The organism is Cryobacterium sp. PAMC25264 (genome assembly GCF_019443325.1).
Taxonomy (GTDB): Bacteria; Actinomycetota; Actinomycetes; order Actinomycetales; family Microbacteriaceae; genus Cryobacterium.
In genome coordinates, this window is record NZ_CP080383.1 from 572,570 (window position 1) to 687,473 (window position 114,904).

Below are 114,904 nucleotides of genomic sequence, written 5' to 3' on the forward strand. Positions count from 1 at the left end.
TCGCTCGAGAAGGGCGGACTGGGCTCGATCTCCGAACAGCTGCTCACCCTGCGTCCCGATGTGGTTCTCGGCGGCGGCTCGGCGACCTTCACCGAGAAGGCCGCGGCGGGCGACTGGGCCGGCAAGACCCTCTTCGAGCAGGCCACCGACCGCGGCTACCAACTGGTGGACAGCGCAGCCGGCCTCGACACGGTCACCGCCGCCGACCAGAGCGCACCGGTGCTCGGACTCTTCACCACGGGCAACTTCCCCACCCGCTGGGTCGGCCCGGCAGCCACCGTCGGCGGCGGAAACCTCGCCCCCGTCTCGTGCACCGAGAACCCGGCACGTCTGAACACCGGGCTCTCCCTCGCCTCCCTGACCGACAAGGCCATCGACCTCCTGTCCGCCGACAGCGACCAGGGTTTCTTCCTCCAGGTCGAAGGCGCCAGCATCGACAAGCAGGACCACGCCGCGGATGCCTGCGGCCAGATCGGTGAGACCGTCGACCTCGACGAGGCCGTGCAATCGGCCCTCGCTTTCGCCAAGGCCGACGGCAACACCCTGGTCGTGGTGACCGCCGACCACGCGCACACCAGCCAGATCGTGGGATCGACCCCGCCCGGGCTGAGCGTTGCGCTGACCACCGAAGAAGGATCGACCATGCTCGTGAGCTATGGCACCGCGAACGCCGGTGAGTCCCAGCAGCACACGGGAGCCCAGGTGCGGATCGCCGGTTACGGCCCCGGAGCGGCGAACGTGCTGGGCCTCACCGACCAGACCGACCTGTTCTTCACGTCGTCCAACGCGCTGGCCCTGAACACCGACCTCCGGTCGCTGAGCGCGGCAGCCACGCTCACCCTGGACCAGCCCACCGTCGCCCCGGGCGCCGCCTTCACCGGCACAGGCGCAGGGCTGAACGCTGATTGGCGCGCCGCCGGCGAGATCAGCACCGCTGGTTCCGCCGACCCACTGGGCACGGTCGACGTGATCGATGGCCAGGCCATCATCACGGGAACCGCGCCGACGACTCCCGGGCAGTACACCGTCACCGCGACGGGCGCGCAAACCGGCGTATCCGTGTCGGCCCAGTTGACGGTTGCGGCGGCGGGAACGACACCGGCGCCCTCGGCCGCGCCGACTCCGACAACCACCCCGGCAGCCGCCCTGCCTAGCGGCTCCACGAATGGTGGGGGCGGCGGGGTTGCCGCTGCCGTCGGCGCCGTACTGGCCGCCACCGGCACGCAGGTGGCGCCGCTGATGGGAGCCGCCGCACTGTTGCTGGCTGCGGGCGGCGCGCTGGTCTGGGTTCGTCGTCGCCGTCACGGCCTGACCGAGTCGTAACCGAGGCTCGTCGAACTGTCGACGGACCGCACCGACGAAGGCCGCCCCTCCCAGGGCGGCCTTCGCCGCTGCTGGCATGGCGAGGTGCGGCACGCGGTGACGTGAACGCGGCTGGCCGGTATTCTCGTCAGAGTGCCGCATCCGGCGGCGGGGGAGAACAGTGACAGCCAAGCGTGACCGCCTCACCGGCGCCGGAGCTCAACTCGTCACCGAGGTGAGCATCAACTACGGCTCGTCCCTGGCCGGGCTGCTCATCCCCACGGTCGGGTCCCCGGTCGTCGTGGCCGTGCGCCAGCTCGTGATGGCCGTGGCCGTGCTGCCGTTCTACCGGCCCAAGTTCGTCACCTTCACCTGGGCGCGGCTCTGGCCGGCTCTTGCCCTCGGCGTGGTGCTCGCGGTGATGAACCTCACCTTCTACGAGTCGGTCGCCCGGCTCGGCCTGGGCGTGGCCGCCACCATCGAGTTCCTCGGCCCGTTCGCGGTGGCGCTCGCCGCCTCCCGCCGGGCGCTCGACTTCGTCTGCGCCGCGGCCGCGGCCGGGGGAGTGTTCCTGCTCACCTGGTCGGATGGCACGCTCGACCCGTTCGGCATCGCCCTGGCGCTCACCGCGGCGGCGGCCTGGGCCGGCTACATCCTGCTGACCCGTCGGGTGGCCACCCAGCTGCCCGGCCTGGAGGGCATCACCATCGCCAGCCTCGTCAGCCTGGTGCTGCTCGTTCCGGTGGCTCTCGTCACCGTCGACTACACGAAGCTCAACTGGGGCATCATCGGGCTGCTCGTCGCGGTGGGGCTGCTGTCGTCGGCGTTCCCGTACACGCTGGATACCTACATCCTGCGGCGCATCACCCCGAGGCTGTACGCGATCATCACGAGCTTCGGTCCCGTCGTCGCGGCGATCTTCGGTGTGCTGGTGCTCGGCGAGGTTCTCCTGTTCCAGCAGCAGCTGGCGATCCTCGTGGTGTGCGGCGCGGCCGGCGCCGCGATCGCCACTCAGCGCGAGCAACCGGTCTCCGACATCGAGCGCACCGCCCGTGCCATCCCCTGACGGCCCATCCAGGGATGGTCTCGTAGCGGCATATCACTGGGAGGGGACCCGTCGTTCGAGGGACATCTCAGCGCCGAGTCGCCGCAAGGGTCCCCGTCGGCACCTCTGAGAGGGCGCTTCGCGGCGACTCGTGAGGGAGTTGCGCGGTGACTCGTGGCACCCTGCAGCGTCGGGGCGGCGGAGAGGTCGCTTCGCAGCAACTCGCGACACACTCGCATGGCGCCCGTGGGTCCGACCGCGCGGTGAGTTGCCAGCTCGCGCCCATTCGGGATGCCTGAGTGGGCCTGAAATGGCAACTCAGGTGCACGGCTGCCGGTGAGAGGGCAGTTGGTGCCGCGTCAGAGGCCCACAGGAGGCCTGAAGTGGCAACTCGCGTTGGACTCCGCACGAACGGGCGCAGTGCGTCCGCATGTGCGCCGACTGGCGCGGCAGCTCTCGAGCGCATGTCGATCGGTGAGGCGAGAGACAACGGATGCGGGTGTGGACGGTGCGGGGGAGTCGAGCGGCTCAGTCCCGGGTGGGGATCGCTTCCAGGGCGTCGGTCTCCAGCGCGGCCACGAACTCGTAGGCCACGAGCTCCCGGGGCGCCTCCTCGATGCCGACGAGCGGCGCGAGCACCTTCGACTCGTCGAGAGCGTTGAGCTTGCGGGCGGTGGGAAGCACCTGGCGTTCCATCGAGCCGACGAAACCGTTGTAGTCCTTCACCGTGCGCTCGATGGCACGGCCGAGCTTCTCGATGTGCGTGGCGGTGGTGGCCAGCCGCGAGTAGAGCTCGCGGCTGAGGTCGAAGAGCACCTGCGCGTCGTGGGTGAGCACATCCTGCTGCCAGCTGAAGGCCACGGTCTTCAGTACCGACCAGAGGGTGACCGGGGAGGCCAGGGCGACTCGCTTGCTGAACGCGAACTCCATCAGCGACGGGTCGGCCTCCAGCGCCGACGAGACGAGCGATTCGCTGGGGATGAAGGCGATCACGAGTTCGGGGGAGGCATCGAGGCCCTGCCAGTACGCCTTGGAGCCCAGCGCCGTGACGTGGTCGCGCACGGCCTTGACGTGCGCCTTCATGAAGACGGCCCGCTGGGCACCATCGGAACCCGTGGCCGTGGCGGGGATCTGGCTGGCCTCCAGGAACGCGGTGAAGGGCACCTTCGCGTCCACGGCGATGTTCTTGCCGCCGGGCAAGTGCACGACCATGTCGGGCCGGCCGGCGCCGGCATCCGAGTGGATGCTCGACTGCACGTCGAAGTCGACGCGCTCGATGAGGCCGGCCGCCTCGACCACGCTGCGCAACTGGGTCTCGCCCCAGACGCCCCGGGTGTTGTTGGCACGCAGGGCCGAGGCAAGGGACTCGGCGGTGCTGCGCAGGCGCTCCTCGGATTCGGTGGCGGAGCGCAGCTGCTCGGTGAGCTCACCGTGCTGCAGGCTACGCTGCTGCTCGAGCTCGGCGACCTTCTGCTGCATGGTCACCAGGCTGTCCTTGACCGGGGCGAGGGCCTGCAGCACCTGGCTTTCCTGCCGGTCCCGTTCGGTGCGGGCGGCCTGATCATCACGCTGCCGGTCGACGATCTCACGGTACTGGCGCTTCTGGTCGGCGATCTGCTCGCGCAGTCCGTCGGCGGTGGCCTGCATCGACGCGAGTTCCTCGCGGAGCAGCGACTGCACGGCCGCCTCCCGGGCGCGCGTCTCGGCCAGCACCACCTGGTGCCGAGCCTCGAGCACGGCGGGATCCGCGCCCGTCGGGGTTGTCGACCGGCGGCGCTGAAGGAGCACGGCACTGACCAGGGCACCTACAACCGCACCGAGAACAAGACCGAGGAGAAGCGCGAGGGGATCCATGCGGCCAGTCTGACAGCGGCCACCGACACGGCTGTGAGGACGTGCGCGCGTCGCCGGGAGAGTCGTGCTGGGCGGCGCGCGATGGCGGCTGCGGTGGGAGGCTAGTTCAGCGCCATCGGACCGTGCGTGGCGCGGTGCTCCTGGGTGGCGACCGGGCCGATCACGCCCATGTTGACGCCGCAGATGCGGGCCAGGTCCTCGATGGTGTCCGCTCCGTGCCGGTCGGCAGCGTGGATCATGATCGCGGCGCAGGCCTCGGAGTCCGCGAGCGCGTTGTGGTGCGAGAAGTCCTCGAACCCAGCGGCCATGGCGGCGACCGGCAAACGATAGGAGTCCAGGTGGTAGGTCTTGCGCGCCACCTGCAGGCTGCACACGTAGCGGAAGTCGGGCACCGTCATCCCGGTGATCGTCGAGGCGGTCTTGATAACCCCCAGGTCGAAGCCCGCGTTGTGCGCCACGAGCACGTCGCCGTCGGCGAAATCCACCAGATCGGGCAGCTGCTCGGACCAGCTCAGCGCGTCCACGACCTGCTCGGGGTAGATGCCGTGGATCCGGATGTTCCACTCCAGGAACGCGTCGTGACCCAGCGGCGGGCGGATGAACCAGCCGATCTTGTCGACCACGACGCCGTCGCGCACCTTCACCAACCCCACGGAGCAGGCCGAGGCGGCCGAGGAGTTGGCGGTTTCGAAATCGATGGCGGTGAAGTTGACGGGCACGCCTCATGTTCTCACGCGCCACCGACGCTGCCGGGCGGGCGGGGCGGGGTGCCCTGCAACCCGTGCTGTCCGCTCGGCGCCGGGCGGCGCATCCGCACACCGATTGTGCCGCGAAAACATGCGGCAGAACGGCACACAGGCAGAGCCGGTACGATGGATGCTCGTGGCTCTTACTATTGCAATCGTCGGACTGCCCAATGTCGGCAAGTCCACCCTCTTCAACGCGTTGACCAAGAACAACGTGCTCGCGGCGAACTACCCGTTCGCCACCATCGAGCCCAACGTTGGCATCGTCAACCTGCCGGACTCCCGCCTCGCCAAGCTGGCCGAGGTGTTCGGTAGCGAGCGCCTGCTGCCTGCCCCGGTGTCGTTCGTCGACATCGCCGGCATCGTGCGCGGCGCCAGCGAGGGTGAGGGCCTGGGCAACAAATTCCTCGCCAACATCCGCGAGGCCGACGCCATCGCGCAGGTCATCCGTGGCTTCGCCGACCCCGACGTGGTGCACGTCGACGGTGCGGTCAACCCCGCCGGCGACATGGAGACCATCAACACCGAGCTGGTGCTCGCGGACCTGCAGACGCTAGAGAAGGCGATCGTGCGGTACGAGAAGGAGACCAAGGGTCGCAAGCTCGACCCCAGCGTGCTCAAGACCGCCCTCGAGGCGCAGGCCTTCCTCGACACCGGTAAGCCGCTGTCGGCGTCGAAGATCGACGTCGAGTCCATCCGTGAACTCGGCCTGCTCACCACCAAGCCGTTCATCTACGTCTTCAACGTCGACGAGGCCGTGCTGCAGGATGCCGAGAAGCTCGCCGTGCTGGCCGCCCTCGTCGCCCCGGCGCAGGCCGTCTTCCTCGACGCGAAGCTCGAATCCGAACTCGCCGAACTCGACGAAGAAGACGCCGCCGAGATGCTGGCCTCTACCGGCCAGAAGGAGAGCGGGCTCAACCAGCTCGCCCGCATCGGCTTCGACACCCTCGGTCTGCAGACCTACCTCACCGCCGGCCCCAAGGAAACGCGGGCCTGGACCATCCATAAGGGCTGGACCGCCCCGCAGGCCGCCGGAGTCATCCACACCGACTTCCAGAAGGGCTTCATCAAGGCCGAGGTCTTCGCATTCCAGGACCTCATCGACGCCGGCTCGGTTGTTGAAGCCCGCGCCAAGGGCAAGGCCCGCATCGAGGGCAAGGAATACGTCATGCAGGACGGCGACGTGGTGGAGTTCCGCTTCAACGTGTAGCGAGACCACATGCAGTTGTGAAGGCGGTGACCGGCATAATGCCGGTCGCCGCCTTTTGTCGCCGACGCCATCGGCGCTAGCTCGTGGCTATCATGGAGAGCTTCAACAAACACATGCTGACGGCAGTCATACATGTCTCAGGTGCGCTGCATCCGGTAGGGGGACGCAGCGGATCGACACGACAATCGGATCACCCAGTGGACTATGCAGCACGACAAAAACGCGCTCAACAACTCGTTCAGGAGATCGACCTCCCACGCCCCCTGAACTCGGAACTCCTGCACCACCACATGGAGCAGCTCCGCAAGAAGAAGATCCTGATCCTGCAGGCTCCTCAGGGACTGGTTGACAGAGGAATCTGCGCGCTCTGGCTTGAGGTCTCGGGTGAAGAATTCGAGCGGATCCATTACGCGCCGACCGACTCGGCCGTGCACCGGCAGCAGTTCGTGAACCATGAATTCGGACACATGATCCTCAACCACAAGAAGATGATCATGCCGGCCGACAGGGTCGCCCTTCTCGCACCCCTCGTCCCGATGAACGCCATCGTCTCCGCGCTGTCCAGAAGCAGCTTCACCGACGAGGAAGAGGCCATGGCGGAAGCCATCGGGGATGAGCTTGCGATGATCCTGCGGAAGGACGCATCGATAAGCAGGCGCGAAGCCGAGACCGGATTCGGGCAGATTCTCTGATGTTCGCACTGATCGAGTACGCGGTGCTCGCGGCCCTCTGGGGCACGACCCTGCTCTTGGTTCTCAGCGCTTTCCGGGGCAAGCGACGTCTGCTGTTCTGGTTCATGCTGACCTTCGCCGTCACAATGTCGCTGATCTCCGACGGCCCGTACTCAGTCGTCGACGGTCTCCTGGGCGGAGTCGACATCACATATTTCATCTTCCATGCGACAGCTATCATCTGTGTGGCCCTGTTCGACTCCCTCATCCAGATGGCCGTCTCGAAGGCCGGGCTGACCTCCCTTCGAAAGCGATTCGCCTTCTGGGGAGCGACCGGGCTGATCCTCCTCCAGGCCCTCCTCTTCTTCACCAACGACTGGAACATTGACAACCTCCAGTTCATCGGCCCGGGCGACTGGAGCCAGCTGGTCTACAGCTTCACGACCTGGATCGCTCTCATTGTTCTTGCTATCTCGACGATCGTCGCGTGCGCGACAGACTTCACACGGCAGTCGGACACGTCGCTCAAGGTTGCACTCGTGATGATCTCGGCCGGGTGCGCCCTGGTTTCGCTCTACGTCGTCATCCAGATGGGTGTGGCGATCAACCGGGCACTGGGTGGCACCACCGTCAGCGCGACAGTCGATTTCTTATCGGTGGCGTGTCCGCTTCTTGCCCCCGTCCTCCTGTCGCTTGGCCTCGGTCTCCGCCTGCTGATCGGAGCGTCCAGGAACCTCAGCGACGCAGGCAGAAGCCGGCGGCTGCTGTGGAAGGTCACCCCGCTCTGGGAGCGGCTGCTTGCCGACCGACCGGAGCTCAGCATTGAAGCTCCGATGTCACGAGTGACGGTCTGCTTTCGGCGGAACCACGCGTTACACCTCCACCGCCGCTACGTTGAGGTTCGTGACAGTCTGCTTCTGCACCCCGACCAACCACTCTCAACCCGCGAAGCCAAGCTCATCCAGAGAATCGAAGAGCACATTCGTCAGGCATCCGATGCATCTCGTGCAACCACAAACGACTCGAGGACCGATGAGTACCAAAACGCCCGGTAAAGCAGATGGGACAGCGTCCCCGCTGCCCACTCCACAGATGGAGCTTGCACGCAAGCTGAACCTGCTGCTCGACGTCGTCGTGGCCGAAGGAAACACCCCGTACACCTACCGTGAGATCGCCGCCGGTCTCAATGCCAAGAAGGTTTCGCTTTCGCGGGCCCGCTGGCAGTACATGGTCAGGGGCGAAGGCCCACTGGTCAGTGACGTCCTGCTTCTGACTGAGATCGCGAACTTCTTCGGGATTGCACCTGAGTACCTGCTCGGGTCCGACGATGACCTGCCGGAGCGCATCGACTCTCAGCTGGAGTTGGTCCGGATGATCCGGGTCAAGCGAGTGATCAACTTCGCGGCCCGAACTCTCGGGGATACGTCACCAGAAGCTCTCCGGGAGATCACGAAGCTTCTCGAGGGCGGGTTGCCGGGCCGCTGAGACCAGACGGACAGGTAGCACGTTCCACGGCAACGCGGTGGGTGCGCGGCCGAACGGGTGGCCCCAGGGTGGTGTTATCCGCCTCGAAAGAGGTAGGCTTAGACATGTCCAAGGGGGGCACGGACAGAGGTGCACCGGGATCAGGGGACAGGATTCTGGGGGGCCGGGGCGCTTTTTCACGGTTTTGAGATGGATTGGTCCATCCAAAAACGTCCCGCCGCGTGGGGGACGCGGCGGGACGCAACGTGACCCAGGCGTGGGGGGACGCCTCAGGTCGCGAACTAATTCTATCGGCGAGCGCAGAAGCTCCCAGCCACACTCGCGTCGGAGTGTCTTGACCAAGGGTGGTTGCAAGCGAACCGACAGCTCGTTCGTGAGGCACCGACTCCGGGGCGCAGCGCCTATCGTGGGGGGATGCATCCGGGTCAGAATGTGCGCCTCGTGCTGCCGCACCAGCTTTTCGAGCAGCACCTCGCCGTGGCCGCCGGTACGGTGTTCGTCCTCATCGAGCATGATCTGCTCTTTCGCCAGTACCGGTTCCACTCCCACAAGCTGGTGCTGCATCGCGCGTCGATGACTCGGTTCGCCGGTCGCCTGCGCGAGCAGGGGTACGAGGTCGTCGAATTGCGAAGTGATGCGGCACGTGGCTCCCACGACCAGCTCGCAGAATTCGCGCGCAGCCGAGAGCCGGCACGGGTGACCTGGTTCGACGTGGTCGACGACTGGCTCGAGCGGGACCTGCTCGCCGCTCTCGCCGACGGCGGGTACCGGATGCGGCCGGAGGACGTGCTGGAGACCCCGAACTTCCTCACCGACCGCGCCCAGATCGATGACTGGTTCGCCCACAACGGCTCCCGCATGCAGGACTTCTACGTGTGGCAACGCCGCCGGTTGGACATCCTCGTCGTCGACGGCAAGCCCGTGGGCGGCAAATGGTCGTTCGACACGGAGAATCGCAAGAAGCTGCCGCGCGGGTACACGCCCCCGACGGTCGGCCGATTCGCGGGCCACCCCGCCCTCCAGAGGGAGGGCACCTTCGACTTCGACACGCTGTTGGACGATACCGACCGCACCCCGGTGCCGACCGAGATCGAGCGCGCGATCGAGTGGGTCAGCACCGAGTTCCCGGATGCTCCGGGCGACCCCCACCTGTTCGCCTGGCCGACGAGCGGCGCCGAGGCCCGGGCGCACCTGCAGGAGTTCGTGCGGGAGCGCCTGCACGACTTCGGGCCCTACGAGGACGCGATCTCGAGCACGCATCCGTTCATCAATCACGGCCTCCTCACTGCGGCGCTGAACATCGGCCTGCTGGACCCGCGAGACATCGTGCAGGCGGTGCTCGACGGCGCCGGCCACGACACCCCGCTCGCCTCCGTGGAGGGGTTCGTGCGACAGGTGATCGGCTGGCGCGAGTACCTGCGCGCCACCTACCGAACCAGTGGGCGGCGGATGCGCACCGCCAACCGGCTTGACCACCAGCGCGCACTCAGCGACGGCTGGTGGGACGCAAACACCGGACTGGCACCGGTGGACCTGGTCATCTCCCGCGTTTTGGACACCGGGTATGCGCATCACATCGAACGGCTGATGGTGCTCGGCAACGCGATGGCGCTGCTGCGGATCCACCCGGACGCGGTCTACGAGTGGTTCATGGAGATGTTCATCGACGCGTACGACTGGGTGATGGTGCCCAATGTCTACGCGATGAGCCAGTTCGCGGCAGGGGATGCGATCACCACCAAGCCCTACGTGTCGGGCAGCAACTACCTGCGCACGATGTCGGACCTGCCGGCCGGCGAGTGGACGGCGGACTGGGACGGTCTGTACTGGACGTTCATCGACGACCACCGGGCGGTGTTCGCGGCCAACCCGCGCACGCGCATGGTCACCTCCCTGCTGGACAACATGGCCCCCGGCACCCTGGACGCGCATCGGCGGCGGGCGGCGGTCCTGCTCGACGCCGGGCGCTCCCGCTGACACGCGGTCCACGTCGTTCGATGCCGCAGACGCGGGGACTACCCTGGAGCCGGGTCCCTTCGGGACGCATTGGGGAGAACGCATGCGCAACACAGTCCTGGCACGGAGCCGCACTCTGGGAACCGTCGCCGTCCTGGCGGGCCTGCTCCTGCTCACCGGATGCGCCGGCACAGCCGCGCAAACACCGGCCGCCAGCCCGACCCCGTCCGCCACCCCGGCGCCAGCCACGAGCACCCCCACTCCGACCCCCACGCCCACGCCGACGGCGCTGAGCCTGGACGATCCGACCACCTGGGTCATCGGGTTCACCGGCATCGGGCCGCTGAGCGTCGGCGACAACATCGACGATGCCGCCGCGTCGATGACCGCCTTCACCAGCACCGTCTACGACGGCTGCCCCGCGGTGGTCGCCTACGGCCGCACCGGATTCCCCACGGTCTTGATCCCGGACCGGCTCGGCACCGGCGTCGTGGAACAGCTGGTGCTGCAGGGCGGCGCGGACTTCACGACTCTGGCCGGCGCCTCTCCGCACACCGACGCGGGCATCGGCATCGGCTCCACGCTCGACGACCTCATGACGGCCTACCCTGCGGTCACCTTCCAGGATGACCCGTTCACGGCGCACTACGCGCTGCCCGACGACACCGGCAACTGGATCAACTTCGTGCTGTCCGACGACGTTGTCAAGGACATCATCGTGCGGGCGAGCCCGGTCGTGGCCAAGGAATACTGCGGCTAGATCGCACGCAAGTTCGGCCCTCCAGGAGCACTGTGTCAGATCGATGTCCACGATGCATTGCTGTGGAGTTCCGCGTCAACGTCTAGGCTCGATGTCCGTGCGGTAGCTGTCGCAGACCAACCATCGAAGGAGATCATCGTGCCTGTCATCGCCATTATCGGAGCCGGACCTGGACTCGGCGCAGCCGTTGCGCGACGCTTCGGGCGCGAGGGGTTCTCGATAGCGCTGATCTCCAGGAATCAGTCGAAGCTCGACGTTATGGCTGCCGAGCTCACGGCTGCCGGTTTCATCGCGAGCGGCTATGCCGCGGATGTGCTCGCGCCGACGTCGATGGAAGCCGCCCTCGAGCGTGCGGAAGCAGACCTCGGCCCCATCTCCGCGCTTCAATACAGCCCGCTCCCCTCGCGGGACTACCTCAAGCCTGTGTTGGAGATGACTCCCGAGCTGGCTTTGGAGGCACTGCGGTTCTCAGCCCTCGGACTCATGCACGCGGTGCGTGTGGTGCTGCCCTCGATGAGGCGCGCCGGTGACGGCAGTGTCATCTTGATCAACGGTGGTACCTCGGTGAAGGCTCGTGCTGGCTTCGCCGGCACCTCGGTCGCCTTTCCTGCCGAGAGCGCCTACGGGGAGATGCTCCACGACGCCCTCGAGAGTGAGAACATCCGGGTGAGCCAACTCGTCATCCCCGGCGCAATCCCTCAGCTTGACCTCGCCCATGGCATCGACAGCGTCGCGGATCGGATTTGGGACCTCCACACTGTTGCCGGTCCGTTCCGCACCATGCTCATCCCACTCGAGGACGGCCGGGAGTAGTCGGGCGCATCCGCCCGACGAGGGCCGGAAGTCAGCCCGAGGCCGGCACGGAGGCCGCCTCGAGCGCGCTCAGCTCGGCACCCCGGGCTTCGACAGCCGCCCGCTCGCCCTGCGCGGCGCTGACGGATGCGTCCAGTTCCGCCTGCCGGCCGGCCAGCTCGGACTCCGCCGCGGTGATCTCGGTGGTCCTGCGCAAGAGAAAGTCTCCCCACGCTTCGTCTCCCGGAGTGCCGTCGGCGTCCACCACGACCAGCCGGGACTGGTCCTCGGCCCTCAACGCGTTGTACTCGCTCACCTGATCGTTGTGCCGGGTGAGCTCGGCCTCCAGCTGCGCCCGATCGGCCTGCGCCTGCGCGGCCGCGTCGGCGTTGGCCTGCTCGTGCCCCACGAGGGCATCCGCCTGGGCCTGATAGTCGGCCCACAGCCCGGTCCACAGGGAGTCCAGGGCGCCGTCGATCGCCACGAGAGCCTGCCGGTCGGTGAAGTAGGGCGCATAGAAGGCCTCCAACGCCGGATCGCCCGCATCCGCAATCTCGGTGCCGAGATAGGCGAACTGCTCGGTCGACCGGTTCTCGCTGACCGTGCCGACCGACGAGGCCAGGCTGGTCTGCACCGGGTCGTCGGCGGGAACCGACGCCCAGCGTGCCTCCAGCAACGGATCGAGCCGGTCCCGCTCGTCGGGATCGAGCCGGGCGTATGCGGCGTGCAGAAACTCGTGGGCGGCCGTGACGACGACCTGATCGGCGAGGCGTTCGTCGCCGGGGCGGAAGATCGCCACCCGGCCGGATTCGCCGCCCATCCCGTAGTAGCAGCCGACGACCGCCCAGCGACCGTCTTCGGAGCTTTCGGAGGTGCTGCCACAGGCCTCGCGAAAATCGGCGCTGTCCAGCAACTCGGGCCGCGTATCGGTGAAGATGGCCTCACCCTCGTCGGTGAGCCCGATCCGGTCGCTCACCTGCTCCATCTCTACCGACAGCCTCGTTGCAGCCGGGTCCCATGGCGGTCCGGCGGGCAGGATAGTCAGGGCGAGCAACCCGGCGGCCGCCAGCGTCGGTACGAGGATGATCCAGGTCACGGCCGAGCGCCGCGCCAGAACACCGGTGCGGGGCGGGCGCGGTTCGCCGTGCTCGGATTCGAAGAGCGTCACCGGCGAAGTATGACACGAGCGGGAGCCCACCGCGTGGCGACTGTGGGCGAACTCGGGTCTACCGCAGGCTCGGGTCGAGCTCGGGCTCGACGGCGTCGATCTGCAGTGCTCCGTCGCCGGTGGAGAGGGTCCACGCGGCGCCGATGTACTCGATCGCCGTCAGGTCGCCAGAGGCGAAGCCCACGTTGAAGCCGCCGGCCAGCACGAGTCCTTCATCGTCCGCACCGTCGAACAGGGTGGGCGTGCTCGCTCGCAGGCTGTCCTCGCTCAGGGTCGTGGTCCCGCGCTCGTCACGGATGGCCGCTGCCACGATGGCCGCATCGGTGGCGGCGAAGTCGACGGTGACGGTGGTGCGTACCAGGAGCAGGGGAGTCTGCTGGTCCACACTCAGGGTGGCGAAGATCTTGTCAACGCCGACGGCCGTGGTGGTGGCACGCGGACCGCCGTCCCGGGTGAGCGGCGACGGCAGACTCTGAGAGACGATGACACCGGCATCCCTGAGCCCGTAGCTGGCCACATGGGGCGCAAGGGCGGCATGGGCTGCAGGCGTGAACCACGGCGACGCGGCCTCGAACCAGGTGGCGTCGGCGGTCGTGGAGTCGTCCAGGAGCGCCGAATCCAGACCTGCTTCCGTCACGTAGACGAGCGCCGCCCGCTGTGCGGCCTCGGCTTCCTCGATGGTGAAGCCGTACGTTGCCAACGAGTCGAGATCGACGACCGCCGGGTCGAACCGGGCGCGGGCTGACGCCGGATCGAGTGTCGTGTGGCAGTAGCTGCCCGCGTCATCCTCGACCTGTTCCTTGGCGATGACGTCACCCCAGGGCCCCTGTCCGTCGGACTCCGGGCAGGCGCCGACGGCGGTGGGTGCCGGTGTGGCCGGGGACGGGGCGGCGCTGGACGGGGCCTCCGCGGCAGGCGCCGCACCGGCGCAGCCGGTGAGGACCAGGACCGCCGAGACGAGGAGAGAGCCCGCGGGCCCTCGGTAGTGAGCGCGAGGGGCAGCCACGCCCACCACACCCGGATTCTGCTTGTATGCGGTGTCCCCGGTCAGCCGGCGAAAGGTCTCCATCAGTGTTCCCCCATGCGCCGAGCCTAACAATGGGGTGCGCAGAACGGGCGGTCAACCGGCCAGCTGGTTCTCCCAATCCGCGCGTACGCGGCCGGCCGGACCCGGCACGGGTTGGGTGGCCGGATGGCTCTGCGGGTCGGCGAGCCGGGGCCCGGTCACGAACGCGTTCACGGTGTAGTTCCAGAACCAGTCCTCGCCGGCTTCAAAGCTCAGGATCACCGGGTGTCCCGCCGCCGCCGCATGTGCCGTCACGTGCCGGTTGAGGGAGTCGTCGCAGCACCTCACATGCCCGCAGGCCGCGCACCGGCGCAGGTGCAGCCACCAATACGCGTGGTCCACGCCTGACTGGTGCCGGACCGGACAATTGGGCCCGGTACGCCGGGCCCATTTGTCCGCTTCGGGACCAGTCGCGGGTGGGAGCAGGTGCGGGGGCCGGCTACTCGCCCGAGAGGGCGAGGTTGACGAAGGCCCGCACGGCGGCGGAGGCCCGGCGTTTGCGTGACGCGGCGAGATACACCGTGAAGTCGGGCACATGAGCCACGGGGATGCGGCGCACATTGAGGGCGTCGTGCGCCGCGAACTCGGGCAGCAGGGCGACGCCGAGGCCATTGGTGACGTACTCGGCCGCGGTGCCGATGTCGGAGACCTCGATCATCACCCGGCGTTCCACCCCGGCGGCGGCGAACGCGTCATCCACGATCTGCCGGCTCGTATAACCCGGCGGCAGATCGATGAACTCCTCCCCGTCCAGGGTGGCGAGGTCCACGGTGGGCGAGGCCGCCAGCGGATGCCCGGCCGGAACCACGAGCACCATCGGCGAGGAGGCGATCGGCACAGCCGAGAGGGTGGCGGGCACAGGGCCGCTGAGCGCCAGGAAGGCCAGGTCCAGCTCCCCGCTGGCGAGCTCCTCGACGAGGTCGGCCGACCCGCGCCGGGCCGCGCGCAGCCGCACACCCACTCCGGGGTGACCGCTGCGGTAGAGCCCGAGCAACCGCGGCACGTTCACGAGCGTGACCGAGGTCATCAGGCCGATCACGATGGAGCCCGTGATGGCGTGGGTGGACTGTTGGGCCACATCCCGCACCGCGTTCACGGCATCGAGGGCTTCGCGCACCTTCGGCAGGAGCAACTCACCGGTGGAGGTGAGCCGGATCTGCCGTCGGCTGCGGTCGAACAGCTCGACCCCGAGCTCGCTCTCGAGGGACCGTACCCCGGCCGACACCGCGGATTGCGCGATCGTGAGCCGCTCGGCCGCCCGGGTGAAGTTGAGCTCGCCGGCGACGGCGCTGAAGAATTCGAGCTGCCTGAGATCCATGCGTCAATGATCTCATTCACAGATCGTTGTCATCGACTATTGGCGTTGTTTGCAATCGATCACGGCGGGATCATTGAGGGAGACGCCGGTTCGACCCGTCGTCGGAAGGACATCATGGCGCACACCAGCACCGCCCAGACCACCACCGTCGAGCCCGTCTCCCCGGCGACCAGCGCAGCGGAGCCGGCCACCGCCTTCGGACTCGGCGCCCTCGGCTCGCCCCGCCGCTCGGCCGACCGGGTCGTCGAGTGCCTCGAGGCCTACGGCGTCAAGTGGATCTTCGGGGTGCCCGGCGCCAAGATCGACCCCGTCTACGACGCCCTGCTCGACGGCGGCCCGCAGATGATCGTGGTGCGTCACGAACAGAACGCCGCGTTCATGGCCGCCGCCGTCGGCCGCCTCACCGGCGAACCCGGCGTGGTGCTCGTCACCAGCGGGCCCGGCACCGCCAACCTCGCCACCGGGCTGCTCACCGCCACCACCGAGGGGGACCCGATGGTCGCCATCTGCGGCGCCGTCTCGCGCGGCGACCGACTCAAGCGCACCCACCAGTCGATGGACGCCGTCGGTATGCTCTCCGCCGTCGCCAAGTCTGCCGGCGAGGTCAGCGTCGCCGACAACGTGCCGGAGGCCATCGCCAACGCCTTCCGCCAGGCGGTACAGGAGCCCAAGGGCGCCGCCGCCGTGGTGCTGCCGTACGACGTGCTCACCGACTCGACCACGGTGTCGATGACCACCCCGCACTGGGTGCCGCAGCTCGGCGCCGCCCCGGCCGCGAGCATCCGCGAGGCCGCCGAGCTTCTCCGCACCGCCCAGTTCCCGGTGATCCTCGCCGGCGCCCGGTCCGGCTCCGACCGGGCCGTTGCTGCCCTGCACCGGCTGCTCGGCGCCGCCAAGCTCCCGGTGGTCGAGACGTTCCAGGCCGCGGGTGTCATCTCCCACGACCTCGAGGAGCACTACCTCGGCCGGGTCGGACTGTTCCGCAACCAGCCCGGCGATGTGCTGCTGCACAAGGCCGACCTGATCCTGGCCATCGGCTACGACTTCGTCGAATACGAGCCGTCCAAGTGGAACAGGGACCACCTGCGCCGCATCATCCACCTCGACGAGCTGTCGGCAGACCTGGACGACTACTACCGCCCCACCGTCGAGCTGCGCGGCGACGTGGCCGAGACGATGGATGCGCTCGCTCGCGAGATCGACGGCCTGACCCTGTCGGCATCCGCGTCGGCCGTGGTCGCCACCGAGCGTGCGCGTCTGGCCGAAGCCGACCAGCCGATTCACCGCGACGACGAGTCCGAGGGGGTGCACCCGGCCGAACTGACCCTGGCGATGCGTGCCCTGCTGCCCGACGACACCACCGTGCTCTGCGATGTGGGCTCGCACTACATCTACATGGCCCGGCACTTCCGCACCTACCACCCGCGCACTCTGCTGTTCTCCAACGGCCAGCAGACCCTCGGGGTCGCCCTGCCCTGGGCGATCGCGGCAACCCTGGTGCGCCCCGGCACCCCGGTGGTCTCGGTGTCCGGCGACGGCGGGTTCCTCTACTCCGCGATGGAGCTGGAGACCGCCGTGCGGCTCGGCTCCACGTTCACCCACATCATCTTCAACGACGGCACCTACGACATGGTCGCGTTTCAGCAGCAGGGCAAGTACGGCCGTACCTCCGGTGTGCAACTGGGCGACTACGACGCCGTGCAGTACGCCGAGTCATTCGGAGCACACGGCTACCGGGTCACTCACCTCGATGACTTCGCCAAGGTGCTTGAGCAGGCCATGAACGACGACGGCCCGAGCATCATCGACGTGCGGGTGGACTACCGCAATAACCGCGACGAACTCATGGCCGACCTGGAAAGCGATGTGCTCCTGTGAGCACCATCCCCGCGCCCGCATTCACGGTGACCCGGCATGAGATCTTCCAGACCAGCCTGATGAGCGCGCTGCTCGACGGCGTCTACGAGGGCGAGATGACGGTGCGCGACCTGCTCGGCCACGGCAGCTTCGGCATCGGCACCTTCAACGGCCTCGACGGCGAGATGCTCATCGTCGACGGCAAGTGCTACCAGCTGCGCGCCGACGGCGGGGTGACCAAGGCCGACCTCGGCGCGTACACGCCGTACGCCGTCGTGACGAACTTCGTGCCGCACATCGAGAGCGCCCTGCCCGACAACGTGGTGCGCTCGGAGGCCTCGGCCTTCATCGACCACATGACGGCCTCCGAGAACTACATGTATGCGCTGCGCATCGACGGCGATTTCGAGTGGATCCGGATGCGCACCGTGGTCAAGCAGCAGAAGCCGTACCGGCCGATGGTGGAGGCCACCGACGAGGACGCCATCGTCGAGCTCCACGACGTCTCCGGTTCTTTGGTGGGCTTCCGCACCCCGCTGTACGAGCAGGGCATCGGCGTGCCCGGCTGCCACACGCACTTCATCACCGACGACCGCACCGGCGGCGGCCACGTGCTCGACTTCAAGCTCAAGTCGGGCAGCGCGGCGCTCTGCCTCGGCACCGACCTGCGCCTGCAGCTGCCGCTGACGGACGCATTCCGTGACGCCAATCTGTCGCCCGACGACCTGGCCCGGCAGCTGGCGAAGACGGAGCAGCACGCCTGACCCTGCGCGCCTGACCCTGCTCGACTGATCTTGCACGACTGACCGAACGCTCGCCGCCCGCCGGGGCCGCTCCAGAGGCCCCGGCGCGCGAGCGACGCGGTGGCGGGAATCGAACCCGCGTACACAGCTTTGCAGGCTGCTCCCTCGCCTCTCGGGCACACCGCGATGGGATGGATCACACGACCTGATCGGCTCGTGTTGAGAGCCAGTCTGACAACCCGTCGATCGGTCGACGGGTATGTGACGAAGGAAGACGAGATCGCGCCCGGCGTCCCGTGCCGAGGGCGAAAAGCACGCCAGGTGGCTTTGTTGCGCTTCCTAACACTTCGCGACGCCGCGTGACCTGAGAGATGTTCGGCACCGGCCGAGGGTCCCTATATTCGGACCCACCCCGTGCCCAATAGTCACAGCCGTCACCGAGGAGTTCCGTCGTTCATGTCTCGTACCCGCAGCACAACAACAGCCTTGATCACGCTGGGCGTGGTGTCCGCCCTCAGCCTGTCGGCCTGCGCATCCGCCGCGCCCGCCAGCACGGCGACCCGCGTCGACGGCGGCACCATCGTCTACGGCCATCAGCAGGAACCGGCCTGCGTCTTCGGCGGCTGGATCGAGCAGGCCTACCTCTCGTCCCAGGTGCTCGACGGCTTGGTCTCGCTCGACGAGAACCACCAGGTCGTGCCGTGGCTGGCCGATTCCTGGAGCGTCTCGGACGACCAGCTCACCTGGACCTTCACTCTCAAGGACGGTGTCACCTTCACCGACGGCACGCCGCTCACGGCCGCGGTGGTGGCGTACAACTTCGACTACTGGCTCGCCGGCGGCAACAGCACGGCCAGCGTCTGGCTGGCCGGCTACTACGCCTCCGCCCAAGCCGTGGACGACCGCACCCTCACCGTGAACCTCTCCGCTCCCTACCCGCGCCTGGCCGACAACCTCACCCAGGGCTACTTCGGCATCCAGTCGCAGCAGGCCCTGGAGACCCGCACCGACGAGGAGAACTGCGAGGCGCCGATCGGTTCGGGCGCGTTCGTCGTGGACCACTGGAACCGGGGTGAGGAGATCGTGCTGGTGCGAAACGAGGACTACACCTCGCCTCCGGCCAACGCCAAGCACACCGGCGTCGCCTACGTCGATCAGATCGACTGGAAGTTCGTGGCCGACCCCACCACCCGCGCCGCCTCGCTCAGCGCGGGCGAGACCGACGTCATCTACGACGTTCCCGCCGTGGCCTGGAAGACCCTGGAGAGCGCGGGCTTCCAACTGGAGAAATACATCACCCCCGGCCGGCCCCAACAGCTCACCTTCAACACCTCGAGCGGACCGTTCGTCGACGAGAAGGTGCGGCAGGCGTTCGCCTACAGCCTGGACCGCGAGTCCCTCGTCGAGACGATCGGGCAGGGCGTCATCCCCTACGAGGGCAACGGCGGCGTCAGCCAGGCCACCCCCGGCTACAGCCAGGCGGCCGCGGACCTCTACAACCTCGACACCGACACGGCCGACAGCCTGCTGGATGCCGCGGGCTGGACCGGCCGAGACGCCGACGGCTACCGCACGAAGGGTGGGGAGACGCTCGACGTCGTGCTGCCCTACGGCGCCGGCTCGATCGTGAACGCCGACGGCGCCTCCATCCTGCAGGGCCTGCAGGAGCAGGCCAAGGCCACCGGCTTCAAGGTCGAGCTGATTCCGGTGCCGCAGAGCGCCCTGTTCGCGGGCGAGTACTCGCAGCCCGACGAGAAGGACATCTCGGTGGGCTACTGGACGGCCGTGACCAGCGGCATCCTCGCCATCAACTGGAGACAGGGCACCCCGGAGGCGCCGAACTACAACAACGCCTCGTTCACCAACTACCCCGAGCTCGAAAGCATCATCCTCGAGGCCAACTCCACTCTCGACACGGATGCCCAAAACGCCCTGTACGAGAAGGCCCAGGAGTACATCGCCGAGCATGCCCTGGCGATCGGGGTCTACGACCGGCTGAGCACGCTGGCCGTGTCGCCGACGCTCAAGGACGTCTGGCAGGAAAACGCACAGGGAGGACCGATCTTCTATGACGCGTACTTCGTCGAGTAGCCCGCCCCGTCCGGCTCGGGCTACTGGCCCGGGCGCGCCCACCCTGCGGCGGGTGCCCACGCTCACCCGGCCCCGGCTGCGCCGGATCGTCGAGAAGATCGGCGGCGCCGTGGTGGTGCTCTTCGGGGCGGCCACGGCCGCGTTCGCCGCCCAGGCCGCCCTGCCGGGAGACCGGGCCACGGTGATCCTCAACATCCGCGCCGGCCAGGCCATCGAACGCACCCCGGCGGAACTGGCGCAGATCAACCAGCAGTACGGCCTGCAGAACCCCCTGGTCGTGCAGTACCTCGACTACATCCGCGGGCTCCTCGTCGGTGACCTCGGCATCTCGTATCAGCAGTTCAAGCCGGTCAGCGAGGTGATCCTGCAGCAGATCGGCCCGACCGTGGCGCTCACGCTCACCGCGATCGCGCTGTCCTGGCTGATCATGATCGCCTGGGTCACCCTCACGGCCGGCCGCACCGGGCGGCTGGCCGGGGCGGGGGCCGTGGTCGACACCACCGCGGCCGGGCTGCCGCACTACTGGCTGGGCATCATCCTGCTGCTCGTCTTCTCGCTCGGTCTGGGTTGGTTCCCCGTGATCAGCGGACCCTCGGCTATCGGGATCGTGCTGCCGGCCCTCACCCTGGCGATCCCGCTGGCCGGGTTCATGGGCCAGGCCACCCGCACGGAGTTCGAGCGGTCGCTTGAGCAGCCGTTCGTGATCTCGGCACGGATGCGCGGCATGGGCGACACCGGGGTGCGGCTGCGCCACGTACTACGGCACTCAGTGCTCCCGGCGATCACCCTGTCGGGCTGGGCGCTGGGCGCCACGATCTCCGGCGCCGTGGTCGTGGAGACCGTGTTCTCCCGTCCCGGCATCGGCAAGGTGCTCGTCGGCGCCGTCAACTCCCAGGACCTGCCCGTTGTCACCGGCATCGTCATCCTCATCGCGGCACTGTACGTCGTGGCCAACCTGCTGGTCGACGTGGCGTACACCCTCGTCGACCCCAGATTGAAGAGCGCATGAGCGCCATCGAACGCCAGACCCCGCCCACCGCAGTCGTTCAGACCCCGCGGGCCCGGAGACGCGCCGCCCCGCCGGCGGGCCTGGTCGTCGCCAGCGGCGCCCTGCTGCTCTTCGCCACCGCAATGGTCGCGCCGGGTCTGCTGGCCACCCACGACCCCTATGCGCTCAACTTGGCGGACGCGCTGCACGCGCCGTCGCCGGAGTACTGGTTCGGCACCGACGAGGCCGGCCGCGACCTCTTCAGCCGCGTGGTCTACGGCACCCGGGAATCGCTGGTGATCGGGCTCGGGGCCACCGCAGTGAGCCTCACCCTCGCGCTGGTCCTCGGAGCGCTGGCAGCGCTCGGCAGCCGGTTCACCGCCGGAACCGTGAACCGGGTGATCGAGGTGCTCCTGGCCTTCCCGACCCTGCTGTTCGCGCTGCTGCTGGTGGCCATCACGGGCCCGTCGGCGCTGTCGCAGGTGTTCGCGGTGGGAGTGGGCAGCGCCCCCGGCTACGCCCGCATCATCCGAGGCCAGATCCTCTCGGCCAAGACCAGCGGGTACGTCGAAGCGGCCGTGGCCCTCGGCCACAGCGACGGCCGCATCCTGCGGCAGCACATCGTGCCCAACGCCGTCCGGCCGCTCGTGGCGATCATCGCCCTGTCGGTCGGCCAGTCGATCGTCTGGGCATCCAGCCTGTCGTTCCTCGGGCTCGGCGTCGCCCCGCCCTCGCCGGAATGGGGCGCGCTGCTCGACGCCGGCCGGGTCTACATCACCCAGGCCTGGTGGCTCACCGTCATTCCCGGCCTTGTGATCGTCGCCCTGGCCCTCGCGGCCACCACCCTCGGCAAGCACATTCAGAACACCTTGGAGAAAGGCGAGAAATGACCTCCACGATCGACAGCGCGCAGGCCCCGGCCGCGCGCACCCCAACGCCAAGGGCGGATGCCCCGCCGCCGAAACGCGGGCGTCTCAGCGTCGCCAACCTCTCCGTCGGTTTCCGGCGGAACGGCATCCTGCACCAGGTGGTGCACGACGTGAGCTTCAGCCTCGAACCGGGGCAGTGCGTGGCCATCGTGGGCGAGTCCGGCTCAGGCAAGAGCGTCACCGCGCGCAGCATCGTGGGGCTGACCGGCAAGAACTCGGTCGTCGACGCCCAGTCGATCCTGCTCGACGGCGACGACCTGCGTGCCACGACCAACCGGCAGTGGCGGCAGATCCGCGGCCGGCGCATCGGCTTCATCCTGCAGGACGCCCTCGTCTCGCTCGACCCGCTGCGCCCGGTGGGCAAGGAGATCGCCGAGGCCCTCGCGCTGCACCGCTGGGGCACCCGGCGGCAGCGGGCCGCGAAGGTCGTCGACCTGCTGCGCGCGGTGGGGGTTCCCTCGCCGGAGAACCGGGCCCGGCAACGCCCGGACGAACTCTCCGGGGGCCTGCGGCAGCGGGCGCTGATCGCCTCCGCCCTGGCTCTTGACCCGGAGATCATCATCGCCGACGAGCCCACCACGGCCCTCGACGTGACGGTGCAGGCGCAGGTGCTCGCGCTGCTGGCCGAGACCAAGGAACGTGGGGTATCGGTGATCCTGATCAGCCACGACCTCTCGGTGGTGGCGCACCTGGCCGACCACATCCTGGTGATGAAGGGCGGCCGGGTCGTGGAGAGCGGCAGCGCCGACCAGGTGCTCAACGATCCGCGGCACGAGTACACCCGCAGCCTCATCAACGCGGTGCCCAGCGAGGCGACCCGTGGCAAGCGCCTGGGCCCGCAGACGCACGCACCTGTGGCTGTCACCGCGCTCGCTCCCGAGCCCGGCGGCTCCAGCGGGCCGGTGCTGCAGGCGGTGGACCTGGTCAAGCGATTCACCACTCCGGACGGCACGGTCACCACGGCCGTCGACCACGTCTCGTTCAGCCTGGAGCGGGGCAGCACCCTCGGCATCGTGGGGGAGTCCGGCTCGGGCAAGAGCACCACCGCCCGGCTCGCGCTGGCGCTGTCGTCGCTGGACTCCGGCACCGTCACCCTGCTCGGCCAGGACTGGTCGAGCCTGCCCGAGCCCCGCCGCCGGGCGCTGCGCCGGGAGATCTCGGTGGTCTACCAGGACCCGCTGAGCTCGTTCGACCCGCGCTGGAACGCGGAGCGGATCCTCCTCGACAGCCTCACCGACGCCGCCGGCCTCTCGCCGGCCGAGAAAAAGGCCCGGGTCGTCGAGCTCGCCCGCCAGGTGGGCCTGCCGCAGGAGATCCTGCAGCGCTTTCCACTGAACCTCTCCGGCGGCCAACGCCAGCGCATCGCCATCGCCAGGGCGCTCGCCCCGAATCCGTCGGTGATCGTGCTCGACGAGGCCGTGTCGGCGCTCGACGTGTCGATCCAGGCGCAGATCCTCGACCTGCTGGTGGACCTGCAGAAACAACGCGGGCTGAGCTACCTCTTCATCTCGCACGACCTCGGCGTCATCAACCACCTCAGCGACCAGGTGCTCGTCATGAAAGACGGCGTCGTCGTCGAACGCGGCAACCCGGACGACATCTTCAACCGGCCCTCGCATCTGTACACCCGTGAACTCATCAGCTCGCTGCCCGATCACCCCAGGAGGACCCCATGAGCCAGAACCCCGCCCACCCACCCAAACGGCTCATCCTCAACCTCTTCGAGATGAACTGCGTCAGCCACATCACCCACGGACTGTGGCAGCTGCCCGGCAACAACCGGCAGCGGTTCAACGACATCGACTACTGGATCGAGCTGGCGCAGCTGCTGGAGGCCGGCGGCTTCGACGCAGTGTTCCTCGCCGACGTCATCGGCGCCTACGACGTGTTCCGGGACGGCCCGGAGACGGCGCTGCGGGAGGGACTGCAGATCCCGAGCAACGACCCGCTGCTGGTGATACCCGCGATGGCGGCGGTCACCAAGCACCTCGGCTTCGGGGTCACCTTCTCCACCAGCTACGAGCCGCCGTTCGCGTTCGCCCGCCGGATGAGCACCCTCGACCACCTCACCAAGGGGCGGGTGGGGTGGAACATCGTCACCTCCTATCTGCCCAACGCCGCGCGCAACTTCGGCCACGCCGACCAGATCGCGCACGACCACCGCTATGAGATCGCCGACGAGTACCTCGACGTGCTCTACAAGCTCTGGGAAGGATCCTGGGACGACGACGCCGTGGTGGCGGATGCCGAGAACCTCGTCTACACCGACCCGGCGAAGGTGCGCTACATCAACCATGTCGGCGAGCACTTCTCGGTGGCCGGGCCGCACCTCTCCGAGCCGTCGTTGCAGCGCACCCCGGTGCTTTTCCAGGCCACGGCGTCGAAGGCCGGCACCGCCTTCGCCGGGAAGCACGCCGAGGTGGTCTTCACGGGCGGGCCCACACCCGCCGGAGTGCTGGCGGGCATCCAGTCGATGCGGGATTCGGCCGTCGAGCAGGGCCGCGCGGCCGGCGACATCAAGTTCATCGTGCAGGCCGGTGTGGTGGTGGGGCGCACCGAGGAGGAGGCGGCCGAGAAGCTGCGGGTCTACCGGGAGCTGGCCAGCGTGGAGGGACGGCTCGCTCATGCGTCGCTGCCCTTCGACCCCACGGCCCACCCGCGCGACATCACAGTGCGTGAGGCCCTGGTCCGCGAGGGCAAGTCGGATGCCCCCGGAGCGGCCTACCTGCCCCAGGAGCAGACGGTGGGGGAGTTCCTCGACGTGATAGCGACCTCCTGGGACGAGCAGTTCTTCGTGGTGGGCACGCCCACCGTCGTGGCCGATGCCATCGAGAGCTGGCTGGACGACATCGGCATCGACGGCATCAACCTGCGTCAGTACCACTCCTTCGGAACTGCGCAGGACTTCATCGAACTGGTGGTCCCGGAGCTCCGCCGCCGTGGCCGGCTGCGGGAGGCATATGTCGACGGGGAGTCCCTGCGGGAACGCATCTTCGGTAGCTCGGCCCGGCTGCAGCCCCCGCACGTGGCGACCCGCTACCGCAACGGGCAGAACCTCGACGCGTCCGCCCTGCTCGAGACCACATCTCGGGTGTGACATGGACTGGGCAGGGGGCTCGGCAGGCGCAGATCACGACGGGGACGAGGTGCGCGGCTTCGGTTTCTTCGTGCGCCTCGACGGCGACGCCGCGCCCCGGGAGGCGCTCGCCGCAGCGCTGACCGACGTCGTGGCACGGCTGGCTCCGGATGCCCAGGTGCACGTCGAACAGGAACCGGGAACCGGCCCCGGCGCCGCTTCCGGCGGCGCGGCTGCTCACAAAGGCGTCCGTATCGACGTGGGCCGCCAACTGCTGCTCGTCGACGGACTACCCGTGCAACTCAGCTACCGTGAGTTCAGGTTCCTCTGTTACCTGGTGCTGCGCCCGGGCGTCACGGTGGGCCGGGCCGAACTGATCGATGCCCAGCGCACCTGGTCGCGGGTCACCAGCCCGCGCACCATCGACGTGCACATCCAACGCCTGCGCGTGAAGCTCGGCGGCTACGGCGACATCCTGCGCACCGACCGCGGCACGGGCTACCGGTACGACGCGCACGCTGACGTGCGCATCCGCCGCTGAGCGGATTACCGTGGGGGCATGAGCTCACAAGACGACAGGGCCGACACGGCGGCGGATGACGTGGTGCGCGCCCATCTCGACACCGTGACCGGCGCGACCCGGCGGCGGGACGCGGAGACACTGCTGGGGATGTTCGGGCGGATCACCACTGAGCCGTCTCGGCTGTGGCCCGGGTCGATCATCGGGTTCGGCCGGTACCACTACAGGTATGACAGCGGACGCGAGGGCGACGCCGCATCGGCCGGCTTCTCGCCGCGCAAGGCGTCGATGTCGATCTACTTTCCCGACGGGCTGGGCGCCTATGCCGGGGAACTCGCCCGGCTCGGCCCGCACAAGACCGGTGTGGGATGCCTGTACATCACCGACCTCGCGAAGGCGGACCTCGCCGTGCTCGAGGAGATGGTGACGGCGTCGTACCGGGCGGTGACCGCCGGCCTGTACTACGGGCACCGCGCCCGGGAGTCCGAGGGCGGCCGCCCGGAACCGCGCGAGCCGGAGTAGCCGCGCGCCACCCCTCGCCGATCAGTGATTTGCCAGTTGAGGCCCCTTCCGCGTCCGCCAATGGGCGCCAACTGCCATCTCGCGGCGACGTACGGTTGTGAAATGCCAGTTGAGGCCGTTTGGCGGGCCGTCAGAGGGCCCCAACTGGCAAGTCAGTGAGCGGATGTCGGGCTCGTGCGCGATCAGTGCCCGCGGGCGAGCCAATCCGGCAGGTCGGGGGCCTCGGCGCCGATCGTGGTGGACTCGCCGTGCCCGGTGTTGACGACGGTGTCGGCCGGCAGGGTGAGCAGCTTGCCCGTGATCGACTCGATGATGGTGGGGAAGTCGCTGTACGAGCGTCCGGTGGCGCCCGGCCCGCCGTGGAACAGCGTGTCGCCGCTGAACAGGGTGCCGAAGGCGGGCGCGTACAGGCAGACCGAGCCGGGGGAGTGCCCCGGGGTATGGATAACCTGCAGTTCGATCCCGGCGACGGCGATACGCTGCCCCTCCGCCAGCTCCCGCTGCGGTGCCGCATCCGGGTACACGACGTCCCAGAGCATCCGGTCGTCGGGGTGCAGGTAAACCGGCGCATCCGTCGCCGCCGAGACGGGCAGGGCGGCGCCGATGTGGTCGTTATGCGCGTGGGTGCTCAGAATGCCGAGCAGGCGGCGCTCGCCGACGGCCGCGAGAATCGCGACAGGGTCGTGGGCGGCGTCGATGACGACGCACTCGGTGTCGTCGCCGACGATCCAGACGTTGTTCTCCAGCGCCCAGCTGCCGCCGTCCAGGTCGAAAGTACCTTCGGTGACGAGGTGTTCGATGCGCGCACCCATCAGAGCACCACCACCGAACGCAGTACATCGCCCGAGGCCATCTTGGTGAACGCCGCCTCGATCTCGTCGATCCGGATGCGTTCGCTCACGAACTCCGCCAGCGGCAGGCGACCCTGCAGGTAGAGCTCGGTGAGCATCGGGAAGTCCCGCTCGGGCAGGCAGTCGCCGTACCACGAGCTCTTGAGCGAACCGCCACGGCCGAAGACATCCAGCAGCGGGATCTCGAGCATCATCTCGGGGGTCGGCACGCCGACGAGCACCACGGTGCCGGCCAGGTCGCGGGCGTAGAACGCCTGCCGCCAGGTCTCCGGGCGGCCGACCGCGTCGATGACGACGTCGGCCCCGTAGCCGCCGGTGAGCGCCTGAACGGCCGCGACGACGCCGTCTTCGTCGAGCTTCGAGGAGTCGATGGTGTGCGTGGCGCCGAAATCGGTGGCCTGGGCCAGCTTCTTGGGGTCCCGGTCGATGGCGATGATCCGGGAGGCTCCGGCCAGCTTGGAGCCGACCACCGCGGCGTCGCCGACACCGCCGCAGCCGATCACGGCCACCGAGTTGCCGGGCGAGACGTTGCCGGTGTTCATGGCGGCGCCGATGCCGGCCATGATGCCGCAGCCGAGCAGCCCGACCGCGGCCGGGTCGGCATCCGGGTTAACCTTCGTGCACTGGCGTTCGTGCACGAGGGTCTTCTCGGCGAACGCGCCGATGCCCAAAGCCGGGCTGAGCTCGGTGCCGTCGACCAGGGTCATCTTCTGAGTCGCGTTGAAGGTGTTGAAGCAGTACCAGGGCTCGGCGCGGGTGCAGGCACGGCACTCGCCGCAGACGGCCCGCCAGTTGAGCACGACGAAGTCGCCGACGGCCACATGGGTGACGCCCTCACCGATCACGCTGACCCGGCCGGCGGCCTCGTGGCCGAGCAGGAACGGGAAGTCATCGTTGATTCCGCCCTCCTTGTAGTGGAAGTCGGTGTGGCAGACACCGCAGGTCTCGATGTCGACGACGACCTCTCCGGGCCCGGGTCGGGGATGACGATGTCGGTGAGCTCCACTGGAGCCCCCTTCGAGCGGGCGATCGCGCCTGTGACGGTGATGGGCATGGAGCTCCTCGTGAGTTGCCGGGGCAGCCGATGTGGCCGGAATCCAACCTATCGAAGCATCCTGACCGGGTGCAGGGGCCGGTCTGCCCGGGCGTGGCGGCGGAGGCTCACCGGCCCGCGCGCGACCAGTCCAGCAGCCTGTCGAGGGGCCAGGTGGTCACGATGCGGTCGGGTGGCACGCCCGCGGCAGCGGCCCGCTCGGCGCCGTAGGAGAGGAAATCGAGGTGGCCGGGGGCGTGCGCGTCCGTGTCGATGCTGAACAGGCAGCCGGCTTCGATCGCCAGCCTGATCAGGTCGTCGGGTGGGTCCTGTCGTTCCGGCCGGGAGTTGATCTCCACGGCGACGTCGTACTCTGCGCAGGCGGCGAACACCCGTGCGGCGTCGAAGGCAGACGGTGAGCGGGTGCCGCGAGAACCGGAGACCAGGCGCCCGGTGCAGTGGCCGAGCACGTTCGTGTGCGAGTCGCGGATGCCGGCCAGCATCCGTCTGGTCATGGCGATCGAGTCTTCGCGCAGCTTGGAGTGCACACTGGCGACGACCACATCGAGCCGTTCCAGCAGCTCGGGGGTCTGGTCGAGCCGGCCGTCCTCGAGGATGTCGACCTCGATGCCGGCAAGCAGCCGGAAGTCGTCGTCGGCCGCATCGTTTATCGCGGCGACCACGTCGAGCTGTTCCCGCAGCCGGTCGGCGCTGAGCCCCTGCGCCACGGTGAGGGAGGGAGAGTGGTCGGTCAGCGCCAGGTAGTCGCGGCCGAGCATCCGCGCCGTGGCCACCATGAGATAGATGGGAGTTGTGCCGTCGGACCACTCGCTGTGGCTGTGCAGGTCGCCCCGCAACGTTGCGAGCAGATCGTGGCCGCCGGCCGCGAGCGGCTGCCGCCCCTGCTGCCGGAGGTTGTCGAGGTAGTCGGGCAGACCATACAGCGACTGGCCGATCACCTCGGCCGTGCGACCGCCGATGCCTGTCATCGCCCGCAACCTGCCGTCGTGCACCCGGTCGGCCAGCTCGTCGGCGTCCAGGCCCGCAATAAGCGTGGCGGCCCGGCGAAAGGCCTGCACCTTGAAGGTGGGGGCCAGGTCGCGCTCCAGCCAGAAGGCGATCTCGGAGAGGGCATCGACGGCATCCATACCGCCATGATCGGCCCGGACGGGTGAAAAGGGGAGGGGGATGCGGAATGTCAGGCCACGTCGAAGTGCGCCACGGTGAGCTCCCGGTCGATCAGGAACTGGTCGTCGGCCGGGTAGAACACTGCCATCTCGATGTCCTCGCCGGCGAAAGAGACGATGTCGGCGTGGGTGCGCCAGAACGAGATGGTGCGCACCTCGCAGCGGCCGTCCGGCAGGTCGCGGAAGACCGTCGCGGCACCGAGGTTGCCGTGGGTGGACCGGTAGTCGGCCAGCCCGGTGCGCTCGAGGTACGCGGTGTACGCGCCACGGTCCTCCGGCCGGATCCAGCCGGTCCAGCTGCGCATCACGCTGCCCGCAGGCACATCGAACATGATGGTCCTCCTCCCTCGCCGGTCACCCGCTAGCCGGGTCACCGGCGCTCAACTGTTCCCGTTCCGGACTTCTGCGCCCGGTGTGCCGGGTGCAGATGTCCGTTGCGGGCACAGTAGCGCGATGGCGAGCCAGCGGGGGAGGGCCGGCGGTGCGAGAATGGGCCGATGACGCTGCACCTCACCGGCGATACCGCCGCAGACTCCCTGCTCAGCGACGACCCGTTCGCGCTCCTCGTCGGCATGCTGCTCGACCAGCAGATCCCCATGGAGACCGCCTTCGCCGGGCCGGCGAAGATCCGCGACCGGCTGGGCACCCTCGATCCGGCGGTCATCGCGCGGTATGACCCCACCGAGTTCGTCGAGGTTTTCAGGCAGACTCCCGCGGTGCATCGGTTCCCCGGTTCTATGGCAGGCCGGGTGCAGAACCTGGCCGCGGTGGTCGCCGAGGACTGGCACGGCGATGCTGCCGCGATCTGGTCCGCCCCGAATGACGCCGGCACCGCCCCGGACGGCGCCGAGGTACTGCGCCGGCTGAAGGCGCTGCCTGGCTTCGGCGAGCAGAAGGCCAAGATCTTCCTGGCCCTGCTGGGCAAACGGCTCGGGGCCGAGGCCGCGGGCTGGCGGGAGGCCTCCGCCCCCTACGGCGAGGAGGGTTCGCTGCGGTCGGTGGCCGACATCGTCGACCAGGAATCTCTCGCCAAGGTGCGCGAGAGCAAGCGGGCAGCGAAGGCTGCGGCCAAGGAGTCCGCCGCGACGTAGCGGTGCGGCCGGTGCCCGTGGTCGGCGCCCTAGGCCGGGCTGAGCACGGCCGCGTTCGCACCACGATGCTCGGAGGCCACTGAGCCGCCGCAGGGCAGTCGCGGGAGAATGGATACACGCGACGACGAGCGCGGGACAGAAAGAGAGCGTACGGGTGGGCCCCCATTTCAGCGAGCAGACCTTCGACTTCCTCGAGGAACTCGAGCACCGCAACAACCGTGAGTGGTTCGAAGAGCACAAACCCACTTACGAACTCGAACTCAAGGCGCGGATGCTCGAGGTCATCGAGGCGATCAACGCCCGGTTGGAAACCTTCGCGCCCGAGCACCTCAGACGCGCGCCCAAGGCCATGCTGCGGATCTACCGCGATGTGCGGTTTTCCAACGACAAGACGCCGTACAAGACCCACCTCGCGGCCAACTGGCCGCGGCAGGGTCTGGAGAAGACCGGGGGAGCCGGGTTCTTCCTGCAGGTGGGTGTGCACGGGGTGATGGTGGCCGCCGGCGCCTGGTCGCCCGGTTCGCCCCAGCTCCGGGCCATCCGCGAGTATCTCCTCGATCACCACGACGAACTGCGCCAGCTGCTCGCCGCCGACCCGGTGACCCGGTTGGCCGAGCCGCTGGACGGGCGCCCGCTCCTCCGGGCGCCCCAGGGTTTCCCGGCCGAGCACCCCGCGGCCGACCTGCTACGGGTACGCAGCTGGGCGCTGATCTCGCGGCTCCCCGGGGACGCCGCCCTCGGCGACGATTTCGTCGACGCCGTCACCGAGCGGTTCCAGGCGTTGGCCCCGCTGGTCGACTTCCTCAACGTGCCGCTGTCGACGGTCACCCCGCTCGAGCGGGAGGCATCCGCCGGTCGCCGGAACGTCACGGTCGGCCGGTAGGCCGCCGCAGCGACGCCCGCCGTTACCCGACCGTGCCCTGGGGAGCCACGGCCCGGGCCGGGGAATGCACGAGAATGGGACAGAAGAGTGGTCGCGGCCGAACCGGTCCAACGGGCCCTCAAAGGAGCAGCACAGTGACCGATCCTCGAGCCAAGATGGAGGGCAACAACCTCCTCGCACTGGGTGCGCCGCGATCGGACTGGACCAAGGCGCCCGGCCGGGTTCCCGGCTTCTGGGTGGCGTTGCTCGGCCTGGTCGTGTCCCTTGTCTTCCCGCTTCCCGCTCTGCTGGTGGCGGCCGTCGGGCTGCTCTTCACTCTGCAGGCCTACCGCGTCATCCCCGCGGGAGCCCGGGGCCGCCGCCTCACGCTGGCCGCCCTGGCCCTGGCCGGCGCCACCCTCGTGATAGTCGTGCTGCAGATCGTGCTCGCGCTGGTGCTCTAAGCGTTTTCAGATTGGAGCCACAGTCGGCACCAGTGCACTGCTAGCGTTCGCGTCATGAGAACACCTCGTCGACCGGGCAATCCTCTCCTCGCTGTCAGCCTCCTGACCGTCACTGCCCTCCTCCTGTCCGGCTGCGCACCCGCCTCGCCGGCCCCGCCAGTGTCCGAGAGCGCGACGCCACCGGCCACTGTCAATCTCACGCCGGCGGCTCCAGCGGCCCCCGCCCAGCTGCTGGACGGCGACTGCTCGGCACTGGCCACTGACGACGCGGTGAGCGCCCTGCTCGGCACGGTGGTGTCGGCGCAGACGGGGTTCGTGGACGAACCCAGCGCAAACGCCGTGACCACGATCGGCGGAATCCAGTGCCGCTGGGCGGAGCCCGCCGGAGTGACCGGCGTGACCGGAGCCTCCCTCACCACGGTGATGGTCGGGTCCGATGCCGTCGAGACGACCCCTGACGCCGTCGAGTGCTCCGAGGCGTCGTTCGACGCCAGCGGCGCACTCGCCAGCACGTGTTCCTTCAGCGTCAGCTCGGGTTCGGTCTGGCTGAGCGGTGTCGCCGCCATGGCGGCCGGCGCCGACGAGGAGGACGCCCGCGCCGCGGTAGCCGCGGTGGGCGACATCATCCGGGCGCTGCCGGCCCCGCGACCCGTTGGGCCGAGTGCGACCGCACGGGTGTGGACGGCCACCGGATGCGCGGATCTGTCGGCTCGGGCCGGTCTGCCCGACCTCCTCGACAGCCCCGGTCTGCGTGTGGACGACGCGGACTCTTCGGGTGGGCAGCGGGCCGCGGGAAACGGTGCCGCGCTCGCTGCAACGGGGTTCTTCGGGTGCAGCTGGTACCACGACGGGGACACCCCGTCAGGGGAAGTGAGCGGCTTCACCAGCGAGGCCCTGCCTGGCGGAGCCTGGGCGCAGACCCAGGTGCTGGTTGTGCCGGGCGCCACAGTTGTGGACCTGGCCGGGGTGGACCTGGCCGTTCGGGTGCCGATGGACGAGGAGGTGACGGGCGTCGCCGAGGTTCTCAACGTGTTCGATGGCGCGAACTGGCTTCAGGTTTCTGGTGCCGGAGAGCTGTCAGCGCTCGAGCCAGCGGTCGTCGCGCTGGTGGCCGCGCTCAATGCCGGCTGAGAGTACGGCTCGGAGGAATGCGATCGTTCTCTGGCCGGGGACTCGGTCGGGTCGCTAGAGTCGAGTCCCGGTGCCACTCGGTGCCCCGATAGTCCAAAGGGGACGAGACCATGTTTCTTGCCGAACTCAACTGGCTGGCCATCCTGGTCGCCACGCTGGCCGCTTTCGTGGCCGGCGCCGTCTGGTTCGGCCCCAAGACCTTCTTCCCGCTGTGGTGGAAGCTCATGGGCAAGGGGCCCGGAGAGGAACCTGGCACCGGCAACATGGTGGTGCTGTTCGGGTCGACCTTCGTCGCAGCCCTCGTGGAGGCGACGGCCGTCGCCTCCGTCATCTACTTCGTGGCCGCGGCAGACCCCGGCTTCGGCACCCTGCAGGGCGGCCTCACCGGGCTGCTTCTCGGCGTCGGTCTTGCGGCCGCGTCCTCGTTGTCGCACCGGCTCTTCGCCGGGCACGGATTCCGGGTCTGGGCGATCGAGGTGGGCAGCGACGTCGTGAACCTCACCATCATGGGCCTGATCCTCGGCAGCTGGCGGTAGCGCTCGAGCAGCGCTCGAGGCCGGTCAACTGGTCCTGATGCGGGCAATTGGTCCCGGCGCACCGGGTGCAGATGTCCGCACGGGGACCACGTCCCGGGTCGGTGGGGCCGGCGGGTGGTGGGGACCACGCGGCGTTGTACCTGGAAGCCGCCCAGATACAGGAGCACGTCGGATTAGGTCCGCGGCCAGGAGCGGCAACCGGGCCTGCGTGAGCACCGCCAGGCCGTCAGCTACCGCCGAGCAGCGCCGCGCCCAGGGTCAGATAGGCCGCGGCATAGCGCCGCATCCGCCGGGGCTGCCGCCCAGTGCGAGGGTGCGGGCGCGAGCCGGCCCGAGCGCATCCGTCGAGCCGGAACCACCCTTCATGACCGTGCAGCCTGCCGTCCAGTTCGAACCCGCTGGCCGTGATCGAGCCGTTCGCGAACCTGTCGTGCCGGGGAATGGGCAGGCCCGGCGTCGGTTGGGCTGACTCGGGTGTGGGGGTGGGCGACGAAGGTGGCATGCCTGAATGCTGCAGCGAAAAGACTCGCCGCCCCAGCGTCGGCGGCAAGGATTCTCCGATCGCCTGCCTGCGGCATCACGAACGGCTGAACCACTGGGATGCGCGGTCCGGGGGGAGCTCCGGCGCATCCATACGGTCGGGCGGTGTTACTTCCGGGCCGGAACCAAGGCGTAGGGTGTAACGCAAACGGGGGGCATTGTGGACGGGGCAGCGTGATGCCGCCCATCCGGGCCTGTGGGCGCAGTACCGGCCGACAAACCGTTCCCGGCCTGATGGCGTGCCGGTGAACGCGCGGCCGCGCATCCGGTGTCACCGGAAGCACTCGCCCGAGCATCGATTTCACGCGCAGGGGGAACCAGCCATGACCGACTCTCACAGCGGACCCGCGGGAGCGAACGGCCAGGCACCGGGTACGGCGGAGCATGCCGTCGTGGCACAGGACTTGCGCAAGAGCTACGGCCGCGGCGAGTCGGCCGTCGCCGCTCTCGACGGGGTGTCGGTGGTGTTCCCGCGTGGGCAGTTCGCCGCGGTGATGGGGCCGTCGGGGTCGGGCAAGTCCACCCTGATGCAGTGCCTGGCCGGACTGGACTCCGTGACCGGAGGCACGGTCTGGATCGACGGCACACCGATCACCGGGCTGCGGGACCGGGGCCTCACCCGGCTGCGCCGGGACAAGATCGGGTTCGTCTTCCAGGCCTACAACCTCGTTCCCACTCTGACCGCCCGGCAGAACATCGTGCTGCCCCTCGCCTTGGCCCGGCGCCGGGTGGACCGGACCTGGTTCGATGAGGTCGTGCAGACCCTCGGGCTGACCGGTCGGCTGAAGCACCGCCCGCACGAACTCTCCGGCGGCCAGCAGCAACGCGTGGCCGTGGCGCGGGCACTGCTCGGCCGGCCGGCCGTGATCTTCGCTGACGAACCGACGGGCAACCTCGATTCGGTGGCCGGCGCCGAGGTGCTCGCGCTGCTGCGCACCAGCGTTCAACAGTGGGGCCAGACCGTCATCATGGTCACCCACGATGCCGTCGCGGCTTCCTGGTCCGACCGGGTCGTGTTCCTCGCGGACGGCCGCATCTCCGGTGAACTTCACGACCCTACGGTCGACTCGGTGCTCGCCGCGCTGCACGGCGCCCGCCCGGCGCACGACCGGTCGCTGGCGTGATTCGGGTCCTCCTCTCCGGACTGCGGGCCACGCTGGCACGATTGCTCGCCACCGGGCTGGCGGTGGCGCTGTCGGTGGGGTTCGTCGTGGCGACTCTCACCCTGTCGGCCACCTTCACCCGAACCACCGCCGACTCCCTCGCGGCGAGCATGGCCAAGGCCGAGGTCTCGGTCACGCCGGAGGCGACGATGGTGGCCACCTCCGACCCACGGCACTCCACCGATGTGCTCCTCGACCTGCTGCCCGCCGTGCAGGCCGTGCCGGGCGTGGCCGGCGCCGATGTGGACCGGTTGGCCTATGTGGACCTGAGGTTCGGTGAGACCCGGAGCGTGGCGCAGCTCAGCGTGGTGCTCGACGATTCGGTGCGCTGGCAGACCCTGGCCTCGGGGCGCTGGCCGCAGAGCGTCACCGAAGCGACTCTCGACCAGCCCGCTGCTGAGTCGATCGGGCTGAGCGAGGGCGATACCGTCACGGTGGCCGCGGTCGGCTCCGGCGTGAGCGCCAGCACCGTGACGGTCGTCGGCATCACCGCGCCGCAGGTCGCCGGCGTCGACACCGGCGCGCCCACTCTCCTGATGCCGGCCGAGGCCCTCGCCGACCCGGCCCTTTTCGCGCTGTCCACCTCGATCCTTGTGGCCGGCGTGCCCGGCACCGACACCGCCGCGGATGCCGACGCGCTCGCCGCCGCCGTGAGCACGGCCGTCGCCGGGGCATCGGGCGTCGTGGTGCAGACGCGGGCCGAGGCCGTGGGCGATCAGACCGCTCAGCTGTCCGGCAGTGCCACCGTGCTCACCAGCATCCTGTTGGCGTTCGCGACCATCGCCCTGTTCGTCGCCGCCATCGTGATCGCCAACACCTTCCAGGTGCTGGTCAGCCAGCGCACCCGGGAACTGGCGCTGTTGCGCTGTGTGGGCGCCAGCGCGGGGCAGGTGCGGCGGTTGGTGCTGGGGGAAGCGCTGCTGCTGGGAGTGGGCGCGTCGGTGCTCGGGGTGGGTATCGGCCTGGCCGGGGCAACCGTGCTGGCCGAGGTGAGCCGGGACAGTGCTTCCGGCCTGCACCTGGGTCAGCTTGTGATCGACCCGGCGCTGTTGGCCATCGGGTTCGGCGTCGGTGTGCTGCTCACCCTGGTGTCGGCGCTCGGGCCCGCACACCGGGCCACCCGGGTGCGTCCCATCGCCGCGCTGCGGTCGGTGTCCGCCGGTGCCGGTATGCGCCGGGGCCTGATCGGCTTTGCGCTCGCCATCGTGCTGGTTGCGGGCGGTGGCGCCGGGCTCTATCTCGGAGCGACCCGGTCGGGGCTGGCCCTGGCCGTGGTCTCCGGGGTCGTGAGTTTCCTGGGCATCCTGCTGGCGTCCGCGCTGTTCATTCCGTGGATCGTGCGCACGGCCGGCGCCATCATCGGGTGGACCTCGGCGCCCGCCCGGCTCGCCGCGCTCAACGCCACCCGCAATCCGGCCCGCACGGCCTCGACGGCCGCCGCGCTGCTCGTGGGGGTGACCCTGGTGACCATGATGGTCGTGGGGGTGACCTCGGTGCGGGTGTCGATCGGCGAGCGGATCGACCTCAAGCGCCCGGTGGACCTCACCGTTCAGTCTGCCGACCCGGCGGGCCTCAGCCCGGAGCAGGAATCCGGTATCACCGACATGACCGACGTGGCCGGCTCGACGTCGGTGGATTCGGCCCGGGTCACGATCACGGCGGGTTCTGCGGCCCCGGTGATCCTCGGCGCGCGGGGGCTCGACCCGGCCCGAGCACAGCACGTCGCCCGCTCGACAGTGGTCGTGCCGCAGAACGGGCAGCTGCTGCTCAATCCGGCGGATGCGGGCGCGCTGCACGACGGTGACCAGGTGACGGTGAGCGGGGATGCCGGCAGCGCCGACCTGACGGTGGCGCTGGAGGAGACCGCTCCGCGGAAACAGGCAACGCTCACCAAGACCGACCTCCTCGGGCTGGTCGCGACTCCGGTCATCCGGCAGGTGCAGCTGCGCCTCAACGACGAGATCACCAGCAGCCAGGTGCAGCAGTTGAGCACCGACATCCTCTCGGTGAGCGATCAGTTCACCGTGGGCGGTGGGGCACCGGAACGGACGTACTACGAACAGCTTCTCGATGTGATGCTGCTCATTGTGCTGGCCCTGCTCACCATGGCGGTCGTCATCGCCTGTGTAGGCGTCGCCAACACCATGGCCCTGTCGGTGTTCGAACGGCGCCGCGAATCAGCCCTGCTGCGCGCCCTGGGCCTCACCCGCGGCCAGTTGCGGCGGATGCTCGGCATCGAAGCGACGCTGATCACCGTGGTGGCCGCGGCATGCGGTATCGGGCTCGGCGTGCTCTACGCCTGGGCGGGGCTGTCCGCGGTGTCGCTGCAGGCACAGAAGCTCGGGCTGACCGTGCACCTGCCCTGGCCGCAACTCGGGCTGGTGCTGCTCGGCGCGCTCGTGGCGGGGCTGATCGCCACCATCGTGCCGGCCTCCGGCGCGGCTCGGCGGTCACCGGTCGAGGGGCTCATGCACGAGTAACGGCCGCTCACCGGCATCCGCTCGCCCGCCCGGCTCGACGGTCAGGAGTTCCGGCCCGGGTCGTCCGGGCCGAGGTCGTCCGCATCGAGGTCGTCGGGGCCGGGCAGCCGGAAGGCGTCGGCGGCCGCCTCGGTGTGGTCGAAGATTGCCCGGAGCAGGCCCGCCATCGTGGTGGACCTGAGCATGTCGACCTGGTCGAGCGGTCCTACCGGGGCGATGCCGGCCAGCTGCCAGGCGGCCTCAACCGGATCCTCGGAGAGCGCCACATCGGCCGACCAGGCGTCGTCGGTGAACTCGCTGGCCAGCGACAGGGTCCGGCGCACGGTCTGCTCGGCCAGCACCCGCAGGGGCTTGAGGGCGTCATCCCAGACCAGGGGCGGCAGCTCACGCACCACGGCTTGCGGGTACGGAGCGCCGTCGCTCCACTCGACGACCTCGATGCGCCGGTCGCCCTGGGCCACAAGGCCGACGAAGCCCTCCGGAGCCACGAGCTCGATCACCTGGGCCACGGTTCCGGTGCTGAAGGCGTGCTCGCCGCCGCCCACCTCCTGGCCGCGTTCGATGAGCACCACGCCGAACTCGGCCGGCTCCGATTCCAGGATGCGCGCCAGCATCATCAGGTACCGCTCCTCGAAGACCCTCAGCTGCAGGGGCATATAGGGAAAGAGCACCGATCCGAGTGGGAACATCGGCAGGTCGCCGGGGTCGGCCGGCTCCTGCGTATCAGGCGAACGGTCCGGTGTACCGGGTTCGTCGGGCGTGTTCCCTCGATTGGACATGTCCCCAGCGAAGCACGCTCGCGCCGCAATTCCAAGCGTTACGACGGGCCGGCCCGCAACTGCCGCACCGGCTTCGGGGCCGGCGGCCGTTCACAGCTGGTCGGCGTGGATCGGCGGCAGTCGGTCGGCCCAGGGCATCGCCTGCTCGAGCTGTGCCGCGGCCTGCAGCAGCAGGTCGTCGCGGCCGTGGGCCGCCACGAGCTGAACCCCGATCGGCAGTCCCTCGCGGCTCTGCCCCAGCGGCAGGCTGATCGCGGGATGCCCGGAGATGTTGAAGGGCGCGGTGAACGGCCCGAACTCGAGGATGCGGCGAATCCACGACCGGGCGGTGTGGCCGGCCGCGTTGTAGTCCAGGGTGCCGTGCGGCAGCGGCAGCTGGGCCACGGTCGGGGTGACCAGCAGGTCGAACCGGGTGAAGAACAGTCCGATCGCCCGGGTCACCCGGTGCTGGGCGTCGATCGCGGCGGCCACATCGAGGGCGCTGGCCCGGGCCGTCTCCTCGAGCACCACGCGGGAGACGGCCTCGAGCCGCGCTGGGTCCGGCCGCCGCGGGGCACGCAGCAGGGCGGCGCCGGTGGCCAGCACGGCCAGCATCTCGGCCTCGACGATATCGTCCGGGTCGACCCCGGGCCGGGCGTCGTCGACCGCATGCCCAATCCACTCGAGGGTGCGGCCCACGGCCGTGGCCGCGGCGGCGACCTGCGCGTCCACCGGCACCCCCGACCAGGCCTCCGTCACGAGGGCGACGCGCAGACGGCCCGGATCCTGCCGGTGCGACCTCGCGAAGGCAACGATCGGTGCGGGCAGCGTGTACTTCTCGCCGATGCTGGGGGAGCCCACGGCATCCAGCAGGTGGGCGGTGTCCCTGATGCTGCGGGTGAGCGCGAATTCGCCGATCAACCCGAACCCAGCCTCCCCGGCCAGCGGCCCGCTGGGAGTTCGGCCGCGGCTGGGTTTGAGGCCCACGATGCCGCAGCAGGCCGCGGGCACCCGGATCGACCCGGCCGCGTCGTTGGCGTGCGCCAGCGGAACCGCACCGGCGGCGACGAGCGCCGCGGCGCCGCCGCTTGAGCCACCGACCCCACGCTCGAGGGCCCAGGGATTGCGGGTGGGGCCGGTGCGCAGGGGTTCGGTGGCGAAGTTCAACCCGAATTCAGGCGCGGTGGTCTGACCGACAGCCACGAGTCCGGCGGCGCGGAAACGCACCATCAACTCATGGTCGGTGTCGGCCGCGACTCCCTGGATGCTCCGACTGCCCAGCGCGAACTGCGCACCGCGAGCGAACGGGCCGCTGTCCTTGATCAGGAAGGGAACGCCCGCGAACGGGCCGGTCGCCTCGGCCGCCAGCGCCGGGTCGAACAGCGGACGGGCCAGGGCGTTCAGGTCCGCGTTGACCGCGTCCACGGCATCGCGGGCAAGCCGCTCGACCTCGGCCGCCGACACCGCACCGGCGCGGATGGCGGCGCGGAGGCCCACAGCGTCGTGCGAGGCGTATTCGGCGAGGTCCACGGGGTGGGTGCCGTTCAGTCGAGCCGTTTGGCGAGTACGCGCACGTCGGCATCCGCATAGCCGAGCCGGTCGTAGAACCCGGTGACGGCCACATTGGTCTGCCGCACCATGAGCTGCACCTTGACGGCGCCGTGGTCGACGAGCCAGGCCTCGGCGGCGCCCATCAGCATCCGGCCCAGGCCCGTGCCCTGCTCGGAGGGGGCAACGGCCAGGTAGTAGATCCAGCCGCGATGGCCGTCGTGTCCCACCATCACAGTGCCCAGAAGTGTGTTGCCCTGGCGCTCGGGTGCCGTGATGTCGGTGTTTGCGTTCTCGGCATCGGCGAACACCCCCAGAACCGTGGCGGACTCGGTGCCGAGCGCCCGCTCCAGGTCGGCGGCCGGCGGATTCCACGGGCGGGTGAGCCCGGTGCTCTCCCAGAGCGCGATGACGGACTCGAAGTCGGCTGTGGTGATAGCTGCGATCTGCATCGGTCCATTGTGCCCGGCTCAGGGGCCGGTGGGCATCCTCGCTGCCGACCCGTTTGTGATCGTCGCCGGCGTGGGCCGCCAACAAGACGCCCACGTGCGCTGGCATGCTGGTGGGATGACTGACGCGCTCTTCGACCTTCCCGGCGGCCCGTTCACCCTGCGACCGGCGCTCGCCGGGGATGTGGCCGCCATCGTCGGCCTGCTGGCCGACGACCAGCTGCGAGCCGTCGAGGAGTCCACCGAGGATCTGGCGCCCTACCTGGCGGCATTCACGGCCATCGACGCTTCGCCGGATCATCACCTCGTGGTCGCGGTCGACCCCGCCGGCCGGGTCGTGGCCACCGAGCAGTTGTCGCTGCTGCCGGGCCTGGCCCGTGCCGGCTCCACCCGGCTGCAGATCGAGGCGGTCCGGGTGAGTTCCTGCCTGCGCGGCAACGGCCTGGGCAGCGCGATGATCGAGTGGGCCGTCGAGTACGGCCGCACTCACGGGTGCCGGCTGGTTCAGCTGACCTCGGACGCCTCCCGCATCGACGCCCACCGCTTCTACGAACGCCTCGGCTTCGCTCCCTCCCACCTGGGTTTCAAGCTCCACATCTAGCCCGCCCTCCCTCCCGCGAACCGTGAGGAAAGCCCCAGAATTCGGGGTTTTTGGGTGCTTAAGTCACAGTTCGCGGGAGGGGACGGGCGACGGCCGGGGGAAGTTACGGGGGCGTTAACTCTGGGGCGAAGCGGCGGAACCCATAGGCGGGCGGATGGGGTGGTCGGCTAGACTGCCGAGCAGTAGAAACCAACTGAATACTGGGCCACACGATCGATGCGGGAGAGTTCGACGTCAGAAGACGAGCGAACACCGAAGGAGCAATCCTCCCCGACAATCTCTCAGGTACTCGTACCGCATCGAGCGGGCCACTCTGAAAAGCGGATGTGCACAGCGCGTCCGGGTCTCGCCTCGCGGGATCCGCACGGCACGGGTCACATCCCGCCCATGGTGAAAGCCGGGAGCGCACACGCGCCCGGCGAAGCTCTCAGGCCTGACGACAGAGGGGGAGTTCCCACCGGGGTTCGAACGAGCCCCGGAGCACCTCACCGGGCACGCGCCCGGCGATGAACCGGAGAACTCATGACCTCGGCCAGCCCAGACCAGACCAGCACCGACTCGACCAGTACCGGCCCGACCGGCACGGACGCCGCCGCGACCGAACGGTTCTCGCCGCTGCATGCCGCCCACGTGGCTGCCGGCGCCAGCTTCACCGACTTCGCCGGCTGGCAAATGCCCGTGCGCTACTCCAGCGACCTCGCCGAACACCACGCGGTTCGGAAGGCTGCAGGCCTCTTCGATCTCTCGCACATGGCCGAGATCCGGGTCAGCGGCCCGCAGGCCGGCGAGTTCCTCGACCACGCGCTGGCCGGCCAATTGTCGGTCATCGACCTGATGCAGGCCAAGTACAGCCTGTTGCTGAACTCCCGCGGCGGCATCATCGACGACCTCGTCGTCTACCGCACCGGGGAGACCGAGTTCCTCGTCGTCGCCAACGCCGGCAACCACGACCAGGCTCTCGAGGCCCTCACCGCCCGGTCCGCCCGGTTCGACGTGAGCGTCACCGACGAGAGCGACGACACCGCGCTCATCGCCGTGCAGGGCCCCAACGCCCTCGCCATCGTGCAGGCCACAGCGGGGCTCAGCGTCGACGGAGACCTCACGGGCCTTCGCTACTACCGCGCGATCACCGCCGACTTCACTGGCGCTCCGGTGCTGGTGGCCCGCACCGGCTACACCGGCGAAGACGGTTTCGAGCTCTACCTGCCCAACGCCCACGCGCTCACCCTCTGGGACGCCCTCGTTGTCGCCGGCGCCCCGCACGGGCTGGTTCCGGCCGGGCTCGCCAGCCGCGACACCCTGCGCCTCGAGGCCGGGATGCCGCTCTACGGCCACGAGCTGAACACCTCCACCTACCCCGCCCAGGCCGGGCTCGGCCGCGTGGTCAACCTGGCCAAACCCACCGACTTCGTCGGCCGCACCGCCAGCGAAGAGGGCCCGTCCGGCGAGGCGCACGTGCTCGTCGGCCTGGTCTCGGCCGGTAAGCGCGCCGGCCGCGCCGGATACGAGATCTTCCGCAGCACCGACGCCACCGAACCCGAAGGCGTCATCACCAGCGGCGCGCTCTCGCCCACCCTCGGCTACCCGATCGCCATGGCATACGTCGCGCCGCCGCTGGCCCGCCTCGACACCGAGGTGTTCATCGACGTACGCGGCACCCGCGCCCCGGCCACCGTCATCGCACTGCCCTTCTACAAGCGCGCCAAGTAACCCAGAACGGCGCAGGGCCCGCCCCGGGCCTCCGGTCACCCGGCGTGCGCGCTTCACCCCACAACCGATCAGCACCACCGATCCACAGCACCGATCCACCCACGTGATCACCCCCTTGAGAGGAACCCCCATGGCCGACAAGACCGAACTCCAGTACACCGCAGAGCACGAATGGGTGCTCGTCGACGGCGACACCGCCACTGTCGGCATCACCGCCTACGCCGCCGACAAGCTCGGCGACGTGGTCTTCGTGGAGCTGCCCGAGGTCGGCAGCTCCGTCGCCTCCGGCACCGTCGTCGGAGAGATCGAGTCGACCAAGTCGGTCGGCGAGCTCTTCGCCCCCATCGACGGCACCGTCGCCGAGGTCAACGACGCCGTGGTCGCCAGCCCCGAACTCGTCAACAGCGACCCGCTCGGCGACGGGTGGCTCATCAAGGTCACCTTCGAGAGCCTGCCGGCGCTGCTCAGCTACGCCGAGTACTCCGCCATCATCGGCGAGTAACAGCCCAGCCAGGCCCCAGCCACCCGCCTCACCTCGCACGACCGAATCAGACCCCGGAAAGAGCCTTCCCCACATGTCGCAGCCCTTCACCCAGCGTCACATCGGCACGGATGCCGACGCGCAGTCCCACATGCTGGCCGTCCTCGGTCACACCAGCGTCGAATCGCTCGTGAACGCCGCCGTTCCCGCGACGATCCAGGTCGAGCAGTTCCGTGAGCCCGGCGACAGCACCCTGCCGCCCGCTGCGACCGAGCGTGAGGCCATCCAGGAACTGCGTGCACTGGCCGACAAGAACACTGTCAAGCGCTCGATGATCGGACTGGGCTACTACGACACGATCACGCCCGCCGTGATCAAGCGCAATGTGCTGGAGAACCCCAGCTGGTACACCGCGTACACGCCGTACCAGCCGGAGATCAGCCAGGGCCGCCTCGAGGCGATCATCAACTTCCAGACCATGGTCGCCGACCTCACCGGCATGGCCACCGCCAACGGATCGATGCTTGACGAGTCCACCTCGGTCGTCGAGGGAATGCTGCTGGCCCGCCGGGCGTCGAAGTCGCCGTCGAACCGCTTCATCGTCGACGCGGATGCGCTGCCCCAGACCCACGCGCTGCTGGGTAACCGCGCGCACGCGCTCGGCATCGAACTGGCCGTTCTGCCCCTGGACGAGAGCACCACCGCGGAGGACCTCGGCGACTACTTCGGTATCTTCGTGCAGTACCCGGGTGCCTCCGGCCGCATCTGGAACCCCGCCGCCGTGATCGCGCTCGCGCACGAGAACAAGGCCCTCGCCGTGGTGGCCGCCGACCTGCTCGCCCTCACCCTGATCACCTCGCCCGGCGAGCTCGGCGCCGACGTGGCCGTGGGCACCAGCCAGCGCTTCGGCGTGCCGATGGGCTTCGGTGGACCGCACGCCGGCTACCTGGCCGTGCGCAAGGGACTTGAGCGTCAGATGCCCGGTCGTCTCGTGGGCGTGAGCGTCGACGCCGCCGGCCACCCCGCCTTCCGGCTGTCGCTGCAGGTACGTGAGCAGCACATCCGTCGTGACAAGGCCACCTCGAACATCTGCACCGCCCAAGTGCTGCTGGCCGTGATGGCCGGCATGTACGCCGTTTACCACGGGCCCGACGGCCTGAAGGCGATCGCCACCGAGGTTCACGAGCGTGCCGGAGCCCTCGTCGCGGCCCTGCGTGCCCTCGACGTCGACGTCCTCACCGACAGCTTCTTCGACACCGTGCGGGTGTCGGTGCCGACGGGTGCCGCGGAGATCGTGGCGCAGGCCGCCGAAGCCGGGTACAACCTGCACGAGGTGGACGCGACGACCATCGGCATCTCGGTCGACGAGACCACCACTGTGGCCGATCTCACCGCCGTGGTCGGCTTCTTCGGCGGCCGTGACGCCTTCGGCCACGTCGACCTCGACGCGATCGAGCACGGCCTGCCCGAGGGCCTGGCCCGCACGAGCGAGTACCTCACCCACGCGGTCTTCAACACGCACCGCTCCGAGACGAGCATGATGCGCTACCTCAAGCGCCTCGCCGACTACGACTACGCGCTGGACCGCGGCATGATCCCGCTGGGCTCCTGCACCATGAAGCTCAACGCCGCCACCGAGATGGAGGCCGTCACCTGGCCAGAGTTCGGCGGACTGCACCCGTTCGCACCGCGAGCCGACGTCGAGGGCTACCTCGAACTCATCCGTCAGCTCGAGACCTGGCTGACGGATGTCACCGGCTACGACTCCGTGTCGCTGCAGCCCAACGCCGGCAGCCAGGGTGAACTCGCCGGGCTGCTGGCCATCCGCGGATTCCACCTCGCCAACGGCGACGTGGACCGCACGGTCTGCCTGATCCCGTCCAGCGCGCACGGCACCAACGCGGCATCCGCCGTGCTGGCCGGTATGCGCGTCGTTGTCGTGGCCTGCGACGAGTTGGGCAACGTCGACCTCGACGACCTCCGCGCCAAGATCGCCGAGCACGCCGGCACCCTCGCCGCGCTGATGATCACCTACCCGTCCACGCACGGAGTGTACGAGCACGAGGTCGGAGCGATCTGCGCCGCCGTGCACGACGCCGGCGGCCAGGTCTACGTCGACGGCGCCAACCTCAACGCCCTGCTCGGCTTCGCCCGGTTCGGCGACTTCGGCGGCGACGTGTCGCACCTCAACCTGCACAAGACCTTCTGCATCCCGCACGGCGGCGGCGGCCCCGGCGTCGGACCGGTCGCGGCCAAGGCGCACCTCGCGCCGTTCTTGCCCGGCCACCCGCTCGCGCAGGACGACGAGCACTACCTGCTCGGCGCCACGGGCACCGAAACCGTCGTGCACGGCGGCGGCCCGGTCTCGGCCGCGCCCTACGGCAGCCCGAGCATCCTGCCCATCTCGTGGGCCTACGTGCGCATGATGGGTGCCGACGGCCTCAAGCAGGCCACCGGTGCCGCCGTACTCGCGGCCAACTACGTGGCCAAGCAGCTCAGCGACCACTACCCGGTGCTCTACGCCGGCGACAACGGCCTGGTCGCGCACGAATGCATCCTCGACCTCCGCCCGCTCACCGCGGCCACCGGGGTCACCGTCGACGACGTGGCCAAGCGCCTGGTCGACTACGGCTTCCACGCGCCCACCATGAGCTTCCCGGTGGCGGGCACCCTCATGGTCGAGCCCACCGAGAGCGAAGACCTGGGTGAGATCGACCGGTTCATCGAGGCCATGATCGGCATCAAGGCCGAGGCGGATGCCGTGGCCGCCGGCACCTGGCCGGCCGACGACAACCCGTTGCACAACGCGCCGCACACCGCTCAGAGTGTCATCGTGGGGGAGTGGACACACCCCTACGACCGCGAGACGGCCGTGTACCCCGTGCGCACGCTCATCCGCAACAAGTACTGGGCGCCGGTGCGCCGGGTCGACAACGCGTACGGCGACCGCAACCTGGTCTGCGCCTGCCCGCCGCCCGAGGCCTTCGAGTAAAAACCCCTCGCGACCTGTGAGAAAAGCCCCAAGAATCCGAGATTCTTGGGGCTTTTCTCACGGTTCGCGAGAGGGGGACTACGAGGTGGGGGTGAGCAGGGCGGGCCACCAGAGGACCGCGAGGGGATAGCCGACGAAGGAGAGGATGTCGAGCACCCAGTGCGCGATCACCAGGGGCATCACCCGGCCCCAGCGCAGGTAGCACCAGCCGAAGACCACACCCATCAGGGCGTTGCCCACGAACGGCCCGATGCCCTGGTACAGGTGGTAGCTGCCGCGCAGCAGCGCCGCCGAGACGATGATGGTCCAGGTGCTCCAGCCCAGCTCGCGCAGCCGGGTGAACAGGTAGCCCACCACGATGAGTTCCTCGCTCAGGGCGCTGCGGAGCGCCGAGAACACCAGGATCGGGATGGTCCACCAGAAGGTGTCCAGCGGCGACGGCACCACCGCCACGGTGAATCCCAGCGCGCGGCCGGCCAGGTACAGGCCGAGCCCCGGGATGCCGATGATGAGCAGCAACCCGCCGCCGCGCAGGAGATCCCGGCGCGGTTCGGTGAAGTCGACCCCGAGCCGCCGGAATGCGCTCTGACCGGGCTGCCAGAGCAGGTAGAGCACCAGCGCCACGGGGAAAAGGGTGAAGACGATGCCGAGGAACTGATAGCTGAAGTCGAGCCATTCCCGGGTGGATTGTGACCCATTGATGGTGGCGGACTGATCGCCCAACGCCACTTCCTCGGTCAGCCTGGCGATGATCGAGACGATCGAGTACACGGCGGATGCGCCGAGCGACAACCCCAGCACGATGACGATCTCCCAGCGCAGCCGCACCCGTGACAGCGGTGCGACGGCGCCCGAGGTCGCGGGTTCCGGGGGAGTGGCGCCCGAGGTCGCCGGGTCCAGCGGGGCGGGGCCCGGCGGAGTGGCGCTCACGACGCGCTCGTCAGTCGGCAGGCCGGGGTGCCGCCCGGGAGCCGGTACCGGTAGCGGGCGACGACACGGTATCCCGCTTCGGCCGCCCAGGACCACGGGGGCAGGGTGGCCAACGTGCCGAGCACCCGCAACGCACGAATCGGTTGCCCGCGCAGGATCGCTGCGACCGCGGCGGCCCCGCCGTACCGGCGCCCGCCGGAGACGAACCAGACCCTCGAGCGTGCCTGAGCCTCGTCCAGCCCATATCGGGACAGGTCGGTCCACTGGAAGGGTGCCGTGGCTGGAACCCGGGGGAGTGTGCGCTGCAGCCAGAGCACGGCGGTGGTGCAGAAGCCGCAGTCACCGTCGAAGATCAGGGTGGCGGGTGGGTCACGCGGGATGCTCGGCATCCCTCTATTTTGCGCCTCTTATCCCCGGCGGCGGATACCGAGCCGGAATCGAGGGCCCGTCGGCGCCAGTTGAAACCGCTTGCACATGCCCCCGGGACCTTGGTCCCAAGCATCGTGAGAGATCCTCGTGGGATTCGCAGAAAAAGACGCATAATTTGGCCTCTGCGCAAGAATCGTGCGTCTTTGGTTACTCCTGTGTAACGTTTGCCGCCACGTTTTGCACCGGGACCCAGACAAACCTAGGGTTTTGGTAACTACGCGCCGCTAGGGTCACGAACCTTCAGTGGCGCCCACCTTTGCACAGGAGGAATTTTGAAGAGATCCCGTATGGGCCTGAGCGCCCTCGCGCTGATTTCGGTGAGCGCCCTCGCGCTCACCGGTTGCGCGACCTCGAACGACGAACCGGCCGCCTCGACCGGTGACTCGTCCGCGATCATCAGCACGAACGGCAGCGAGCCGCAGAACCCGCTGATCCCGACCAACACCACCGAAACCGGCGGCGGCAAGATCGCCACGTCGATCTTCGCCGGGCTGGTCTCCTACAAGGGTGACGGCTCGACCGAGAACGAGGTCGCCAAGTCGATCGAGTCCGACGACGCCACCAACTGGACCGTCACGCTCAACGACGGCTGGACCTTCACCAACGGTGAAGCAGTCACCTCTTCGTCCTTCGTGGACGCCTGGAACTACGGTGCGCTCTTCAGCAACGCCCAGGGTGCCTCCTACTTCTTCGACGACATCGCGGGCTACGACCCGTCGGCCGACGCCGAACTGACCGGTCTCAAGGTCGTCGACGACACCACCTTCACGGTCGAACTCTCCTCCCCGGAGGCCGACTGGCCGCTGCGCCTCGGCTACACGGCCTTCATGCCGCTGCCGACCGTCGCATTCGACGACATGGCCGCATTCGGTGAGAACCCGATCGGCAACGGCCCGTACATGCTGGCCGAAGAAGGCGCATGGGTTCACGAAGAAAAGATCAGCCTGATCACCAACCCCGACTACACGGGTGTTCGCAAGCCCGTCAACGGCGGCCTGGACATCATCTTCTACGCCACCCAGGACGCCGCGTACGCGGACGTGCAGGGCGGCAACCTCGACGTGCTGGACGCAGTTCCCGACTCCGCATTCGAGACCTTCGCTGACGAGTTCGGTGACCGTTCGGTCAACCAGCCGGCCGCCATCTTCCAGGGCTTCAACATGCCGTACTACCTCGAGCACTGGAGCGGCGACGAGGGCAAGCTGCGTCGTGCAGCCATCTCGATGTCGATCGACCGCGCTCAGATCACGGATGTCATCTTCCAGGGCACTCGCACGCCGGCTACCGACTTCACGTCCCCTGTCATCGACGGCTACTCCGACGCCCTCAAGGGTGCCGACGTCCTCGAGTACAACCCGGACGAAGCCGTGAAGCTGTGGAAGGAAGCCGACGCGATCGCTCCCTACGGCGACACCGAATTCAACATCGCCTACAACTCCGACGGTGGCCACCAGGCCTGGATCGACGCTGTGACCAACAGCATCAAGAACACCCTCGGCATCAACGCCGTCGGCAAGCCCTACCCGACCTTCGCCGCGGCGCTCGATGACCGCTCGAACGACAAGCTGACCGGTGGCACGCGCGCCGGCTGGCAGGCCGACTACCCGTCGCTGTACAACTTCCTCGCACCGCTGTACCAGACCGGTGCCGGCTCGAACTACGAGGACTACAGCAGCCCCGAGTTCGACGCCCTGCTCAAGGAGGGTGCCGCTGCGTCCACCGTCGCCGACGCAACCAAGAAGTACCAGGAAGCTCAGGAGGTCCTGCTCAAGGACCTGCCGACCATCCCGCTGTGGTACTCCAACGTCGTGGGCGTCTGGTCCGAGAGCGTCAATGACGTTGTCTTCGGCTGGGACTCCGTGCCGCTGTACTACCAGATCACCAAGGGTTAATTCCTAGTTCACACCGCAGTGCAATGTCCGGGCGTCAAGCCCCGGACATTGCACTGACTAGACTCATTCAGTGATTGCGACCCTCATGTATAAAAGATTCACGGAGCTCACCTGATGCTGTGGTACACAGGCAGGCGCATCCTCCAAATGATCCCCGTCTTCTTCGGGGCGACATTCCTGATCTACTTCATGGTCTTCTCTCTTCCTGGAGATCCCATCGCCGCTCTGTACGGCGACCGGCCACCAGCGCCGGGCGTGATCGAGCAGATCCGGGCCCAATACAACCTGGACAAGCCGTTCATCGTGCAGTACCTGCTGTACATCGGCAACTTCTTCCAGGGTGACCTGGGCACGACGTACTCCGGCCGCGCTGTTGCGGACGTCATGGGTCGGGCCTTCCCCATCACCTTCCGCCTGGCCATGCTGGCCCTCGCGTTCGAGGCGTTCTTCGGAATCCTCGTCGGCCTCATCGCGGGCCTCCGCAAGGGCAAGCTGTTCGACGCCAGCGCCCTCGTCGTGAGCCTGCTGCTGATCAGCGTGCCGACCTTCGTGATCGGCTTCGTGTTCAGGCTGGTCTTCGGCGTGCAACTCGGCTGGTTCCGCACCACGGTCAGCGGTGACGCCCCGTGGGGCGAACTCGTCCTGCCGGCCATCGTGCTCGCATCCGTCTCGTTCGCCTACATCGTGCGCCTCACCAGGGCCAGCGTCGCCGACAATCTCAATGCCGATTTTGTTCGCACCGCAACGGCCAAGGGTTTGTCCCGCCGCCGGGTCGTGACCGTGCACGTGCTGCGCAACTCGCTCGTTCCCGTCGTGACCTTCCTGGGTGTGGACCTCGGTTCGCTCATGGTCGGCGCGATCGTGACCGAGGGAATCTTCAACATCAACGGAGTCGGCGGCACGGTCTTCAAGGCCATCAAGCTCGGCGAGAGCACGACCGTTGTGTCATTCATCGCGGTCATGGTTGTCATCTTCGTGGTGGCCAACCTGCTCGTCGACCTGCTGTACGCAGCTCTGGACCCAAGGATTCGTTATGCAAAATAAGCCTGGCCAGGCCCATTTCGTCGCGGCGCTGGAAGACACTCCGGTAGCCGCAGTCGATCGCCTCGACGAGAACGAGAAGGCACGCAGCACCTGGGCGGATGCCTGGGAGTCGATGCGTCGTCGTCCCACCTTCTGGATCTCAGCGGTCATGATCCTCCTCATCGTGGTCGTCGCCCTGTTCCCCACGATCTTCACCCAGGTCGACCCGCGCGCCTGCGATCTGAACAACAGCAACGGCGACCCGACTGCCGGTCACCCGTTCGGGTTCAACCGCCAGGGCTGCGACGTCTACTCGCGCACCATTTGGGGAACCCAGGCCTCGGTCACCGTCGGCCTTCTCGCCGCCAGCATCGTGACGCTGTTCGGCATCATCGTGGGCGCCCTTGCGGGGTACTACGGTGGCTGGCTCGACGCCGTCGTCTCGCGCATCGGTGACATCTTCTTCGCCATCCCCACCGTGCTCGGCGCAATCGTGCTGATGTCGGTGCTTCCCGCGGCTACTCCCGTCACCGTGGCATTCGTGTTGTCGATCTTCGCCTGGCCCCAGATCGCCCGCATCATGCGCGGTGCGGTGCTGTCGGCGTCGAACTCCGACTACGTGATGGCCTCCACGGCCCTCGGGGTGTCGAAGTTCCGCATCCTGTTGCGTCACGTCATCCCGAACGCGATCGCCCCGGTCATCGTCATCGCCACAGTGTCGCTGGGCACGTTCATCGTCGCCGAGGCGACTCTGTCGTTCCTGGGCATCGGACTGCCGCCGAGTGTCATGTCGTGGGGTAACGACATCGGTACGGCGCAGACCTCCATTGTCACCAGCCCGCAGGTGCTCTTGTACCCGGCGGCCGCCCTGTCCATCACGGTTCTCGCGTTCCTGATGCTCGGCGACATCCTGCGCGACGCGCTTGACCCGACGGCGAGGGCCACTCGATGAGCCAGACACTTCTTGACACCGCCGGCGAGAACGTCGGCAAGGACGAGCAGCCGCTGCTGCAGATCCGCGACCTCGAGGTCGGTTTCCAGACCCAGCGCGGTCTCGTTCCCGCCGTCCGCGGCGTGGACCTCACCCTGTACGCCGGCCAGACCCTGGCCATCGTGGGGGAGTCCGGTTCGGGCAAGACCACGACCGCTCAGGCGATCATCGACCTGCTCCCCGGAGCGGGAAAGGTGACCGGCGGCCAGGTCCTCTTCGAAGGCCGCGACCTCACCAAGCTGAGCGCCAAGGACATCCAGGCGGTGCGCGGAAACCTGATCGGCTACGTGCCCCAGGACCCGATGTCCAACCTCAACCCGGTGTGGAACATCGGCTTCCAGGTGGAGGAGGCCATCAAGGCCAACGGCCTCGCTCAGGGCAAGGAAGCACGTGCCCGCACCATCCAGGTGTTGCAGGAGGCCGGTCTCAGTGACGCCGCGGACCGGCTCAAGCAGTACCCGCACCAGTTCTCCGGCGGCATGCGCCAGCGGGTTCTGATCGGTATCGGCCTGTCCGCCCGCCCGAAGCTACTCATCGCGGACGAGCCCACCTCGGCTCTGGACGTGACCGTGCAGAGACAGATCCTCGATCACCTCGGCACCCTCACGCGCGACTACGGCACCAGCGTTCTGTTCATCACGCACGACCTCGGCCTCGCCGCCGAGCGCGCAGAGCAACTCGTGGTGATGTACAAGGGCAAGGTCGTCGAGTCCGGCCCGTCCCAGGAGATCCTCGCCAACCCGCAGCACCCGTACACGCAGCGACTGGTGTCCGCGGCTCCGAGCCTGGCGTCCCGCCGCATCCAGTCGGCCAAGCACGCCGGTACTGACAACGCCGAGATCTTCGGCGGCGGCTCGCTCGACGACGCCCTCGTCGCGCGTGCGGCGGAACGGGAGAACGCGGCCCCGGTGAAGGACCTGATCTCGGTCAAGGACATCTCCAAGGTGTACCGGATCCGCAAGAAGGGAATTCGCACCGACGAGCTCCGCGCCGTCGACGGCGTCTCCTTCGGAATCCAGAAGGGCACCACCACGGCTCTCGTGGGCGAGTCCGGTTCGGGCAAGTCCACCGTCGCCAAGCTCATCCTGCAGCTGGAGAGCATCACCAGCGGCGCGATCGAGTTCGACGGCCAGGATGTGGCCGGCCTCAAGGGCAAGGAACTGCTCAAGTTCCGCCGCCGCGTGCAGCCGGTCTTCCAGGACCCGTACGGTTCCCTCGACCCGCAGTACAACGTGGGCAACACCATTGCCGAGCCGCTTCTGGCGCACGGTGTGGGCACGAGCAAGGAACGTCAGGCTCGCGTCAAGGAACTCCTTGAGCAGGTTTCGCTGCCGTGGGCGTCGCGCTTCCGCTACCCGGGTGAGCTGTCCGGTGGACAGCGTCAGCGCATCGCCATCGCGCGGGCCCTGGCCCTCAAGCCCGATGTGCTCGTGCTCGACGAGGCCGTGTCGGCTCTCGACGTGCTCGTGCAGGGCCAGGTGCTGAACCTGCTCACCGAACTGCAGACCGAACTCGGCCTGACCTACCTGTTCATCACGCACGACCTCGCGGTGGTGCGTCTGGTGGCCGACAACGTGTGTGTCATGCAGAAGGGCCGCATCGTGGAGGCAGCGTCGACCGACGACGTCTTCGACAGCCCACAGCAGGCCTATACGCAGGAACTGCTCGCCGCCATCCCCGGCGGTAACTTCCAGTTCGGCCGCTAGGCCCGGTTGGTCAGCGCTGCCCCTCGGCTCCGGCCGGGGGGGCAGTCGTCGTGAGGGAGGGGAACGACCGTGAACCGGAGAGCGCCTGCGCCTCGCCAGGGCGTCGTCCTCCGCGCCCGCACGTCCGTGGGGGTGGGCTGGGCCAAGTAGCCAGACAGATATGGCGGCCGGCACCAGCCGGTCTGTGAAGAGGAAAACCTGAACAACGGATGGGACGTGGCCGCTGGCCGCGTCCCATCCATCGTCTACCGGATGCCTTCGGGTCGCACCACGTCGGCGGTCGAGCGTTCGAGACCTGGCGATTGTGTCTGTGGGGCGTTTCCGTCTCGGTGGTTGAGCTTGTCGAAACCTGGCGAGTTCTTCTGCGGTTGCCGCGGCAGAGTCCCGGAGACCGGCTCGCGGGGTCTACTTCGACAGGCTCAGCACGGCGTCGACAGGCTCGACCAGCGGGGTGGTTCTGTAATGCGGATCGACGCGCGAGTGTCTGGACTAGGCGCCCATCTCGTCGGTCGAGCGTGTCGAGACCTGGCGCCCCGGTCTGCGGATCGTTCCCCTGCGGTGGTCGAGCGTGTCGAGCTGTGGGGGCGCTTCGCGCCCGGGTGGTCGGCGGAAGCGCACTTCCTTTCGAGACCTGGCGACCCGGCTGCGTCCGTTTGCCGGTGGTTCATCGGCTGGGAACGCACCGTATAGAGGGGTGATCGGGCCCCGCCCGACGAGAAGAGGGCCGAGTACGGTAGCATAGACCCTTGGGTCCATAGTGACCCCACTCATCCACTCTCACGCCGCATGCGATATTCCGCGGCATCCATTCTTCGTAAGGATCTATTTTTATGGCGATTGCTACCCGCAATAACCTCCGGAATGTTGCAATCGTTGCCCACGTTGACCACGGCAAGACGACCCTGGTCGACGCGATGTTGCAGCAGACGAACTCCTTCGCCGAGCACTCGCACACCGAAGAGCGCGCGATGGACTCCAACGAGCTCGAGCGCGAAAAGGGCATCACGATCCTCGCCAAGAACACGGCGATCTCGTACAAGGGCATCCACGCCACCGACGGCCCCATCACCATCAACGTGATCGACACCCCCGGCCACGCCGACTTCGGTGGCGAGGTCGAGCGCGGCCTGTCCATGGTCGACGGTGTTGTGCTCCTCGTCGACGCGTCCGAGGGCCCGCTGCCGCAGACCCGCTTCGTGCTGCGCAAGGCGCTCGAGGCGCACCTGCCGGTGATCCTCCTGGTCAACAAGACCGACCGCCCCGACGCGCGTATCGATGAGGTCGTCGAAGAGAGCCAGGACCTGCTCCTCGGCCTCGCCTCCGACATGGCCGACGACGTGCCCGACCTGGACCTCGACCTGGTCCTGAACGTGCCGGTCGTCTACGCATCCGGCCGCGCCGGCGCTGCCAGCCTCACCAAGCCGGAGAACGGCTCGCTGCCCGACAACGACGACCTCGAGCCGCTCTTCGAAGCGATCCTGCAGCACATCCCCGCTCCCGTCTACGACGACGAGCACCCGCTGCAGGCCTGGGTCACCAACCTTGACTCTTCGCCGTTCCTCGGCCGCCTCGCGCTGCTGCGCATCTTCCAGGGCACCATCAAGAAGGGCCAGACCGTGGCCTGGGTCAAGCACGACGGCACCGTTTCCAACGTGCGCGTGACCGAGCTCATGATCACCAAGGCCCTCGACCGCTACCCGGCCGAGAGCGCCGGCCCCGGTGACATCGTCGCCGTCGCCGGATTCCCCGACATCACCATCGGTGAGACCCTCGCCGACCCCGACGACGTGCGCCCGCTGCCGACCATCACGGTCGACGACCCGGCCATCTCGATGACCATCGGCACCAACACCTCGCCGCTCATCGGCAAGGTCAAGGGCCACAAGCTCACCGCCCGCATGGTCAAGGACCGTCTCGACAAGGAGCTCGTCGGTAACGTCTCGCTCCGTGTCCTCGACATCGGCCGTCCGGACGCCTGGGAAGTCCAAGGCCGTGGCGAGCTCGCTCTCGCCATCCTGGTCGAGCAGATGCGTCGGGAGGGCTTCGAGCTCACCGTCGGCAAGCCGCAGGTGGTTGTCAAGCGCGTCGACGGCAAGATCCACGAGCCGTACGAGCACCTCACCATCGACTCGCCCGAAGAGTACCTCGGCGCGATCACGCAGCTCCTCGCCGCGCGCAAGGGTCGCATGGAGAACATGGCCAACCACGGCACCGGCTGGGTCCGCATGGAATTCATTGTTCCGTCGCGCGGCCTGATCGGCTTCCGCACCGAGTTCCTCACGGACACCCGCGGTACCGGTATCGCCAACGCGATCTTCCACGGCTACGAGGCCTGGGCCGGCACCATCAACACCCGCACCAACGGCTCCATCGTGGCCGACCGCGCCGGTGTTGTCACGCCGTTCGCGATCATCGCTCTGCAGGAGCGCATGCAGTTCTTCGTCAACCCGACCGAAGAGGTCTACGAGGGCATGGTCATCGGCGAGAACTCGCGCGGCGACGACATGGACGTGAACATCACCAAGGAGAAGAAGCTGACCAACATGCGTCAGTCCACCTCCGACACGTTCGAGTCGATGACGCCGTCCAAGCAGCTCACGCTCGAGCAGTGCCTCGAATTCGCCCGCGAAGACGAGTGCGTCGAGGTCACCCCGGCCGTTGTGCGCATCCGCAAGGTCGAGCTCGCCGCATCCGCTCGTCAGCGGAACGTCTCGCGTCTGAAGAAGCAGGACGCGAACTAGTTCACAGCATCACCTGACCGCAGGCATCCTGTTCCGGTTTTCCGGCGCGGGGTGCCTGCGGTTTTTTCATCAGCCGTACCGACCCATCAGGGGCACCGACGAACACGAGGACACGAATGAGCACTGGATCCACGACCATGACCCGGCCGTTGCGGATGGCGCTGGCCCTGGTGGCGTTGCTGGCCGTCGGCCCGGCTCTGGCCGGCTGCTCCGACGCGCAGGTGCAGGATGCCGTGAACGGGGCCGTGCAGGGCGCCACCGACGGTGATGTGAGCCTGGGCGGCGCGCTGCCGGACGGCTGGCCCGCCGAGATCCCCGTGATCGAGGGCGAGATCAAGTTCGGTGCCGGCAACACCACCAACGGCGATCAGGGCTGGGTCGTCACCATCGCCTCCAGTGCGGCCGACCCGCTGGCCGACGCGAAGCAGATGCTCGTGGACGCCGGGTTCGAGGCCGACACCAGCACGTCCGCGAACGTGGGCGACGTCGGTGTTCAGTCCCTGACGAACGCCTCGTTCCGGGTGACCATCGCCGGCACCCCCGACGGCGTGCTCTACACGGTGGCCCCCGCCTGAATCCCGCTTCCCAGTTCCGCGAACCGTGAGTAAAGCCCCAAAAATCCCGGATTTTTGGGCTCTTCTGACATATCCGTGGGTGGTTTCCGCGTGGCTTAACGAGCGCACGCCGCTTTCTGTCTAGGTTTCTGACTGTCAAAGGTTGGAAACTGAAGAACGGAAAACGGCGTGCGTACTGCAAGGATATGGCGGACTCTGCTCGGTGTCGAAAAGACCATCGTTGACGACGTCGATTACGACGACGATGCGGGCGTTTTGGTCGTCGCGGTCCGGCCGATGAAAGCGGCCCGGAACCGGTGTGGGCTGTGCCACCGGCGCAGCCCAGGCTACGACCGTGGTGAGGGTCGACGACGCTGGCGGAGCCTGGATGCTGGCATCATCCAGGTCGTTCTCGAGGCAGACGCCCGCCGGGTGGCGTGCCGTGAGCATGGCGTCACGGTCGCGTCGGTGCCGTGGGCTCGGCACCAGGCCGGACATACCTACCTCTTCGACGACCACGTCGCGTGGCTGGCTACGCAGTCTTCCAAGACCGCGGTTACCGCGTTGATGCGCATCGCTTGGCGCACCGTCGGCGCGATCGTCACCCGGGTCTGGGACGACGCCGCGACCCTGCACGACCCGTTCGATGGCCTCACCCGCATCGGGATCGATGAGATCTCCTACAAGCGTGGCCACAAGTTCCTCACCATCGTCGTGGACCACGACACCGGCCGTCTCGTCTGGGCTGCACCGGGCCAAGACAAAGCCACCCTCGGCACGTTCTTCGACGCCCTCGGCCCCGAGCGTTCCGCACAGATCACGCATGTTTCCGCGGACGGTGCGGCCTGGATCGCCAACGTTGTCGCGGCCCGCTGCCCGAACGCGGTGCGCTGCGCGGACCCGTTCCACGTCGTCAAATGGGCCACCGAAGCCCTCGACGAAGTCCGCCGCGCAGCCTGGAACGACGCCCGCAAAGCCGCCCGCATCAATGACGCCGCGCGGGGCCGCGGCCGACCCCGGAACGGAGCCCCCGAACGCCCCGACAGCGCTCGCGCGGCCGGCATCAGAAACAGCCGTTATGCGCTCTGGAAAAACCCCGAGAACCTCACCGAGAAACAACAAACCAAGCTGGCCTGGATCGTCCAAACCGACCCCCGACTGGCCCGCGCCTACTACCTCAAAGAAGGCCTCAGAGTCATCTTCAAACTCCCGCTCGACCAGGCCAAGGAAGCCCTCGACAAATGGGTCGCCTGGGCTCGCCGCTGCCGCATCCCCGCGTTCGTGAAGCTGCAACGAAGCATCGTGAAGCACCGCGTCGCGATCCTCGCCTCGATAGAACACAACCTCTCCAACGGCCGCATCGAATCCATGAACACCAAAATCAGACTCCTCACCAGAATCGCGTTCGGCTTCGCCTCACCTGACGCCCTCATCAGCCTCGCCATGCTCAGCCTCGGCGGCCACCGACCAGCCCTCCCGGGCCGGAAATGACCCACGGAAGAGTCAGGAGAGCCGATTTTTGGGGCTTAACTCACAGTTCGCGGGGGAGGGGAGAGGTTAGGCGAAGAGGGGCGCTCCCACGTAGCTGCCCGTGGCGGCGCCCGGCGGCACCGCGAAGAGGGCCGAGCCGACGTGCTTGAGGTACTCGTTCATGGCGTCGTGCCTGGCCAGGTTGAGCTGCACGGTCGAGAAGCTCTGCGGCGTGCGCTGGAAGCTGATGAAGAACAGGCCCGCGTCCAACCGGCCGAGCGAGTCGTTGCCGTCGACGAAGTTGTACCCGCGGCGGAGGATCCGGATCCCGTCGTTCTGGGTGGGGTGGGCCAGCCGCACATGCGATGCCTCGTCGATCAGCGGCAGATCTCCCGGCCCGCGATCTCGAAGTCTGGTTCGGTGAACTCGGTCCCTCCCGACAGCGGAGCGCCCTCGCCCTTGGTGCGGCCGATCACCCGTTCCTGCTCACGCAGGCTGCTGCGGTCCCACGTCTCGATGGTCATGCGGATGCGCCGAGCCACCAGGTAGGACCCGCCGGCCAGCCAAGCGGGCCCGTCCGCCGAGCCCACCCAGAGGTGTTCCGTGGCCGCGGCGGGCTCCTCGGCCTTGATGTTGGCGGTGCCGTCCTTGAACCCGAACAGGTTGCGCGGGGTGGCCTGGCTCGTGCTCGTGGACGAGGTGCGCCCGAAGCCGAGTTGCGACCAGCGCAGGGCGGCCCGGCCGAACGCGATGCGGGAGAGGTTGCGGATGGCGTGCACCGCTATCTGCGGATCGTTGGCACAGGCCTGGATACAGAGGTCGCCGCCGCTCCGGGCGTCATCGAGCATGTCGCCCGGGAAGTGCGGAAGATCCACCAGCTCGGCCGGCTGCCGGGCGGCGAGCCCGAACCGGTCCACGCCGGACGCTGTGCAGAAGAGGCTGGGGCCGAACCCGAAGGTGATCGTGAGGCCCGAAGCCGGGAGGCCGACGGCCTCGCCGGTGTCCTCCGGCGGGGCGTCATAGGGGCCGTTGACCGCGCCGTAGTCCCCGATGTCCTGCCCGGCGGTCATCGCGGCGGCCGCGACGCTCCAGTCCTGCAACAACTCGATGAGGTCAGCCCGGCTGGTGCCGTCGGTGACGTCGAATGCGGCGAAGTGCAACCGGTCCTGCGCCGGGGTGAGGATGCCGGCCTGGTGTTTTCCATAGAACGGGTACACGGCCGTCGCCGCCGTCTCGGCGGCGGGGGCCAGGGCCGCTGACACCGCCCGGTCGCCGGCGAAGCCCAGGCCCAGCCCAGCCACGCCCGCCCCCGCGAGGCCGAGCAGTCCGCGCCGGGACAGCCCGCGGGGCGCCGGCGCATCCGGTGTCGGCTGGGGGGAGTCGGTCATCTGCTGGTCTTTCGTTAGAGCACGAGCGTAGCGGTGAGCTGGTTGAGCGGCTCGCCGAGGGCGTTCACCTGGTCGGCGAATGCCTTGATCTCGGCGGGGCTCAGGTCGGTGTACAGAGTGAAGCCGTCGCCGACGCGCTGGGCGTCGAGGAGCTTCTGCAGTGAAGCGAACTCGGTGTCCAGCTTGGTGGCCAGGTCAGGGTCTTCCTCGACCAGGATGTCGCGCACGCCGTCGTAGAGCACCGTGGCGCCGTCGATGTTGGCCTGGAAGTCCCAGAGGTCGGTGTGCGACCAGAATTCTTCCTCACCGGTGACCTTGCCCGTTGCGACCTCATCGAGCAGCCCGATGGCGCCGTTGGTCTGCTGGGACAGGGTGAAGCTGAGGTCCTGCACCTTCTCGTTCAGCGTGGTGGTGTCGGCCACGAGCAGCGTGGCCAAGTTCTGGCGCTGCTCGGGCGTGTACGCGGCGAAGCCCGGCTTGGCCTCGGCCGGCCAGAGGTCCTTCTCTATGGCGTGCCAGCCGGTCCAGTCCTGGCCCTCTTCGAGGTCGGCCTCGCGCAGGTCGAGCTGCGGGTCGAGGTCACCGAACGATTCGGCGACGGTCTCCACGCGCTCCCAGTGCGCTCGGGTCGCCGCGTACAAGGCACGCGCCGTGTCGTCGTCGTTGGCGACATAGGCGTCTGCGAACGCCTGGGTACCGGTGAGGAGCTGGGCGACCTGGTCGCGCACGTAGGCCGCGTAGTTGGCGTTGGCGACCTGCACCTGGGCGTCCAGGTCGGCGTCCACCGCCACGTCGTCACCGGAGTCGGTGACGGTGAACGCGGTCTTGTCGATGCCGTCGCCGGTCATGCCGGGCTTGCAGCTGGTGATGTAGCTGCCGGCGGCGAGCTGCACGACGAGGTCGCGACTAAGGCCCGGGCCGATGTTCTCGGCCTCTCCGACGATGCGCAGTCCGTCTTCGGCGAGCAGGTAGAACTCGGTGACCTGGTCGCCCGAGTTGGTGACCGTGAAGCTGATGTTGCCGGCGGGAGCTTCGGCGGCGGAGACCGTGCAGGCATCCGCGCTGCTGTCGACGGTGAGGGCCTGGCCGGAGCCGCCGGCTGATCCGGCGTTGGCGACGCAGCCGGTGAGGGCGAGCAGTGCGCCGGCGGAGGCGGCGACGAGGGGGAGGAGGCGGGCGCGCATGGGTGTCCTTAGGAGGGAGGGCAGGGGTCAGTGGGCGGCGACCGCGGAGGCGGTCTGCCGAGGGGCCGCGGCGCGGGCCGGGGTCTTGGTGCGGCTTTTCACGATGAAGAGCGTGAGGGTGGGTACCAGGTAAGCAAGCCACACGGCCAGTTCGAGCCACGTGGTGGCCGGCGAGAAGTTGAGAGTGCCCTTGAGCAGGGTTCCGTACCAGCTGTCCGGCGGGATCACGGCCGAGACGTTGAACGCGAGGGCGTTCAGCCCGGGCAGGATGCCGGCCTCCTGCAGGTCGTGCACGCCGTAGGAGAGCACCCCGGCGGCGACCACGATGAGAATGGCGCCGGTCCAGGTGAAGAAGCGGCTCAGGTTGATCTTGAGCATGCCGGCGTAGATCAGAGCGCCCAAGCCGACGGCGGTGAGGATGCCCAGACTCGCGCCGATCAGCGGCAGTGTCGTCTCGCCGGTGGCCTGCACGGCCGCCCAGATGAACAGGGCGGTCTCGATGCCCTCGCGGCCGACGGCGAGGAAGGCGACGAGCACCAGGCCCAGGCCGGTACCCACCAGGTGCTTGTCGATGCTGCCGTGCAGGTGGCCCTTGAGGTCGCGGGCGGTGCGCAGCATCCAGAACACCATCCAGGTGACCAAGCCGGTCGCGATGATGGAGAGCAGTCCGCCGATGGTCTCCTGGGCGGCGAAGCTCAGCCCGTAGGTGCCGAAGGTGAGGATGGCGCCCAGCAGGAGCGCCAGCAGGACGGCCAGGCCGACCCCGGTCCAGAGCCGGGGCAGCACGTCGCGGCGGCCGATCTTGACCACATAGGCGATCAGGATCGTCACGATCAGCGCGGCTTCGAGGCCTTCACGCAGGCCGATCAGGTAGTTTGCGAGCACGGTGCTTCCCGGTCGTCGAGGATGAGTTGGAATGTCGAACGATGGTAAGGCTAACCTTACCCATTCACTCTACGGAAGATGCACGGGCGTGTCCAGCTAGGATTTTCACAGAATCACGGCCGGCGTTCTGCACCGTACGTTGTCCCCGCCCGTCGGCGTTCCGCGCCCGTTCTCTGCACAGGAGTCACCCATGGTCATGTCCGGAAGCGGCGAACGGGTGGTCTTCGTGGTGGATGCCCCCGGCGACGAGGCCCTACTCACGGGCGGAACGATCGCCCGGCTCCTCCACGACGACGCCGAGGTCACGGTTCTGTTCGGGGCGGCGCTGGCGGGGCTCGCGCCGGATGCCGCCGCCGTCGCGGCCGCCCGCACCTCGCTCGGTGAGGACGACCCGGCGCGGTGGCGGGTCCTCACCGCCCGGCCGGAGGTCGACACCCGGGATGTTCTCGGCGCGGCCCTGACCGAGGCACACGCCACGGCCGTGGTCATCGCCGCCGCCGACCGTGACCTCCGCCAGGCCGCCATCGACGCCGCCGGGGATCACGGGGTGCCCGTCTTCGTCAGCAGCCGGGTGTCCCAGTCCACGGGGCACCGCCTCACCGCGGTCGACGTGAGCGACCAGGTGGACCGGAAGATGCACGCCTTGAGCGCCTACCCGAACCGCTGGAGCGTCGACGGTCACCTGGTGCGTCACGTTGATGGCAGTGAAGTTCTCGTCACGGGCACCGAGACGTTCCTGCGGGGACCGGCGACGCCGCATCCGGCCGACCCCGAGCCGCCCACCAGGGCCACGAGGCTGCTCGCCACCCTGATGGGACTGGCCGCCGGCGTGCTTTTCGGGGTGCTGGGAACGGTGGCCCACCAGACCACGTTCTCGCTCGGGTCGGTCACGGTACCGATCGGGCTGGTCCTGGCGCTGCTGGCGGCTGGATCGCTGCTGTTTGGCCTGCGCCTGGTGGTCGGTGACCGCCTCGTGGTGGGCGCGGCGGCCCTCGGCCTGCTGCTCACGGTCTTCCTGCTGTCGCTCCGCAGCACCGGCGGCTCGGTCCTCGTGCCATCCGGCGTGCTCGGCTCGGTGTGGACGATCGTTCCTGCGCTCTTCGCCGCGCTCGTTCTTGCGTGGCCCCGAATTCCCGCCAGAGCACCGACGGCGTAGACTGGCCACTTAGTTCGTGAAGGGAATTCCGCCACTGTGACGTATGTGATCGCCCTGCCCTGCGTGGACGTTAAAGACCGTGCCTGCGTCGACGAATGTCCCGTCGACTGCATCTACGAGGGCGAACGCTCCCTCTATATCCACCCCGACGAGTGCGTGGACTGTGGGGCCTGCGAGCCTGTCTGCCCCGTCGAGGCCATCTACTACGAAGACGACCTGCCCGAGCAGTGGGCCGACTACTACAAGGCCAACGTCGAGTTCTTCGACGACATCGGCTCGCCCGGCGGCGCGGCCAAGGTGGGTGTGATCGCCAAGGACCACCCGGTGATCTCGGTGCTGCCGCCCCAGGTCCAGCACTAGACGTGCTCAAACCGCTTCCCGACTACCCGTGGGACCAGATGCTGCCGTTCGCGCAGCAGGCCAAGGCCCACGCCGACGGAATCGTCGACCTGTCGATCGGCTCGCCCGTCGACGCGACCCCGCCCGTCGTGCAGGCCGCTCTGGCCCACGCGACGGATGCGCACGCCTACCCGCAGACCACCGGAACCCCGGCCTTGCAGCACGCCATCATCGACTGGTACGCCCGCCGCCGCGGTGTGACCGGCCTGACCGAGCAGAACGTGCTGCCCACCATCGGCTCCAAGGAGCTCGTGGCGCTGCTGCCGTTCATGCTGGGCCTGGGTGAGGGTGACACCATCGTGCACCCCAGGGCCGCCTACCCCACCTACGCGATCGGCGCGGCCATGGCCGGGGCGGATGCGTTGGCATCCGATGACCCCGCCGAGTGGCCGGCGACGACGAAGCTGGTCTGGCTGAACAGTCCGGGCAACCCCGACGGGCGGGTGCTGAACGTCGAGTTCCTCCGTGCCGCGGTGGCCCGCGCCCGGGAGCTGGGCGCCGTGATCGTCAACGACGAGTGCTACGCCGAACTCGGTTGGGATGCGCCGTGGGACGCCGAGGCGATCCCGAGCATCCTGGACCCCCGGGTGACCGACGGCGACACCCGAAACATCGTGGCCATCTACTCGCTGAGCAAACAGTCCAACATGGCCGGCTACCGCGGCGCGTTCGCCGCCGGCTGTGACGCCGTGCTCGGCCGTCTGCTCACCGTGCGCAAGCACGCCGGCCTCATGCTGCCCGCCCCGCTGCAGGCCGCCATGGTGGCGGCCCTGGGTGATGACGAGCATGTGAGCCGACAGCGCCAGCTGTACCGGGCCCGGCGCGAGGTGCTGCTGCCGGCGCTGACGGCCGCGGGCTTCACGATCGAGAACAGCGAAGCCGGCCTGTACCTCTGGGCGACGGCCGGCGTGGACGCCTGGGACTCGATCCGGCGGCTCGCCGAGCTGGGCATCCTGGCCGGCCCCGGCCCGTTCTACGGCGACTTCTATCCCGAGCACGTGCGGTTCTCGCTCACCGCCACCGACGAGCGCATCAACGCCGCCGCCGCCCGGCTCCGCGCCTGGGCTGCATAACTCCTCCGGACGTTGTGCTCACCGCCGGGCTGCTTAGGCTGGGGGCATGGCTGACAGCATCGACCTGGGCAGTGGCGGCGCACCAGTCGACGGGTACGCAGCGGGCGTCGCGGCCCTGCACGACCTCGTCGCCGAGCTGCCGCCGCGGCCGCCCGTGACCCAGGGGCGGATGTTCAACGGCGACGGCCTGCGGGTGCGGGGCCGGATGTTCGCCTTCATCGGCCGCAACGGTGACCTCGTCGTCAAACTCCCGGAACCGAGGGTGCGCCAACTGGTGGACCAGAACACGGGGACAGCCGTCGTGATGGGCACCCGCACCATGCGCGAATGGGTGCGGGTTTCGGCCGACGCCGGGGTGGGCCGGTGGAGCGAGGCGCTCGAGGAGGCCCACGGCTTCGCGCTCACGCTCACACCGTCTTGAGCCGCGACGGAACCCGTGACTGAGCCCGCGACGGCTGGCGCCGAGCAGGATCGGGTCCTTCGGCCCTAGCGCTTTCCGAACCGGCAGGGCGCCCGGAAACCCGGTGTCCACCTGGTGGAGCCGGCTGTAGCGGAGTGCCAACAGGAGCCGTGCGATGTTGGCGGATGCAACAGTATGCCCCTCGGCGGAATAGGCTGTAAGCGGGTTATCGTTGCCAAGCACCACGAGCGTGCTGCGGCGGACCGCCACAGACCAACAGCCGAAAGGCTTTGAAATCCAGGGAGGCGCCGTGAGCGACGTCGCGCAGCGAACACCATCCACCGAGTCGAAGTACATCGACCGGGCCGTGTCGGACCAGCAGATGGCCACACTGACCTACCCGGGGGCACGGCGCAGTTCCCGATCCTGGGTAGCACCGACGGGCCGTCCAGCATCGACATCGCGACGCTGACCAAGCAGACCGGTTACACGACGTTCGACTCCGGGTTCGTGAACACGGCGGCGACGAAGTCGGCCATCACGTACATCGACGGCGAGCACGGCATCCTCCGCTATCGCGGCTACCCGATCGAGCAGATCGCCCAGAACTCGAGCTTCCTCGAGACCGCCTGGCTGCTCATCTACGGCGAACTGCCCAGTGAGAGCGAACTCAGCGCATTCGACACGCGCATCCGCCGACACACACTGCTGCACGAAGACCTGCGCCGGTTCTACGACGCCCTGCCGCACAACGCACACCCCATGTCGGTGCTCTCCGCCGGTGTCTCGGCCCTGTCGACCTACTACCAGGACTCGCTGGACCCCAAGGACCCCGAGCAGGTCGAACTGTCGATGATCCGCCTGCTGGCGAAGCTGCCGGTGATGGCCGCGTACGCGCACAAGAAGAGCATCGGTCACGCCTTCCTCTACCCGGACAACTCGTTGAGCTTCGTGGACAACTTCATCAAGCTCAACTTCGGCACCCTTGCCGAGCCGTACGTGGTGAACCCCGTCGTCAGCAAGGCCCTCGAACGCCTGCTCATGCTGCACGAGGACCACGAGCAGAACGCCTCCACCTCGGCCGTGCGCCTGGTCGGGTCCACCGAGGCCAACCTGTTCGCCTCGGTCTCCGGCGGCATCAACGCCCTCTCCGGCCCGCTGCACGGCGGCGCCAACGAGGCCGTGCTCACCATGCTCAGCGACATCAAGGCCTCCGGCGAAGGTGTGCAGAAGTACGTCGAACGTGTCAAGAACAAGGAAGCCGGCGTGCGCCTGATGGGCTTCGGCCACCGGGTCTACAAGAACTACGACCCGCGCGCCAAGCTCGTCAAGGAGAGCGCCGACGCCGTGCTCGAAGCCCTCGGCGTGAAGGACGACCTGCTCGACATCGCCAAGGAGCTCGAGTTCATCGCGCTCAATGACGACTACTTCAAGGAGCGCAAGCTCTACCCCAATGTGGACTTCTACACCGGCGTGATCTACAAGGCCATGGGCTTCCCGCCGCGGATGTTCACGGTGTTGTTCGCCATCGGCCGGCTGCCCGGCTGGATCGCGCACTGGCGCGAGATGAACCTGGATACGACCACCAAGATCGGTCGCCCCCAGCAGCTCTACACGGGCGCGGTCGCCCGCGACTACCCGCGGGCCTAACTAGCCGCGCGACCTGTGAGAAAAGCCCCAAGAATCTCCGATTCTTGGGGCTTTTCTCACAGTTCGCGGAGGGGGATTAGGCGTGCAGGGCCGCGTTCAGGGTGATGCCGGTGCCGGCCCGGGGCAGCACCTCGACGGCGCCGGTGAGCGAGTTGCGGCGGAAGAGCAGGTTGGGCACGCCGGAGAGGTCCTTGGCCTTGGCCGTGCGCGGGGCGCCGTCGGCGGTGCGGGTGCCGTCCAGTAGCACGACCTTGGTGCCGGCGGTCACGTACAGGCCGGCCTCCACGACCGAGTCGTCGCCGATCGAGATGCCGATGCCCGAGTTGGCGCCGAGCAGCGCCCGCTGCCCGATCGTGACCCGCTGGGTGCCGCCGCCCGACAGCGTGCCCATGATGGATGCGCCGCCGCCGACGTCGGCGCCGTCACCGACCACCACACCCTGCGAGACGCGGCCCTCGACCATCGAGACGCCCAGGGTGCCGGCGTTGAAGTTGACGAATCCCTCGTGCATGACGGTGGTGCCGGGGGACAGGTAGGCGCCCAGGCGCACCCGGGACGCGTCGGCGATGCGCACCCGCTCGGGGGAGACGTAGTTGAGCAGCGGCGGGAACTTGTCCAGGCCCGTGGCGCTGATGCCGTGCCGCTGCAGAGACGGCCGGAGCCGGTCGAAATCGGCGGGCAGCACCGGGCCCGCGTTGGTCCAGACCACATTGGGCAGGTGAGCGAAGATGCCGTCGAGGTTGATCGAGTTGGGCCGGACCAGGAGGTGCGAGAGCAGGTGCAGCCGCAGGTAGGCATCCGAGGTGCCCGCTGGAGGCGCCTGCAGGTCGATCTCGACCGTGACGGCCTCGAGGCGCACATTGCGTCGGGCGTCGGGCCCGCGGCCTCCTCGAGCTCGGTGGGCACGATCCAGCGGTCCCGGTCCCGGGGCAGCGCGCCCAGCGTGGGCGCCGGGAACCAGGTGTCGAGCACGGTGCCGTCACCGGCGATCGTGGCCAGGCCGTACCCCCAGGCGTGCGTCGCCGCCGGTGCGGAGGGATCTGAGCGGGGTTCGGGGGGAAGGGCGGTGACCATGGCTCTAGATTAGTAGGGTGCCCCACGACCTCACCCATTCAGCCGAGACCGCCCTCACCCTCGACCTCACCTCGTCGTCGATCGAGCTGACCCGCGCCATCTGCGATGTGGAGTCGGTGTCGGGCAACGAGACACCGCTGGCCGACGCCATTGCCGCCTCCCTGGCCGGCTCCGCGCACCTCGAGGTGATCCGCGACGGTGACACCATCGTGGCCCGCACCAACCTGGGCCGGGCCCAGCGCGTGGTGATCGCCGGGCACATCGACACCGTGCCGCTGAACGACAACCTGCCCACCCGCTACGAGACCATCGACGACGTCGACTACCTCTGGGGTCGCGGCACCGTGGACATGAAGGCCGGCGTCGCCGTGCAGCTCAAGCTCGCCGCCGAGCTGACCGACCCCAGCGTCGACGTGACCTGGATGTGGTACGACCACGAGGAGGTCAACGCCGATCTCAACGGGCTGGGCCGGCTCGCGGCCAACCGCCCCGACCTGTTCGAGGGCGACTTCGCCATACTTGGCGAACCGAGCAACAGCCAGGTCGAAGGCGGCTGCAACGGCAACGTGCGCATCGAGGTGCGCACCTTCGGCAAGCGGGCGCACTCCGCCCGGGCCTGGGTGGGCGAGAACGCGATCCACAAGGCCGCGCCGATCCTCGACATCCTCGCGGCCTACACCCCGCGCGAGGTGGAGGTCGAGGGCCTGGTGTACCGGGAGGGCCTGAACGCCGTGGGCATCACCGGCGGCATCGCCGGCAACGTCATCCCGGACGAGTGCATGGTGCACGTGAACTACAGGTTCGCGCCCAGCCGCACGGCCGCGGAGGCCGTGGCCCACCTCGAGGAGCTCTTCGCCGGCTTCGACATCACCGTGGTCGACCTGGCCGAGGGCGCACGACCCGGCCTGGACGCGCCGCTGGCGATCAAGTTCCTCGACGCCGTCGGCGCCGAACCCCGGCCCAAATACGGCTGGACCGATGTGGCCCGCTTCTCGGCGCTGGGCATCCCGGCCGTCAACTACGGGCCCGGTGACCCGCTCAAGGCGCACGCCGACGACGAACGGGTGGCGCTGTCCCAGATCACCGACTGTGAAGACGCCCTGCGCTCCTGGCTGACCGCGCCGATCGGCTGACCGTGACGCCCACCAGCGCCTCTCCGGCCCGGGTGCGCGCCCACACCGACCGGGCGCTGCCGGCGCGCTGGCGAGCCCGTTACCGGCTCGTGCCGTGGTGGCAGAAGGTCATCGTGATCTGGCTGCTCTCCCGGCCGGTGACCACCACGCTCGTGCTGGCGCTGGCGAGTGTGCAGGGACAGAACCCCTGGACGCCGGCGAAGCCCGGCTACACGGCGTTCGCCACCATGTGGGATGCGCTCTGGTACAACATCGTCGCCGTCGGTGGCTACCCGTCGGTGCTGCCGGTCACGGTGGACGGCCACGTGGGCGAGAACGCCTGGGCCTTCATGCCCGGCTACCCGGCGGTGGTGCGGTGCTCATGCTCGTCACCGGCGCGCCCTGGGCGTCCATGGCGGTTGTCGTGTCCGTTGCCTGCAGCCTGGGAACCGCGCTGCTGTTCTACCGCCTGATGCGCCGGGTGCAGCCGGAGTCGACGGCCCTGTTCACCGTGGTGCTGTTCTGTGTCGCCCCGCTGTCGCCCCTGCTGCAGTTCGGTTACGCCGAATCGATGCAGTTGCTGCTGCTCACCCTGGCCCTGCTCCTGGTGCTGCAACGCCGCTACCTGGTTCTCGTGCCCGTGATCGCGCTGATGGCACTGACCCGGCCGAGCGGCCTGGCGTTCGCCCTGTTCCTGGCCCTGCACGTGGGATACCGCTGGTACAGTCGGGCCAGGGACCCGTTCCCGGTGCGCGAAGCGGTGACGGCGTCATCCGTGGCCGTGTTCAGCTCTCTGATGGGCCTGGCCTGGCCGGCCATCGCCTGGGCCGTCACGGGCTCGCCGACCGCCTACACCGACACCGAACTGGCCTGGCGCTCCGCGTACATCGGCTACCAGGAGCTGGTGCCCTTCGCGGCCTGGTTCCAGAGCGGCGTGTGGTGGCTCGGCCAACCGCTGGGCATCGTCGTGGTGGTCGCCGTGATCCTCGGCTTCACGCTGCTGATGTTCACCCCCGCGGTGCGGAGCCTTGGCGTCGACCTGCGTCTGTGGGTGGTGTCCTACGCGCTCTACCTACTGGCCGTGTTCTTCCCGCAGTCGAGTGTCTTCAGGCTGCTGATGCCGATGTTCCCGCTGCTTGGCGCGCTCGCCCGGCCGCGCAGCATCGTGTACCGCGTTGTGGTCACACTGCTGCTCATTTGCGGCCAGTGGGGCTGGCTTCTGCTCTGCTGGGGCGTCGACGGGGCCGATTGGACACCGCCCTAATTACTGTCTGACGGCCGAATGGTCGATAATAGGACTACGACTACGAATGGAAGGGGAGTTCATGGCGGCCATGAAGCCACGGACCGGAGACGGGCCAATGGAGGCTGTAAAGGAGGGGCGCCTGATCATCGTGCGTGTACCGCTCGAAGGTGGAGGTCGACTCGTCGTCTCTGTGAACGACGCTGAAGCCAAGGAGCTTCACGATGCGCTCGCCGGTGTAGTCACCCCGGCCGTATAACAAGTTTCAACTGATCGGCTGTGCGGTTTTCCGCACAGCCGATTTTTCGTACCGTCAGTGGTTCCTGCCGCCAGAGGTCGGTTAGGCGCGTAGCTTGGTGATCTGCAGCAGCCCGTCGCCCACGGGGGAGAGTGCGCTGATGACGGCCTTCGACCCGGCGATCTCGTTGAGCAGGGTGCGGAAGCCCGTCGCGACCTCGTCTCGCTGAACGGGGTCGGCCACGCGGCCACGCCACAGGGCGTGCGCCACGAGCACGGTGCCGCCCGGGCGGGCCAGGCGCAGGCCGTGCTCGACGTATTCGATGACCGATTGCGGATCGGCGTCCACGAACACGATGTCGTAGGAGTTCTCGTTCATGCGGGGCAGCACCTCGGCGGCGCGGCCCGTGATCAGGCGCACCCGGTTTCCGGGGATCCCGGCCTCGTGGAAGTTCGCCTTCGCGTGCTGCAGGTGGTCGACCTCGATGTCGATCGAGGTGAGGGTGGCCCCTGGGGCGCCCGTGAGTAGCCAGATGCCGGACACACCGGCTCCGGTGCCCACCTCGAGGATGCTGCGGGCGCCGGTCGCGGCGGCGATGACAGCCGACTGCGCCCCCACCGAGGGGGCGATAGCGTCGATGCCGAGTTCGAGGGACTGCTGCCGGGCACGGGCCAGGGCGTCGCTCTCCACCACCGAGTCGTCGGCGAATTTCCAATTCAGATCTTTGTCAGACATTCCGCAACTCCAGTAGATGTATGGATCAAGACTACGGCCGCCTCACCCTCGGTGTGGGGATGCCTCGCCGGGGGGATATTCTGAGGTCATGTTTGGTCTGACGTTCGAGAAACTCCTGCTTATCGGGATCATCGCCGTCTTCCTGCTCGGTCCGGAGAAGCTGCCGCACTATGCCGCCCAGCTCGGCCGACTGGTGCGCCAGCTTCGCGACATGGCCAACGGCGCCAAAGACCGCATGAAAGACGAGATGGGCCCGGAGTTCGACGACGTCGACTGGAAGAAGCTCGACCCGCGCCAGTATGACCCACGCCGGATCATCCGGGAAGCGCTCACCGAAGACGAACCGGTCAAGCCGCAATCGGCCGTGATCTCCCGCACCGGCCCCAACCCGGACAGCGCGTACCTGCAACGCAAGCGCGCCAGGGAGGGTGCCCTGACCGGCCCGGCGCCGTTCGACTCCGAGGCCACCTAGCCGCTCCTGCCGCCCCGAACTGGGGTGCGGCCGGATCGTTCGCGCAGCTTAAACCAGAGGCGTGCGCGGCGTACCGCGGGGGAAGAGCGTGCCCCTGCCGGAGTGCGCAATCCTCGGGGGAGAGGTCGCACCATGCGCAGCACACGCAGTCGCCTGATACTTGTCGCCATCGTCGCAGGAACGGCCCTGCTCTCGGCCGGCGCCACCGCCTACGCCTCGGAGAGTCTGCACGCCGCCGAGGTCGGTGCCGCCCAGAATTCCGCACTCGGGTCCGCCGCCACAACGACGCCCACGCCTACCCCGACCCCGGCCGTGACGCCGACTGTGACGCCGACCCCCGTTGAGCTTGCGCAGCCGGAGACGCCCGTCGCTGCCGCACCCGACGTGGCCGTGCCCGAAGAGACCGACGCAGATGCATCCGCCGACGACGGGAATGTCGTCGAGGTGCGCACGCCCAACCCCGACGCCATTCCTGTGACCCGCGCCCAGCACGAGTACTTCTACGGGCTGGTCACCCAGTGCATGGCCGAGGCCGGATTCGAGTGGCACGCCGTGTGGCTCTCCGCAGACGACACTTTCGCAGGTGTGGACATGACCCGCGCCGGAGACCTCGATCCCGACCAACAGGCCGGCTTCACCCTCGCCATGAACGGCGATACCGGCGGCGGCGACTACTACCACTGGGCGGACGCCGGCTGCTGGGGCTACGCGGTGCACGTCACCGGCAACGACGGAAACAACTAGGCGTCGCCCATGTCCACACGAGGACGCCGTGTCCTCCTGCTGACCACGGTTGTGTCGGTCGCCGCGCTGTCGGTCGGCGTTGCGGCGTACTCGGCCGGCCGGGATGCCCCGGCCCCGAGCGCTGTGGCCGCCGGTGCCGGCCCGGCCAGCGCATCCGCGGGAACACCGGAGACCACCTCGCCGTCCGCGACCGTACCGTCCGTGACCCCGGCGGCCACCGCCCGCCCCGACGTTCCCAAGACTCCGGCGGTGTCGGAGTACTTCTACGGCCTGATCACGCAGTGCATGGCGACCGCGTCATTCGACTGGCAGGCCGACATCAGCTACGCGAACGGAGTCTTCTTGAGCGCCGACACCACAAGGGTGGAGGATGTGGCTCCGGCGCGCCAGGCCGATTTCACGCTGGCGCTCTACGGCGACACCACGGCAATGCCGTACACCTGGGAAGACACGGGCTGCTGGGGATACGCGTTGCACCTGACCGGCAACGACGGCACCTCCTAGCCAGACGTTGACGGCGGACAGTCTGTGGAAAGCAGAGGCGGTCGCGCGGTCTCGACAAGCTCGACCGGCGGGTGGGTGTGACGTATCCGTTGGTTGAGCTTGTCGAAACCTGGTGGGCCGATGTCGCGGGCGCGACGCTGGACCTGTCGCGGGGTCTCGACGGGCTCGACCGGCGAGTGGGCGTGACCCTGCACCCGTCAGGGGGTACAAGCTGGACGGCTAACGTCGGCGGGCCGCCTTGAGGGTGCGGGCGAGGAGCGCCATGGGGCCCACGAGCCGGGCGAACTCCGATCCGGTTCCGGGCAGCCGCAGCACCCCGGTGGCCAGGGAGATGGTGACCGGCTCCACGAACCGCTTGAGTCCCTCCGGGCCGTTCCGACGGCCGAGGCCTGAGCCTTTGACACCGCCCATCGGGGCGTCGACGGCGGAGAACGACCCGCGGTAGCCCTCGTTCACGTTGACACTGCCGGCCTCCAGCGCGCCGGCTACGCGCAGTCCCCGCCGGGCGGATCCGCTGAGTACTGCCGCATTCAGCCCGTAGTGGCTGTCGTTGGCGGCGAGGATGGCCTCCTGCTCGGTGTCGACCACCGACACCGACACGACCGGTCCGAACGTCTCGTCGGCGAAGCAGAGCATGACCGGGGTGACGCCGGTGAGGATCGTGGGCTCGAAGAAATATGGGCCGAGGTCTGGCCGTCCCCGGCCGCCGGCGTGCAGCGTGGCCCCGTGGGACAGCGCATCCTGCACGTGTCTGCTGACCCTGTCCAGCTGATCCTGCGAGGTGAGCGAGCCGACATCCGCCCGGTAGTCCAGGCCGGAGCCGAGCAGGAGGGCCCGGGTGACGGTGCTGAATTCCTGCAGGAAGCGGTCGGCGACCGCCCGTTGTACGTAGATGCGCTCGATCGACACACAGAGCTGACCGAGTGATGAGAAACAGGCATACGCCGCCTGCGCGGCCGCACGGTGCGGGTCGACGTCGTCGAGCACGATCATCGGGTTCTTTCCGCCCAGCTCGAGTGACGCGCCGGTGAGGGTGCTCGCCGCCTGTTCGCCCACCCGGATGCCCGTGGGCGTCGACCCGGTGAAGCACACGTAGTCGGCGCCTGCCGTGACCGCGCTGCCGATCTCGGGGCCCGGGCCGGTCACGACGGCCCAAAGATCGGCCGGTACCCCGGCGTCGATGAATGCCCGGCGCAGCATCAGGATGCTCAGCGCCCCCTGGTTGTCGGCCTTCTGCACCACCCCGCAGCCGGCGGCCAGGGCGGGGACGACGTCCATCGCGGCCAGGCTGAGCGGGAAGTTCCACGGGGTGATGACCCCGGCAACGCCCTTGGGCCGGTAGCGCACCCGGGTGGTCACGAGCAGCGGCAGGCCGGACCTGCGCCGCTCGCCGCCGAGCACTCGCCGGGCTGCGAGCGCGTTGTACCGGGTGACGCCGGCGGCCTGGAAGACCTCCTCGAAGGCCTGCCCGCGGGTCTTGCCGGTCTCGGTCTGCAGGATGTCGAGCAGGCTCTCGCGGCGGCTCAGCAGTAGGTCGTGCGCCTTCAGCAGCACCGCCCGCCGGTGGGCGAATCCGGCCCGGGCCCAGCCGATCTGGGCGAGGCGGGCGCGGGCGTAAGCATCCGCGACGTCCTGCGGGCTGCTCAGCGGCAGCGCGTGCAACGGTTGCCCGGTGAACGGGGCAATGACCGTGGCCGTGGCACCCGAGGTGGAGCGGATGTCGCGGGCGAGTTCGGCGATGAACGGGAGTTCCAACGTGGCGGAAGTCATGGGGGTCAGTCTAGACAGGTGTGCCGGAGCGCACTCCTGCCCGACCGGGTGAAACCCGGCGCAGGGTCAGCGCGGGGAGATGCCCAGGCTCAGGCCGGCCAGGCCGCGTCCGCGGGTGGCCAACCGGTCGGCGATGGCCTGAATGGCAGCCGCCGCGGGGTCGGCCGGGTCGCCGAGCACCACCGGGATGCCCGTGTCGCCGCCGCTGCGCAGGGCTACGGAGAGCGGCACCTGGCCGAGCAGCGGCACCGGGGTGTCCTGCCCGGCGGAGAGCCGGGCGGCGACCTCGGCGCCGCCTCCGGAGCCGAAGATCTCCAGCACGGTGCCGTCGGGCTGCATCAGTCCGGACATGTTCTCGATCACGCCGTAGATCGCTTGGCCGGTGTGCCGGGCCACGGCGCCGCTGCGCTCGGAGATGTCGGAGGCGGCCGGCTGCGGGGTGGTGACCACGATGACCTCGGCGTGCGGCAACAGTTGGCCCACCGAGATGGCGATGTCGCCGGTGCCCGGCGGCAGGTCGAGCAGCAGGATGTCCAGGTCGCCGAAGTAGACCTCGGTGAGGAACTGGGTGATGGTGCGGTGCAGCATCGGCCCGCGCCAGGCGACGGCCACCGAGGTGTCGTCGACGAACATGCCGATCGAGATGACCTTCACGTCGTAGCCGATCGGCGGCAGGATCATGTCGCCCACCTGGGTGGGCTTGACCATGCCGGACTGGCCGCCGGGCGTGGCCGGCGGGGTGACCAGGCCGAGCAGCCCGGGGATGGAGAAGCCGTAGACGTCGGCGTCGACGATGCCCACGCGGAGGCCTCGCGCGGCCAGCGCCACGGCCAGGTTGGCGGTGACGGTGGACTTGCCCACGCCGCCCTTGCCGCTGGTGATCGCATAGATGCGGGTGAGCGAGTCGGGGGAGAACTGCAGGCTGCGGGCGCCCTGGCCGCCGCGGAGCTTCTCGGTCATGGCGCGGCGCTGCTCGGGAGTCATCACCGAAACGACGACGCGGGCCAGGCCCTGGCCGACGACGGATTCGGTCGCCTCACGCACATCCGTCTCGATGCGGGTCGCCGCCGGGCAGCCGGCGATGGTGAGCCGGATGTCCACCGTGGCGCCGCCGTCGGCGTCGATCGTGACACCCGACACCATGTCGAGCTCGGTGATGGGTTTGCGGATCTCCGGGTCGATGACTTGGGCGAGGGCGGCCCGTACCCGATTCTCAGTCAATCGGGTGCGCCTCCTGGGCGCTGCGGCGATCGGCGGCGGCACGGCTGATGCTGCCCTCACGTTCCCGGCTCTCGAGCTCGCGGCTCTCGCGGTCGCGGGCTGCCTCGCTTTCCCGGCGCGCCTGCTCGTCGCGCTGGTCGAGGTTGTCGAGCATGGCGCGCAGCTCAGCGCGGAGGAAGTCCTTTGAGGCGAGGTCCTTCATCCCCAGGCGGAGCGCCACGACCTCACGGGCGAGGTACTCAGTGTCGGCCAGGTTGCGTTCGGCGCGCTGCCGGTCCTGCTCGAACTGCACCCGGTCGCGGTCGTCCTGCCGGTTCTGCGCGAGCAGGATCAGCGGAGCGGCGTACGACGCCTGGAGCGAGAGCACCAGGGTGAGCGCGATGAAGCCGAGCTCGATCGAGTCGAATCGCAGGTTGATCGGGGAGAGGGTGTTCCAGCTGATCCAGAAGACCGTGAAGAGGGTCAGGCCCAGCAGGAACCAGGGGGTGCCCATGCCGCGGGCGATCGCCTCGGTGAGCCGGCCGAACCTGTCGTTGCTGCGTCCGTTGCGCTTGCGCCCGACCAGGTTGGTGGTGCGCAGCCCTTTGGGCGTGTCGAGGCGGAGCTCCGACTTGTTAGCTCGTGCCATTGTCGTGCCTCCGTCCACCCGGTAGCGGGATACTTCCTGTCATCAGCTGGGTTCTGGCCGTGGCACGTTTACGCACCTCGTCGTTGCCGTCGTGACTTCGCCAGTCATCCGGCAGCAGGTAGTCGAGCACGTCATCAATCGTCACCACCCCGACGAGTCGGTGGTTGTCGTCGACGACCGGAACGGAGACGAGGTCGTAGCTGGCGAGAATACGGGTGACCTCGGCCGCCGAGGTGTCCGCGGTGACGGGCTCCAGACCCAGGTCGAGCAGGGTGCCGAGGCGTTCGTGCGGCGGGTAGCGCAGCATCCGTTGGAAGTGCACCATGCCCAGGAACCGGCCGGTGGGAGGCTCGTAGGGCGGCAGGGTGACGCAGATCGCCGCGCCCAGTGCGGGCGCCAGGTCGTGCCGGCGGATGAGCGCGAGGCCCTCGGCGACGGTGGCGTCGGCCGAGACGATGATCGGCTCGGTGGTCATCAGACCGCCGGCGGTGTCCGGGGCGTAGGAGAGTAGGAACCGCACGTCGTCGGCTTCCTCCGGCTCCATGAGGTCGAGCAGCTGCTCGCCGCGCTCCTCCGGCAATTGCGCGATGAGGTCGGCGGCGTCGTCGGGCTGCATGTGGTCGAGCACCTCGGCGGCGCGCGAGTCGCCGAGCCGGGTGAGGATGCCCACCTGCTCGCTCTCGGGCATCTCCTCGAGCACATCGGCCAGACGGCCGTCCGGCAGTTCCTCGGCTACCTCGAACATGCGCTGCCTGGGCAGGTCGAGCAGGGTGTTGGCGAGGTCGGCGGGCTTCATATCCGAGTACGTGGCGATGAGCTGCTCGGCCGACTGGGACTCGCCCGCGGTGACCTTCTCGTAGACCTCGTCCCAGTTGGCGAAGGCCGTGGCGCCCTTGGCGAACAGCGACGAGCTGGCCTTGGGCCGGCGCACGAACAACTGGCTGATCGCCCAGTCGCCCTGGGCGGACTCCTCGATTGCGACGTCTTCGATGGTTGCCTCGCCCGAACCGTCGTTGAACGCGACGCGGCGGCCGAGCATCTCGGCAATCACCCGCACCTCACCGCCGCGCTGCTCGAAGCGGCGCACGTTGATCAGGCCCGTGGTGATGATCTGGCCGCTGCCGATGCTGGTGACCCGGCCGATCGAGACGAACACCCGGCGTTTGCCGGGGATTTCGACGATCAGGCCGACTACACGGGGCGGGTCGTCTTTTCGGTAGACCACCAGCACGTCGCGGACCTTGCCCACGCGGTCGCCCGCGGGGTCGAAGACGTTGCACCCGGCCAGTCGGGCGACGAAAACTCTGGTGTTTGCCACACCTCTAACTTAGCTTGTGCACGCCGCACGGCACCCGTGACACCGTGCCGCGCCCAGGGCACTCTGCGGCCGGCCGAGGCCGGCGTTTGCGACCGGCGTTGAGGCCCTCATCGGGGCATTCTCCCACTGGATGCACAGCGGCCCCTGCTGGTACGCGAGTGGATCGTGGAAGAATGGGGGGCATGTCCTCTCAGAGCCCCTTCGGCGGCCGCGCCGCCGCACTGTATCCGGTCCTGCCCAAGGGCGAGGTCGTGGCCACGTACGAGACCTACAACGAGGCCCAGCTGGCCGTGGACGTTCTCGCGAAGGCCGACTTCCCCGTCAAGCAGCTGTCCATCGTGGGCAACGACCTCAAGACCGTTGAACGGGTGACCGGCAAACTCACCTGGAGCCGGGTCGCGTTGGCTGGGGCGGCATCCGGTGCCTGGCTCGGGGTGTTCTTCGGGTTGCTGTTCTTCATCTTCTCGCCGGATGGCGCCGGCTTGCCGTTCGTTTTCGCGGCCGTGCTCATGGGCGCCGGCTTCGGCATGCTGTTCGGACTGGTGAGCTACGCGCTCAACCGCCGCCGCAAGGACTTCACCTCGACCATGCAGGTGATCGCCGGCAATTACCAGGTGATCGTGAACGTCGAACTGCTCAACAAGGCCCGCAACCTGCTGTCCGGCCAGGCCGAGCCCGCTGCCGCCGCTGGTGTGCACCCGTCCGACCCGCCGCGCTCGGCCCCTGAGCCGCCCGCTGCCGGCGGACCGACACCGCCGTCGAACCAGCCGCCCGCATACGGTGAGACCGGACCGACCGAGCAGCCGACCGCGCCGCCCGCGTACGGTCAGCCGGCCCCGCCCGTGTCGGCCCCGCCGGCGGCCGGACCGCCGCCCGTGGCCGAGCCCCCGGTCTCCGGCCCGGTCGACCCGGCCCGCTAACCCGCCGCTCGCCTGCTTACCGTTCCCGAAGCGGACAATTGCGCCCGGTGCGCCGGGTGCAGATGTCCGGACGGGGACCAGTTGTGGGTGCTTAGGCCTGCAGTGCGGCCATCCAGGCCTCGACGGCTGCCGAGTCCCGCGGGATACCGGCCGAGAGGTTCTCGGCGCCGGTCTCGGTGATCAGGATGTCGTCTTCGATGCGCACGCCGATGCCGCGGTACTCGGCCGGCACCGTGAGGTCGTCGAGCTGGAAATACAGGCCGGGCTCGATGGTGAAGACCATGCCGGGCTCGATCACGCCGTCGATGTACATGTCGCGGCGGGCCTGGGCGCAGTCGTGCACGTCGAGGCCGAGGTGGTGGCTGGTGCCGTGCACCATGTAGCGACGGTGCTGGCCGTTTTCCGGCAGCAGCGCCTCCTCGGCGGTGACGGGCAGCATGCCCCAGTCGGCGGTGTGCCGGGCGATCACGGCCATCGCGGCCGCGTGCACCTCCCGGAAGACGGCGCCCGGCTTGGCGACCAGGAAGGCCGCGTCGGCGGCCTCGCGCACGGCGTCGTAGACGCGGCGCTGCACATCCGTGAAGGTGCCGGTGACCGGCAGGGTGCGGGTGATGTCGGCGGTGTAGTAGCTGTCCACCTCGACGCCGGCGTCGAGCAGCATCACGTCGCCCGGCACGACGGGTCCGTCGTTGCGGGTCCAGTGCAGGATGCAGGCGTGCGGGCCGGAGGCGGCGATGGTGTCGTAACCGACGGTGTTGCCGTCCACGCGGGCGCGGGTGTTGAAGACGCCCTCCACCAGGCGCTCGCCGCGCTCGTGGCTGCTGGAGCGGGGCAGGTCACGGATGACGTCTTCGAAGCCGCGGGCGGTGGCCGCCACGGCGAGGCGCATCTGGCCGATCTCGTAGGCGTCCTTGACCAGGCGCAGCTCGGACAGGTCGCGGGCGAGGACTGCATCCGCGTCGTGTTCGCTGTTGATCTCGATGCTGAACGGGGCGTCGGACGCGTTGGCCGTGAGCATCCGCTCGGCGGAGTTGCGGAGGCGGGCGTCGTCGACCTGGCCGGTGAGGAACGGGTCGGCCTCGCGCACGAGCAGGGTCTCGCTGTCGACGCGGCCGAGAACCGCGGCGAAGTCGTCGATGCCGCGCACCGTGACGGAGAGGTCGCTGGCCACCTGGGCGATGGAGGGCCGCGGGCCGATCCAGAACTCGCCGATCTCGGAGTTGGCGTAGAACTCGTCTGAGTCACGGCCGGCGCGCTCCCGGAAGTACACGGTGGCCTCGTGGCCGGCGGCGGTGGGCTCGAAGACGAGCACGGCACCGGGTTCGGAGTCGCTGCCCCATCCGGTGAGGTGGGCGAAGGCGGAGTGCGCGCGGAACGCGTAGTCGGTGTCGTTGGCGCGCTGCTTGAGCCGGCCGGCCGGAACGATCAGGCGCTGACCCGGGTAGAGCTTGGAGACCCGCTCGCGCCGGGCGGCGGCGAACGGCGCCTGCTCCCGGGCCGGCGGCAGCTCGTCGGTGCGCTCGGCCCAACCGCTGGAGATGAACTCCTTGAACCCTTCCGAGCCGGGCGTGGTGGACCGGTTCTCGTTCGAGCGGGCGGCGGGGGCAGGGGCGGTGTCGGTGGAATCAGCCATGCCCCCATTCTCCCACCCGCACCGCACCGGATGCGCGAGGGAGCAGCCGGGCAGGCTCAGCCGGCGGGAGAGAGGGTCGCCACGATGGGGCGGTGGTCGCTGCCCGCGGCGTCTTCGGTCTGGATCACGTTCATGCCGTCCACCTGCCAATTGGCGGTGGCCAGCACATGGTCGATGGGGGAGCCGAGCAGGGTGGGGGCCCAGGTGGGCCAGGTGCCCACGCCGGCGGCGCCCGCGGCCAGGGCGGCATCCCGGCAGGAGCCGAGCTCGGTGTCGGCGGTGTCGGCCCGGCCGGCGAAGTGGTCAAGGGTGGCGTTGAAGTCGCCGGCCATGATCACGCCGTCGATGCCGGAGCCGCTTGCATCGCACTGCTCGGCCAGCCAATCCAGGTCGGAGCGCCAGTTGGTCATCTCCCATTGGATCGGCGAGACGGCATGCACGGCCACGATCGTGGGGCCGGTGCCGTCGACGGGTTCCGCCACCACCGTGGGCAGCACGTTCGTGTTGCCGGGCGGTCCGGATCCCTCCGCGGACGTGACTGTGTAGTCGCCCAAGTCCGGGCTGATCAGCAGCGTGGTCGAGCGGGCCTTGGAGATGAGGTCGAACGACACCGTGTGCACCCACATGGGCCGGCCGGCGGCGCGCATGGCCTCGGCGACCAGCACCCCGGTTTCCTCGGTGGTCTCGGGCAAGGTGACCACATCGGCCTGCTCAGCCAGGGCGAGCGCGGCGATGGCGTCGGCGCCCGGTTCGTCGCCGAGGGTGTTCCAGCTCAGCACGGTGATCGATGCCGTCGCGTCGGCGTCCGTCGCGGCGTCTGCCGACGCATCCGCCGACTCTGAGACATCCGCCGCCTGCGCCGAAGCGGGCAGGGCGGATGCGGCGCCCCGGTGCAGCAGGACGCCCACGTTGACCGCGCTGAACAGCGCCAGGAACACCATCAGGAGCGCCGTCGTGCCCCGAAAAGACCGCGCGAGAAGAAACAGGGCCGTGAGCGCCACCAGCAGTGCGGCGGCGACCACCACGGCGAGGCCGCGCAGCGAGACCGCGTGCGCCACCACCCAGGTGTTCTGCAGGCCGAAGAACTGCGGCCAGGCCAGGACGGTGAGAACCGCCAGCGCCGCCACGACGATCAGGGTGCGGAAGAGGAAGGAGAACATAGATGAGTCACTGTAAGCGACCTGGGTGCATTCCGCGGCCAACTAGCATGGGGGAATGGCAGTCGAACGGCGTTTCACGGGTCCGATCGACCTGCACACCCACTCCAGCGTCTCCGACGGTACCGAGACTCCGTCGCAGCTCGTGCGCGCCGCTGCGGCGGCGGGCCTGGGCACGGTGGCCCTCACCGACCACGACTCCACGGCGGGATGGTCGGAAGCTTCTGTGGCGGCCCGGACGGCGGGCATCACCCTGATACCGGGCATGGAATTCAGCACCCGGGTCGGGCACGCCAGCATCCACCTACTCGCGTACCTGTTCGACCCGTCGGATGCCGGGATCGTCGCGGAGACCGCGCATATTCGTCAGGCCAGGCTCACACGGGCGGAGCAGATGGTGGCCCGGATCGGCGCCGACTACGAGATCACCTGGGACGACGTGCTCGCCCAGACCACCACGGGCGGAACCGTGGGCCGTCCGCACATCGCGGACGCCCTCGTGGCCAACGGCCTCGCCCTCACTCGCAGCGAGGCGTTCGCGGGCATCCTGCACTGGGAGGCGGGCTACTACCAGCCGCACTACGCGCCGGATCCGCTGCGCGCAGTGACGCTCGTGCGTGCGGCCGGGGGTGTGCCCGTGATCGCGCATCCGGCCACCCGGGGCGTCGCCGACGTGATGGCTGAGAGCCGGCTGGCCGCGCTCGTGGGCGCCGGCCTGTTCGGCTTGGAGCTGCGGCACCGGGAGAACAAGCCGGAGGCTACCGCGCGGCTCACCATGCTCGCCGAGAAGTACGGTCTGGCCATTACCGGGTCCAGCGACTACCACGGCGAGGGCAAACCCAACCGGCTGGGCGAGAACACCACCACCCCCGAGGTGCTCGAGCGCCTCGTGGCCGAGGGCCGCGGCTCGGCGCCGGTCACTCCCGCCTGACCCTCGCACGACCGGCCCGGCCGGTGAGTTGCCAGTTTGCGCCCGTTCCGCACCTCCCAGGGGGCGGCAACTGGCAAGTCAGCACGAGTCGCCCGCCTCATTTGCCAGTTGGTGTCCCTTCGGCGACGTTGAAGCGGCCGGAACTGGCAACTCAGCGACGCCCAGAGCCGACCCCTTGCCGCCCGGAGCCCTGGTCGGTTCGTGGACCGGCCAGGAGTGGAGGGTCTCACCCCGTCGACTGGCAGCCGGGGCACCCGGCCGGGTCTTCGTGACGGGCCCTCAATCTCGTCCCCATATCCTGGAGGCATGCTCCAGCTGACCCCGACGACCTCTCGTGATCTGGAGGAGTTGACCGAGTTCCTGCGGGGCGTCGACCTCACCCTGAGCGGACTGGCCTCTCCTGCCGTGCGCTTGTGGATCACGCGTGACGCGTCCACCGGCTGCATCGTCGCCAGCACAGGCTTCGAGTGCAGCGACGATGGCAGCCAGGTTCTCATACGCAGTGTTGCCGTTGATCCGTCCCGCCGCGGGCGAGGCACGGGCCTCGAGCTGGCCGGATTCGCTCTCGACAAAGCAGCAGAAGCTGGAGCGGAGCGCGCGTGGCTGTTCAGCCGCCGCTCGGGAGAGTTCTGGCAGCGGCTGGGCTTTGCTCTGGCGTCCACCGGGGACCTCGCAGCGGCGCTGGCGAGAACGCATCAGGTGCGGCACTTCGCCGAAACAGGTCAGCTTGCCCGCGAGGTGGCCTGGAGCCGGCGGCTCAGCTGAGCTTGGTGCCCTGCGAGACCCAGACCCGGCCGATGGCGTCGAAATACTCCGGCAGACAGGCGTCCGCAACCCTCTGAATGGATGCGACGGCCATCTCGGTGGCTGCCTGGATCGTCACGTTGAAGGTGAGCTCATTGCCGTTGTGCGTGACATCGGACGGTTCGGCGCCTGAGGAGCTGACGCAACTGTGCCAGTCCTCCGCCGCTTGGCGGTACTCCGTCTCGTCGACGACCAGGTCCGCCAGGACTTCCTGCTGGTAGGCACTCGCGCCGTCGCGCAGATCGATGCGTTGTTCGTCGCTCAGCAGGTTGAACGGTGAGACGCTGCACCCGGCCAGGAGAGCGATGACGCCGAGAACCGGAACGAATGCCCAGGCGCGCATCAGTCAGCTTCAGCCATGAATTCGATGTCCATGACGCGAGCGTAGTGCCGACCGGTCGCGAGATGCGGCAAACGGCCCCTTCACGCGAGTGAAAGGGCCGTTTGCGGCATGTCGGAAGTGCCTTACGCCGTGGTCGCCTGCGGGGAGCGGCGGCGGGTGCGGCTGCGACGGCGGGGAGCGCTGTTGCCGTCGTGGTGCTCGGCGCCTCCGCCGTCGTGGGTGCCGGCTGCCGGGGTGGCGGCGGGGGCATCCGGGTTGGTGGTCGTGCCCACGCGGGTGCGCGGACGACTGGCCTGCTCGCCCGAGCGACCCGAACCGGCGCGCCCGTCCGAGCGGCCGTCGGTGCGTCCGCCGGAGCGGCTGTCGCTGCGGCCACCGCGGTTCCCGTCACGGCCGGAAGCGGCGCCGGGCACGGTCTCCTTGATCGGGGTCGCACGCAGGCGACCCTTCGAGCCGGCCGGGATGTTCAGGTCGGTGTAGAGGTGCGGCGACGAGGAGTAGGTCTCCTGCGGCTCCGGGGTACCGAAGTCGAGGGCCTTGTTGATCAGGGTCCACTTGGGCATGTCGTCCCAGTCCACGAAGGTGACCGCGATGCCGGTCTTGCCGGCGCGGCCGGTGCGGCCCACGCGGTGCAGGTAGGCCTTCTCGTCCTCGGGGATGGTGTGGTTGATCACGTGGGTGACGTCGTCGACGTCGATGCCGCGCGCGGCGACATCCGTGGCGATCAGGATGTCCTTCTTGCCGGCCTTGAACGCCGCCATGGCGCGCTCGCGCTGCTCCTGGTTGAGGTCGCCGTGCACGGCGGTGGCGTTGAAGCCACGGTCGCCGAGTTCCTCGACGAGCTTGGCCGCGGCCCGCTTGGTGCGGGTGAAGATCACGGTCTTGCCGCGGCCCTCGGCCATCAGGATGCGGCCGATGACCTCGTCCTTGTCCATGTTGTGCGCCCGGTAGACCAGGTGCTCGATGTTGGCCTGCATGAGGCCCTCATCGGGGTCGCTCGCGCGGATGTGGATGGGCTTGGTCATGAACCGGCGGGCCAGGGCCACGATCGGGCCGGGCATGGTGGCCGAGAAGAGCATGGTGTGACGGGTGGACGGGGTCTGCGAGAAGAGCTTCTCGATGTCGGAGAGGAAACCGAGGTCGAGCATCTTGTCGGCCTCGTCGAGCACCATCTCGCGCACGTTGGAGAGGCTCAGCAGGCGCTGGCTGGCGAGGTCGAGCAGACGACCGGGGGTGCCGACCACGATCTGCGCGCCGGCCTTGAGCTGCTCGATCTGACCCTCGTAGGCCTTGCCGCCGTAGATGGAAACGATGGTGGTGCCGCGGTTGCTCGCTGCGAGCTCGAGGTCTTCGCTGACCTGCACGCACAATTCGCGCGTGGGAACGACTACGAGGGCCTGCACGCCGGGCTCGGGGTTCAGGCCGAGGCGCTGGATCAGCGGCAGCCCGAAGCCGAGGGTCTTACCGGTTCCGGTCTTGGCCTGGCCGATGATGTCCTGGCCGCTGAGAGCGAGGGGGATCGTCTGGGTCTGGATCGGGAAGGGCTCGAGGATGCCCTTGGCGGCCAGGGCGTCAACGATGTCCTGGTCGATATTGAGTTCGGTGAAGGTCACTTTTTTGTTTGCCTGTCTTGCTCGAAGCGGGATGCGCCCGTCTTCTGCTTCAGGCGCAAAGTCCACCGATCCGACGCCGGTGAATGACACCAGACTATAGGTGCGACCTGGGCACAGCCGGTGGCCACACCGGATCCGCACTGTTATCCGCAGCCCGGCCGGGCCGCCGAGTAAGCTGGGCGCGTGATCTCGTGGTTAGGTGAACGTCCCAAACGGGCAGAGACGCCCCGACTGTCGGTCAGGGCTGAACGCCGCGCCACGACGAAGGTCGACATCACCGAACTGGTACCCGACCTGCTCACCTATCTCGGCCAGGCCGCGTATTTCGAACTGGGCATGTTCGAGAGCCTGTCCACGGCCGTGATCACCGCGCCCAGCCTCGCCGCGAAGGAAGGCCTCAGCCTGGCCGCCGGGCGCGCGCTGTCGAAGCATCACGGCCTGATCGAGGAGATCCGTCGCCGGGACGGCGAACCGGCCACCGTGATGGGACCGTTCGTTCCCGCGCTCGACAGCTTCCGCACGGCCACGGGCGGCGAGGACTGGCCTGAGCTGCTGCTCAGCTGCTACCTCACGGGCGGCCTGCTCGACGATTTCTTCATCCGGCTCTCCGACGCGCTTCCCGGTGACGTGGGACCGCGGATCGCCCACCTGCTCGGTGAGCACGGCGGCGCCGACGTTCTCGTGCACGAGTTGTCCGCGGCCATCACCGCGCAGCCCGCGCTGGAATCCCGCCTAGCCATGTGGGGGCGGCGGCTGGTGGGGGACACCCTGCTCGTGGCCAGGTCCGCCATGGCCGTCAGCCAGGATTCCCGCATCGAACCGGTCTTCACCGAACTGATCGCCGCGCACACCCGCCGTATGGACGGCCTGGGCCTCACCGCCTAGCGTCTCGGCCGGACCGGCGCCACACGCACAGAAACGCCCCCATCGGGCCGATGGGGGCGTTTCGTGTACGTCTGGCTGCCGGTCGGTCTAGGCCGGCAGTCCGGTCTCGCTGATACTGTGCAGGACCTCCAGGTCGGCGGCCTCGCGGCGACGACCGATGACCACATCGACCACGACGGATGCCACGGCCGCGGCCGCGAACGACACCCACCAGATCCAGCCACCGTCCCAGGCCCAACCGAGCCAGGTCAGTGCGACCCAGACCAGGCTGGCGACGCCCGTGCCCACGGCCGGCACGAGCACTGAACCGTGCGTGTGGCGGCGCGGAAGCGCATACCGGGCGGCCAGGCCCAGGATCGCGCCGCCGAGGGCGACGAAGAGGAGTTCCATGGAAGGTTACGCCACGAAGCCGACGCGGCGGGACTCCTCGGAGCCCAGCTCGACATAGGCCAGTCCGATGGTGGGGACGATGTACAGGCGCCCCTTCTTGTCGCTGAGCTTGAGGTAGCCGGTCTGCCCGGCGAGGGCGGCTGCGACGGTCTCTTCGACCTCGTTGGCCGGCTGAGTCGTCTCGAAACTGATCTCCCGGGGGGAGTTGAAGATACCAATGCGGATGTCCACGGATGCGCCTTTCGGTTGCCTACCCGCTCAGATTACGACATGCCCGCCGGTCGGCCCGCCACGTTCACTGTCGGCGCAACCCGTTACCGTTGGACCGTGATGAACCCGGTGACCGAAGTAGAGCCAGCCGCCCCGGTGCGGGCGGGCGACGCCACCGCTGACCGGCAGCCGGTGGGCCTGGATGCCTCCCAACAGGCCGTGCTGGAGTTGCCAGCTGGCCGCTCGGCCGCCGTGATCGGCGCGCCCGGCTCCGGCAAGACCCGCACCCTCGTGGAATTCGTCGCAGACCGCGTGCTCCGCCTGGGCATCAGCCCGAGCGAGGTGCTGGTTCTCGTGCCCACCCGCACCGGCGCCACAGCGCTGCGGGACCGGTTGGCCCTGCGCCTGCGGGTGCCCACGAACGGTCCGTTGGCCCGCACCGCGAACTCGGTGGCCTTCCAGATCGTGCGGGACGCCGAGGTGGCGGCCGGACGCACCAGCCCGACTCTGCTCACCGGTGGCGAGCAGGACCAGATCATCGCCGAGATCCTGCAGGGCGACATCCTGGAGGGCACCGGGCCGGCCTGGCCCAGCCCGCTCGACGCCGAGGTCAGGGGCCTGCGCGGATTCCGCACCGAGCTTCGAGACCTGATGATGCGCGCCGTGGAATACGGTGTCACGCCCGAACGGCTGAGCCGGCTGGCCGCCGACACCGAACGACCGGAGTGGGCCGCTGCGGCCCAGTTCATCACGGGCTACCAGGAGGTCAAGGACCAGAGCCGCCCCGGCCAATTCGACTCCACCGAGCTCGTGCAGTTCGCCGCGGCCATCGTGCAGGCCGCCCCGCGGACCCTCCCGCGGAACGGAGCCGTGCGCTCCGCGGCGGCAAGCGCGGTGAGTGCAGGCAACCCACTCGGTCCGCTCGCCGATCTCCGGCTGATCGTGCTCGACGACGCCCAGGAGGCCACCCAGTCCACGCTGGCGCTGCTGGCCCAGTTCGCCGCCCGCGGCGTCACCGTCGTCGCGTTCGGCGATCCCGACCTCAGCACCGGGTCGTTTCGCGGCGCCCACCCGGATGCCCTCGGCCGCCTCGCCCACTACCTGGGCCTGGCCGACGTGACCACGCTCACCCTCGAAACCGTGCACCGGCACGGCCCCGAGCTGCGCGCGGTGATCCGCGAGTTCACCGGCCGGATCGGCGCCGCCGCCGCCGGAACCCAGCGTGCCGCCGGCACCGCCATCGGTGCCGCAGCCGCCGGAACGGACGAGACCGCAGGGCCGGACACCACCGCAGCAGGGTCCGACGCCGCCGGGATGGTGCAGACCGTCGTCACCGCGAGCCCGGCCGACCAGCTCGCCGTGATCGCCCGCCGGCTGCGCGAACGGCACGTGCTCGACGGGGTGCCGTGGGGGCGGATGGCCGTGATCGTGCGCACCGGCGCACTGGTGCCCGCCCTGTCCAAGGGGCTGGCCGCGCTCGAGGTGCCCACCCAGGTGGCCGCCTCCCAGGCGGCGCTCCGCGACGAACCGGCCGTGCGCGCATTCATCCTGGCCCTCGATGTGACCTTGGGGCGCCGCCCGCTCGACGCCGACGCCGCCGTCGACCTGCTGCGCGGCCCGCTCGGGGGCCTCGACCCGATCACCCTGCGGCGGCTGCGCGCCGCGCTGCGCCAACAGGAGCTGAGCGAGCCGGAGCTGACCGAAGCGGAACTGAGCCACCTGGAGCCTGGCGAGCCTGCTGGGCATCCCGACCCGGCCCGCAGTCCCGGTTCGGCGCGCACCGCCGACCAACTCCTGGTGGAGGTCTTCACCAACCCGGAGCTGCTGGAGAGCATCGACAACCGCACCGCCAGGCGGGCCGCCTCCTGCGCCAAGAACCTGCGGCAGACCCGCACGGCGTTCGCGGCCGGCGCCACCATCGAAGAGCTCCTCTGGGGGCTCTGGCAGCGCAGCGGGCTCGCCCCCGCCTGGGCGGAGCAGTCCACCGGTACCGGCATCGACGCCGACGAGGCCAATCACAACCTCGACGCGGTCGTGGCCCTGTTCTCCGCCGCGCAGCGCTTCGTCGAGCGCACCCCCGCCGCCCCGCCCGTGCTCTTTGTGGAGCACCTCGTCGACACCGACGTGCCCGAAGACACCCTCGCGCCGCGGGCGACGGCGGAGTCGGTGCTCGTCTCCACCCCCAGCGGCACCATCGGCCGGGACTACGACGTCGTGGTGCTCGCCGGCGTGCAGGAGAACGTCTGGCCCGACCTGCGCATCCGCGGCTCGCTGCTCGGCGCCGGCGACCTCGCCCTGCTCGCCGCGGGGGAGCAGCCCGACCCGGCCGGTGCCCGCACCGGCGTGCTGCATGACGAGCTGCGCATGTTCGCCCAGGCCGCCTCCCGCAGCACCACCGAACTGCTCGTGATGGCCGTCGACAACGACGAGAACCAGCCGTCGGCGTTCCTCAGGCTGCTGCCCGAACCGGACCCCGCACCGCTCACCCGGTACCCGCTGTCGCTGCGCGGCCTGGTCGGTCGCCTGCGCCGCGACCTCACCCAAACGCTCCGACCCCGCCTCTCGCCGGCGGCCGACCCGGTTGGCGCGCTGCCCGCCGTGCTGCCGGCCCGGGCCACGGATGCCGCGGCCACGCTCGCTCGCCTCGCCCGCGAGAAGGTGCCCGGCGCCTCACCCGAGGAATGGTACGGACTGCGCCAGGCCAGCACCGAGCGCCCGCTCAACGATCCGGAGGCCGGCGACGGCCCGGTGCGGGTCTCACCGTCGCGCATGTCCGCGTTCGAGACCTGCCCGTTGCACTGGCTGATCGGCCAGATCGGCGGCGGCGACTCGAGCACCGCGGCCAACCTCGGCACCATCATCCACAAGGTCATGGAAGACGCCACCGACCCGGCCGGCGCGCCGGATCCGGCCCTGATCACCGCGGATGCCCTCTGGGCCGGCGTGGAGGCCCGCTGGGGTGAGCTCGTCTTCGACGCCGACTGGCAGTCCAGGGTGCAGAAGACCCAGGCCCGCGAGCTCACCGACCGCCTCGCCGCCTACCTCGGCGACGGGGCCCGCGACGGCACCCGGCTGCTGAGCGCCGAGGGCCGATTCCAGCTGGACCTGGACGGCGCCGTGCTTTCCGGCACCATCGACCGGGTGGAACGGCTGCCGGACGGCCGTGCCGTCATCGTGGACCTCAAGACCGGCAAGGGCGACCCGACCAGCGACACCGGCGTCGCCGAACACCCGCAGCTCGGCGCGTACCAGCTGGCCTTCGCGGCCGGCGTCATCGACGGCCTGGAACCGGGCATGGAGCTCGCCGGAGCACGCCTGGTGATCGTGTCCTCCGGAACCCAGAAGCAGAACTACCGCAACCCCACCCAGCCGGCCTTCACGCCCGACGAACTCGCGGCCTTCAGCACCCGGGTCACCGACGACGCCGCCGGGATGGGCGGCGCCACCTTCGTGGCCGAGATCGCCGACCACTGTCTCGATCCCCGCTCGTACGGCTCGTGCCGTATCCACGTCATCAAGCAGGTCAGCTCATGAGCAGCATCGACTCCACGTCACGCCGGGCGGTCTCCGCCCTCGACATCGCCGAGGCGCTGGGCATGTTCCCGCCCACCAGCGAACAGCAGGCCGTGATCGAGGCGCCGCTTCGCCCCACCCTCGTGGTGGCCGGGGCCGGAAGCGGCAAGACCGAGACCATGGCCAACCGGGTGCTCTGGCTGCTGGCCAACGGCCATGCCCGGCCCGACCAGATCCTCGGCCTCACCTTCACCCGCAAGGCCGCCGGCGAGCTCGCCGAACGCATCAACGGACGCATCCGTCAGCTCAGCGAGGCCGGGCTGATGCCCACCGGCGACGGCACGGCGGACCCCGTCACCGGCCTGGCCGCCGGGCCCGACTCGGCCGACCTGTTCAACGCGCCGGCCGTGTCCACCTACAACTCTTTCGCCAGCCGGCTGTTCACCGACAACGCGCTGCTGCTCGGCCGCGAACCCGAGTCGGTGCTGCTCAGCGAGACCAGCGCCTGGCTGCTCGCCCGCCGGGTGGTCGTGGCCCACGGCGACGGCCGGCTCGTGAGATATGGCAAGGGCGTCGACGCCGTGACGGATGCCGTGCTCTCGCTCAGCCGGGCGCTGGCCGAGAACCCGCCACCGTTCGTGCCCGGCGAGGAGCCCGAACCGCACGACCTGGCCCGCCTGGCGAACAGCTTCGGCTACCTCGCCGACCTGCCCTACGGCAACCCGCGCAAGAAGAAGCCGTACGACTCGGTGCTCGAGGCCATCGCCGCCGTGGCCCCGCTGCCCGTGCTGGCCGAACTCGCGGATGCCTACGGCGCCGAGAAGCGCCGCCAAGGCCTGATCGAATTCTCCGACCAGGTGGCGTTGGCTTTACAGGTCTGCCGCAAGGTGCCGGCCGTGGTGGCCCGCTACCGCGAGCAGTATCGCATCGTGCTGCTCGACGAATACCAGGACACCTCGGTGCTGCAGACCGAGCTTCTGCGCACCCTCTTCGCGCACCACCCGGTGATGGCCGTCGGCGACCCGCACCAGTCCATCTACGGATGGCGCGGCGCCAGTTCGGCCAACCTGCTCGGCTTCTCCACCGACTTCGCCGAGCTGGCCAACACCGAGGCACCCTCGATGTCGCTCTCGTACACCTGGCGCAACCCGGTGACCGTGCTCGACGCCGCAAACGCGCTCGTCGCGCCGCTCAGCGCCCAGCTGCGCGCCCGGCCCAACGGCATCCAGGTGGAGACCCTCAAGGTCCCCGCCGGCAAGGCCGCCGGCCGGGTCAAGGCCGCGATGCACGAGACCATCGCCGACGAGGCCGCCGCCATTGCCCGCTGGTTCGCCGCGCGGCTGGGCAGCGAGACCTCGCCCGCCGACCCCGACGCCGAGCCCCGCTCGGGAGCGATGCTTTTCCGCGCCCGGCGCGACATGGAGTTCTACGCCGAGGTACTGCGGGAACACGGCGTGCCCGCGCACGTGCTGGGCCTGGGCGGCCTGCTCTCCACGCCGGAGGTGGCCGATGTGCTCGCCGTGCTCCGGGTGGTGCACGACCCGTCCGCCGGCAGCGACCTGATCCGGCTGCTCACGGGCGGCCGGTGGCGCATCGGGGTGCGCGACCTGCAGGCCTTGTCGGGCGTGGCCGGTTGGCTCGCCACGCACGACTGGGCACAGAAGGCCGTGTCGGACGAGCTCAAGGCCAAGCTGCGCGCATCCGTCGCCACCGAAGAAAGCCGCTCGCTCGTGGACGCCCTCGACTTCGTCGCCAGCGTGCCGGAGACCCACGGCCAGCTGGCCGCGTTCAGCGACGAGGGACGCCAGCGACTCCGCCAGGCCGGCCGGCAACTGGCCTGGCTGCGCAGCCGCGCGGGCCTGGGCCTGCTCGACTTCGTGCGCCTGATCGAGCAGGAGACCCTGCTCGACCTCGAACTGGTCGCCAACGAGAGCCACGGCCGCGCCCTGGCCAACCTCTACGCCTTCCACGACGCCGTGTCGGCGTTCCTCGACAGCGACGAGCAAGGCACCCTGGCCAGCTTCCTGCGTTGGCTGGCCCGGGCCGAAAGACAGGACGACCTCGGCCCCCGCGGCGAGGCGGCCGAACCCGGCACCGTGCAGCTGCTCACCATCCACGGGTCCAAGGGCCTCGAGTGGGACTTCGTGGCCATCCCGGGGATGACCGAGAAGAACCTGCCCGCGCCGAGCCGGGAGGTGTCGGGCTGGCTGCGGTTCGGCGAGCTGCCCTATCCCTGTCGGGGAGACCGGGCCGAGCTGCCGGAGTTGCGCCGGCTGGGCCACGAGACGCAGCTATCGTTCGACATCGACTTCGAGCTCTACAAACAGGAACTCGCCGATCGGCACGACGCCGAGGAGCGGCGGCTGATCTACGTGGCCACCACCAGGTCCCAGCAGCAGTTGCTGCTCACCGGGGCGTTCTGGGGTGGCGGCACCACCGTGCGCAAGCCCAGCCGGTACCTGCTCGAACTGGCCGAGGCCGGGCTGATCCCCGAGTTGCCGGAGGGCAGCGAGCACGACGAGAAGCCCCTGACCGACGAGGACACCAGCGAGGTCTGGCCGTTCGATCCGCTCGGCACCCGGCGCCCGGTCGTCGAGGCCGCCGCCGCGCTCGTGCGCGCCCAGGGCGGCGACATCGGGGACGGTGTCGGCGACGACGTCAGGGACCTGGACGAGCCGGACACACCCTGGTCGCGGGAAGTGACGCTGCTGCTCGAGGAGCGCGCGCTGCGCCTGGCCGGCCCCGTCGCACTCGACGTGCCCACCCGTATTCCGGCCTCCCGGTTCAAGGACTACGTCGACGACCCGGCGGCCGTTCTGGCCCGGCTCCGGCGCCCGATGCCCGAGCGGCCCTACCGAGCTACCCGGCTGGGTACCCTGTTCCACTCCTGGGTCGAGCAGCGCTCCGCCGGCGGGTCGTCCGGGGATCTCCTCGACGCGAGTCTGGACGAGCTCGACCTCGATTTCGAGGGCGATGAGGAGTTCACGGCCGGTTCAGACACGGGCATGCCCGTCGAGCTGGATCAGCTGGAGCGGTTCAAGGCGACCTTCGAACGCTCGCCCTGGGCGAACCTGGCACCGGAGGAGGTGGAGATCGAGATCCACCACGTGCTGGGGGACCAGGTCTTCATCTGCAAGCTCGACGCGGTGTACAAGACCGAGACCGGTTACCAGGTGGTGGACTGGAAGACCGGCAAGGCACCCAAGGATGCCGCCGACCTCGAACTCAAGCAGACCCAGCTGGCGCTGTACCGGTTGGCTTACGCCACCTGGAAGGGTATCGACCCGGCCATCGTCGACGCGGTGTTCTACTTCGTCGCCGATGACATGATCGTCGCCCCTGAGCGGCTCTACTCCGAGGAAGACCTGGTGCGGGCCTGGTCGTCGGTCGCCGGCGCATCCGCCGCCGTGGAGATCGGGCCGGTGGCGTCGTCGGTGTAGTCGGTGTCTGAACCGGCGGCACCGAAGCCCGTGCCGTCGAAGCTCGTGACCCGGGAGAACGACCCGGTCTCGGCGAAGTCGCTGGTGCCGTACTCGGAGCTGTCGTCGCTGTTGCGCCCGACGGACCCGGTACTCGGCGTGCGCGGGGTGGCCTCGAGCATCGACTCCACGTCGGACACGCTGAGGATCGGGCCGGTCTCCGGCGACAGCGACTGCATGGTGTGGCTGTGCACGTTGTCGACCAGACCGTCGAGCATCGACACGGCGTCGTCGATGATGGCGTCGTTGTGGATGTCGACGCCGTGCAGCAGCCACCGGGCCAGCTCGAGCTCGGCGTAGAGCATCGCCCGCTGGGCGATCAGCGGGTCGTTGCCCTGCCGGGTGGCGGTGTACGTGGCGATGGCCGTCTCGGCGGCGTCGCCGCGGGCGGCGAGCAGCCAGTTGAGGTCGCGGGCCGGGTCGCCCACGCACAGCGCCGACCAGCCGAGCACGCCGCACACGGCGTCGTCGCTGATCAGGAACGACTCGGCGGTGAGCGAGCCGTGGATCACGGTGGGGGCGAACTGCCAGAGCGAGTCGTCGTCGGTGGCGAGCTCCCAGCGGCGCAGCAGGGCCGCCGGCAGCTTTCCGGTGTTCGATGCGCGGTCGATCAAGTCGATCGTGGCGGTGCGGCAGTCCAGCGCGCTCTGCTGCACAAGTCCGGCATCGCCGATGAAAGCCGTGGGCAGGCCGTGGATGGCCGCGATGGCGCGACCGATCGAGCCGGAGACCCCCTCGTGCCCGGTGAGCGCGTCGGCGTCGTAGGACGCGCCGGGCAGCCGTTCGTAGACCACGGCCCTGGTGCCCTCGAAGGGCGCCTGGCCCACGAAGACCGGCACGTCGAACGGTAGCCGGCTGCGGTTGCCCGTCGTGAGCGCGCGCAGCGCCACGAGGTCTGCCGACTGCTCGGTTTCCGCCGCTTGCGACGTAGGCACCCGGATGATCAGCTCAGTGCCGTCGCGGGTGATCAGCAGCGCGGAGTCGAACAATCCGTTCGCGCCGAGACTGTGGTTTCGGGCGTGGGCGACGTCGAGCTCCGGAACTGCATTGGTGGCCAACGCGGCTAGAGTGAGATGGGATCTGGCCATGCCTTCTAGGTTAGGTCGAGTTCCTCCCTGCGGCGCTATTCGCCACGCCTGCAGTCCACTTCGGCACGAGTTGCCCGAGCTTTGAGGGGCCATGAATGTCGTTCAGGTTTACGGCCAGGCTGCCGCTTTCCCGGCACGCCGTCGATCGCGACAACGATGCCCGCGCCCGCACCGACCTGTTCGAGACCCTGTGGGCGGATGCCGGCACCCGGCTGCTGCCCCTCTGGCACGGCAAAGCGCTGCTCGCCGAGCCTCTCGGCATTCAGCTCGAGAACGCCGCGCCGCGTGTGCTGCTGCTGGCGCCGGCCGAGCTGGCGACCGGGCCCGATGCATCCGGTCTGCAGGTCTATCTGGGTCGCTCGCTCGACCCCGACGCCGCCGAACCGGTGGGCACCCCGATCATCGCCGTGCCGCTCGACGACGAGCAGGCCGCGGCACTCGAGCCAGACGAGAGCCGCTGGGTGGGCCTGCGCGACTACGCCACCCTGCTCTCCGACCGGGACACCGGCATCTTCACCGAGTCCCTCGGCATCCTGCACTGGCACGAGTCGCACCCGCACTGCCCGCGCTGCGGCGCCGCCACCGAGGTCACCACCGGCGGCTGGGTGCGGCACTGCCCGGTCGACGGCAGCCAGGTGTTCCCGCGCACCGACGCGGCCGTGATCGTCCTCATCACCGACGACCAGGACCGCGTGCTGCTCGGCTCCAACGCCATGTGGGAGGCCAACCGGTACTCGCTGCTGGCCGGCTTCGTCGAACCCGGCGAGTCGTTCGAGTCCGCCGTGGTGCGCGAGGTCTTCGAGGAATCGGGCCTGCGCGTGGCGGACCCGGTCTATCACGGCTCGCAGCCGTGGCCCTTCCCTGCGTCGATCATGGTGGGCTTCACGGCCCGGCTGGCCGACGGCCAGCACTCCTCGGGGCTCGTGCCGGATGGCACCGAGATCCTCGACCTGCGCTGGTTCAGCCGGGCGGAGCTCTCCGACAGCGAGAACGGGATCATGCTGCCCGGTGCGTCGTCGATCGCTCGCGCCCTGATCGACGACTGGCTGGCCCGGCCGGCCACGGTGTCCCCGGGTGTCTGACCCGTTGACCCCTACCGCCGAGTCTCTGCTCACCGGGCTCGACGAGCAGCAGCGCATCGCGGCTGAGGCCCTGATCGGCCCGGTCTGCATGCTCGCCGGTGCCGGAACCGGCAAGACCCGCGCCATCACGCACCGCATCGCCTACGGCGTGATGAGCGGCGCCTATTCACCCACCCGGGTGATGGCGCTCACCTTCACCGCCCGCTCCGCGGCGGAGCTGCGCGGCCGGCTGCGGCAACTCGGCGCCGGCGGTGTCGCCGCGCGCACCTTCCACGCGGCAGCGCTCTCGCAACTCAACTATTTCTGGCCGCACGTCGTGGGCGGGCAGGCGCCACGCATCCTCGAGGGAAAGGGCCGGTTGCTCGGCCACGTGGCCGAGGTGCTCAAGCTCAAGCTGGACACCGCCACCCTGCGTGACCTGGCCGGCGAGATCGAGTGGCGCAAGACCTCCGGGCTGAGCCTGGAGCAGTACGCCACGGCCGGACGGGCGCTGCCGGGCCGGCTGGACATCGACCAGGCCCTGGACATGCAGGCAGGCTACGAGCGGCTCAAGGACGACCGCAAGCAGATCGACTTCGAGGACGTGCTGCTGGCCATGGCCGGCATGATCGAGGCCGAACCGTCGGTGGCCTTGCAGGTGCGAGAGCAGTACCGCTTCTTCGTCGTCGACGAGTTCCAGGACGTGTCGCCGCTTCAGTACGACCTGCTCAAGCTCTGGCTCGGCGACCGGCGCGACCTCTGTGTCGTCGGCGATGCCAGCCAGACCATCTACTCGTTCGCGGGCGCCCGCAGCGACTACCTGCTCGACTTCCCCAAGCACTACGAGGATGCCACCGTGGTGCGCCTCGAGCAGAACTACCGGTCTACAGCGGCCATCGTCGCCACCGCCAACCAGCTCATGCGCGGCCGGCCCGGAGCGCTGTCCCTGCACGCCGCCGTCGCCGAGACCGGGGTTGAGCCCGCGGTGCGTGAGTACCCCAATGACATGGCCGAGGCCAGGGGTGTGGCGCAGAGCATCGCCGAACTGGTGGCCGCCGGCACCGCCCCCGAGAACATCGCCGTGCTGTACCGGGTCAATGTGCAGGCCGCGCTGCTCGAGACGGCGCTGGGCGATGTGGGCGTGAGCTACCAGATCCGCGGATCGAAGCGGTTCTTCGACCTGCCAGAGGTGAAGCAGGCGGTGATGTCGCTGCGCGCGGCATCCGTCTCGATCATGGGCGAGCCCCTGTTCAAATCGGTCAGTGACGTGCTGCGCGGTCTGGGCTGGAGCCAGACGGCGCCGGAGACCCGTGGTGCCGTGCGGGACCGGTGGGAGGCGCTGAACGCGATCATGGGGCTCGTCGACCAGGCGGCTCCCGGCACCTCGTTCCGCCAGTTCACCGACGAACTCATGGAACGCCAGGCCGGGCAGCACGAACCCACCGTCGCGGCCGTGACCCTGGCGACCCTGCACTCCGCCAAGGGCCTGGAGTGGAACGCGGTCTTCGTTGTGGGGCTGAGCGAGGGGCTCGTGCCGATCAGCTACGCGGGCACGTTCGAGCAGGTCGATGAGGAACGCCGCCTGCTGTACGTGGGCGTCACCCGAGCGCGCAAGCGGCTGTCGCTCAGTTGGTCCGCGGCCGGAAGCCAGCAGCGTTCCCCGCGAGAACGATCACGTTTTCTGGCAGAAATCGGCATCCGCACCGCACGTGCGGCCGGTGCGCGCGGCGCCTGACCGACAGGCTGATCGCGTCGATCGCCAACGACGCGGCGGCGAACTCGTTCGAGGCGGCGAACAGACGCTCGTGCACGATACCGGCCACCGTGGCGGCGGCCTCGATGCCGAGCCGCGGCGTCTCGGTGGACGCCGTGCGATAGAGCAGCTGGCAGGCGATGGCGGGCCAGGCCGGATCCTCATCGACCCGGTCCAGCTCCAGGCAGGTCAGGCAGGGGCCGGCGCCCGGCTCCACAAGCGGTCCAACACGCACCTCGGCGTCGCTGAACAGCACCGGCAGGTGCGGAACGTCCCGCCGCAGCCAGCGGCCGTGCCGCTCGGGAGCCAATACGAAGTGGTCGACGATCACCGCCAGGTCGGGCAGCGGCGGGGGCGAAGCCGCACCGGTGGCGGCGAGGACCTCGGTCGTCACCACCGTGATGCTCAGCTCGCCCAGCAGACTGCGGATGCGATCGGCCGTGGCGCCGGCGCCGTCGACGCACACAACCGGGCGGTGGCCGGCCAGGGCCCGATCCGCGGTCGTGCCGCCGGAAGCGGTGCCGGGTCGGGGGTCGTACCGGGTAGCGTCGTCGGGCCCTCGATCGGCTGTGCCCGGCGGGGAGTCATCCGCTGGAGCGCCCGTGCCCGTCGAACCGTCTGGCACGGCGCCGGCATCCGCCGGTGTGTTGTTCGCTCCGGTCACGACCTCCGCAGTACCGCTCACCAAGGCGGGACCCAGGGCGCTTAGCAGGGCGGAGGTCGCCTCATCCGTTGCGCCGGCCTGCCGCCCGAGCATCAGCGCGCCGGACCGGGGCACGCCGCCGCGGAGCGCAGCGATGACACCCTCCAGCGGCGCCGTGACCCCGGGCACGATCGCCAGCGGCCGGTCTATGCCCAGCTGGATGGTGTCCGGGGTGCGCCAGACGAGCGGATACCGCGGGTCGAGTCGAAGAATCATCCGGCGATTGTCTCCCGGGGGCGGCAGGAGACGCGGGATTCATCCACAGGCGCAGGAGGCCCCGCACACGGGGCCGGCGCACACACAATCGTGATCGACGCGGTGACGGCGCTTTCCGCAGGCGCAATCCAGACTCTGCGCCTAGGCTGACGCAATGACAGAGCGAACAACTTCTCCGCGGCGAGTCCTCGTTACCGGTGCCACCGGATACATCGGTGGCCGGCTGGTTCCCCGGCTCCTCGAGGCAGGGGCAGACGTAAGGGTCCTGGTGCGCTCCCCGCAGAAGCTCACCGATGTGCCGTGGGCCAAAGACGTCGACATTGTCGAGGGCGACCTGGGCAACCCGGAGTCGCTGGCCAAGGCGAGCACGGGCATCGATGTGTTGTACTACCTCGTGCACTCGATGGGAGCCAAGGGCGACTTCGAACAGACCGAGCGTGAGGCCGCCCGGAACGTCGCCACGGCCGCGGCCGCGGCAGGGGTCTCCCGCATCGTGTACCTCGGCGGACTGCACCCGGACACCGATACCTTGTCGCCGCACCTGCGATCCCGCGCGGAGGTCGGCCGTATCCTGCTGGCCTCCGGCGTGCCGACCGTGGCGTTCCAGGCTGGCGTGGTGATCGGGTCCGGTTCCACCTCCTTCGAGATGATCCGGCATCTCACCGATGTGCTCCCGTACATGCCCGCGCCCAAATGGGTGCGCAACTTCATCCAGCCGATAGCCGTGCGCGATGTGCTGTACTACCTGCTCGCGGCGGCCGACGTGCCCGCCGATGTGAACCGCACCTTCGACATCGGTGGGCCCGACGTGCTGCGCTACGGCCAGATGATGAACGGCTACGCCCTCGAGGCCGGCCTGCACCAGCGTCCCATCGCCGCGCTCCCGGTGCTCACGCCGTGGCTGGCCTCGCAGTGGGTCAACCTGGTCACCCCCATCCCCAGGAGCCTGGCTATTCCCATCATCGCCTCGCTTCAGTACGACTGCGTGATGCACGAGCACGACATCGATGCGGTGATCCCGCCGCCCGCCGGCGGCCTCACCACGTATCGCCGGGCCGTTCGCCTGGCGCTGGGACGCATGCGCGACGGCGACGTGGAGACCAGCTGGCAGAACGCGGCTACCGAGGGCGCGTCGAGCAACCCGCTGCCCAGCGACCCCGATTGGGCCGGCCATCTCGTTTACACCGACCTCAAGGAAAAGAAGACGTCGGCCAAGCCGGCCGACCTGTGGCGCGTCATCGAGAGTATCGGCGGCGACAACGGATGGTATTCCTTTCCGCTGGCCTGGGCCGTGCGCGGCTGGATGGACAAGCTTGTCGGGGGAGTGGGGCTGCGACGTGGCCGGCGTCACCCCGACCGTTTGCAGACCGGTGACGTGCTCGACTTCTGGCGCGTGGAACGCATCGACCGGGGCAGCTTCCTGCGCCTGCGGGCGGAGATGCTGGTTCCCGGACGTGCCTGGCTGGAGATGCGGGCAGAGCCCACGGCTGACGGCGGCTCGATCTACCGGCAGCGCGCCGTGTTCTTCCCGCGCGGCTTGGGCGGCCGGCTCTACTGGTTCTCGATCCTGCCCTTCCACGGTGTGATCTTCACTGGCATGGCCAACCGCATCACGGAAGCAGCCGAGTCCGAGGCCGCAACCGTGCATGCGGAGACCGCCGTGGCCGACTCCGGTGTCACGGATTCCGCCGCCGGCACCCCGCCGGAAAGCCCGGAGACCGCCGAGGCCGCCGCCCTGACCTAGCAGCCGATCTGATCGGGGTTGCCGTCCGGCGGAGGGGGCGTTCCACGCGCCAGCAGGCCCGGCTGGCTGCCGGTGCACAATCTCGATGCTCGGGTTCGTCGGATCCGGTGACCCGCTCTGCGGTGGGGGCCATACCCCTCTATTCCTGGCATTGTGAGCAGCGTCCCGGTGCACAATTTCGCGGTACGCGCGCGCCGAAATATGTGATTCCGATCTCGGGCTGAATGGGTAGGTTCGGGACCAAAAAAGTTCTCCACAACCTTGTTTTTGGGGCACACAAAGCTGCGAGATCGGGCTACTCTCACTGCATGTCCAGCCTCGCAGCAATCTTCGCCCCCGATACCGTTCCGGAGCCGGCCCGTCCGGGGTCCGTCACGGTGCCGCCGGCGCGGGTTGGGGTGGCGGAACGCGCTGTGGTGCCGGCGGTTTCTGTGCCGGCGGTTTCTGTGCCGGCGGTTTCTGTGCCGGCGGTTTCTGTGGTGCCGGTTCTGGCCGAGGTCGCCCGGCGGGCCCGGCGGGATCGTTGGCCGATGTGGTCGCCGCGGTCGCCCGTTGGGGTTCGTGTAGTGCCGATTACGACGCCCTGTCCGATGCGGGTGCTCTCGCGTGCCAGCGCGATATTGCGCGGCTTGTGGAGACGGTGGGCACCCGGCAGGTGTGGGTGGCGAAGACCATCGCGCACCGGTCTCGGCCGGAGTTGGGTCAGTCCGGGTTGGCGCGGCAGCAGGGGTATGTGGATCCGGATGGTTTGATCCAGAAGCTGACCGGGTCGACCAAGGCCGAAGCGCGCCGGTTGGTGGACGTGGGCCGGATGCTCGCCGACAACGAAGCCGCCGCCGCCGCGCAGGCTGCCGCCGAAGACGAGGCCGCCCGCCGGCTCTGTGACGGGCTCGACAACACGGATGGTGCTGATGTCGCGGACGGCTCAGGCGGCGACACGGAACTCACCGGCCTCGACGGCGTTGATGGCCGGGATGGGGTGGGCGGGATCGATGGGGTCAGCGGCGTGGGTGGCGCGGTGATTGATTCGGCGTTGTTGCCGTGGCACCACAAGATCTCCGAGGCCGTGACCTGCGGCGCTGTCCGTGGCTGCCGCGCACGCGATCCGGACCGGGCTTGGTGACATCGACACCGTCGTGACGGGGCCGGTGCTCGCGACCGCCGTGGACGAGTTGCTCCAGGATGCCCGCACCCTGAACGTGGACCAGTTGCTCAAGCGGGCCCGCCGCACCCGGGACTCCCTCGACGCGGCGGGCATCATCGTGCGAGAACACAAAGCGTGGGACGATCGCTCCTTGCGCGTGTGGACGAACCCGTCCGGCCAGGTGCACCTGCACGGGGTGTTCCCGCCCGAGCAGGGCGCGTTCATCCTCTCCACCTACGACAGCCTCACCAGTCCCCGCCGCGGCGGGGTGCGCTTCGTTGACCCGGCCCGCGCGAAGTGGGCCCAGAGTGTGCGCGATGACCCGCGCAGCACCGAACAGATCGCCGCGGACAGTTTCCTCGCTCTCCTCAAAGCCGGCACCGAGATCAACCCCCACCGCATCCTCGGCGGCCGCCAACCCTCTATCCGCATCATCACCCACCAGACCACCCCCGGCACGGCACCCACCCCGACGCCGCCTACCCCCGGCACCGGCACTCCTGCCACTACCGGGAACCCCGCCAGCACCGCGAATCCTGCCGCCACCGAGAACCCCGGCCGCACCGGCACCCCTTCCGACAGCGGAACCACTGCCCCCGCGGGGAGTTCAGCCTTCACCGGGACGGATACCCCCTCCGGCACCTCAACACCCACGTGGACCTTCTCTACCGCACCATCACCGACCCCGGCACCCCACCTCAACGGCCCAGCGCGGCCCGACCCGCTTATCCCGCCGGGCCCGACGTCCCACGTCGACGGCCCGGCCCGGCCTGACCGGGTGATCCCGCCGGGGTCGGGACTTCTCCTCCTGCGGGATCTGGACGAGATCCTCGCGCCGCCCCAGACCTCACCGCGCACGGCTACCTGAGGGCAACCCCGCACCCCTGTCCCAACCCACCCTCGACCGGCTCATCTGCGACAGCGGCACCCTGCCCATCACCTTCACCACCGACAACCAACCCCTCAACCTCGGCCGAGACGAGCGCCTCTTCACCCCCGCCCAACGCATCGCCCTCGCCGCCCGCGACGGCGGCTGCCGCTGGGGCGACTGCGACAAACCACCCGCCTTCACCGAAACCCACCACATCGACCACTGGCTCCGCGACCACGGCACCACCGACATCCGCCACGGCATCCTGCTCTGCAACCCGCACCACCGCCTCCTGCACAACCAAGGCTGGCAAATCTTCGAAAACCAGGGCCGCTACTGGCTCCGCCCACCCGCCACCATCGACCCCGGACAAACCCTCCTCGACATGCCCAGCAAAACACCCGACCGACACTGACGTTGACAGCCGACACGGGGTCTCGACAGGCTCGACCAGCGCGATGGACGGGTACCGCAGACAGGGTGACGGAGGGCTCGACGGGCTCGAGCGGCGAAGTGGGCGCGGACCGCGGACAGGGGTGCGATGCTGAGCGCCGAAGGGTCCACCGACAGCCTCCATCTCACCGAAGCCGGATACGTCGTGTGGCTCGCTGACCTCCGGCCGGTGCTCATCGACATACTCGAGCATCCGGCCACCCTGCCCATCAAAGCGCAGCCCGCCTGATCGGCACTTCTCCTCCTCGGCGTCAGGGGCGCGTGTCACCCCGGCCGGTGGCTAGCATGAAGGCATGCGCAGACCTGCACGTCGCCTTCTCAGCATTGTTCTCGCCGCGACCGCTCTCACTGGAGCCGTGGGGCTGACCGGACTGACCGGCATCACCGCAGCCGCCGCTGACTCCTCTGGCGCTGCCGCGGCTCAGAGCACCGCCGGCCCCGTTTCGGTGCTACCCGCCGCGCAGTTGTGGCCGACTGGCGTCGAGGACTTCAGCTTCGTCTCGATGCACGCCGACTACCAGCTCGGCCGCGACGCCGCCGGCCACTCCACCCTGGCCACTACCGAGACTTTCGTTGCCCGGTTCCCCGACACCGACCAGAACCGCGGCATCCGGCGGGAGATCCCCACCCACTATCAGGGCCAGCCCACCGGACTGACCATCGACAGCATTACCGACGAGACCGGCCAGCAGCGCGACACCGCCACGGAGACCATCTCCGACGACACCGGGGCCGAATTCGTCAGCGTCACCATCGCTGCCGACGACTTCGTGCACGGCGAGCAGACCTACGTGATCAACTATCACCAGACCTACGTCACCCTCTCTCCCGATGACACCGCCGACCAAGAGTTCTACTGGGAGGTCAACGGCACCGGCTGGGCCCAGCCGTTCGGGGCGGTCTCGGCCACAGTGCACGTGGCGCCGGACCTGGTGCCTCACCTCACCGGTCAGGCGGCCTGCTACCAGGGCGGATCGGCATCCGGCACCGAGTGCGATGCCCTCGACAGCGTCGCCGCGGGCGACGGGTGGGTCGTCGACGCGGAGGCGCGTGACCTGGCCGTGCATGAGGGACTCACCGTGGCCGTGGGGTTCGAGGCGGCAACCTTCGTTCCCCGCGACGACTCTTTCACGGCGAACGCCTTTCCCACGGTGGCCCTCCTCGCCGCCCTGGTCGCGCTCATCACCGCGGGGATCGCGGTGCTCCTGCGCTCGACCCGGTGGCGCAACCAGCCCGGCCGGCCCACCATCATCGCCGAGTACCTGCCGCCTGCCGGGGCGAACCTGCTGCAGTCCGGGGACGTCCTCGGCGCCCGCGCTTCAGGCAAGGCCATGACCGCCCAGTTCCTGCAGTTCGCCGTGCGCGGCAACCTGCGGGTGCTCGAGGGTGACGGCAAGAACCACTACCTGCTCGAGCTGCGCAGCCGGGAGGGTCTCGACGCCACCGAGCGCACGGTGCTCGACGCCTTGTTCCCGTCGAACCGCAAGATCGGGTCTGTACGCGACCTGAAGAAAAAAAGCACCACGCTGGGCACCGCCCTGCAGAAGGTGCGGCGAACGGCACGCAAACGGATGCTCACCGATGGTCTCCGGGAGAAGAAGGGTGGGGCCGCCCGCCGCTGGCTCATCGCCCTGGCGATCGTCGCCGGTGTTGTGGCCGTCGTGGCGAGCATCATCACCTTCGCCACCGAGGTCGCCGGCGCGTGGCCGTTCTTGTTACTGGTCGGCGGGCTGGCCGCCACGATTGTTACGCTTGCCGTAATCGGCGACGTGCGACCGCTCACCGCGAGCGGCGCGGAACTCCGCGACTACCTGAAGGGCGTCACAGTGTATATCTCGCTGGCTGAAGCAGACCGGCTCCGGGTGCTGCAAAGCCCTGTGGGCGCGCTGCGCACGCCATACCGACCGGATGGTGCCGGTGCGGTTACGACCGAGCCCGTGCAGGTGCTCAAGCTTTACGAACGGCTGTTGCCCTACGCGGTGCTCACGGGCGAAGAAAAGCAGTGGTCGAAGGTCCTCGGCGACTATTACGACGGGACGCGGGAACAGCCGGACTGGTACGTCGGCACGGCTCCGTTCAACGCCGCCTACTTCGCGACGGGTGTGACCGCGTTCGCCTCGTCCACGTCGTCGGCCTGGTCGGGCAGCGCCTCGAGTTCGTCCAGTTCCGGCGCCGGCGGGGGCGGTTCCGTCGGTGGCGGCGGTGGCGGTGGCGGGGGAGGGGGCGTCTGATGGGCACTCCGGCAGAACCTACCTTCACCCGGTCGGCCCTGGCACCCGGGCTGCTCGGCGCCATTGCCCTCCTGGCCGGACTCGCCCTGCTCGATGTCGACAGTTTTGTCATCATCCGCTACGTCGTCAGCATCCTGGCGCTCATCATCTGCGTCTTCGTCATCCAAGCCAAGTCCTGGTGGTGGCTCATCGGTCTGGTGCCCATCGCGGTGCTGTGGAACCCGATCGTGATCATCGAGCTGCACGGCCAGGGCTGGGTGTCCGCCCAGTTCATCGCCGCCCTGGTCTTCATAATCGTCGGCATCCGTACTAAGGTCCCGACGGCGGTGCACCGCTGAGAACGGGTCCGGGCATAGACTGAGTACGCGTCTGGAGAACCTGGTTAGTGTCTCGACCGTTGTCCTGCGTCGATCAGCACCTTCGAGGCTGCCCGATGCCGGTCACGTTGCTCGTTTTGCGGGGTTCGGCGTATCGATCGCACAGGCATCCACGGATGCTCAACACGACGAGCGCGCACTGTGTGCCGCGCTGGTGTGAAGTGGAGAAAAATGGCTTACACCCGCCCTCAAGGAGCGGGCCGTGCTGGTGCCAGCAGCGGTCGAACCCGGCAGCGCCCACGCTCGCGTGACGACGACGCCCCCATCATCCCGATCCTCGCCCGCAAGGTGCGCGAGGTCGAGGCGAAGGCCCAGAGCGGCACCAAGCTAGGCCCCACCAACCGCACCAAGTACCAGGTCATCGCCCTGCTCATGCGCGAGGAACGCGCGCGGGTCAAGGCCGACGGCGAGCTCACCGACACCAACCGCGCTGAGCTGCTCAAACGCCTCGACGGTATCGCCCAGATCCTAGCGAAGACCGCCGCCCGCGACACCAGCCTGATCACCCTGCTCGAACCGGATGCGGGTGTCTCCACCGTCGCACAGCGCTTCCGCCGAGACTGGCTGCTGGAATCCGGCGCCGAACTCAGCCCGGACGAACTCATCATCACCCGCGAACCCGAGGCCAAGCCCGAGGTTCCGCAAAACCAGGTCATCCCGCAGTCGGTGCGGGCCCGTCAGCTGGCCAACCCGTTCCTCGCCCCCGACTTCAGTGCCGTACAGGCTCAGCCGGTGTCCTCGGCCCGTCGCCTGGCCAACTGGGAACTGCTCGGCCCGCTGTTCAAGGCGTTCGAATACGGCTCAGGCGGCCAGGCCGCCAGCATGGACCTGCCCGAGGCCCCCAACGTCGACAGGTTCTCCCCGCGCGGCATGGAACTCATGCGGCACCAGGCCCGCTTCATCGAGAGCGCCCGCCTCGGCCACCGCAGCTACCTCCTCGCCGACGAGCCCGGCCTCGGCAAGACGGCGCAGAGTCTGCTCGCCGCATCCGTCGCCGGCGCCTACCCGCTGCTGGCGATCGTGCCCAACGTCGTGAAGATGAACTGGGTGCGCGAAGTCGAACTCTGGACGCCGCACCGCCGCGCCACCGTCATCCACGGCGACGGTGACACCCTCGACGCCTTCGCCGACGTGGTCGTGGTCAACTACGACGTTCTCGACCGCCACCTCGCCTGGCTCGGCACCCTCGGCTTCAAGGGAATGGTCGTCGACGAGGCGCACTTCATCAAGAACCTGCAGTCGCAGCGTTCCAAGCACGTACTCAGCCTCGCCGAGCAGATCCGCCGCCGCACCCCGGGCAACAACCCGCTGCTGATGGCTCTCACCGGTACCCCGCTGATCAACGACGTCGACGATTTCCGGGCCATCTGGCAGTTCCTCGGCTGGATCGACGGCGACAAGCCCACCGCCAAGCTCATGCAACGGCTGGAAGAGACCGGCCTCACGCCGGCAGACGCCGGCTTCTACACCGCCGCCCGGGCCGCCGTGATCGACATGGGCATCGTGCGTCGCCGCAAGGTCGACGTGGCCGCCGACCTGCCCGCCAAGCGCATCGCCGACCTGCCGGTGGAGCTCGACAGCGAGCTCGGCCGGTCGATCCAGAAGGCCGAACGCGAACTGGGCGCCCGACTGGTCACGCGGTTCAAGGCCCTCGTCGCCGCGCGTCACCCCGGCGTCAAGGCACCCGTGCTCACCGAGGACGAACGCGCCGCGTACATCCGCGCCGTCGCGCACGCCGATCTCGAGGAGTCCAAGGGCACCACGACCGGCGAGAACGTGTTCACCATGGTGCGCAAGATCGGCCAGGCCAAGGCCGGGCTCGCCGCCGACTACGCGGCCCAGCTCGCGCACTCGGTGGGCAAGGTCGTGTTCTTCGCCAAGCACATCGACGTGATGGATGCCGCGGAGGAGATCTTCGCCAAGCGCGGCCTGCGCACGGTGTCGCTACGCGGCGACCAGAGCGCCCTGGCCCGCCAGGCCGCGATCGACTCGTTCAACACCGACCCCGAGGTCGCCGTTGTGGTGTGTTCGCTCACCGCCGCCGGCGTCGGCGTGAACCTCCAGGCCGCCTCCAACGTGGTGCTGGCCGAACTCAGCTGGACCGCCGCAGAGCAGACCCAGGCCATCGACCGGGTGCACCGGATCGGCCAGGCCGAACCGGTGACCGCGTGGCGGATCATCGCCGCGCACACCATCGACGCGCGGATCGCCGAACTCATCGGCAGCAAGCAGGGCCTCGCGGCCCGCGCGCTCGACGGGGCCGACGAGGAACTGTCGCCCGAGGATTCGGTGCAGGCCAGCGCCCTGGTCTACGTGCTCACCCAGGCGCTCGACGGAGAGCTGTAAAACCGGGCCGGAAGTCCCTACCCCCGAGCAGCGCCGCCGGTGTTGACTTGATCCAGGCCAGAGCGCGCCACCATGATGGTGGACGGGCAATCTGCCGCAACAATATGCATGCACTAAGGAGTAGCCAGATATGAAGATCGGTATCCTCACCAGCGGTGGAGACTGCCCCGGCCTCAACGCAGTGATTCGGGGTGCTGTTCTCAAGGGAGGCCGCGCGTACGACTCCGAGTTCGTGGGCATCCGCAACGGCTGGCGTGGGCTGGTGCAGGGCGAGTTCATGAAGCTCGACCGTCACAGCGTCCGTGGCCTCTCCCGCCAGGGTGGCACCATCCTCGGCAGCTCCCGCACCAACCCGTTCGAGGGCGAGAACGCGGGCCCGGAGAACATCCAGAAGACCATGGACGCCGAGGGTATCGACGCCATCATCGCCATCGGCGGCGAGGGCACCCTCACCGCCGCCCGCCGTCTCACCGACGCCGGCATCAAGATCGTCGGCGTGCCGAAGACCATCGACAACGATCTCGCGGCCACCGACTACTCCTTCGGCTTCAACACCGCCGTCGAGATCGCCACCGAGGCCATCGACCGGCTGCGCACCACCGCCGACTCGCACGGCCGCTGCATGATCGTCGAGGTCATGGGCCGCCACGTGGGGTGGATCGCCCTGCACTCCGGCATGGCCGGCGGCGCACACGCCATCCTCATCCCCGAGCAGCCGCAGACCATCGAGCAGATCTGCGCCTGGGTCGAGAGCGTCCGCGACCGCGGCCGCGCACCCGTGCTCGTCGTCTCCGAGGGCTTCCTGCTCGCCGAGATGGGCGAAGCCCACTCGCACAAGGGCCTGGACGCGTTCAACCGTCCCCGCCTCGGCGGCATCAGCGAGCTCATCGCCCCCATGGTCGAAGAGCGCACCGGGATCGAGGCCCGCGCAACGGTCCTCGGCCACACCCAGCGTGGTGGCGCCCCCTCGGCCTACGACCGCGTGCTCGCCACCCGTCTGGGCATGGCGGCCGTCGACGCCGTCGTCGAGGGCAAGTGGGGTTCGATGGTCTCCCTCAAGGGAACCGACATCAACACCGTCAGCATCGCCGACGCCACCATGGACCTCAACCGGGTCACCCAGGCGCGGTACGACGAAGCAGCCGTGCTCTTCGGCTAAACCCCGCCAGCACAGAGAACTGCCCGGACGGCTCAGGCCGTCCGGGCAGTTGTGTGTCCGGGTCGTGCGCGCCCGGTTCGCGAAGGCGCGAGAGGCTGGGGCGGTTACGCCGCGGGTGCGAGTTTGGCCTGCACCTGCGCGAGCGACGGGTTCGTCGCGGCCGAGCCATCCGGGAACAGCACCGTGGGAACCGTGCGGTTGCCCCCGTTGAGGCTCATGACGAGCTCGGAGGTGCCGTCGACCTCTTCGACGTTCACCTCGGTGTAGCCGATGCCGACCTTGTCGAGCTGGGTCTTCAGCCGCGAGCAGTAGCCGCACCAGGTGGTGGTGAACATCGTGATAGTTCCGGTCTGAGGCACAAAATCCATGCGTACAGCGTAACCGAGGTTTCCGAGAATCCGCGGGGCTCGGTCAGCCCTGGGGTGCTCGCTACGATTGAGGCCATGACCGACCTGCCCGAGGTGTGCGTGTGCTACCTCACCCGCCTGTCCGACTCCGGAGCCCCGCAGGTGCTGCTGGGCCGCAAGAAGAAAGGCCTGGGCCTGGGCAACATCGTGGGTCTCGGCGGCAAACTCGAACCGGGAGAGTCCGCCCTGGATGCCGCCGTGCGTGAGGTCGAGGAGGAATCCGGGCTGACCGTGTCGGCGGATGCGCTGACCGCGATGGGCGTACTCACCTACCTGTTTCCGTACAAGCCCGCCTGGAGCCAGCGGTCGAACGTCTTCGTCACCGACCGGTTCAGCGGCACACCACGCGAGTCGGACGAGCTGAACCCGGTCTGGTTCACCATCGCCGACCTGCCCGTCGACGAGATGTGGGACGACGCCAGGCACTGGCTGCCCGGCGTGTTGGCCGGAGTGAGCGTCGAGGCCACCTTCACGTTCGGTGAGGATCTCGCCACTGTCATCACGCGCGGCTGAACGGCAGAAGTACGGCTTCTGAACGGCTTCTGAACAGCTCCTGAATTGACCTGCCTGCCTCAGGCTGTCAGGATCAACGAGGCCCGGTTTCGAGCCAGCCAGTTCTCCTGGCGTGCCCGGGCCTCGGTCCAGCCGCGCTCGGGACGAATCACAAGGAAAGACGCCGGTGGATCTCACCCTTATCGTCGCGCTGGTCATCGCACTGGCCCTCATCTTCGACTTCACCAACGGGTTCCATGACACGGCTAACGCCATGGCCACACCGATCGCCACCGGGGCCATGAAGCCCAAGGTCGCCGTCGGCGTCGCCGCCGTGCTCAACCTCGTCGGTGCCTTCCTCTCCACCGAGGTGGCCAAGACCGTCTCCGGCGGCATCATCAAAGAAGGCGACGGCGGCATCCAGATCACCCCCGAGATGATCTTCGCGGGCCTCATCGGCGCCATCGTCTGGAACCTGATCACCTGGCTGCGCGGGCTCCCGTCCAGCTCGAGCCACGCCCTTTTCGGCGGCCTGATCGGCGCCACCATCATCGGCGTCGGCGCACAGGCCGTGGCCTACGACGTCGTGCTGGCCAAAGTCATCCTGCCGGCGCTCATCGCGCCGATCACCGTGGGCATCGTCGCGTTCATCGCCACCCGCCTCGCCTACGCCATCACCCGCCGCGACGTCGGCAAGCCCGACGGCCGCGGCGGCTTCCGCTACGCGCAGATCTTCTCTTCCTCGCTGGTGGCCCTCTCGCACGGCACCAACGACGCGCAGAAGACCATGGGAGTGATCACCCTCACCCTCATCGCGGGCGGCTACCAGGCCGTGGGCTCCGGCCCGCAGTTCTGGGTCATCGCCTGCTGTGCCCTGGCCATCGCGATCGGCACTTACACCGGCGGTTGGCGCATCATCCTCACCATGGGTCGCGGACTCACCGAGATCAAGCCCGCACAGGGCTTCGCGGCCGAGACCAGCACCGCCGCGACCATCCTGGCCTCCAGTCACCTCGGCTTCGCCCTCTCGACCACCCAGGTGGCCTCGGGGTCGGTCATCGGGTCCGGCCTCGGCCGACGCGGCTCCACGGTGCGGTGGGGCATGGCCGGGCAGATCGCCCTCGGCTGGTTGCTCACGCTGCCGGCCTCCGCCATCATGGGCGCGTTCGCGGCCGGGCTGGCATTGCTCGGCCCGATCGGCATCGTTCTCGACGTCGTGATCGGCACGATCGTGGTCTACGTGCTGTTCCGTTGGTCCAAGCGCGACCGGGTATCGCACGACAACCTGCACGACATCGATGATGCCGGCCACGTGGTGAAGATCAAGAAGACCCCCCGCAAGCCGTCCCGCAAGGACCGACAGAAGGTTGCACTGTGATCGACTGGGCCGCTTTCCTCGTAGTAGCCGCGGCCTCGCTGGTCTCGTCGGCGATCGTCGTCTCGCTCTATTCCCTTGGCCTGCGGATGCTCACCACGGCTGGCCGCATCCCCACCGTCGAGCCCGCCGAATTCACCGGCGCCATCACCGTGCTGAGCCCGGCCCGCGCCGCCAAGGACGCCAAGCGTGCCAAGAAGGCCCGCAAGGCCAACCCGCTCACGGACGGACAGAAGCGCCTCGCCCAGTACGCCGGCTACCTCTGCTTCGCGGTGTGCGGCCTGATCGTGCTCTACGGCGTCTACCTGATCGTGCCCGCCCTGCACAAGTAACCTGCCCCCAGTTCCGCGAACCGTGAGTTAAGCCCCACAAAACGCGTTGCGACGGTGCTTAACTCACGGTTCGCGAACATCAGTCGCGATCGACCGCCCCTGGGCCGGCGTACGCATGAATGCCGGTGCGCGGGGGCGACTGCTTGCCTGTGTGCGGATGCGCAGATAGAGGATGCAAGGGGGCACGGACGCACGGGTGCGCGGATGCGCGGGTGCGCGGGTGCGCGGGTGCAGGGATGCGCGGATGCGCGGGTGCGGGTGTGCGCCGGTGCGCGGGTGCGCGGGTGCGCGGGTGAAGGGATGGGCGGGTGCGCGGGTGAAGGGATGGGCGGGTGCGCGGGTCTAGGGATGCGCGGATGCAGAGATGCGCGGGTCTAGGGATGCGCGGATGTGCGGGTTCGGGCGGAGGGTCCCGCGGTCGCGACCGTGGCCCGCGGGGAGTCTCCGCGGCCCGTGCGCGCCCAGCGTCTTCCGCGAACTGTGAGAAAAGCCCCGAAAAACGCGGGAGTTCGGGGCTTAGCTCACAGTTCGCGGGTGGGGCGAGGGGTTTTAGGCCGTGCGGCGGAGGCGCGTGATCCAGGTCATCAGGTGGTAGATCACGATGGCGGCCAGGGTGCCCAGCGCGATGCCGTTGAACGTGAGAGTGCCGGCGCTGAAGGTGTAGTCGGCGATGCCGATGATCAGCGCGGTCGCGGCCGTGAACTGGTTGACCGGCTTGCTGAAGTCCACCTTGTTGTCGAGCCAGATCTTCACGCCGATGACCCCGATGAGGCCGTAGAGGGCCGTCGTGACGCCGCCGAGCACGCCCGCAGGGATGGTGCTGATGACGGCGCCGACCTTGGGGGAGAGGCCGAGCAGCACAGCGGTGATGCCGGCGACCCAGTACGCGGCCGTGGAGTAGATGCGGGTGGCGGCCATCACGCCGATATTCTCACCGTAGGTGGTGGTGCCCGAGCCGCCGCCGAAGCCGGCCAGCACGGTGGCCAGGCCGTCGGCGAGCAGCGCCCGGCCGGTGAGTTTGTTGACCGAACTGTCGGTCATCTGTGCGACGCCGCGGATGTGGCCGACGTTCTCGGCGATGAGCACCAGCACTACGGGCAGGAAGGCCGGCAGGATCGCCCAGACGGCGGGGTTCTCGAACGGGTTGGTCGGCAGGGTCAGTGGCGGCAGGCCCACCCAGGCGGCGTCGCCGACCTTGCTGAAGTCCACTTCGCCCTGGATGAGCGCGGCGACGTAGCCCACGATGACGCCCAGAAAGATCGACAGGCGGCCGAGGATGCCCCGGAACAGGACCGTGCTGAGGATGACGGCGGCGAGGGTGATCACGGCGGTGAGCGGTGCGTCGCTGAAGTTCGCCTTGGCGACCGGCGCCAGGTTGAAACCGATCAACGCGACGATGGCGCCGGAGACCACGGGCGGCATCAGCGTATCGATCCAGCCGGAGCCGGCGACCTGCACGATGGCGCCGACCACGGCCAGCAGCACACCGACCGCAAGGATGCCGAACAGCGCGCTACCCATGCCAGCCGTGGCGACGGCGGCCGTGATCGGGGCGATGAACGCGAACGACGAACCCAGGTAGGACGGCAGCTTGTTGCGGGTGATCAGCAGGAACAGGAGCGTTCCGATACCGGAGAACAGGATGGTGGTGCTCGGCGGGAAGCCCGTGATCAGCGGCACCAGGAAGGTGGCACCGAACATCGCCACCACGTGCTGAGCGCCGATGCCGATCGTGATGGGCCAGTTGAGACGTTCGCCCGGGGCCACGACATCGGTCGCGCCGACAGTCTTACCGTCGCCGTGCAGGGTCCAGGGCAGTGCCATTCGAGTCTCGTTTCTGTTCAAACCGGTCGGCCGCATCCGGGCGGCCCTAGCTGAGCGTAGTGCTCCTCCGAGCGCGTCATCGAGTTGGGCTCGGTGTCAGGGGAGCGGAATAGGATCACCCCATGACCTCCCCTGCCGGCACCCGCGCCCACGATCCCCTCGAGGTCACGGTCTCCGGCGGCACGGTGCGGGGTGTGCGAGAACGCGGCATCCGGGCTTGGCGCGGCATCCCCTATGCAGCGGCTCCGGTGGGCGCGCTGCGGTTCCGGTCGCCGGCACCGGTACAGCCGTGGTCGGGAGTGCGCGCTGCGGCCGAGTTCGGCCCGGTCGCCACCCAGAGCCACAAGGGCCAGTTCATCGGCGCGCACCCGCGTATCCCGCAGAGCGAGGACTGCCTGAACCTCAACGTGATCGCCCCCGATGAACCTGCCGACGGGGAGGCGCTCCGCCCGGTGATGGTGTTCGTGCACGGCGGCGCGTACAGCGTGGGGTCCTCGCGGGAGAATCCCCGCCAGGGCGAGGGGCTGGTGCGCCGCGGCGGCATCGTTTATGTGGGCATCAACTACCGGTTGGGGGCGCTGGGCTACCTCGACTTCACCCGTTACTCCACCCCCGAGCGCCCGTTCGAGAGCAACCTGGGGCTGCGCGACCAGGTGGCAGCGCTCGCCTGGGTGCGCGCCAACATCCGCCTTTTCGGCGGCGACCCGGATGCGGTGACCCTGTTCGGCGAATCGGCCGGCGGCAACGCGGTGACCACCCTGATGACCGTTCCGGCGGCCGCCGGGCTGTTCCAGCGGGCCATCGCGCAGAGCGCCCCGCCCAACGCGGTGTACCCGCCGGAGCTCACCGGCGAGTGGGCGGCGAGCTTCGTTCGGATCCTCGCCGACCAGACCTCCTCGGCCCCGGACGTTGCGGCCCGGGTGCACCCGGCCGCACAGCGTTTCACCGACCAGCAACCAGCAGCCCAGCACGATGCCGTCAGCCAGCTCGATGCCGTCAGCCAGCACAGTGCAGGCGCCGACCATGCAGCCGCAGAGCGCCCCGGCGACACGACGCCGGCAGAACCGCCCATCCTCTCCGGCCTCACCAATGCCGAGGCCGTACGACTGCTGCTCGAAGCCGAGCCGGCCCGCCTCGCCGGGGCCACGACCACCCTCACGGTGCGCTCGCCCGATCTGTACCCGGGTACGATCCCGCTCTGCCCGGTCATCGACGGCGACTTCCTGCCGGAGCGGCCGCTCGACGCCTTCCGCGACGGCCGGGCCCACCGCATCCCGCTCATCATCGGCACGAACGAGCGGGAGGGCTCCCTGTTCAGCGGTCGTATCGACATCCTGGCATCGACGCCGTTGCGCATGCGGGCGGTCTTCGCGAACACCAAGAAGAAGGCCAGGAAGGCGCTCAAGGCGCAGTACCCCGGCATTCCCGCTCCGCGTGCCGCGCTCGACTTCGGCGGCGACTACTCGTTCTGGTACCCCAGCGTCAAGGTGGCCGAGCGACACTCCCGGTACGCGCCCGTGCACTTCTACCGGTTCGACGCCGCACCCAGGCTGCTGCGCCGGATGGGCCTTGACGCCACCCACGGCCTGGAGCTCTTCCCCCTGTTCGACCGGCTCGACGGCTGGTTCGGCCGGGGCATGACGGTTCTCGGCGGACGGCGGGCGTTCAAGGCCATCGGTGCGCGCATGCAGGTCTGGTGGCTCGGCTTCGCCCGAACGGGTACGCCGGATGCCGGCTGGCCGGCGTACACCGAAGCCGATCGGTTGACGCTCATCATCGACACCCGGGACCGGGTGGTGTCGGATCCGCACGCCGAACGGCGGGTCGCCTGGGGAGCCTTCGTACCGCACGTTTGACCAGGCCAGTTGGGTTGATTTCCACCCGCGGTGACCCTCGTCGTAGACTGAGTCGTTTGGCGCGCCGCCGACCGTCTATCTGGAGAGCATCATTTCCGCATCAGAGCACCAGACCACAGCCTCCGCATCCACCACACCCGGCGCTGAGCCCACCGGCCCGGCCGCCTCGGGCACCGGCCCGACAGGCACGGGGCCGACAGGTACCGAGCCCACAGGCACCGGGCCGATGTCGGCGATCAACCGGTACTTCGAGATCACCCGGCGCGGATCTTCCTGGGCTCGTGAGGTGCGCGGCGGCCTGGTGACCTTCGTCACCATGGCGTACATCGTCATCCTCAACCCGCTCATCCTCGGTGGCTTCAGCGCCGACCAGGCCGCGGTGGACGTGGCCGGCAACTGGCTGCCCAACGGCCAGGTAGCTGCGGTCACCGCCCTGACCGCCGGCGTCATGACGATTCTGTTCGGCATCATCGCGCGCCTGCCTTTCGGGTTCGCAGCGGGCCTCGGCATCAACTCGTTCCTCGCCGTCAGCGTCGTGGGCCAGGTCACCTGGCCCGAGGCCATGGGCCTGGTCGTCATCAACGGCCTCATCATCGTGCTGCTGGCCTCCACGGGCCTGCGCGAGATGATCTTCACGGCCGTGCCGCGCCAGCTCAAGATCGCCATCACCGTGGGCATCGGCCTGTTC

Annotated in this window: 102 protein-coding genes, 1 tRNA gene, 3 pseudogenes and 1 riboswitch (2 of these 107 cut by a window edge); of the genes and pseudogenes, 69 read left to right on the top strand and 37 right to left on the bottom strand. The window is 69.0% G+C overall.

Annotated elements, in window-relative coordinates; translation table 11 throughout:
* Both phoA and KY500_RS02620 read left to right on the top strand, forming a co-directional pair.
* Positions 1-1,323: the 3' portion of an alkaline phosphatase gene (gene phoA / locus KY500_RS02615; protein ID WP_255579742.1), read on the top strand. Its footprint begins 612 nt before the window's first position; the window shows 1,323 of its 1,935 coding nt (coding positions 613-1,935); the start codon falls outside the window, past its left edge; the stop codon is at positions 1,321-1,323.
* A gap of 160 nt (positions 1,324-1,483) precedes the next feature.
* Positions 1,484-2,368 (top strand): DMT family transporter, encoded by an 885-nt coding sequence (locus KY500_RS02620; protein ID WP_219902222.1) that lies wholly within the window; start codon positions 1,484-1,486, stop codon positions 2,366-2,368.
* Positions 2,369-2,875: 507 nt separating this feature from the next.
* On the opposite strand, the gene rmuC is transcribed toward KY500_RS02620, so the two are convergent.
* Both rmuC and KY500_RS02630 read right to left on the bottom strand, forming a co-directional pair.
* On the bottom strand, positions 2,876-4,201 hold the full coding sequence (rmuC, locus tag KY500_RS02625) for a DNA recombination protein RmuC (RefSeq protein ID WP_219902223.1): 1,326 nt from the start codon (positions 4,199-4,201) through the stop codon (positions 2,876-2,878).
* Between the two features lie 101 nt (positions 4,202-4,302).
* A complete protein-coding gene (locus KY500_RS02630; RefSeq protein ID WP_066593994.1) occupies positions 4,303-4,920 on the bottom strand; it encodes an exonuclease domain-containing protein in 618 nt (205 codons plus the stop codon).
* 163 nt (positions 4,921-5,083) lie between these two features.
* On the opposite strand from KY500_RS02630, the gene ychF reads away from it, so the two are divergent.
* From ychF to KY500_RS02665, 7 genes are all read left to right on the top strand, one after another.
* Entirely contained in the window at positions 5,084-6,157 is a 1,074-nt protein-coding gene (gene ychF / locus KY500_RS02635; RefSeq protein ID WP_219902224.1) for a redox-regulated ATPase YchF, read from the top strand.
* A gap of 197 nt (positions 6,158-6,354) precedes the next feature.
* Positions 6,355-6,849 carry an ImmA/IrrE family metallo-endopeptidase gene (locus KY500_RS02640; RefSeq protein WP_219902225.1) on the top strand — a complete coding sequence of 165 codons (495 nt, stop codon included), beginning with the start codon at positions 6,355-6,357 and terminating at the stop codon, positions 6,847-6,849.
* A gap of 23 nt (positions 6,850-6,872) precedes the next feature.
* Positions 6,873-7,883: a DUF6545 domain-containing protein gene (locus tag KY500_RS02645; RefSeq protein WP_219902226.1), complete on the top strand. Its 1,011-nt coding sequence runs from the start codon at positions 6,873-6,875 to the stop codon at positions 7,881-7,883.
* Positions 7,861-8,313 carry a hypothetical protein gene (locus tag KY500_RS02650; RefSeq protein WP_219902227.1) on the top strand — a complete coding sequence of 151 codons (453 nt, stop codon included), beginning with the start codon at positions 7,861-7,863 and terminating at the stop codon, positions 8,311-8,313. Before KY500_RS02645 ends, KY500_RS02650 begins: the two co-directional genes overlap by 23 nt.
* Before the next feature lie 414 nt (positions 8,314-8,727).
* Positions 8,728-10,290, top strand: a complete 1,563-nt coding sequence (locus KY500_RS02655; protein WP_219902228.1) for a cryptochrome/photolyase family protein — start codon at positions 8,728-8,730, stop codon at positions 10,288-10,290.
* Positions 10,291-10,372: 82 nt separating this feature from the next.
* The gene (locus KY500_RS02660) at positions 10,373-11,029 is read left to right on the top strand and encodes a hypothetical protein (RefSeq protein ID WP_219902229.1); all 657 of its coding nucleotides are present in this window, start codon (positions 10,373-10,375) and stop codon (positions 11,027-11,029) included.
* Between the two features lie 138 nt (positions 11,030-11,167).
* Positions 11,168-11,842, top strand: coding sequence for an SDR family NAD(P)-dependent oxidoreductase (locus KY500_RS02665; RefSeq protein WP_219902230.1), 675 nt, complete (start codon positions 11,168-11,170; stop codon positions 11,840-11,842).
* Positions 11,843-11,873: 31 nt separating this feature from the next.
* Here KY500_RS02665 and KY500_RS02670 read toward each other — a convergent pair whose 3' ends face one another.
* The 4 genes from KY500_RS02670 to KY500_RS02685 form a co-directional block, all read right to left on the bottom strand.
* Positions 11,874-12,989, bottom strand: coding sequence for a hypothetical protein (locus KY500_RS02670; protein ID WP_219902231.1), 1,116 nt, complete (start codon positions 12,987-12,989; stop codon positions 11,874-11,876).
* Between the two features lie 58 nt (positions 12,990-13,047).
* Positions 13,048-14,058: a hypothetical protein gene (locus tag KY500_RS02675; protein WP_219902232.1), complete on the bottom strand. Its 1,011-nt coding sequence runs from the start codon at positions 14,056-14,058 to the stop codon at positions 13,048-13,050.
* A 51-nt stretch (positions 14,059-14,109) separates the two neighbouring features.
* Positions 14,110-14,397, bottom strand: coding sequence for a UBP-type zinc finger domain-containing protein (locus KY500_RS19095; RefSeq protein ID WP_255579747.1), 288 nt, complete (start codon positions 14,395-14,397; stop codon positions 14,110-14,112).
* Positions 14,398-14,494: 97 nt separating this feature from the next.
* Positions 14,495-15,373: a LysR family transcriptional regulator gene (locus KY500_RS02685; protein ID WP_219902234.1), complete on the bottom strand. Its 879-nt coding sequence runs from the start codon at positions 15,371-15,373 to the stop codon at positions 14,495-14,497.
* Positions 15,374-15,487: 114 nt separating this feature from the next.
* Here KY500_RS02685 and alsS point away from each other — a divergent pair, with 114 nt between their 5' ends.
* On the top strand, positions 15,488-17,251 hold the full coding sequence (alsS, locus tag KY500_RS02690) for an acetolactate synthase AlsS (protein WP_219902235.1): 1,764 nt from the start codon (positions 15,488-15,490) through the stop codon (positions 17,249-17,251).
* Positions 17,248-17,994, top strand: a complete 747-nt coding sequence (gene budA / locus KY500_RS02695; protein ID WP_255579748.1) for an acetolactate decarboxylase — start codon at positions 17,248-17,250, stop codon at positions 17,992-17,994. Before alsS ends, budA begins: the two co-directional genes overlap by 4 nt.
* A 94-nt stretch (positions 17,995-18,088) precedes the next feature.
* On the opposite strand, the gene KY500_RS02700 is transcribed toward budA, so the two are convergent.
* Positions 18,089-18,159 (bottom strand) — tRNA-Cys (locus tag KY500_RS02700).
* Positions 18,160-18,429: 270 nt separating this feature from the next.
* Here KY500_RS02700 and KY500_RS02705 point away from each other — a divergent pair.
* From KY500_RS02705 to KY500_RS02735, 7 genes are read left to right on the top strand one after another with little or no spacing between them, the layout of a single operon-like run.
* Positions 18,430-20,064, top strand: a complete 1,635-nt coding sequence (locus KY500_RS02705) for an ABC transporter substrate-binding protein (protein ID WP_219902236.1) — start codon at positions 18,430-18,432, stop codon at positions 20,062-20,064.
* A gap of 52 nt (positions 20,065-20,116) precedes the next feature.
* Positions 20,117-21,073, top strand: a complete 957-nt coding sequence (locus tag KY500_RS02710) for an ABC transporter permease (protein WP_255579749.1) — start codon at positions 20,117-20,119, stop codon at positions 21,071-21,073.
* The gene (locus tag KY500_RS02715; RefSeq protein ID WP_219902238.1) at positions 21,070-21,942 is read left to right on the top strand and encodes an ABC transporter permease; all 873 of its coding nucleotides are present in this window, start codon (positions 21,070-21,072) and stop codon (positions 21,940-21,942) included. Before KY500_RS02710 ends, KY500_RS02715 begins: the two co-directional genes overlap by 4 nt.
* Positions 21,939-23,657, top strand: coding sequence for an ABC transporter ATP-binding protein (locus KY500_RS02720; protein ID WP_219902239.1), 1,719 nt, complete (start codon positions 21,939-21,941; stop codon positions 23,655-23,657). Before KY500_RS02715 ends, KY500_RS02720 begins: the two co-directional genes overlap by 4 nt.
* Positions 23,654-25,078, top strand: a complete 1,425-nt coding sequence (locus tag KY500_RS02725) for an NtaA/DmoA family FMN-dependent monooxygenase (RefSeq protein ID WP_219902240.1) — start codon at positions 23,654-23,656, stop codon at positions 25,076-25,078. Before KY500_RS02720 ends, KY500_RS02725 begins: the two co-directional genes overlap by 4 nt.
* Position 25,079: 1 nt before the next feature.
* Complete coding sequence (locus KY500_RS02730; RefSeq protein WP_219902241.1) at positions 25,080-25,598, top strand: winged helix-turn-helix domain-containing protein; 519 nt, start codon at positions 25,080-25,082, stop codon at positions 25,596-25,598.
* A gap of 18 nt (positions 25,599-25,616) precedes the next feature.
* Complete coding sequence (locus tag KY500_RS02735) at positions 25,617-26,099, top strand: DUF1801 domain-containing protein (RefSeq protein ID WP_219902242.1); 483 nt, start codon at positions 25,617-25,619, stop codon at positions 26,097-26,099.
* Between the two features lie 182 nt (positions 26,100-26,281).
* On the opposite strand, the gene KY500_RS02740 is transcribed toward KY500_RS02735, so the two are convergent.
* The 4 genes and pseudogenes from KY500_RS02740 to KY500_RS02755 all read right to left on the bottom strand — a co-directional run bounded on the left by KY500_RS02740 (position 26,282) and on the right by KY500_RS02755 (position 29,502).
* Positions 26,282-26,911, bottom strand: coding sequence for an MBL fold metallo-hydrolase (locus KY500_RS02740; RefSeq protein ID WP_219902243.1), 630 nt, complete (start codon positions 26,909-26,911; stop codon positions 26,282-26,284).
* Positions 26,911-28,004, bottom strand: a pseudogene (locus KY500_RS02745) (S-(hydroxymethyl)mycothiol dehydrogenase). Before KY500_RS02745 ends, KY500_RS02740 begins: the two are co-directional and overlap by 1 nt.
* Before the next feature lie 107 nt (positions 28,005-28,111).
* Positions 28,112-29,131, bottom strand: coding sequence for a PHP domain-containing protein (locus KY500_RS02750; RefSeq protein WP_219902244.1), 1,020 nt, complete (start codon positions 29,129-29,131; stop codon positions 28,112-28,114).
* Positions 29,132-29,181: 50 nt separating this feature from the next.
* Positions 29,182-29,502 carry a hypothetical protein gene (locus tag KY500_RS02755; RefSeq protein WP_255579751.1) on the bottom strand — a complete coding sequence of 107 codons (321 nt, stop codon included), beginning with the start codon at positions 29,500-29,502 and terminating at the stop codon, positions 29,182-29,184.
* Between the two features lie 165 nt (positions 29,503-29,667).
* Here KY500_RS02755 and KY500_RS02760 point away from each other — a divergent pair, with 165 nt between their 5' ends.
* The 5 genes from KY500_RS02760 (at position 29,668) to KY500_RS02780 (ending at position 33,254) form a co-directional block, all read left to right on the top strand.
* On the top strand, positions 29,668-30,261 hold the full coding sequence (locus KY500_RS02760; RefSeq protein ID WP_219902245.1) for an HhH-GPD-type base excision DNA repair protein: 594 nt from the start codon (positions 29,668-29,670) through the stop codon (positions 30,259-30,261).
* 154 nt (positions 30,262-30,415) lie between these two features.
* Entirely contained in the window at positions 30,416-31,144 is a 729-nt protein-coding gene (locus tag KY500_RS02765) for a DUF2461 domain-containing protein (protein ID WP_219902246.1), read from the top strand.
* A 134-nt stretch (positions 31,145-31,278) separates the two neighbouring features.
* On the top strand, positions 31,279-31,587 hold the full coding sequence (locus tag KY500_RS02770) for a hypothetical protein (protein ID WP_219902247.1): 309 nt from the start codon (positions 31,279-31,281) through the stop codon (positions 31,585-31,587).
* A 54-nt stretch (positions 31,588-31,641) separates the two neighbouring features.
* Positions 31,642-32,718: a hypothetical protein gene (locus tag KY500_RS02775; protein ID WP_219902248.1), complete on the top strand. Its 1,077-nt coding sequence runs from the start codon at positions 31,642-31,644 to the stop codon at positions 32,716-32,718.
* 110 nt (positions 32,719-32,828) lie between these two features.
* Positions 32,829-33,254 carry a DUF1761 domain-containing protein gene (locus KY500_RS02780; protein ID WP_219902249.1) on the top strand — a complete coding sequence of 142 codons (426 nt, stop codon included), beginning with the start codon at positions 32,829-32,831 and terminating at the stop codon, positions 33,252-33,254.
* 226 nt (positions 33,255-33,480) lie between these two features.
* Here the strand turns inward: KY500_RS02780 and KY500_RS02785 are convergent, their stop codons facing one another.
* Entirely contained in the window at positions 33,481-33,756 is a 276-nt protein-coding gene (locus tag KY500_RS02785) for a hypothetical protein (RefSeq protein ID WP_219902250.1), read from the bottom strand.
* A 361-nt stretch (positions 33,757-34,117) separates the two neighbouring features.
* Between KY500_RS02785 and KY500_RS02790 the strand changes: the two genes are divergently transcribed.
* Both KY500_RS02790 and KY500_RS02795 read left to right on the top strand, forming a co-directional pair.
* Positions 34,118-34,918 carry an ABC transporter ATP-binding protein gene (locus KY500_RS02790; RefSeq protein WP_219902251.1) on the top strand — a complete coding sequence of 267 codons (801 nt, stop codon included), beginning with the start codon at positions 34,118-34,120 and terminating at the stop codon, positions 34,916-34,918.
* Complete coding sequence (locus KY500_RS02795) at positions 34,915-37,437, top strand: ABC transporter permease (protein ID WP_219902252.1); 2,523 nt, start codon at positions 34,915-34,917, stop codon at positions 37,435-37,437. Before KY500_RS02790 ends, KY500_RS02795 begins: the two co-directional genes overlap by 4 nt.
* 41 nt (positions 37,438-37,478) lie before the next feature.
* Here the strand turns inward: KY500_RS02795 and KY500_RS02800 are convergent, their stop codons facing one another.
* From KY500_RS02800 to KY500_RS02810, 3 genes are all read right to left on the bottom strand, one after another.
* Entirely contained in the window at positions 37,479-38,216 is a 738-nt protein-coding gene (locus KY500_RS02800) for an LON peptidase substrate-binding domain-containing protein (protein ID WP_255579753.1), read from the bottom strand.
* 90 nt (positions 38,217-38,306) lie between these two features.
* The gene (locus KY500_RS02805; protein WP_219902253.1) at positions 38,307-39,725 is read right to left on the bottom strand and encodes an amidase; all 1,419 of its coding nucleotides are present in this window, start codon (positions 39,723-39,725) and stop codon (positions 38,307-38,309) included.
* Between the two features lie 14 nt (positions 39,726-39,739).
* Complete coding sequence (locus KY500_RS02810) at positions 39,740-40,195, bottom strand: GNAT family acetyltransferase (RefSeq protein WP_219902254.1); 456 nt, start codon at positions 40,193-40,195, stop codon at positions 39,740-39,742.
* A 115-nt stretch (positions 40,196-40,310) separates the two neighbouring features.
* Here KY500_RS02810 and KY500_RS02815 point away from each other — a divergent pair, with 115 nt between their 5' ends.
* The 4 genes from KY500_RS02815 to gcvP all read left to right on the top strand — a co-directional run bounded on the left by KY500_RS02815 (position 40,311) and on the right by gcvP (position 45,976).
* Positions 40,311-40,793 (top strand): GNAT family N-acetyltransferase, encoded by a 483-nt coding sequence (locus tag KY500_RS02815; RefSeq protein WP_219902255.1) that lies wholly within the window; start codon positions 40,311-40,313, stop codon positions 40,791-40,793.
* A 209-nt stretch (positions 40,794-41,002) separates the two neighbouring features.
* A riboswitch (glycine riboswitch) is annotated at positions 41,003-41,100 on the top strand.
* Between the two features lie 215 nt (positions 41,101-41,315).
* Positions 41,316-42,503 (top strand): glycine cleavage system aminomethyltransferase GcvT, encoded by a 1,188-nt coding sequence (gene gcvT, locus KY500_RS02820; protein ID WP_219902256.1) that lies wholly within the window; start codon positions 41,316-41,318, stop codon positions 42,501-42,503.
* A 130-nt stretch (positions 42,504-42,633) separates the two neighbouring features.
* Positions 42,634-43,005 (top strand): glycine cleavage system protein GcvH, encoded by a 372-nt coding sequence (gene gcvH / locus KY500_RS02825; protein WP_219902257.1) that lies wholly within the window; start codon positions 42,634-42,636, stop codon positions 43,003-43,005.
* Positions 43,006-43,078: 73 nt separating this feature from the next.
* On the top strand, positions 43,079-45,976 hold the full coding sequence (gene gcvP / locus KY500_RS02830) for an aminomethyl-transferring glycine dehydrogenase (RefSeq protein ID WP_219902258.1): 2,898 nt from the start codon (positions 43,079-43,081) through the stop codon (positions 45,974-45,976).
* A gap of 78 nt (positions 45,977-46,054) precedes the next feature.
* On the opposite strand, the gene KY500_RS02835 is transcribed toward gcvP, so the two are convergent.
* Together KY500_RS02835 and KY500_RS02840 are read right to left on the bottom strand one after the other, a co-directional pair.
* Entirely contained in the window at positions 46,055-46,876 is an 822-nt protein-coding gene (locus KY500_RS02835) for a CPBP family intramembrane glutamic endopeptidase (RefSeq protein WP_219903255.1), read from the bottom strand.
* Positions 46,877-46,902: 26 nt separating this feature from the next.
* Entirely contained in the window at positions 46,903-47,295 is a 393-nt protein-coding gene (locus KY500_RS02840) for a thiol-disulfide oxidoreductase DCC family protein (RefSeq protein WP_219902259.1), read from the bottom strand.
* A gap of 312 nt (positions 47,296-47,607) precedes the next feature.
* On the opposite strand from KY500_RS02840, the gene KY500_RS02845 reads away from it, so the two are divergent.
* The 7 genes from KY500_RS02845 (at position 47,608) to KY500_RS02875 (ending at position 57,733) form a co-directional block, all read left to right on the top strand.
* Positions 47,608-49,227, top strand: coding sequence for an ABC transporter substrate-binding protein (locus tag KY500_RS02845; protein ID WP_219902260.1), 1,620 nt, complete (start codon positions 47,608-47,610; stop codon positions 49,225-49,227).
* Positions 49,228-49,341: 114 nt separating this feature from the next.
* Positions 49,342-50,271 carry an ABC transporter permease gene (locus tag KY500_RS02850; protein WP_066594093.1) on the top strand — a complete coding sequence of 310 codons (930 nt, stop codon included), beginning with the start codon at positions 49,342-49,344 and terminating at the stop codon, positions 50,269-50,271.
* Positions 50,261-51,202: an ABC transporter permease gene (locus tag KY500_RS02855; protein WP_219902261.1), complete on the top strand. Its 942-nt coding sequence runs from the start codon at positions 50,261-50,263 to the stop codon at positions 51,200-51,202. Before KY500_RS02850 ends, KY500_RS02855 begins: the two co-directional genes overlap by 11 nt.
* Positions 51,199-52,947 carry an ABC transporter ATP-binding protein gene (locus tag KY500_RS02860; RefSeq protein WP_219902262.1) on the top strand — a complete coding sequence of 583 codons (1,749 nt, stop codon included), beginning with the start codon at positions 51,199-51,201 and terminating at the stop codon, positions 52,945-52,947. The genes KY500_RS02855 and KY500_RS02860 overlap by 4 nt, the downstream gene beginning before the upstream one ends.
* A gap of 830 nt (positions 52,948-53,777) precedes the next feature.
* Positions 53,778-55,688, top strand: a complete 1,911-nt coding sequence (gene typA / locus KY500_RS02865; RefSeq protein ID WP_219902263.1) for a translational GTPase TypA — start codon at positions 53,778-53,780, stop codon at positions 55,686-55,688.
* Between the two features lie 116 nt (positions 55,689-55,804).
* Complete coding sequence (locus KY500_RS02870; RefSeq protein ID WP_219902264.1) at positions 55,805-56,263, top strand: hypothetical protein; 459 nt, start codon at positions 55,805-55,807, stop codon at positions 56,261-56,263.
* Positions 56,264-56,431: 168 nt separating this feature from the next.
* On the top strand, positions 56,432-57,733 hold the full coding sequence (locus tag KY500_RS02875; RefSeq protein WP_219901511.1) for an ISL3 family transposase: 1,302 nt from the start codon (positions 56,432-56,434) through the stop codon (positions 57,731-57,733).
* Between the two features lie 66 nt (positions 57,734-57,799).
* On the opposite strand, the pseudogene efeB reads toward KY500_RS02875, so the two are convergent.
* The 3 genes and pseudogenes from efeB to efeU form a co-directional block, all read right to left on the bottom strand.
* Positions 57,800-59,100, bottom strand: a pseudogene (gene efeB, locus KY500_RS02880) (iron uptake transporter deferrochelatase/peroxidase subunit).
* Positions 59,101-59,114: 14 nt separating this feature from the next.
* Positions 59,115-60,284: an iron uptake system protein EfeO gene (gene efeO, locus KY500_RS02885; RefSeq protein WP_219902265.1), complete on the bottom strand. Its 1,170-nt coding sequence runs from the start codon at positions 60,282-60,284 to the stop codon at positions 59,115-59,117.
* A 27-nt stretch (positions 60,285-60,311) separates the two neighbouring features.
* Positions 60,312-61,169: an iron uptake transporter permease EfeU gene (efeU, locus tag KY500_RS02890; RefSeq protein ID WP_219902266.1), complete on the bottom strand. Its 858-nt coding sequence runs from the start codon at positions 61,167-61,169 to the stop codon at positions 60,312-60,314.
* Between the two features lie 190 nt (positions 61,170-61,359).
* Between efeU and KY500_RS02895 the strand changes: the two genes are divergently transcribed.
* From KY500_RS02895 to KY500_RS02915, 5 genes are all read left to right on the top strand, one after another.
* On the top strand, positions 61,360-62,325 hold the full coding sequence (locus tag KY500_RS02895; protein ID WP_219902267.1) for a DUF6113 family protein: 966 nt from the start codon (positions 61,360-61,362) through the stop codon (positions 62,323-62,325).
* 36 nt (positions 62,326-62,361) lie between these two features.
* Complete coding sequence (fdxA, locus tag KY500_RS02900; protein ID WP_066594116.1) at positions 62,362-62,685, top strand: ferredoxin; 324 nt, start codon at positions 62,362-62,364, stop codon at positions 62,683-62,685.
* Between the two features lie 2 nt (positions 62,686-62,687).
* Positions 62,688-63,797 (top strand): succinyldiaminopimelate transaminase, encoded by a 1,110-nt coding sequence (gene dapC, locus KY500_RS02905; RefSeq protein ID WP_255579756.1) that lies wholly within the window; start codon positions 62,688-62,690, stop codon positions 63,795-63,797.
* A gap of 46 nt (positions 63,798-63,843) precedes the next feature.
* Positions 63,844-64,218 carry a TfoX/Sxy family protein gene (locus KY500_RS02910; protein WP_219902268.1) on the top strand — a complete coding sequence of 125 codons (375 nt, stop codon included), beginning with the start codon at positions 63,844-63,846 and terminating at the stop codon, positions 64,216-64,218.
* Positions 64,219-64,620: 402 nt separating this feature from the next.
* On the top strand, positions 64,621-65,847 hold the full coding sequence (locus KY500_RS02915; protein WP_255579908.1) for a citrate synthase: 1,227 nt from the start codon (positions 64,621-64,623) through the stop codon (positions 65,845-65,847).
* 76 nt (positions 65,848-65,923) lie between these two features.
* On the opposite strand, the pseudogene dapD reads toward KY500_RS02915, so the two are convergent.
* A pseudogene (gene dapD / locus KY500_RS02920) lies at positions 65,924-66,921 on the bottom strand (2,3,4,5-tetrahydropyridine-2,6-dicarboxylate N-succinyltransferase).
* Positions 66,922-66,938: 17 nt separating this feature from the next.
* Between dapD and dapE the strand changes: the two are divergent.
* The 4 genes from dapE (at position 66,939) to KY500_RS02935 (ending at position 69,535) form a co-directional block, all read left to right on the top strand.
* Entirely contained in the window at positions 66,939-68,054 is a 1,116-nt protein-coding gene (gene dapE, locus KY500_RS02925) for a succinyl-diaminopimelate desuccinylase (protein WP_219902269.1), read from the top strand.
* Between the two features lie 2 nt (positions 68,055-68,056).
* The gene (locus tag KY500_RS19100) at positions 68,057-68,506 is read left to right on the top strand and encodes a hypothetical protein (RefSeq protein WP_255579758.1); all 450 of its coding nucleotides are present in this window, start codon (positions 68,057-68,059) and stop codon (positions 68,504-68,506) included.
* The gene (locus KY500_RS02930) at positions 68,458-69,297 is read left to right on the top strand and encodes a hypothetical protein (RefSeq protein WP_255579760.1); all 840 of its coding nucleotides are present in this window, start codon (positions 68,458-68,460) and stop codon (positions 69,295-69,297) included. Before KY500_RS19100 ends, KY500_RS02930 begins: the two co-directional genes overlap by 49 nt.
* A gap of 61 nt (positions 69,298-69,358) precedes the next feature.
* Positions 69,359-69,535, top strand: a complete 177-nt coding sequence (locus KY500_RS02935; protein WP_084021373.1) for a DUF3117 domain-containing protein — start codon at positions 69,359-69,361, stop codon at positions 69,533-69,535.
* Between the two features lie 81 nt (positions 69,536-69,616).
* Here KY500_RS02935 and KY500_RS02940 read toward each other — a convergent pair whose 3' ends face one another.
* Positions 69,617-70,249, bottom strand: a complete 633-nt coding sequence (locus KY500_RS02940; RefSeq protein ID WP_219902270.1) for an O-methyltransferase — start codon at positions 70,247-70,249, stop codon at positions 69,617-69,619.
* 88 nt (positions 70,250-70,337) lie between these two features.
* On the opposite strand from KY500_RS02940, the gene KY500_RS02945 reads away from it, so the two are divergent.
* The 3 genes from KY500_RS02945 (at position 70,338) to KY500_RS02955 (ending at position 71,969) form a co-directional block, all read left to right on the top strand.
* The gene (locus KY500_RS02945; RefSeq protein ID WP_066594130.1) at positions 70,338-70,721 is read left to right on the top strand and encodes a sec-independent translocase; all 384 of its coding nucleotides are present in this window, start codon (positions 70,338-70,340) and stop codon (positions 70,719-70,721) included.
* 132 nt (positions 70,722-70,853) lie between these two features.
* Positions 70,854-71,465, top strand: a complete 612-nt coding sequence (locus KY500_RS02950; protein ID WP_219902271.1) for a hypothetical protein — start codon at positions 70,854-70,856, stop codon at positions 71,463-71,465.
* Positions 71,466-71,474: 9 nt separating this feature from the next.
* Complete coding sequence (locus KY500_RS02955; RefSeq protein ID WP_219902272.1) at positions 71,475-71,969, top strand: hypothetical protein; 495 nt, start codon at positions 71,475-71,477, stop codon at positions 71,967-71,969.
* 219 nt (positions 71,970-72,188) lie between these two features.
* Here the strand turns inward: KY500_RS02955 and KY500_RS02960 are convergent, their stop codons facing one another.
* The 4 genes from KY500_RS02960 to KY500_RS02975 form a co-directional block, all read right to left on the bottom strand.
* The gene (locus KY500_RS02960; protein ID WP_219902273.1) at positions 72,189-73,739 is read right to left on the bottom strand and encodes a succinic semialdehyde dehydrogenase; all 1,551 of its coding nucleotides are present in this window, start codon (positions 73,737-73,739) and stop codon (positions 72,189-72,191) included.
* 66 nt (positions 73,740-73,805) lie between these two features.
* The gene (locus KY500_RS02965) at positions 73,806-74,960 is read right to left on the bottom strand and encodes a P-loop NTPase (RefSeq protein ID WP_255579761.1); all 1,155 of its coding nucleotides are present in this window, start codon (positions 74,958-74,960) and stop codon (positions 73,806-73,808) included.
* Complete coding sequence (locus KY500_RS02970) at positions 74,953-75,588, bottom strand: DUF1003 domain-containing protein (RefSeq protein ID WP_219902274.1); 636 nt, start codon at positions 75,586-75,588, stop codon at positions 74,953-74,955. Before KY500_RS02970 ends, KY500_RS02965 begins: the two co-directional genes overlap by 8 nt.
* Positions 75,575-76,906 (bottom strand): magnesium transporter MgtE N-terminal domain-containing protein, encoded by a 1,332-nt coding sequence (locus tag KY500_RS02975; protein WP_066594140.1) that lies wholly within the window; start codon positions 76,904-76,906, stop codon positions 75,575-75,577. The genes KY500_RS02970 and KY500_RS02975 overlap by 14 nt, the downstream gene beginning before the upstream one ends.
* A gap of 182 nt (positions 76,907-77,088) precedes the next feature.
* On the opposite strand from KY500_RS02975, the gene KY500_RS02980 reads away from it, so the two are divergent.
* The gene (locus tag KY500_RS02980; RefSeq protein ID WP_255579762.1) at positions 77,089-77,826 is read left to right on the top strand and encodes a general stress protein; all 738 of its coding nucleotides are present in this window, start codon (positions 77,089-77,091) and stop codon (positions 77,824-77,826) included.
* Between the two features lie 91 nt (positions 77,827-77,917).
* Here the strand turns inward: KY500_RS02980 and KY500_RS02985 are convergent, their stop codons facing one another.
* The gene (locus KY500_RS02985; RefSeq protein WP_219902275.1) at positions 77,918-79,459 is read right to left on the bottom strand and encodes an aminopeptidase P family protein; all 1,542 of its coding nucleotides are present in this window, start codon (positions 79,457-79,459) and stop codon (positions 77,918-77,920) included.
* A gap of 56 nt (positions 79,460-79,515) precedes the next feature.
* On the bottom strand, positions 79,516-80,619 hold the full coding sequence (locus KY500_RS02990; protein WP_219902276.1) for an endonuclease/exonuclease/phosphatase family protein: 1,104 nt from the start codon (positions 80,617-80,619) through the stop codon (positions 79,516-79,518).
* 55 nt (positions 80,620-80,674) lie between these two features.
* Here KY500_RS02990 and KY500_RS02995 point away from each other — a divergent pair, with 55 nt between their 5' ends.
* Complete coding sequence (locus KY500_RS02995) at positions 80,675-81,547, top strand: PHP domain-containing protein (RefSeq protein WP_219902277.1); 873 nt, start codon at positions 80,675-80,677, stop codon at positions 81,545-81,547.
* Between the two features lie 306 nt (positions 81,548-81,853).
* A complete protein-coding gene (locus KY500_RS03000) occupies positions 81,854-82,312 on the top strand; it encodes a GNAT family N-acetyltransferase (RefSeq protein ID WP_219902278.1) in 459 nt (152 codons plus the stop codon).
* Here KY500_RS03000 and KY500_RS03005 read toward each other — a convergent pair.
* Both KY500_RS03005 and KY500_RS03010 read right to left on the bottom strand, forming a co-directional pair.
* Positions 82,305-82,694: a hypothetical protein gene (locus KY500_RS03005; protein WP_219902279.1), complete on the bottom strand. Its 390-nt coding sequence runs from the start codon at positions 82,692-82,694 to the stop codon at positions 82,305-82,307. The two genes, KY500_RS03000 and KY500_RS03005, sit on opposite strands and share 8 nt — an antisense overlap.
* Positions 82,695-82,816: 122 nt before the next feature.
* Positions 82,817-84,307 (bottom strand): DEAD/DEAH box helicase, encoded by a 1,491-nt coding sequence (locus tag KY500_RS03010; protein ID WP_219902280.1) that lies wholly within the window; start codon positions 84,305-84,307, stop codon positions 82,817-82,819.
* Between the two features lie 183 nt (positions 84,308-84,490).
* Between KY500_RS03010 and KY500_RS03015 the strand changes: the two genes are divergently transcribed.
* A complete protein-coding gene (locus tag KY500_RS03015; RefSeq protein ID WP_219902281.1) occupies positions 84,491-85,192 on the top strand; it encodes a ferritin-like fold-containing protein in 702 nt (233 codons plus the stop codon).
* An 87-nt stretch (positions 85,193-85,279) separates the two neighbouring features.
* On the opposite strand, the gene KY500_RS03020 is transcribed toward KY500_RS03015, so the two are convergent.
* A complete protein-coding gene (locus KY500_RS03020; RefSeq protein WP_219902282.1) occupies positions 85,280-85,582 on the bottom strand; it encodes a hypothetical protein in 303 nt (100 codons plus the stop codon).
* 6 nt (positions 85,583-85,588) lie between these two features.
* Entirely contained in the window at positions 85,589-85,813 is a 225-nt protein-coding gene (locus KY500_RS03025; protein WP_219902283.1) for a DUF3107 domain-containing protein, read from the bottom strand.
* 99 nt (positions 85,814-85,912) lie between these two features.
* On the opposite strand from KY500_RS03025, the gene KY500_RS03030 reads away from it, so the two are divergent.
* Entirely contained in the window at positions 85,913-89,326 is a 3,414-nt protein-coding gene (locus KY500_RS03030; RefSeq protein WP_219903258.1) for a UrvD/REP family ATP-dependent DNA helicase, read from the top strand.
* Positions 89,323-92,745, top strand: coding sequence for an ATP-dependent DNA helicase (locus KY500_RS03035; RefSeq protein WP_219902284.1), 3,423 nt, complete (start codon positions 89,323-89,325; stop codon positions 92,743-92,745). The genes KY500_RS03030 and KY500_RS03035 overlap by 4 nt, the downstream gene beginning before the upstream one ends.
* Here KY500_RS03035 and KY500_RS03040 read toward each other — a convergent pair.
* On the bottom strand, positions 92,655-93,872 hold the full coding sequence (locus KY500_RS03040) for a phosphotransferase (RefSeq protein ID WP_219902285.1): 1,218 nt from the start codon (positions 93,870-93,872) through the stop codon (positions 92,655-92,657). The two genes, KY500_RS03035 and KY500_RS03040, sit on opposite strands and share 91 nt — an antisense overlap.
* A gap of 95 nt (positions 93,873-93,967) precedes the next feature.
* Here KY500_RS03040 and nudC point away from each other — a divergent pair, with 95 nt between their 5' ends.
* Both nudC and KY500_RS03050 read left to right on the top strand, forming a co-directional pair.
* Positions 93,968-94,954 carry an NAD(+) diphosphatase gene (gene nudC, locus KY500_RS03045; RefSeq protein ID WP_219902286.1) on the top strand — a complete coding sequence of 329 codons (987 nt, stop codon included), beginning with the start codon at positions 93,968-93,970 and terminating at the stop codon, positions 94,952-94,954.
* Entirely contained in the window at positions 94,947-96,668 is a 1,722-nt protein-coding gene (locus KY500_RS03050) for an ATP-dependent helicase (protein WP_255579763.1), read from the top strand. Before nudC ends, KY500_RS03050 begins: the two co-directional genes overlap by 8 nt.
* Here the strand turns inward: KY500_RS03050 and KY500_RS03055 are convergent.
* A complete protein-coding gene (locus tag KY500_RS03055) occupies positions 96,559-97,605 on the bottom strand; it encodes a hypothetical protein (RefSeq protein WP_219902287.1) in 1,047 nt (348 codons plus the stop codon). The genes KY500_RS03050 and KY500_RS03055 overlap by 110 nt on opposite strands.
* A 154-nt stretch (positions 97,606-97,759) precedes the next feature.
* Here KY500_RS03055 and KY500_RS03060 point away from each other — a divergent pair, with 154 nt between their 5' ends.
* The 3 genes from KY500_RS03060 to KY500_RS19610 all read left to right on the top strand — a co-directional run bounded on the left by KY500_RS03060 (position 97,760) and on the right by KY500_RS19610 (position 101,361).
* Entirely contained in the window at positions 97,760-99,349 is a 1,590-nt protein-coding gene (locus KY500_RS03060) for an SDR family oxidoreductase (RefSeq protein ID WP_219902288.1), read from the top strand.
* Positions 99,350-99,872: 523 nt separating this feature from the next.
* Positions 99,873-100,472 (top strand): hypothetical protein, encoded by a 600-nt coding sequence (locus KY500_RS03065; RefSeq protein WP_219902289.1) that lies wholly within the window; start codon positions 99,873-99,875, stop codon positions 100,470-100,472.
* Positions 100,435-101,361 carry a DUF222 domain-containing protein gene (locus KY500_RS19610; protein ID WP_219902290.1) on the top strand — a complete coding sequence of 309 codons (927 nt, stop codon included), beginning with the start codon at positions 100,435-100,437 and terminating at the stop codon, positions 101,359-101,361. Before KY500_RS03065 ends, KY500_RS19610 begins: the two co-directional genes overlap by 38 nt.
* Here the strand turns inward: KY500_RS19610 and KY500_RS03075 are convergent.
* Positions 101,354-101,668, bottom strand: a complete 315-nt coding sequence (locus KY500_RS03075) for a hypothetical protein (RefSeq protein WP_219902291.1) — start codon at positions 101,666-101,668, stop codon at positions 101,354-101,356. The two genes, KY500_RS19610 and KY500_RS03075, sit on opposite strands and share 8 nt — an antisense overlap.
* Before the next feature lie 237 nt (positions 101,669-101,905).
* Between KY500_RS03075 and KY500_RS03080 the strand changes: the two genes are divergently transcribed.
* From KY500_RS03080 to KY500_RS03100, 5 genes are all read left to right on the top strand, one after another.
* On the top strand, positions 101,906-102,046 hold the full coding sequence (locus KY500_RS03080) for a hypothetical protein (protein ID WP_219902292.1): 141 nt from the start codon (positions 101,906-101,908) through the stop codon (positions 102,044-102,046).
* 64 nt (positions 102,047-102,110) lie between these two features.
* A complete protein-coding gene (locus tag KY500_RS03085) occupies positions 102,111-104,048 on the top strand; it encodes a DUF2207 domain-containing protein (protein ID WP_219902293.1) in 1,938 nt (645 codons plus the stop codon).
* Complete coding sequence (locus KY500_RS03090) at positions 104,048-104,386, top strand: DUF6804 family protein (RefSeq protein WP_255579764.1); 339 nt, start codon at positions 104,048-104,050, stop codon at positions 104,384-104,386. Before KY500_RS03085 ends, KY500_RS03090 begins: the two co-directional genes overlap by 1 nt.
* A gap of 210 nt (positions 104,387-104,596) precedes the next feature.
* A complete protein-coding gene (locus KY500_RS03095) occupies positions 104,597-106,771 on the top strand; it encodes a DEAD/DEAH box helicase (RefSeq protein ID WP_219902294.1) in 2,175 nt (724 codons plus the stop codon).
* A 130-nt stretch (positions 106,772-106,901) separates the two neighbouring features.
* Complete coding sequence (locus KY500_RS03100; protein ID WP_066594209.1) at positions 106,902-107,930, top strand: 6-phosphofructokinase; 1,029 nt, start codon at positions 106,902-106,904, stop codon at positions 107,928-107,930.
* Between the two features lie 104 nt (positions 107,931-108,034).
* Here the strand turns inward: KY500_RS03100 and KY500_RS03105 are convergent, their stop codons facing one another.
* Positions 108,035-108,298: a mycoredoxin gene (locus KY500_RS03105; protein WP_066594211.1), complete on the bottom strand. Its 264-nt coding sequence runs from the start codon at positions 108,296-108,298 to the stop codon at positions 108,035-108,037.
* 75 nt (positions 108,299-108,373) lie between these two features.
* Here KY500_RS03105 and KY500_RS03110 point away from each other — a divergent pair, with 75 nt between their 5' ends.
* The 3 genes from KY500_RS03110 to KY500_RS03120 all read left to right on the top strand — a co-directional run bounded on the left by KY500_RS03110 (position 108,374) and on the right by KY500_RS03120 (position 110,536).
* The gene (locus KY500_RS03110) at positions 108,374-108,850 is read left to right on the top strand and encodes an 8-oxo-dGTP diphosphatase (RefSeq protein WP_219902295.1); all 477 of its coding nucleotides are present in this window, start codon (positions 108,374-108,376) and stop codon (positions 108,848-108,850) included.
* Positions 108,851-109,016: 166 nt separating this feature from the next.
* Positions 109,017-110,207 carry an inorganic phosphate transporter gene (locus tag KY500_RS03115; RefSeq protein ID WP_066594215.1) on the top strand — a complete coding sequence of 397 codons (1,191 nt, stop codon included), beginning with the start codon at positions 109,017-109,019 and terminating at the stop codon, positions 110,205-110,207.
* Positions 110,204-110,536, top strand: coding sequence for a peptidase (locus KY500_RS03120; RefSeq protein ID WP_066594217.1), 333 nt, complete (start codon positions 110,204-110,206; stop codon positions 110,534-110,536). The genes KY500_RS03115 and KY500_RS03120 overlap by 4 nt, the downstream gene beginning before the upstream one ends.
* Positions 110,537-111,085: 549 nt before the next feature.
* Here the strand turns inward: KY500_RS03120 and KY500_RS03125 are convergent.
* Positions 111,086-112,360, bottom strand: a complete 1,275-nt coding sequence (locus KY500_RS03125; protein WP_219902296.1) for a uracil-xanthine permease family protein — start codon at positions 112,358-112,360, stop codon at positions 111,086-111,088.
* Positions 112,361-112,482: 122 nt separating this feature from the next.
* On the opposite strand from KY500_RS03125, the gene KY500_RS19110 reads away from it, so the two are divergent.
* Positions 112,483-114,216, top strand: coding sequence for a carboxylesterase/lipase family protein (locus KY500_RS19110; protein ID WP_255579765.1), 1,734 nt, complete (start codon positions 112,483-112,485; stop codon positions 114,214-114,216).
* A 226-nt stretch (positions 114,217-114,442) separates the two neighbouring features.
* On the top strand, positions 114,443-114,904 hold the 5' portion of the coding sequence (locus KY500_RS03135) for an NCS2 family permease (RefSeq protein ID WP_219902297.1). Its footprint extends 966 nt past the window's final position; the window shows 462 of its 1,428 coding nt (coding positions 1-462); the start codon lies at positions 114,443-114,445; its stop codon lies beyond the right edge, outside the window.

Bases quoted from the DNA above. Each gene is read 5' to 3' on its own strand.
- rmuC (WP_219902223.1), bottom strand. From the start codon at position 4,201: ATGGATCCCCTCGCGCTTCTCCTCGGTCTTGTTCTCGGTGCGGTTGTA.
- KY500_RS02650 (WP_219902227.1), top strand. From the start codon at position 7,861: ATGAGTACCAAAACGCCCGGTAAAGCAGATGGGACAGCGTCCCCGCTG.
- KY500_RS02655 (WP_219902228.1), top strand. From the start codon at position 8,728: ATGCATCCGGGTCAGAATGTGCGCCTCGTGCTGCCGCACCAGCTTTTC.
- KY500_RS02660 (WP_219902229.1), top strand. From the start codon at position 10,373: ATGCGCAACACAGTCCTGGCACGGAGCCGCACTCTGGGAACCGTCGCC.
- KY500_RS02675 (WP_219902232.1), bottom strand. From the start codon at position 14,058: ATGGAGACCTTTCGCCGGCTGACCGGGGACACCGCATACAAGCAGAAT.
- KY500_RS02685 (WP_219902234.1), bottom strand. From the start codon at position 15,373: ATGGATCTCAGGCAGCTCGAATTCTTCAGCGCCGTCGCCGGCGAGCTC.
- alsS (WP_219902235.1), top strand. From the start codon at position 15,488: ATGGCGCACACCAGCACCGCCCAGACCACCACCGTCGAGCCCGTCTCC.
- KY500_RS02705 (WP_219902236.1), top strand. From the start codon at position 18,430: ATGTCTCGTACCCGCAGCACAACAACAGCCTTGATCACGCTGGGCGTG.
- KY500_RS02715 (WP_219902238.1), top strand. From the start codon at position 21,070: ATGAGCGCCATCGAACGCCAGACCCCGCCCACCGCAGTCGTTCAGACC.
- KY500_RS02720 (WP_219902239.1), top strand. From the start codon at position 21,939: ATGACCTCCACGATCGACAGCGCGCAGGCCCCGGCCGCGCGCACCCCA.
- KY500_RS02725 (WP_219902240.1), top strand. From the start codon at position 23,654: ATGAGCCAGAACCCCGCCCACCCACCCAAACGGCTCATCCTCAACCTC.
- KY500_RS02730 (WP_219902241.1), top strand. From the start codon at position 25,080: ATGGACTGGGCAGGGGGCTCGGCAGGCGCAGATCACGACGGGGACGAG.
- KY500_RS02735 (WP_219902242.1), top strand. From the start codon at position 25,617: ATGAGCTCACAAGACGACAGGGCCGACACGGCGGCGGATGACGTGGTG.
- KY500_RS02740 (WP_219902243.1), bottom strand. From the start codon at position 26,911: ATGGGTGCGCGCATCGAACACCTCGTCACCGAAGGTACTTTCGACCTG.
- KY500_RS02750 (WP_219902244.1), bottom strand. From the start codon at position 29,131: ATGGATGCCGTCGATGCCCTCTCCGAGATCGCCTTCTGGCTGGAGCGC.
- KY500_RS02755 (WP_255579751.1), bottom strand. From the start codon at position 29,502: ATGTTCGATGTGCCTGCGGGCAGCGTGATGCGCAGCTGGACCGGCTGG.
- KY500_RS02760 (WP_219902245.1), top strand. From the start codon at position 29,668: ATGACGCTGCACCTCACCGGCGATACCGCCGCAGACTCCCTGCTCAGC.
- KY500_RS02775 (WP_219902248.1), top strand. From the start codon at position 31,642: ATGAGAACACCTCGTCGACCGGGCAATCCTCTCCTCGCTGTCAGCCTC.
- KY500_RS02780 (WP_219902249.1), top strand. From the start codon at position 32,829: ATGTTTCTTGCCGAACTCAACTGGCTGGCCATCCTGGTCGCCACGCTG.
- KY500_RS02785 (WP_219902250.1), bottom strand. From the start codon at position 33,756: ATGCCACCTTCGTCGCCCACCCCCACACCCGAGTCAGCCCAACCGACG.
- KY500_RS02790 (WP_219902251.1), top strand. From the start codon at position 34,118: ATGACCGACTCTCACAGCGGACCCGCGGGAGCGAACGGCCAGGCACCG.
- KY500_RS02800 (WP_255579753.1), bottom strand. From the start codon at position 38,216: ATGTCCAATCGAGGGAACACGCCCGACGAACCCGGTACACCGGACCGT.
- KY500_RS02810 (WP_219902254.1), bottom strand. From the start codon at position 40,195: ATGCAGATCGCAGCTATCACCACAGCCGACTTCGAGTCCGTCATCGCG.
- KY500_RS02815 (WP_219902255.1), top strand. From the start codon at position 40,311: ATGACTGACGCGCTCTTCGACCTTCCCGGCGGCCCGTTCACCCTGCGA.
- gcvT (WP_219902256.1), top strand. From the start codon at position 41,316: ATGACCTCGGCCAGCCCAGACCAGACCAGCACCGACTCGACCAGTACC.
- gcvH (WP_219902257.1), top strand. From the start codon at position 42,634: ATGGCCGACAAGACCGAACTCCAGTACACCGCAGAGCACGAATGGGTG.
- gcvP (WP_219902258.1), top strand. From the start codon at position 43,079: ATGTCGCAGCCCTTCACCCAGCGTCACATCGGCACGGATGCCGACGCG.
- KY500_RS02840 (WP_219902259.1), bottom strand. From the start codon at position 47,295: ATGCCGAGCATCCCGCGTGACCCACCCGCCACCCTGATCTTCGACGGT.
- KY500_RS02850 (WP_066594093.1), top strand. From the start codon at position 49,342: ATGCTGTGGTACACAGGCAGGCGCATCCTCCAAATGATCCCCGTCTTC.
- KY500_RS02855 (WP_219902261.1), top strand. From the start codon at position 50,261: ATGCAAAATAAGCCTGGCCAGGCCCATTTCGTCGCGGCGCTGGAAGAC.
- KY500_RS02860 (WP_219902262.1), top strand. From the start codon at position 51,199: ATGAGCCAGACACTTCTTGACACCGCCGGCGAGAACGTCGGCAAGGAC.
- typA (WP_219902263.1), top strand. From the start codon at position 53,778: ATGGCGATTGCTACCCGCAATAACCTCCGGAATGTTGCAATCGTTGCC.
- KY500_RS02870 (WP_219902264.1), top strand. From the start codon at position 55,805: ATGAGCACTGGATCCACGACCATGACCCGGCCGTTGCGGATGGCGCTG.
- efeO (WP_219902265.1), bottom strand. From the start codon at position 60,284: ATGCGCGCCCGCCTCCTCCCCCTCGTCGCCGCCTCCGCCGGCGCACTG.
- KY500_RS02895 (WP_219902267.1), top strand. From the start codon at position 61,360: ATGGTCATGTCCGGAAGCGGCGAACGGGTGGTCTTCGTGGTGGATGCC.
- KY500_RS02910 (WP_219902268.1), top strand. From the start codon at position 63,844: ATGGCTGACAGCATCGACCTGGGCAGTGGCGGCGCACCAGTCGACGGG.
- KY500_RS02935 (WP_084021373.1), top strand. From the start codon at position 69,359: ATGGCGGCCATGAAGCCACGGACCGGAGACGGGCCAATGGAGGCTGTA.
- KY500_RS02940 (WP_219902270.1), bottom strand. From the start codon at position 70,249: ATGTCTGACAAAGATCTGAATTGGAAATTCGCCGACGACTCGGTGGTG.
- KY500_RS02945 (WP_066594130.1), top strand. From the start codon at position 70,338: ATGTTTGGTCTGACGTTCGAGAAACTCCTGCTTATCGGGATCATCGCC.
- KY500_RS02950 (WP_219902271.1), top strand. From the start codon at position 70,854: ATGCGCAGCACACGCAGTCGCCTGATACTTGTCGCCATCGTCGCAGGA.
- KY500_RS02955 (WP_219902272.1), top strand. From the start codon at position 71,475: ATGTCCACACGAGGACGCCGTGTCCTCCTGCTGACCACGGTTGTGTCG.
- KY500_RS02960 (WP_219902273.1), bottom strand. From the start codon at position 73,739: ATGACTTCCGCCACGTTGGAACTCCCGTTCATCGCCGAACTCGCCCGC.
- KY500_RS02970 (WP_219902274.1), bottom strand. From the start codon at position 75,588: ATGGCACGAGCTAACAAGTCGGAGCTCCGCCTCGACACGCCCAAAGGG.
- KY500_RS02980 (WP_255579762.1), top strand. From the start codon at position 77,089: ATGTCCTCTCAGAGCCCCTTCGGCGGCCGCGCCGCCGCACTGTATCCG.
- KY500_RS02985 (WP_219902275.1), bottom strand. From the start codon at position 79,459: ATGGCTGATTCCACCGACACCGCCCCTGCCCCCGCCGCCCGCTCGAAC.
- KY500_RS02990 (WP_219902276.1), bottom strand. From the start codon at position 80,619: ATGTTCTCCTTCCTCTTCCGCACCCTGATCGTCGTGGCGGCGCTGGCG.
- KY500_RS02995 (WP_219902277.1), top strand. From the start codon at position 80,675: ATGGCAGTCGAACGGCGTTTCACGGGTCCGATCGACCTGCACACCCAC.
- KY500_RS03000 (WP_219902278.1), top strand. From the start codon at position 81,854: ATGCTCCAGCTGACCCCGACGACCTCTCGTGATCTGGAGGAGTTGACC.
- KY500_RS03005 (WP_219902279.1), bottom strand. From the start codon at position 82,694: ATGCGCGCCTGGGCATTCGTTCCGGTTCTCGGCGTCATCGCTCTCCTG.
- KY500_RS03020 (WP_219902282.1), bottom strand. From the start codon at position 85,582: ATGGAACTCCTCTTCGTCGCCCTCGGCGGCGCGATCCTGGGCCTGGCC.
- KY500_RS03030 (WP_219903258.1), top strand. From the start codon at position 85,913: ATGAACCCGGTGACCGAAGTAGAGCCAGCCGCCCCGGTGCGGGCGGGC.
- KY500_RS03035 (WP_219902284.1), top strand. From the start codon at position 89,323: ATGAGCAGCATCGACTCCACGTCACGCCGGGCGGTCTCCGCCCTCGAC.
- KY500_RS03040 (WP_219902285.1), bottom strand. From the start codon at position 93,872: ATGGCCAGATCCCATCTCACTCTAGCCGCGTTGGCCACCAATGCAGTT.
- nudC (WP_219902286.1), top strand. From the start codon at position 93,968: ATGTCGTTCAGGTTTACGGCCAGGCTGCCGCTTTCCCGGCACGCCGTC.
- KY500_RS03055 (WP_219902287.1), bottom strand. From the start codon at position 97,605: ATGATTCTTCGACTCGACCCGCGGTATCCGCTCGTCTGGCGCACCCCG.
- KY500_RS03060 (WP_219902288.1), top strand. From the start codon at position 97,760: ATGACAGAGCGAACAACTTCTCCGCGGCGAGTCCTCGTTACCGGTGCC.
- KY500_RS03080 (WP_219902292.1), top strand. From the start codon at position 101,906: ATGCTGAGCGCCGAAGGGTCCACCGACAGCCTCCATCTCACCGAAGCC.
- KY500_RS03085 (WP_219902293.1), top strand. From the start codon at position 102,111: ATGCGCAGACCTGCACGTCGCCTTCTCAGCATTGTTCTCGCCGCGACC.
- KY500_RS03090 (WP_255579764.1), top strand. From the start codon at position 104,048: ATGGGCACTCCGGCAGAACCTACCTTCACCCGGTCGGCCCTGGCACCC.
- KY500_RS03095 (WP_219902294.1), top strand. From the start codon at position 104,597: ATGGCTTACACCCGCCCTCAAGGAGCGGGCCGTGCTGGTGCCAGCAGC.
- KY500_RS03100 (WP_066594209.1), top strand. From the start codon at position 106,902: ATGAAGATCGGTATCCTCACCAGCGGTGGAGACTGCCCCGGCCTCAAC.
- KY500_RS03105 (WP_066594211.1), bottom strand. From the start codon at position 108,298: ATGGATTTTGTGCCTCAGACCGGAACTATCACGATGTTCACCACCACC.
- KY500_RS03110 (WP_219902295.1), top strand. From the start codon at position 108,374: ATGACCGACCTGCCCGAGGTGTGCGTGTGCTACCTCACCCGCCTGTCC.
- KY500_RS03125 (WP_219902296.1), bottom strand. From the start codon at position 112,360: ATGGCACTGCCCTGGACCCTGCACGGCGACGGTAAGACTGTCGGCGCG.
- KY500_RS19110 (WP_255579765.1), top strand. From the start codon at position 112,483: ATGACCTCCCCTGCCGGCACCCGCGCCCACGATCCCCTCGAGGTCACG.